Raw genomic sequence first — 115,343 nt, forward strand, 5'->3', positions numbered from 1 at the left:
CGTGCAAAACCACCGTGCCGTACGCCGTGCCGCTCATCCGTGCGTCAGAGATACGCACCATATCCGTCACGCCCTGGGCCAACAGCTTGGCCGGCAACCCCATGTTGCCGACTTCGGCCATGCCCGGATAACCCTTCGGCCCGCAATTTTTCATCACCAGAATCGAATCCTTATCGACATCGAGTTCCGGGTCGTTGATCCGCGCCTTGTACATGTCGAAGTTCTCGAACACCACCGCCCGCCCGCGATGCTGCATCAATTCCGGGGTCGCGGCAGATGGCTTGAGCACCGCACCCAGTGGCGCCAGATTGCCGCGCAACACACAAATCCCGCCGTCGGCGCGAATCGGATTGTCGAGCGTGCGGATCACTTCGTCCTCACCGTAAATCGGTGCGTCTTTGGTGTTCTCGCCGATGGACTTGCCATTGACTGTCAGCGCAGTCGGGTGCGGAATCAGATTGGCCTCACCGAGGCGACGCAATACTGCGGGCAGGCCTCCAGCGTAATAGAACTCTTCCATCAGGAAGCGTCCGGACGGTTGCAGGTCGACGATGGTCGGCATGCCGCGCCCCATGCGCGTCCAGTCATCCAGATCCAGCTCGACACCGATGCGTCCGGCAATCGCTTTCAAGTGAATCACCGCGTTGGTCGAACCGCCGATGGCCGCGTTGACGCGAATGGCGTTCTCGAAGGCTTCTTTGGTCAGAATCTTCGACAGCTTCAAATCTTCGCGAACCATCTCCACCGCGCGCATGCCGGACATGTGCGCCAACACATAACGTCGCGCATCCACCGCTGGAATCGCCGCGTTATGGGGCAGGGAAGTGCCCAGTGCTTCGGCCATGCAAGCCATGGTCGATGCGGTGCCCATGGTGTTGCAGGTGCCCGCCGAACGCGACATGCCGCCCTCGGCCGCGAGGAAATCGTCGATGGTGATGGTGCCAGCCTTGACCTGTTCGCTGAGCTGCCAGACCACCGTGCCGGAGCCGATGTCCTTGCCCTTGTGCTTGCCGTTGAGCATCGGCCCGCCGGTGACGACGATCGCCGGCACGTCGCAACTGGCTGCGCCCATCAGCAGCGCCGGGGTGGTTTTGTCGCAACCGGTCAGCAGCACCACGCCGTCAATCGGGTTGCCGCGAATCGCTTCTTCAACGTCCATGCTCGCCAGATTGCGGGTAAGCATGGCAGTCGGGCGCAGGTTCGATTCGCCGTTGGAGAACACCGGGAATTCCACTGGAAAACCACCGGCCTCGATCACCCCGCGTTTGACGTGCTCCGCAATCTGGCGGAAGTGCGCGTTGCACGGAGTCAATTCCGACCAGGTGTTGCAGATGCCGATGATCGGCTTGCCATGGAACTGGTGGTCGGCGATGCCCTGATTCTTCATCCAGCTGCGGTACATGAAGCCGTTCTTGTCGGCCGTGCCAAACCATTGGGCGGAGCGCAGGGTGGGTTTCTTCTCAGACATGATCGATTCTCTTATTGTATGACTATAGTGTTCCAGCTACGGCTTAATCTAAGCGTAAAATCCTATGTTTGGAAGTGTTGTTGGTGAATTAGTATTACTATATAGTCGTTTTCGACGGAGGGATGGCCCTGACGGTTTTCCGTGAGAGGCGTCCCCCGAGGTTCTATAAAAACAACAATCGGAGACCGATCCCATGAGCCAGGAATTGCGGCTTATTCGCCGCATCACGCTAAAACTCATTCCCTTCCTGATCCTGCTGTACCTGATCGCCTATGTGGATCGCTCCGCCGTCGGCTTTGCCAAATTGCACATGGGCGCCGACATCGGCATCGGCGATGCGGCTTACGGCCTCGGCGCCGGGCTGTTCTTCATTGGTTATTTCCTCCTCGAAATCCCCAGCAATCTGATGCTCGAACGCTTCGGCGCGCGGCGCTGGTTCGCACGAATCATGATTACCTGGGGCGCCATCACCATCGGCATGGCGTTCGTCCAGGGCCCGCACAGTTTCTACGTGATGCGCTTTCTACTCGGCGCGGCGGAGGCGGGGTTCTTTCCCGGTGTTCTGTACTACATCACCCAATGGTTTCCGGTGCGCCATCGCGGCAAGATTCTTGGCCTGTTCATCCTCTCCCAACCGATCGCGATGATGATCACCGGCCCGGTGTCCGGCGGCTTGCTGGGCATGGACGGCATCCTCGGTCTGCATGGCTGGCAATGGCTGTTCATCGTCATCGGCACCCCGGCGATCCTGTTGACCTGGCCGGTGCTGCGCTGGCTGCCGGATGGCCCGCAACAAGTGAAATGGATGGATCAGTCTGAGAAAGACTGGCTGACCGGCGAGTTGAAAAAGGATCTGCAGGCATACGGCCAGACCCGCCATGGCAATCCGTTGCATGCGCTCAAAGACAAGCGCGTGTTACTGCTGGCGCTGTTTTACCTGCCGGTGACCCTGAGCATTTATGGCCTCGGTTTGTGGTTACCGACCCTGATCAAACAGTTTGGCGGCAGCGATCTGGTGACCGGTTTCGTGTCATCGGTGCCGTACATCTTCGGGATCATCGGCTTGCTGATTGTGCCGCGCAGTTCTGACCGTTTGAACGATCGCTACGGCCATCTGGCGGTGCTTTATGTGCTGGGCGCGATTGGCCTGTTTCTCAGTGCCTGGCTGTCGTTGCCGGTGGCGCAACTGGCGGCGCTGTGTCTGGTGGCGTTTGCGCTGTTCTCCTGCACGGCGGTGTTCTGGACCTTGCCGGGGCGGTTCTTTGCCGGCGCGAGTGCGGCGGCCGGGATTGCGTTGATCAACTCGGTGGGGAATCTGGGTGGGTACATCGGGCCGTTCGTGATCGGCGCGTTGAAGGAGTACACCGGGAATCTGGCGTCGGGATTGTATTTCCTCTCGGGGGTGATGGTGTTTGGCTTGATCCTGACGGGCGTTGTCTATCGCGTACTGGAAAGCAAACACGTGCTGCCGGTTGACCAGTTCGCCGCCAGCGCCCGAGGCGCTACCCGAACCTGATTTCTGGAAACCACGCAAGCCCGCTCCCACATTGGGTCGTCGCAGCGTTCAAGATTGACGTAAAGGAGAGAAAATTCATGCATCTGGTGCAATTCGAATTAAGCAATGGCGAACGCCGCGTTGGCGTGGTCGAGGACGGTGTGATTCGCGAAGTACAAGACGCCCGCACCACACGCGATCTGGCGCTGGCAGCCATCGAAGCCGGCGGCACTCTGGAGCAGCAAGTACAAACCCTCGGCCTGGGCATCAGCCACGACTATGCGCAGTTGCTCAAAGACCTGCGCATCCTGCCGCCACTCGATCACCCGGACCCGGCGCACCTGCTGGTCAGCGGCACCGGCCTGACCCATCTGGGCAGCGCTTCGGCCCGAGACAAAATGCACCAGCAGGCCGGCGACGAAGCAGCGATGACCGACACCATGCGCATCTTCAAATGGGGTGTGGAGGGCGGTAAACCGGCAGCGGGGCAGGCTGGTGTGCAGCCGGAATGGTTCTACAAGGGCGATGGCAGCATCGTCGTGCGTCCCGGCCAAGCGTTTCCGTTACCGCCATTTGCCGAAGATGCCGGCGAAGAGCCTGAGATGGCCGGTCTCTATGTCATCGGCCACGACGGCAAGCCCTATCGCATTGGCTTTGCGGTTGGCAACGAATTCTCCGACCACGTCATGGAGCGCAAGAATTACCTGTACCTGGCCCACTCGAAATTGCGCAGTTGCAGTTATGGCCCGGAACTTCGCGTCGGTGAGCTACCCCAACACCTTGCAGGCACCAGTCGCATCCTGCGTAACGGTGAAGTGTTGTGGCAGAACGAGTTTCTCAGCGGCGAGGCCAACATGTGCCACAGCCTGGCGAATCTTGAATACCACCACTTCAAGTACAGCCAGTTTTTACGTCCCGGCGACGTACACATTCACTTCTTCGGCACCGCGACACTGTCGTTCGCCGATGGCATCCGCACCCAACCGGGTGACGTATTCGAGATCAGCCAGGCCGAATTTGGTGCGCCGCTGGTCAATGGCATCGTCCCGGTGGAAGCCGTATTCCAACCGGGCAGCATCGGCACCCTTTAAGGAGATCCCATGACTCAGATTCTCGGTCACAACTACATCGGCGGTCAGCGCAGCGCTGCTGGCAACGTCAAATTGCAAAGCGTAGACGCCAGCACCGGCGAACAATTGCCCCACGATTTTATTCAGGCGACTGAGCAGGAAGTCGACGCCGCCGCCAAAGCCGCCGCTGCCGCTTACCCGGCTTATCGCAGCCTCAGCGCTGAACGTCGCGCGCAGTTCCTCGATGCGATTGCCGATGAACTCGACGCGCTCGGTGATGATTTCGTCGCTGTGGTCTGCCGCGAAACCGCATTGCCGGCCGGGCGTATCCAGGGCGAGCGCGGTCGCACCAGCGGCCAGATGCGCCTGTTCGCCAAGGTGCTGCGCCGTGGCGATTTCTACGGGGCGCGGATCGACCTGCCGTTGCCGGATCGCCAGCCATTGCCGCGTCCGGATCTGCGTCAGTACCGCATTGGTCTCGGACCGGTGGCCGTGTTCGGCGCGAGTAACTTTCCGCTGGCGTTCTCCACGGCCGGCGGCGACACCGCTTCGGCGCTGGCCGCCGGTTGCCCGGTGGTGTTCAAGGCCCACAGCGGCCACATGGCGACGGCTGAACGGGTCGCCGATGCGCTGATTCGCGCGGCAGAAAAAACCAACATGCCCGCCGGCGTGTTCAACATGGTCTACGGCGGTGGCGTCGGCGAGTGGCTGGTCAAGCACCCGGCGATTCAGGCAGTGGGGTTCACCGGTTCGCTGAAGGGTGGGCGTGCCCTGTGCGACATGGCCGCCGCGCGGCCGCAACCGATCCCGGTGTTCGCCGAGATGTCGAGCATCAACCCGGTGATCGTCCTGCCGCAGGCGCTGGCTGCGCGTTCGGAAACCGTGGCCCGCGACTTGACGGCATCGGTGGTGCAGGGTTGCGGTCAGTTCTGTACCAATCCGGGTCTGGTCATCGGTATCCGCTCGCCGCAATTCACGGCTTTCGTGCAGCAAGTCGCCGGGCTGATCGGCGATCAACCGGCGCAAACCATGCTCAACGCCGGCACCCTCGGCAGCTATGGCAAAGGCTTGCAGAAACTCCTGGCGCATTCCGGCATCGAGCATCTGGCCGGTAATCCCCAGCAGGGCAATCAGGCGCAGCCGCAGTTGTTCAAGGCCGATGTCAGCCTGTTGATCAATGGCGATGAAGTGCTGCAGGAAGAAGTGTTCGGCCCGACCACGGTGATCGTTGAAGTGGCCGATCAGACGCAGCTCAGCGCCGCGTTGCAGGGTTTGCACGGGCAACTCACCGCGACAATCATTGGTGAGCCGGCGGACTTCGAGCAGTTCGTGGAACTGACGCCACTGCTGGAGCAGAAAGTCGGGCGGATCCTCCTCAACGGTTACCCGACCGGCGTCGAGGTGTGTGATTCGATGGTCCACGGCGGCCCATATCCAGCCACCTCCGATGCGCGCGGTACTTCCGTCGGTACACTCGCCATCGACCGCTTCCTGCGCCCGGTGTGCTTCCAGAACTACCCGGACAGCTTGCTGCCCGAGCCGCTGAAAAACGCCAACCCGTTGCGTATTCAGCGCCTGGTGGACGGCAAGCCCTCACGCGACGCGTTGTAACTGACAGCCAATAATCCATGTGGGAGCGAGCCTGCTCGCGAATGCATTTTCCCAGTCAGCCTTCATGGCCTGACACACCGCATTCGCGAGCAGGCTCGCTCCCACAAGGGTTCCCATAAGGCCTCTGGATCACATTGAGCTATCATTGGCCCTTTCCCCCCTAGAAAGACTGTTTGCCATGACTGCCCAAACCCTTCTCAACGCCCTCGAACACTGCGGTATGGTCGAAATCGACGGCCTGCACGCCTTCGAATTCGCCCTCGATGAAGACGACAATCTGCACATCGAATGCATTGATGGCCGAGCGGCCAAGCATTGGGAATTCACGCCGGCGCAGGTTGCAGCAGCAACGTTTGATGACTCCCTGCAGAGCTGGCTGATCGTCGGCTATTTCAATGAAACCAAAGCGATCGGCGAACACCGCCTGGTTTGTCATGGCGACGTAGTCAGCAGCAGCGACGACGAGGATGACAATAATGAAAATGCGTAAATTCTGGCCGCTGTTGATGGCAGGCAGCGTCGGCGCGATGGGCCTTTCCACGGCATCGGCCGAAAGCTATCAATTGCTGGTCGGCTCCTACACCGCAGGCAGCAGCCAGGGCATCTATCGAATGAACTTCGACAGTGCCACCGGCCAGATTGCCGTCAAACCGCTGCAAGTCGTCAACACTGAAAACCCGTCGTGGCTGACCCTGTCCAAAGACCAGAAACACCTGTTCGTGGTCAACGAAAACGGCCCGGGCCAGACTGACCCGGTTGGCCGCGTCAGCAGCTATGCCATTGATCCCAAGACCCACGCCCTGAGCCTGATCAATCAGGTACAGAGCCTGGGCAACGAGCCGACTCACTCGAGCCTGAGCGGTGATGCCAGCCACTTGTTCGTCAGCAACTATTCGGTGATGGAAGATCCGGGTGGCACCCTTGCGGTGTTGCCGGTCGGTGCCGATGGCAAGCTCAAACCGGTGGTGCAAATGAGCGCGCACCCGGCGAGCCGGGTCAATCTCGAGCGTCAGGCCTCCAACCACGTGCACTCGACGGTGTCTTCGCCGGACGGCCGTTACGTGTTCTCCAACGATTTGGGTGCGGACAAAGTCTTTGTCTACCTGTTCGACCCGAAGGCCAACCCGGACCTGCCACTGACCCCGGCGATGACTGCCTCTGTGGCATTACCGGCCGGCAGTGGCCCGCGTCATCTGTTGTTCAGCGCTGACGGCAAACACGCCTGGCTGACCATGGAAATGAGCGCGCAAGTCGCGGTGTTCGATTACCACGACGGCATGCTGACCCAGACGCAACTGGTCGATCTCGCTGCTGGCCAGCCCACGTCTGACAAGGCCGGCGCTGCGTTGCACGCGTCCGCCGACGGCAAATTCCTCTATGTCAGCAACCGTGGCACCGCCAATCAGCTGCTGGTGTTCGCGATCGATCCGGCCACCGGTCAGCTCAAAGAGCTACAGCGACGTTCGGTTGAGGGTGATCACCCTCGCGAGTTCAGCCTCGATCCGAGTGGCAAATTCCTGCTGATTGCCAACCAGAAGAGCAACGAAATTGTCGTCGTCGAGCGCGACGCCAAGACCGGTCTGCTGGGTAAAACCGTGCAAAAACTGCCGATGGACGCACCGAGCGACCTCAAGTTCATCGTGCGACAATAAGCCACAGGCCCCGGTTTACGGGGCCTGTCTCTTTGTATTAATCGCGCTGATAACTGCTAATGCTACAAAGCATTTCAAGCGATCAACCCTCGAGCGTTAAGTTTGCTCCACAGCCCAACCGGGCAAGCAAGCCAACCGAACACGAGGGTTACCGCCATGAACTTCAATCTGTTCTCCGTTATCGCCGCTTCCGCCATCTCCGCCACCGTGGTTCTGCCAGCCAGCGCCAACGTCGAAATCAACAGCAAAAAATCCCACACCCAGAGCTACACCCAGAAATACCTGCAACAGAGCGCCAACTTCTACGCCGCCCTGGATCACAAAGCCCAACACTGAAATTCCCCCCTCGAACAACTCCCTGTAGGAGCTGCCGAAGGCTGCGATCTTTTGATCTTGTTGTTAAAAAGCAAAATCAAAAGATCGCAGCCTTCGGCAGCTCCTACACGCGTGCGTGAAGGACGGTCATAGGTTTTCTCAAACGCACAAATAGAGGCGCTAAATAATCAACGAAGCTGATGGTTACTATGGGAAACGCTGAGTGGTTAGGTAGGGTTTTTTGATCGATTCTGTGGGCTCTGAAACATGCCCACGGGAGAACACCATGGCCAGCGCAATCATCTCTTCTGCCAAATTCGGCGCCTACCTGGCCATCGGTCTTTACCTGGCTCTGGTGCTGATCGTCAGCGTCTCATCGCAGATGGAACACAGCTTCGACGCACCGATTCAAGTCGCCAACCCCGGCATCCAGTTTGAACACCGTTCGCACAGCGTGATGGTCGATCGGGCTGAACTCGCAGGAGTCGGCGGCGCATGAAAGGCTACAGATTCTGGGTGATCGCCGGTCTGGCATTAATCACCAACGGCGCTTCATTACTGGGGATTGGCCAAGGCTCGGTCGGTGCATTGGCCCGGGCCATAGAGGCCAATCACAACATTGCGCACAACATTGAGCGGGCGAATACGCTGGGGCTACTGGCCGGTAATCCACCGGTGAAGGTCTCGGCCGATTTTCTCGGGCCGTTTGAAGTGGATTGCTCGGCGTTGGGTATGTGCGATGCTCTGGCGTAAAGCGCTTACCTGATCGTTCCCACGCTCCGCGTGGGAATGCAGCCCCGGACGCTCCGCGTCCGATTGGAACGCAGAGCGTCCCTTGAGGCATTCCCACGCAGAGCGTGGGAACGATCATCAAGCGGGAGGGTAAGGGTTACTTCTTCATGATCGAGGTGAAGAGGTCGGATTCTAGAAAGTGTTGCAACCAAGCCTGTAATCGTACAAAAGGCGTCTGCGCAAACCACTCGCGATCGACATGGGCAAACTGGCGGACGAACGGCAGCAAGGCGATATCCGCAAGGCTCGGATGATCCGTCAGCAAGTAATCACGATCCTTGAGCAACCCTTCCAAACGCTGCAAAAACACCGCGCCTTCGGCCCGATAAAACGCTATCGGCTGCTCCGGATACCGCTCGGCGTACTTATACCGATTCAAATCAACCTTAAACCCCTGATCGTTCGCCTCGATCAGCTCCGCAATCCGTGAATCGCCACCCAGCAACCAACCCTGCGGATCATTCTGCGCCAACGCCCAACGCATGATCTCCAGGCTCTCATCGATCACCCGTCCATCCGCATCCAGCACCGGCACCGTACCTTTGGGCGAGATCGCCAGCATTTCAGCCGGTTTCGCCTTGAGGCTGACTTCGACGATGTTCACCGGCACGCCCGAATAGCGCAGCGCCATCCGCGCCCTCATCGCGTAAGGACAGCGGCGGAAGGAATACAGCGTGTTCATTTCACCTCCAGGGTGCTCAAGCCATTGCCCTGACGCTGTACCTGAATCTGCACCGGAATCCGCTCATGCATTTCCTGTACGTGGGAAATCACCGCGACCTTGCGCCCTTGGGCCTGCAAGCCGTCGAGCGCGTCCATCGCCAGTTGCAGGGATTCCGGATCGAGACTGCCGAAGCCTTCGTCGATAAACAGCGATTCGATTTTCAGCGTGCTCGACGCCATCGACGCCAGGCCCAAAGCAAGTGCCAGCGAGACGAGGAACGTCTCACCGCCGGACAACGAATGTACCGAGCGCAGTTCGTCGCCCATTTCCGTGTCCATCACCAACAGGCCGAGCATGCTGCCGCCGCGCTTCAAGCGATAGCGTTTGACCAGTTGGCGCAATTGCACGTTGGCGTGATGCACCAACAAATCGAGGTTGTAGGCCTGGGCGATCTTGCGGAAAGTGTCGCCAGTGGCCGAGCCGATCAACGCACTCAGGCGCGCCCAGCGCTGGTACTCGATGTAAGCGTCGGCGATCTGTTGCGCCAGCGCCTGATTGGCGTTTTGACGGCGCTGGTCTTCGGCCTGTTCGGCGCGCAATTCGGCGCATTGCTGCTCGCTGACGTTGAACTGGCTTTGCAGGTCGGCGAGGGCGCTGGCCAGTTGCTCGGCATCGAGATTGCCGTTGTGTTGCGCCTGATGGTCGAGCAAACGTTGATCGCGTTCCTGCAACAACACCTTGGCCTGTTCGATGGCTTTCTCATTGATCTGCAAGCGTTGGCGCAGCTCAGAAAGTTGCGCATCGTCGACGCGCAGCAGGTCTTCGAGCCCGCCGTCATCCAGTTCGGGGTGGCGGGCGCGCCAGTCGGCAATCTTGCCGGCCAGTTCCTTGTCTTCACTTTCCAGCGCCTGCAAACGCTCCTGCTGCGCGTTGCGTTCGGCGGCGATCTGCACAAGTTGCGTGCGCACGTTTTGCAGTTCCTGAGCCGTTGTGGTTTCAGCGTTGCGTGCCTGCTCCACGGCCTGTTCCAGTTGCTGCTGCCAGTGCTCGGCGCTGCTGTGCTCGCCAAGTCGTTGTGTGAGTTGCTGCTGGCAGGTTTGCTGCTGTTCGGCCAGTGCATTGAACTGCTGCTCGGCGGCTTGCGACTGTTGTACGCGGGTCTGCTGGCGATCCTGTTCTTTCTCCAGCGTCTGCTGCCGCTGTTGCTGTTCGGCCAATTCTTCTTTCTGCTGATCGACCTGCGCCAGACGCTCGGCGATCTGCCGGTCGAGTTGCATGAAGGTCGCCGCCGGTTCAAGGCGTAGCGCCTCAAGCGTGTCGGCGGGCAGCAGGCTGCCAAACGCGCCAAGTTCTTCATCGAGGCGCTGGCGGTCGCTGCTCAACTCACGCTGCTGGTTGCTCAGGTGTTGCGCCGCCTGCTGATGCGCGGTTTCGGCCTGACGCAATTGCTGGGTCAGACGCGCGGCGTCCTGCTGCAGGGTGAGCAGGGCGTTCTGGCGTTGTTCGTCCTGGGCGATACTCTGGTTCAACTGCTCGTTTTGCCGGCTGAGCCAGGCGTCGCGTTTGTCGGCGTCCTGATTCATCAACTGCGCCGCTTGCGGATGAGCGTCGAGGCTTGGCGTCAGCGCTTGTTGCTGCGCGGTCAGTTGCTCCTGTTGCTGCAGCAGTTCTTTTTGCTGAGCGATGACGCCACCGACTTCGGCGCGCAGTTCGATAATCTTTTCCTTGAGCTGATCGACCACTTGCTGGGCGTTGGCCTGTTCGCTTTCATCATGACGGCCAAGGCTTTGCAACAGCGCTTCGGGCTGATGATAGGGGTGCTCGTTGCTGCCGCATACCGGGCACGGCTGATCGTCCTGCAACTGCGCGCGCAGCTCTTCGACACTGGCACTGCGCGCCAGACGCTGGCGTTCGAGCAGTTCGCGGGTGACGTTGAGGATTTGTTCGGCGACGGTCAGTTCAGCCTTGGTTTTCACCCCGTCCTGAGTCAGGCGCTCGCGTTCCTGCTGAGCGCTGAGCTGACGTTGTTGCAGCTCGGCGCCGCGCTTGTCCAGATCCTGTCGAGTGGCCCACAGGCGTGAGAGGTCTTCGATGGCGCGCAGTTGCTTGCGGTTGTCCTGCAACAGAGTGCCGAGAATGCCGATTTGCTCGGCAACGGCATCCGGCTCGGCGCCAGCCTCCTTGAACAGCACTTCCAGTTGTTGTTTTTGCGTGGCGAAGGTTTCGGCGCTACGAGTGGCGTTTTCTTCGAGCGAGGCCAGTTCGGTCTGGCCTTTGTTCAAGCGATTGCCGATCAGCATCAATTGTTGCAGGCGATCGCGGTAGGCGTTCCATGCGTCGCTCAACGGCGCGAGATGGGCGCTCTGTTCCAGTTCGGCGGCAATCTTTTGCAAGCGCTCGGCGACTTGAGTCTGCTTCTCCATCAGCGCCGCAATGGCGCTCTGGCCTTGAGTGCAAGCCTGCTGCGCGTTGTGTTTCGCTTCGGCGCTGAGGGCGACATCCTTGGTCAGACGGGCGAGGGTGCTTTGCTCTTCGAATGCCTGACGCAACAGCGGTGCACTGTCGGTTTGCGTGTGCTGCGCTTCGCTCAGGGCGACTTTCGCGGCGTCGAGGTTTTGCTCCAGAAGCGTCTGGCGCTCGGTCAGTTCGGCGTGTTGCTGCGTGTGCGCGGCAATCTGCGCGGCCAACGGGGACAAGAGCGCGTCGAGTTCAGTCTTGCGGGCGAACTGGTGCCGTTGCGGGCCCAATTGCTCCAGTCGCGTCAGTTTTAGCCGATCACCGGCCAAACCTTCCCACTGCTGTTGGGCGCTGTGCAGTTGTTCGGCAGCCGCTTGCTGCGCGTCCTGCAACTGGCGAAGATCCTTGAGCCAGCTGTGCTGCTGCTCAAGCTGTTTGAGTTGCGTCTGCTGCAACTTCAGCTGTTGCTGCGCAGCGTTGAAACGCTCATCCAGTTCGGCGCGGGCCTCGGGAGTCAGCGGCGTGACGCCGGTGGCCTGATCCTGTAACAGCTTGTGCGCTTCGCGGGCTTCTTTGGTTTTGTCGAACGCGCGACGACCGAGGCGGGTGTACAGCGCGGTGTCGGTGAGTTTTTCCAGCAGCTCGCTGCGGTCGTTGTCGTCAGCCTTGAGGAACGCACTGAATTCACTCTGGGCCAGCAGCACGGCGCGGGTGAACTGTTCAAAGTTCAAACCCAGCGCGGCTTCCAGCTGAGTCTTGTACTCGCCTTTCTGGCTGGCGAGCAGTTGATCCTGATCGATATCGCGCAGGCTCTGCCGGCTGGCCTGCAACTTGCCGCCAGCCTTTTCCCGTGCGCGATTGGCTTCCCAGCGCGCCCGATAGCGGCGGCCATCGACGCCGACAAAATCCACCTCGGCATACCCTTCGCCGGTGCCCCGGCGCAGCAAGGTACGCGGGTCGCCCGTGGCGATTTCGCCATCGGCATCCGGCACCTTGGCGTCACGACCGGTGTTGTTCAAGCGCGGCACGGCGCCGAACAACGCCAGGCACAAAGCGTCGAGCAGCGTGCTTTTACCGGCGCCGGTCGGGCCGGTAATGGCGAACAGACCAGCACTGGCCAGAGGTTCAGCGGTGAAGTCGATCTCGAAGGGGCCGGCCAGCGAGGCCAGGTTTTTCAAACGAATGGCGAGAATCTTCATGGCTGCTCGCCCTCCATTTGCACGTCTTGCAGCAGTTCGGCGAAGTCCTTGAGCGTCTGTTCATCGACTTCATTGCCGTAGTTGTCGAGCCAGGCGCGGCTGAACAATTCCTGCGGCGTGAGTTGATCCAGTTCGATCAGCGCAGTGCCTTCTTCCGCGCCATCAGCGCCACGATTGCCGGCGTATTCAGCGGCGATACGCACCAGCCGCACGGCTTTGCCTTGCAAGGCGCTTTCCACTTGATGGCGCAGATCCGGTTGCGGCTCGTCGAGGCGCACGCGCACTTCCAGCCAAGGTTGGCGCTGGGTTTCGGCGAGCAGATCGACGTTCGGCAAGTCCGCCAGTTGCAGCAGGATCTCCGCCAGCGGCGCCGGGCCGATGCGTTGCAGGTTGACCGAGCGCGGGATCAGTTTCGGCTCGACGCTGACCAGGGTTTCGCCATCAAGGGTGACGTCGAGAATCTGGTGCTGATAGCCGATCTCCGAAAACGACAGCGGAATCGGCGAGCCGCTGTAGCGGATGCGTTCTTCGCCGTTGACCTTCTGCGGCTTGTGCAAATGGCCGAGGGCAACATAGCTGATGCTCGGCCCGAACAGGCTGGCGGGCAAAGCTTCGGCGTTGCCGATGATCAGGCTGCGCTCGGAGTCCTCGGATACCGAACCACCGGCCATGTGCGCGTGGCTGATGGCGACCAGCGCCTGACCCGGCTGGCGCTTGGCATTCGCCGCCTCGATCAGCCATTCGTGAACCTGACCGATGCCGCGCAGATAGTTGTCACCCAGATGTGCGCCGGTGACCTCCGCCGGGCGCAGGAACGGCAGCGCCAGGCACCATGCAGCGATTTCGCCCGATGCGTCCGGCAAAGGCAGTAAAAGCCGTTCGGAGTCGAGTTGACCATCATCCAGCCACAACACCCGACCCAGTGCATGGGTGCGCAAACGGCGCATCAATGGTGCAGGCAGTTCGATCCGCGAGCCGGAGTCATGGTTGCCGGCGATCATCACGATGGTCAGCAACGGCTGCTGCTCGTGGGCGCTGACGATGAAGTCGTAGAGGCGCTCCTGGGCTTTGACCGGCGGATTGACCGTGTCGAAGATGTCCCCGGCAATCAGCAGCACATCCGGCTGCGCCAGTTGCAGTTGGCGCAGCAGCCATTCGAGAAAGCACGCATGCTCGAAATCGCGCTCCTGGCCATGCAGGTTTTGCCCAAGGTGCCAGTCGGAGGTGTGAAACAGACGCAAGGTGGACTCCGCTACAGATAAAGAGGTGGTGGCCGCAGGAGAATGAAGAGGCGGCGAAAGAGGGGGAGAGTTTACAGTTTATTGCGCCGCGCAGTCTCCGCATGGAATCCCCTTACCCCATTGGATCAAAAGATCGCAGCCTGCGGCAGCTCCTACAGGGGACTGCATTCCCAAATGTAGGAGCTGCCGCAGGCTGCGATCTTTTGATCTTTTACTTCGGGTAGAGCGGCGGCAACCCGCTATCACCCACTGGATCCTGCACCCGTTCCGCCGCCGGAATCGCGCGAATCGCCCGCCACAAATCCTCACCCTGCCAATGCTGCCCGGTCTCGCTGTACAGCGCACCATTGAGCCCATCCAGCGCATCCGACAACGGCACAAACCGCGCCGCCATGTCCGCTAGTGTCTCCGGCTGCTGACGTGCCCACGCATCCAGTGCCTGCCGCGTCGCCTGCGGGTCATTCGCCTGACTCGCGCGCTTGATGTCGTCCATCAAGGTGCGCGGGCTCGGGCCGGTTTGGGCGGCGCGATGCACTGCCGGTTGCCAGCGCGCGCGCCACCACAGGCCGAAGCCGAGCAGGGTGGTGCAGGCGAGGATCAGGGTGCTGAGTTTCCACCACCACAGCACGTCGTTATCGACGGCGCTCACTGGCAGGCTGCCGGCCGGGGTGTCGACTTGCAGGCTCGGGTTGTTCGCCACTTGCAGGGTGCGCGCGGGCAGGCTGGTGTGTTCCAGGTGATCTTCGAAGGTGTTCCACCAGACCACGTCCACCGTCGGCAAATCGATGGCGCCGGCGCGGCTCGGCACCAGGGCTTCGCGTTCTTCGCGGCTGCCGGTCAGGCCACGGTCGGTGCTCTGGTTGCTCAGCACCGGTTGATCCGGGTAGCGGCGCAGGCCGTTGACGTCGGTGGCGGGCAGCGCCGGCAGTTGCGAGGCGGCCAGGCCTTCGGCTTTCAATGTCAGGCTGCGGGTCAGGGAATCGCCAACCTGAGTGTGTTCCGGTTCCGGGTTCCAGCTTTCGCTGAGGCTCAGACTGCGCGCGGGCAGCCATGGCGCGTCGACCGGGTAGGTCAGGGGTTTGGGTTTGACGGTCAGGGGGATTTCAGAAGAACTGACGCGCATCAGTTTGCCCGGCTTAGGCCCCTGCGCATTCGTGTCCTGAGACGGCTGAGTGTCGACCAGTGTCGCGCTAAAAGTCTGCGGCGTAATGCTCAGCAAGCCGCTGTGCTGCGGGTAGATCGCATAGCGCATCTCGATCACGCCATGGCGCACGCCGTTGATGTCTTTCTCGTAGGTGCGGGTGTCGCCGAGTTGCTCGATGCGCGCATCGGCGATTTGCAACGGTGTCAGGCTGCTGTCGTCGTACAGCGACACCGAATGGTAGATGCGCAGGGTCAGGATCGCCTGCGCCTGCACGTAGACGCTGGTCTGGTCGAGACTGGCTTCGATGAACACCGGGTCAAGGCCGTTTTTGTCTTCGCGGGTATCGCTTTCGACCACTTGTACGGTGATCGGCTGGCTCTGCACATCACCGACTTGCAGCGGCGGAATCACCACACTGCCGTTCTCTTTCGGCAACAGGGTGATGATCCAGCGCGTGGTCGCGCGGTTGTCGCCATTGAGGGTGTTCAGCTGGTTGACTTGCCGCGTACCGCGCACTTCAAACAACGGCTCCAGCGGCGTCAGGTCGGGTTTGCCGAACTGGGTGACATCGCTGGTTTCGAGGGTGAGCTCGACCGTCTCGCCGGAGTTCAGGCGACTGCGATCCACACTGGCCGTCAGCTCGGCCGCGTTGGCGGTGGCCGTACAGATCAGCAGTGGCAGCAAGAGAGCGGTAAAGCGGGTCATCGAGTGTTTTCCTGATCCTGATGTTGTTGCTGTTCGTACCAGAATTTGCGTCGCAGCAGTTCGCCCGGATCATCCGGGATCTTGCCCAGCCATTGCTCCAGTGCCTGGCGCCGCTCGCCTTCGAGGTTGTCCTCGCTCGGGCGCAGGGTCGGCACGGTGTCCGTCTGTTCTTCCTCATCGCTGCCCGGCAGTTCGTTGGGGCCTGGCTGCGGTGGGGTGGTCGGCGGCGGTTCGCTGGCGGGCTCGGCCGGTTGCGCGTCGCTTTGCGTTGCACTTTTTATTGCCGGTGGCGGCGCAGTTGCGGGCGCTGTTTCGTCGCCCGGCAGGTTCTGTTCGTTCGGTTTGCTGTCCGGTTCGGCGGGCGGCGGCGTGTGTTTGTGCTTCAGCAGATTCTCCACCAGAGCCTTGTTGGTCTGCGCCGGGCGCAAGTCCGGTTGCAGCTCCAGGGCCTGCTCGTAGGCATCGATGGCCGCTTCCAGCTCGCCGCTTTTCGCCAGTGCGTTGCCACGATTGTAGTGGGCGCGGGCATCGCTGCCTTCGGCAAAACGCTGGGCGGCGCCACTGTAGTCGCCGGCTTCGTACAACGCCACCCCTTGCCATTGGTGATCGTCAAAATGCTGCGCGGCTTCGGCCGGGCGCTTCTGTTTGAGCAGGTGCAGGCCTTGCTGGTCCGGGCGCAGCCAGAGGTCTTCGAAGTCAAAAGCGTAGCTGGGTTGTGGCAGGCAAAACAGCAACGGCAGGCAGAACAACCAGCCGCGTCGCCCCGCACACGCGGCCAGCAACAACAGCGGCAATAGCAGCCAGTAACCCTGATCCGCCCAGGTATCCAGGCGCACGGTCTGGCCATCGTCGCGCAAACTGCGCGGGCCATTGAGCAGGCCGAGGGCGCCGAGATCAGCTTCGTCCAGTCGGGCAGGGTGATACTCACCGCCGACACTGTTAAGGAACGCCGCAAGGCCCGGGCTGTCGAGTTGCGGTACGCGAATCGCGCCTTGTTCGTCCTTGAGGAAACTGCCGTCTTCCTGCGCGATCGGTGCGCCTTCGGCGGTGCCGATGCCGAGCATCAGCAACTGCGCCGATTGCCCGCTCAGTGCGCGGCGAATGCCCTGGCGTTCCTCTTCGCTGAGGGACGAGCCGATCAGCAGAATCCGGCCTTGGCCGAGCGCGCCTTGTTTGAGCAGGGCCAGCGCTTTGCTCACGGCGAGATCGGCGCGATGCCCGCTTTCCGGCATCAACGATGGCTTGAGCGCGTCGAGCAAATTACGACTGGTGGCCAGGTCATCCGACAGCGGCACCAGCGTGTGGGCGCTGCCGGCGTAGACGACGATGGCGGTCTGCGCATCGCTGCGCGCCTGCAACAGATCGAAGAGTTTGCGTCGCGCCTGTTCCAGTCGCGTCGGCGGTGAATCGGTGGCGAGCATTTCCGGGGTCAGTTCCAGCACCACCACCAACGGATCGGCGGGTTTCTGGCTGGTCTGTTCGACACGCTCCCAACTCGGTCCGAGCAGCGCCAGAATGGTCAGCAACCACGCGACGCCAAGGGCAACCCACGGCAGTTTGCTGTCGCGACCATTTCCGCCACTGAGCAGGGTGGCATGAAACGCCGGCGGCAAAATCATCTGCCAGCGCCCAGCGCGTTTCTGTCGGTGCCAGAGTTGCCAGATCAGCCAGCCCAGCAGCGGCAGCAACAGCAACCACCACGGACGGAACCAGTGCGGCCAGAGGGCGATCATCGGCGCCTCCGCAGACGCAAGCGCTTGAGGCGCTCACGCCAGTCAGGCAACGGACTTTGCAGATACAGCTCCTTGGTGAACAGGCGTTGCAGCGGGTTGTCGGGCCACAATTCGCGGGCGACCAGCAGCAGGCTCAGCCACAGGGCCAGCGCCAGCGGCCACTGATACAAGGCTTGCGCCCGGCGTGCCTGGGTCGGTTGCTGGGTCACCGGTTCGAGTTGGTCCAAGGTGTCCTTGATCGCTTGCAACTCTTTGCCATCGTGGGCGCGGAAATACTGGCCACCGGTCACTTCCGCGATAGCCTTGAGCGCCGGCTCGTCGAGGTCCAGGCTCGGATTGACGCCGAGCAAACCGGTCGAACCGCTGTCTTCAGGATTGGCGCCGATGCCGATCGGGTAAATCTTCACGCCCTCGCTGGCGGCGAGTTTTGCCGCCGTCAGCGGATCAATTTCACCGCCGTTGTTGGCGCCGTCGGTGACCAGAATCAGCACGCGGCTCTGCGCCGGACGCATGCGCAGGCGTTTCAGCGCCAGACCAATGGCGTCGCCGATGGCGGTGTTCTTGCCGGCGATACCGATTCGCGCTTCATCGAGCCAGACGCGCACAGTGTGGCGGTCGAAAGTCAGCGGCGCTTGCAGATAGGCCTGACTGCCGAACAGGATCAGGCCCACGCGGTCGCCATCACGGCTTTCGAGGAAGTCGCCAAGCAGGTGCTGGACCAGGTCCAGACGGCTGACATCTTCGTCCTGCCACTGCATGTCGGGGAAATCCATCGAGCCGGACACATCCACTGCGACCAACAGATCACGGCCGCTGGCGGCAATCGGCAGCGGTTCGCCAAGCCATTGCGGGCGCGCGGCGGCGGTCAACAGCAACAGCCATAGCAGCATGAACGGTGCCTGCTGACGCCACGCCGGCAGGTTGGCCCGAGCACGACGGCGGGCGAGCCCTTCCAGATCAGACAGGAAACTGACTTTAAGCGCCGGCTCGCCGCTGTCGGCCACGGGCAGCACGAGGCGCATCAACCAGGGGAGCGGGAACAGGACAAAGATCCACGGCCAGGCGAATTCAAACATGCTTGCGAATCCACGTGTCGACCGCTTGGGTCAGGCCGGCGATGGCTTTGTCGTCGAGTTTGCATTCCGGTTTGTAGGCGCCTTCGACCAGCACCATCCAGCGCGTCAGACCGGCGGCCGGGCAGCGGTTGTCGAGGAAGGCCAGCCATTTGCGGCCATTAAGCGTGTGGCTCTGGCTGTAGGGGTAATGGTTACGGCACAGGCGTTTGAGCAAGCCGTTGAGTTGTTGCAACCACGCGCCGGCCGGTGCGCCGTCGTAAGGTTTGGGCATCTGCGCCAGTTCGGCGAGGGCGGCGATGCGCACCGGATCGAGCGGCTGTTCGGCACGCACGATCGGGCGTTTCTTGATCGGGATGAATCGGCGCAGTCGCCACACCGCGAAACCGAGCAGCGGTAGCAATATAAGCAGCAGCCACCAGCCCGGCGCCGGTGGCCAGAAGGCGATCGGTGGCGGAGAAATCAGTGGTTGCAGTTGTTCGAGGCCGTTCATCGACCTTTCCCCGGACGCTGCGGATTCAGGAACTCACGCATCTGCTCGACCATTTCGCTTTGCGTGCTCAACGGCATCAGCAGCACCCGCAACTTTTGCGCGAGCAATTCCCAGCGGGCGATGCGTGCTTCGGCCTGGGCGCGATAAGTCTGGCGCAGATCGAAGTTGAGGGTGTCGAGCTCCAGTTGTGCGCCGCGTTGCGCGAATCTCAACAGCCCGGCAGCGGGCAGGGCGTGATCCAGCGGATCGGACAGCGGCAGCATCAGCAGGTCGCAATGGCGCGACAGCAGGCTCAATTGCTGCTCGGCGCTGTCGGATAGCGCGCGCTCGTCGCAGATCACGATCACCAGACTGCCCGGGCGCAGGACTTCGCGGGCACGGCGCAAGGCAACACCCAAGGCGTCGCGATCCGGTTCACGCTCGGTGTGCAGCGATTGATTGACCTTCACCAGACGGTTGAGCAGTTGCAGCAGACTCTGTTTGCTGCGCCGTGGCTTGATTTCGTAATGCTCGTTATCGCCGAACACCAGTCCGCCAACCCGGTCGTTATGGCCGAGGGCAGCCCAGCCAATCAGCGCCGCCACTTGCGCCGCCAGCACCGATTTGAACATCAGTCCGGAACCGAAAAACAGCCGTGTGCTTTGCTCGACCATGATGAAGATCGGCCGTTCGCGTTCTTCATGGAACAGCTTGGTGTGCGGCTCCTGGGTGCGCGCCGTCACGCGCCAGTCGATGGTGCGCACGTCGTCGCCGGCCTGATAGACCCGCACCTGATCGAAGTCGACGCCACGGCCACGGAATTTCGAGTGATGCAGACCAATCAGCGGGCTGCGCTGGCTAGGCGTGGAAAACAGCTGCACTTCGCGCACACGGTGGCGCATCTCGATCAGGTCGGCGAGGCTGATGCGGATGCCCGGTTCGGATGGCAGAGGGGCGTTCATGGGGGTCAAGCGACGGCTACGACGTCGAGAATCCGCTGCACCACACGATCCTGATCGATGCCGGCGGCTTCGGCCTCAAACGACAGAATGATGCGATGACGCAACACGTCGAACAGTACGGCTTGAATGTCTTCGGGGCTGACGAAGTCGCGCCCGGCCAGCCAGGCGTGGGCGCGGGCGCAACGGTCGAGGGCGATCGAGCCACGGGGGCTGGCGCCGTAGGCGATCCACTCGGCCATCTCCGGGTCGAACTTGGCCGGCGTGCGCGTGGCCATGACCAGTTGCACCAGGTATTCCTCCACGGCGTCGGCCATGTACAACCCGAGGATTTCCTTGCGCGCGGCGAAGATCGCCTGCTGGCTCACGCGGCGTTCGGGTTTGGTCTCGCCGTTCAGCGCTTCGCCGCGGGCCTGCTGAAGAATGCGGCGTTCGACGGCGGCGTCCGGGAAACCGATTTTGACGTGCATCAGGAAGCGATCGAGTTGCGCTTCCGGCAATGGGTAGGTGCCTTCCTGCTCGATCGGGTTCTGCGTGGCCATCACCAGAAACAGTGGCGACAGCTCATAAGTGCTGCGCCCGACACTGACCTGGCGCTCGGCCATGGCTTCGAGCAGCGCCGATTGCACCTTGGCCGGGGCGCGGTTGATTTCGTCGGCCAGCACCAGGTTGTGGAAGATCGGCCCTTGCTGGAACACGAAACTGCCGGTTTCCGGGCGATAGATCTCGGTGCCGGTGATGTCGGCCGGCAACAGGTCAGGGGTGAACTGAATGCGATGGAACTGGGCTTCGATGCCCTCGGCGAGTTCTTTGATCGCTTTGGTCTTGGCCAGACCCGGCGCGCCCTCGACCAGCATGTGGCCGTCGGCGAGCAAGGCGATGAGCAAACGCTCGATGAGTTTTTCCTGGCCGAGAATCTGCGTTGAAAGAAAGGTTCGCAGCGCCAGCAGCGCTTCACGATGTTCCATCGATGACTGTTCCTGGAAAGGGTGGCCACAGGCGTTCGGATAACGCCGGGGCTGGGGGCGTTACTTTAATCCATCGCGGGGGGTGGCGACTAACGGCATTTTGCGCAAAGTGCGGGAAATGACTGGGGGATTTGTTGGATTTTTGTAGTGCCGGGGAGGGGTAGTGTTCTTTCGGGCCTCTTCGCGAGCAGGCTCGCTCCCACATTTGAACGGCGTATGTGGGAGCGAGCCTGCTCGCGAAGGGGCCAGCCCAGACGCCATCAAACTTCGTTAATGAAGGTGCCAGTCCCGTCGAGGATGTTCTTCAGGGTCTCAACAACCTCATCCAGATCAACCATGTCCGGGTTAAAGCTTATCTCCAGCACATCGTCCCCATTCAACGCATCGGCATTTGCCGCCGCAATCTCGATCTTCAACAGATTCGAGGTCAGGGTGACCTTAACGCCATCCAGCGTCGAAGGCTCGCCATCCAGGGTGATCTCCAGCTCATCCTCGTCCGGGTAGCGGCTCATCAGGAACATGTCGCCCTTGTCGCTGTGGCAGCAGAGCATGGCCATGTTGTCTTCTTCGTCATCGCACGGGTTGACGATCAGTAGGGCGGTGGTCATTTGCATGGGGGAATTCCTGCCTCGGGGGGCGTGTTGGTCGCAATTGGGCGCGATTCTGCCAGCCCTCGGGAATTTCTGCATGTGAGAGTGTCAGAGGATGTGTCGTGGACGCGACACAGGTCAATGGTCATTTCTGGCACGGATGTACCGTAAATACGGGCATTCAGACCAGCGTTTTGCGCCACGGGTGCTAGTGTTTACCGGTGCCAAAGCCTTGGTTTACGTGCCAATGACCGAATATGTCGCAGCACCGCAAGCAGACACATTGTCGCACCCATTAAGCTGCGCAACGGATGAGCACCCGTAAAGGCATTGTCGGCAGCCCCGACAGTCGTTTTTGCAGATGCCCATTCATGGAAGGTGAATGTGACCTGAGTGTCTCGTCCAGCTTCACCCACCTGTCCCCCTGTTGCCTCTGCCCGAGAATCAGGAACAGGGCGACACAAGCCCCGAAAGGGGTGTAGCACGCGACGCTTTCCATCAATAACAAGCTTAAGCGGAGTACCACAGATGGCGTTCTTCACCGCAGCCAGCAAAGCCGACTTCCAGCACCAACTGCAAGCGGCACTGGCGCAGCACATCAGTGAACAGGCACTGCCACAAGTGGCGCTGTTCGCTGAACAATTCTTCGGCATCATTTCCCTGGACGAGCTGACTCAACGTCGCCTCTCCGACCTCGCTGGCTGTACTCTTTCTGCGTGGCGCCTGCTTGAGCGCTTCGATCACGCGCAACCGCAAGTGCGCGTCTACAACCCCGATTACGAGCGTCATGGCTGGCAGTCGACCCACACCGCGGTTGAAGTGCTGCACCATGACCTGCCGTTTCTGGTCGACTCGGTCCGCACCGAACTGAACCGCCGCGGCTACAGCATCCACACCTTGCAAACCACCGTGCTCAGCGTGCGTCGTGGCAGCAAGGGCGAGTTGCTGGAAATTCTGCCGAAGGGCAGCACCGGCGAAGGCGTTCTGCACGAATCGCTGATGTACCTGGAAATCGACCGCTGCGCCAACGCGGCCGAACTGAATGTGCTGAGCAAAGAGCTGGAACAGGTTCTCGGTGAAGTCCGCGTCGCGGTCGCCGATTTCGAGCCGATGAAAGCCAAGGTGCAGGAACTCCTCGCCAAGCTCGACAACAGCGCCTTCGCCGTCGATACCGACGAAAAGAACGAAATCAAAAGCTTCCTGGAATGGCTGGTGGGCAACCACTTCACCTTCCTTGGCTACGAAGAATTCGTGGTCACCGATCAGGCTGATGGCGGTCATATCGAGTACGACCAGAACTCCTTCCTCGGCCTGACCAAGCTGCTGCGCACCGGCCTGACCTACGATGACCTGCGCATCGAAGATTACGCCGTGAGCTACCTGCGCGAGCCGACCCTGCTGTCGTTCGCCAAGGCTGCGCACCCAAGCCGTGTACACCGTCCGGCCTACCCGGACTACGTGTCGATCCGTGAAATCGACGCTGACGGCAAAGTCATCAAGGAACACCGCTTCATGGGCCTGTACACCTCCTCGGTGTATGGCGAGAGCGTGCGGGTCATCCCGTTCATCCGCCGCAAGGTCGAAGAAATCGAACACCGCTCCGGCTTCCAGTCCAAGGCGCACCTGGGCAAGGAGCTGGCGCAGGTCCTCGAAGTATTGCCGCGTGACGACCTGTTCCAGACCCCGGTCGACGAACTGTTCACCACCGTGATGTCGATCGTGCAGATCCAGGAACGCAACAAGATCCGCGTGTTCCTGCGCAAAGACCCGTACGGTCGTTTCTGCTACTGCCTGGCCTACGTGCCGCGCGACATCTATTCCACCGAAGTTCGCCAGAAAATCCAGCAAGTGCTGATGGAGCGCCTGAAGGCCTCCGATTGCGAATTCTGGACGTTCTTCTCCGAGTCCGTGCTGGCGCGCGTGCAGTTGATTCTGCGTGTCGACCCGAAGAACCGTCTCGACATCGACACCGTGCTGCTGGAAAAAGAAGTCGTCCAGGCGTGCCGCAGCTGGCAGGACGACTACGCCGCACTGACCGTCGAAAGCTTCGGCGAAGCCCACGGCACCAACGTGCTGGCTGATTTCCCGAAAGGCTTCCCGGCCGGTTACCGCGAGCGTTTCGCCGCGCATTCGGCCGTGGTCGACATGCAGCACCTGCTGAGCCTCAACGAAAAAAATCCGCTGGTGATGAGCTTCTATCAGCCGCTGGGCCAAGTCTCTGGCCAACGCGAGCTGCATTGCAAGCTGTACCACGCCGACACGCCGCTGGCGCTGTCCGACGTTCTGCCGATTCTGGAAAACCTCGGCCTGCGCGTGCTGGGTGAATTCCCGTACCGTCTGCGCCACACCAATGGCCGCGAGTTCTGGATTCACGACTTCGCGTTCACGGCCGCTGAAGGCCTGGACCTCGACATCCAGCAACTCAACGACACCCTGCAGGACGCGTTCGTCCACATCGTGCGTGGCGAAGCCGAAAACGATGCGTTCAACCGTCTGGTCCTGACCGCCGGCCTGCCATGGCGCGACGTCGCGCTGCTGCGTGCCTACGCCCGTTACCTGAAGCAGATCCGTCTGGGCTTCGATCTGGGTTACATTGCCAGCACCCTGAACAACCACACCGACATCGCTCGCGAGTTGACCCGGTTGTTCAAGACCCGTTTCTACCTGGCACGCAAGCTTGGCAGCGATGATCTGGAAGACAAGCAACAGCGTCTGGAACAAGCGATTCTGACCGCACTGGACGACGTCCAGGTGCTCAACGAAGACCGCATCCTGCGTCGTTACCTCGACCTGATCAAAGCCACCCTGCGCACCAACTTCTACCAGACGGATGCCAACGGCCAGAACAAGTCGTACTTCAGCTTCAAGTTCAACCCGCACGCGATTCCTGAGCTGCCGAAGCCAGTACCGAAGTTCGAAATCTTCGTTTACTCGCCACGCGTTGAAGGCGTGCACCTGCGCTTCGGTAACGTTGCTCGCGGTGGCCTGCGCTGGTCCGACCGCGAAGAAGACTTCCGTACCGAAGTCCTCGGCCTGGTAAAAGCCCAGCAAGTGAAGAACTCGGTCATCGTGCCGGTGGGTGCGAAGGGCGGCTTCCTGCCGCGTCGCCTGCCACTGGGCGGCAGCCGTGACGAGATCGCGGCCGAGGGCATCGCCTGCTACCGCATCTTCATTTCCGGTCTGTTGGACATCACCGACAACCTGAAAGACGGCGCGCTGGTGCCGCCGGCCAACGTCGTGCGTCACGACGACGATGACCCGTACTTGGTGGTCGCGGCGGACAAGGGCACTGCAACCTTCTCCGACATCGCCAACGGCATCGCCATCGACTACGGCTTCTGGCTGGGTGACGCGTTTGCGTCGGGTGGTTCGGCCGGTTACGACCACAAGAAAATGGGCATCACCGCCAAAGGCGCGTGGGTTGGCGTACAGCGCCACTTCCGCGAGCGCGGCATCAATGTTCAGGAAGACAGCATCACCGTGGTTGGCGTCGGCGACATGGCCGGTGACGTGTTCGGTAACGGCTTGCTGATGTCCGACAAGCTGCAACTGGTCGCTGCCTTCAACCACATGCACATCTTTATCGACCCGAACCCGAACCCGGCGACCAGCTTCGTTGAGCGTCAGCGCATGTTCGATTTGCCGCGTTCGGCCTGGACCGACTACGACACCAGCATCATGTCCGAAGGTGGCGGTATCTTCTCGCGCAGCGCGAAGAGCATCGCGATCTCGCCGCAGATGAAAGAGCGCTTCGACATCAAGGCCGACAAGCTGACCCCGACCGAACTGCTGAACGCCTTGCTCAAGGCGCCGGTGGATCTGCTGTGGAACGGCGGTATCGGTACTTATGTGAAAGCGAGTACCGAAAGCCACGCCGATGTCGGCGACAAGGCTAACGATGCACTGCGCGTGAACGGCAACGAACTGCGCTGCAAGGTTGTGGGCGAGGGCGGTAACCTCGGCATGACCCAACTGGGTCGTGTGGAATTCGGTCTCAATGGCGGCGGTTCCAACACCGACTTCATCGACAACGCCGGTGGTGTGGACTGCTCCGACCACGAAGTAAACATCAAGATCCTGCTGAACGAAGTGGTTCAGGCCGGTGACATGACCGACAAGCAACGCAACCAGTTGCTGGCGAGCATGACCGACGAAGTCGGTGGCCTGGTGCTGGGCAACAACTACAAGCAGACTCAGGCTCTGTCCCTGGCGGCGCGTCGTGCCTACGAGCGCATCGCCGAGTACAAACGTCTGATGGGCGATCTGGAAGGCCGTGGCAAGCTGGACCGTGCCATTGAGTTCCTGCCGACCGAAGAACAGATCAACGAGCGCGTTGCGGCAGGCCACGGTCTGACCCGTCCTGAGCTGTCGGTGTTGATCTCGTACAGCAAGATCGACCTCAAGGAGCAGCTGCTGGGTTCCTTGGTGCCGGACGACGACTACCTGACCCGCGACATGGAAACGGCGTTCCCGCCGACCCTGGTCAGCAAGTTCTCCGAAGCCATGCGTCGTCACCGCCTCAAGCGCGAAATCGTCAGCACCCAGATCGCCAACGATCTGGTCAACCACATGGGCATCACCTTCGTTCAACGACTCAAAGAGTCGACCGGCATGAGCCCGGCGAACGTGGCCGGTGCTTACGTGATCGTGCGTGACATCTTCCACCTCCCGCACTGGTTCCGTCAGATCGAAGCCCTGGACTATCAGGTCTCTGCTGACGTGCAACTGGAGCTGATGGACGAGCTGATGCGTCTGGGTCGCCGCGCTACGCGCTGGTTCCTGCGTGCCCGTCGCAACGAGCAGAACGCTGCCCGTGACACCGCGCACTTCGGTCCGCACCTGAAAGAGCTGGGTCTGAAGCTCGACGAACTGCTCAGCGGCGAAATCCGCGAAAACTGGCAGGCGCGTTATCAGGCTTACGTCGAAGCCGGTGTGCCGGAGTTGCTGGCGCGTATGGTTGCGGGCACCTCGCACCTGTACACGCTGCTGCCGATCATCGAAGCTTCCGACGTGACTGGCCAGAACCCTGCCGAAGTGGCCAAGGCCTACTTCGCCGTGGGCAGTGCGCTGGACATCACCTGGTACCTGCAACAGATCAGCGCACTGCCGGTTGAAAACAACTGGCAAGCCCTGGCCCGTGAAGCGTTCCGTGATGACGTCGACTGGCAGCAACGTGCGATCACCATCTCCGTCCTGCAACAGGGCGACGGCACTCAGGACGTGGAAGCACGCCTGGCGCTGTGGATGGAACAGCACGAAGGCATGATCTCGCGCTGGCGCGCCATGCTGGTGGAAATCCGCGCGGCAAGCGGCACGGACTACGCCATGTATGCCGTTGCCAACCGCGAACTGCTGGATCTGGCGTTGAGCGGGCAAGCGGTGGTGCCTGCGGTTGCTGCGAATGCCGAGCCTGAATTGGCGTAAGTAGTGGCTGAATGAGAAAGCCCCGGTGTCGTGAGATGCCGGGGCTTTTTTATGTCTGAAGGTTTTGTGGTGTCTGGTCTGGCCCCTTCGCGAGCAGGCTCGCTCCCACATTGGTTTTGTGATCGACACAAGTCCCCTGTGGGAGCGAGCCTGCTCGCGAAAGGGCCCTTACATTCAATACAACTTCTGACCTTGTTTACTATCGAGCATCGACACGTTACTTGTCGGTCTGGTCAATAAATTACTGAGCGACTGGTCAAACTTCTGCAGCGCCCTTACTTGCACATCCTGTTGCTGATTAATATCCGCGACAATTTCTTTAGACCCTTTGAAGTCCGCCCAGATCGGCGTCAGTTCTTTCGCCTCCGAACCTTTCGCCGTGCCGATGTAGTCAAGTTGCGCATCATAAAAATCGGCACTGACATCGGCCTTGATATCGGAACTGCGCGAAGTAATCAGTTGGCTGTGGGTATCGACAATTGCCACCACATCCGGTCTTGCAGCGCGCAGGCTTTGCATGTTCGGGTAGACCGTCACTGAGCCGAACTGGCGTTGCAGGGAGGCGTTGACCCAGTCAACGGCCATGTCCGGTTTTGAGCTGGCGACATAGGCGTCGTGGATCGGTTGCACCAGCAGGCTCTGGCCGAAACCGGTGCCGGCGTTGGCCTGATAGTCGCGCAGGTATTCGCGATTGGTCTGGGTACTTGGGCTGTAGATGACGCCGAGCGCGACGCCGGGACCGCTTTTCACCTGAGTGGCGCTGCTGCGGCCGGTCGGGTGGGGCAGTAGCGTGTCGAGGGATGAGACCGCTCGCGGAGCGGTAGGCACTGAACAGGCGGAGAGGGCTAAAACCGAAATTACCAACGTACTGGCCAACGCAAGTTTCATGGTGAATCTCCCGTGAAACAACTTCAGTCGGAAAGTTGCAATTGCCGAGTTTTAAAACGGCGCTCGGCGCTAACTCAGACTAAACCGGAGAACCTGTAAGGCAGCTGACAATTTGTCGGTTTATCAGCGCGTGGATAGTTTTATTTGCTTTAAACGCAATCGGTTAATTGCCCCGAGCAATAAAAAGGCGCAAATCAGCGATTTGCGCCTTTTTATTTATGGCTGGCCAAACAACCATCAGTCTTTCAGGGGGATCAACACCTGTTCGTCCGGGGCCAGCACCATAAACACCAGCAACTTGGCCGGTTTGCTTTTGCTGGCATTTTTTGACACCAGATGCTCGGAGCCGGCGGGCTCGTACCAGAACTGGCCTTTCTTGTAGGTGGTCGCCTGTTCACCTTTCACCTGGGAAATCACTTCGCCTTCGAGCACATAGGCCATGGCCGTGCCCTCGTGTTTGTGCGCGATGGAAGACTGGCCGGGTTTGTAGTCGACCTCGATCATCATGGCTTTTTTGCCGGGGGCGTTTTTCAGCGGTTGGTCTTGCAGGACGGTGACTTTCTCAGACGGGTCATGGGCGAGGGCCGAGGCGGAAATCGTCAAGGCGAGGGCGGCGGCGAAGAAGTGCAGGGCTTTCATGGCGGGTTACCTGTGAGGGTTGGGGGTGCAATCACAGTAGTCCGCAGGGCAGGGCATTCAAACGGCCAATATTCTGGAAGATCAGGTGACCAATTGGTGGGGCTTCAGGAAGAAAATGGGCGGGGCGCAATACGCCTTCGCGAGCAAGCCCGCTCCCACAGGGTACGCATTCCAATGTGGGAGCGAGCCTGCTCGCGAAGGCGTCGGGTCAGACGATAGGGAAGCTGTTGAAATCCACACTATTGGCCAATCGACTATCGATCAGGTCAATAAACCCCTGCGCCTCGGGCCGGTTGAAATGCGCCTGCATCGCCGCTTCCGACTGCCAACGGGCACTGACCATCCAGCGGTGGCTGTCTTCGGGACAGCGGTCGACCATATAGGAGTCGCAGCCCGGCGTTTCACGCAGGGTTTCGACGATCTTCTGCAGTTGCCTGCCCAGTTCATCCGCACGGCCGGCGGCGGCCTGCACCTGTACGGTGTTGATCACTTCGTTGGACATTGCTCACACTCCTGAATCAGGCCGGACGAATCCTGCTCATTGAGGGAAAACGCCTGTGCAGAATAGGCCTGCACCCCGGTATCACCAATAACCAATCGGCGGTTAATCGGTTAGGCCAATCACTCAAGCCACTTGCTGGAGGATGTCGCGCAGGCGATCCAGGGCGATATCGATGTCCAGGGTTTCGATGGCGCCGAAGCCGAAGTACAGACCACTTTTTATCGGTTGCTGATAGTAGAAGCCGTCGATGGCGTAGAGGCCGACCTCGACCTTTTTTGCCAGCTCGATCACCAACGGCAAATCGATCGGCCGTTTGCAGAACGCCGCCATGTGGAACCCGGCGCTGGGTGGCACCGCCTCAAGCCACGGCGACAGATCGCTGGCCATGCGCGCCAGAATCCGTTCGCGGCGCTGGGCGTAAATCGTATGGCAGCGGCGGATATGCTTGAGCAGGCAACCCTCGGCGATGAACTTCGCCAAGGCCCATTGCGGCAGGGTGGAGGCATGCAGATCAGTGAGTTGCTTGGCGCGGATCACCGCTTCGAGGATCGCTGGCGGCAGGATCGCGTAACCCAGGCGCAGCTCCGGCAGCAGGGTTTTGGAGAACGTTCCGACGTAGGCGACGATGCCGCGCTGGTCGAGGCTGAACAGGGAGTCGGTGGGCCGGCCTTCGTAGCGGAACTCGCTGTCGTAGTCGTCCTCGATGATGATTGCTCCCAGCTCATAGGCGCGGGCCAGCAAGGCTTCGCGCCGCGCCTGACTCATCGGCATGCTCAGCGGAAACTGGTGCGAGGGCGTGACGTAGATCAGTCGCGTGCCCTCGGGAATTTGCTCAACCACAATGCCTTCGTCATCCACGGGCACGCCGACCACATCCGCGCCGTGGGTGCCGAACAGCAAGCGCGCCGGCGGGTAGCCCGGGTCTTCCATCGCGACCCGACTGCCGGGGCTGATCAACACGCGGGTGATCAGGTCCAGCGCCTGTTGCGCGCCGTTGCACACCACAATGTCTTCGTCCTGGCAGTTCACCCCACGGGAAAACGCGATGTGCCGGGCAATCGCATTGCGCAGCGCCGGCAAGCCTTCGGGCACGCTGTAGAAGCCTTTTGAACCGGCCATCTGGCGCATCGCATGAGAGACACAGCGGCGCCAGTCGTCATGGGGGAACTGGCCCTTGCTGGTGGCGCCGCCGATAAAGTCGTAGCGCAGCGAACCTTCCAGCGTCGGGTGACGCAGAAACACCGGCAGATTGCGCCAGCGCTCGATCACCTCGGCGCTGGCCAGTTCGGTATGGCTTTGCTTGCGCTGGACTTGCGCCGGGCGTGCGTTGACGTAGGTGCCTTTGCCGATCACGCCGGTGAGGAAGTTTTCGTAGGTCAGTTGGGCGTAGGTGTCGGAAATGGTTTTGCGCGAAATCCCCAGTTGCTCGGCCAGCAAGCGGCTCGGAGGCAATTGTGTGCCAGCGGCCAAACGCCCGGATTCGATGGCGCCACGCAGTTGCTGATACAACTGACCGGCCAGATCCTTGCGGCCGTTGATCACAACGTGAAGTTCCATACCGACTGGGCTCCGGAGGGCGAATTGAGTGCCCGCCAGATTACCGCTGTTGCGGGATGGGCAATAGTTGCCTACCCGAAAAACCCGAAATTGGCCCCACTCCCACCCTGACTGTAGCCAGACACAAATCTCGTCCCCACCATCATTCCCCTGTGGGAGCGGGCTTGCTCGCGAAGGCATCAGGTCAGGAAACACCGATGTTGAATGTATCGCCCCCTTCGTGAGCAAGCCCACTCCCACCCTGACTGTGGCCAGACACAAATCTCGTCCTTACCATCATTCCCATGTGGGAGCGGGCTTGCTCGCGAAGGCGTCGTATCAGGCAACTGAACTATCGACTGACTCACCGCCTTCGCGAGCAAGCCCGCTCCCACAGGGGGATTTGTGTTTGGCGGGGATGCAGTGGTGTGCCGGTTTTCCGTGCAATTGGGGCTGTGATGCATCGCTGTCAGCGTTTACGGTGAAGTCATTATTCCGTCTACCGAGACCTGCCCATGTCCCCGCGCCTGGATTACTACAACGCTTCGCCCAAGGCGATGAAAGCGATGATTGCCATGGAGGCGCTGACCAGCCACCTGAGCATCGAGCAGCCGCTGCTGCAACTGATCAGGATCCGCGCCTCGCAGCTCAACGGCTGTGCGTTCTGCACCGACATGCACTCGGTGGATGCACGACGGGCCGGGGAGAGTGATCGACGCTTGTATGCGCTTGCGGTGTGGCGCGACAGCAACTTCTTCAATCCCCGCGAGCGTGCGGCGCTCGCCTGGGCTGAGGCGGTGACGCTGCTTGCCGACAGCCATGTGCCGGATGACATTTACCAGCAGGCGCGCGAGCAATTCAGTGAAGGGGAGATGGTCGACCTGACCATGGCCGTCACCACCATCAACAGCTGGAATCGCCTTGCGGTGAGCTTCCGCCAAACCCCAAGCGATTGAGCCCGCCCTGATCGTTCCCATCCGGGGCATGGGCACAATCAGTGTAGGAGCTGCCGAAGGCTGCGATCTTTTGATCTTGTTTTTTAAAGGCAAAGTCAAAAGATCGCAGCCTTCGGCAGCTCCTACATGGGTGTCATTGGTTCGTCGATGTCACTGCGGCGGACGTTGCGGTTTCACCGACGTGCCAAAGGTATTGCCCATCCGCGTGCTGGTCGCGGCCGGGGTCGCGAGGCCAACCTGATTCGGCGGCCGTTTGTTCACTGGCACATTCAGCGCCTCTTGATTCTTTTTAGCCGCCGCAGCGCCTTCGGGGTTGTTGCCCATCTGCTGGCTCAGGCAATCGTAATTCGGCGCCTTGTAGCCGCCGACCGTCACCTCGACACAGCCCAACGGTTCCTCGGCATAAGCGCTCGACAGCGCCATCAACAACAGCCCGCCAAGGCTCAATCGCCACAGTGTTTTCATGCTCGCCTCCTGGCCGGCCCGACGGGGCCGCGCTTTGGTTTGAGTCTAGTGCAAGCCGTGCGCAATTCCCGTGATGGTTTTTTTGCACCGCCCGTCACACCAGATTCATAAACAGCCCTCAGGATGACGATTTCCAAGGATTCGTCAGCCGTGCAGCGAGGCAATTCCACGGACGGGTTTCAGCGTTCAACGAGGCTTGTGCGCCGGATGTGTCTGGGGTGGCTGCTTGGCTGTACGGCGGGCCACGCCATGGCCGATGCGGTGCCGGCGGACCTGCGCATGACGCTGCACATTCCGGCACAGGATCTGGCGCACGCGCTGGATCAGTACAGCCACGCCACCGGTGTGGCGGTGCTGGTCGACAGTCAGTTGAGTCGCGGCCGGCGCTCGTTGGCGGTGGATGGCGAATACACCGCCGCCGATGCCCTGCGTCGATTGCTTGGCGGCAGTGGTTTGATGGCGCGCTACGCCCGGGACGATGCATTTACCTTGCAAGTGGCGCAGGTCGAAGACGTGCCGGCGCCGCCGCAAAAACAGACGCCGGAAAGCGTCGCGGTCAACCGCAGTTACGCCACGGCGGTGCAAGCGGCAATCGAGCGCAACCTGTGCCGCTCGCCGCTGACCCGTCCCGGCAGTTATCGCGCGGTGTTGCAGGTGTGGGTCGGGCGCGATGGCCTGGTGCAGCACAACCGGTTGGTCACCTCGACCGGTGATGTACGGCGCGATAACGCGCTGGTGGAAAGCTTTCGCAATCTCAGGATCAACCGGCCGACGCCCAGCGCCTTGCGTCAGCCGGTCACGTTGCTGTTGTTACCGGAGTCGTCAGGGAAACGCATGGAATGCACCAAATGGGAAGGAGTTTCCGGGGGATGAAAGACACCGGACAAGGTTCGATGGCTCAACTGTTCCTGACGTCTTACGAGGACTTCAGGGTGCGCCTGCGTCGGCGTTTGGGCTCGGAGGATCTGGCCAACGACGTGTTGCACGAGACCTGGCTGCGGGTCGACCGCATGGAGACGCCGCCCAACCTTTTGCGACCCAATGCCTACCTCTATCGCATGGCCCTGAACATCGCTGCCGACCGCCGCCAGGCTGATGCGCGCCTGCTCACCGGCGAAGAAGTCGAGGAGCTGCTGCAAATCGGCGACGAAGCGCTCGACCCGGCGCGGGTGGTCGGTGGGCAAAAGGAAATCCAGTCGCTGCTCAGTGCGTTGTACGAGCTGCCCGCACGGCGCCGGAAGATCTTCATCGCGGCGCGTCTGGAAGAGGCGCCGCATCTGGAAATCTCCCAGCGCTTTGGCATTTCCACACGCATGGTTGAGAAGGAAATCAAAGCGGCGTTGGGCTTCTGCGCCGCCAAACTGGAAAGAAAAGTGTTTCAGCGGTTCGGTCGCGGGGCCGGAAAACCGTCTTCTGAATAGTGCCCGATCAATTCGTTGAGAATCTGCGCGTTTGAACATCTTTCGACTGACACCTGCCGAGCCATCGGCGGCCGACCCTCTGCACAGCGAAGCCCGTGACTGGCTGGTTCTGCTGACCTCGGGCCGCGCCACCGTCGCCGACGCCCGCGCCTTGCGCGAATGGTGCGCCCAGAGCGCCGAGCACGCCCGCGCGTTCGAAGAGGCCAAGCGGTTGTGGCAGCAACTGCAACCGGCCGTGGAGCAAATGCAGGCGCCGCGCGGGTTTGGTCGACGTGCTTTTCTCGGTGGCGCGATTGCCGCATCGGCGGCGTTTTTGCTGGTGCGCGGGACGATTCCTGGTGGTTTTGAAGGGCTGGGCGCTGACTACATTACTGAGGTCGGCCAACAGCGCCGCTTTGAACCGGCGCAGGGTGTGAGCCTGGAGCTCAACACGCAGACGCGGATCAATCAGCGTGCAGTGTCTGACGGTGTGCAGGGTTTTGAGCTGGTCAGTGGGGAGGTTGAGGTGCAGACCGCGCGGTTGCCGCTGGCGATGCAGGCTGGGGGAGGGTGGTTGCGTGCCAGTCAGGGGCGTTTCAACTTGCGTAATACTGATCAGCAAGTTTGCGTGACTTGCCTTGATGGTGCGGTTGAAGTGGATGTTGAAGGTCGCAGCCTGCGTCTTGAACCGGGGCAGCAGGTGACCTATGACGCGCGGCAGGTTGGCAGTGTGCAGAGTGTCGACACGGCGGCGGTGATGAATTGGCGGCAGCAGGTGTTGGTGTTTAACGGGGCGACGTTGAGTCAGATGATTGATGAGATCAACCGCTACCGTCCCGGCATGTTGCTGCTGCTCAACCGCGAACTTGGCCAACGCCGCGTCCAGGCTCGTTTCAGCCTTGACCAACTTGCTGGCGTTGCATTGCTGATTCGGGATGCTTATGGCGTCAAATGCACTGAGTTGCCGGGTGGCGTCGTCGTTTTGAGCTAGTGGGGTTGATTGGGTACATATCCGTTGCTGCGGTTATGGCTGCTTAGGGTTCCGCCCTGACGGCGGGTCACCTTTTCCAAACGCCGAAAAGGTAACCCAAAAGGCTTGCTCCTACGTGCGGCCCGCTCGCTGAGGCTCGGGGTTCCTTCGCTCCGGGATCCATCCGGGCGCATCGCCTACGGTTTGCTTCGCTGCACCTCCTCTCGATGCATTTGGCTGCGCCAAACGGTCGCTGCGCTCCCACCCCCGGATGAATCCCGGAACGAGGCCTTCCGACGTCGCCTGTGGATCAAGATCAAGATCAAGATCTGCAGCCGAGCTAACGCTCATCCTGTTGAGTGGGGCGGCTTTGCCGCTGGGGCTGTACGCAAATTTAAAACGGTGGGAGCGAGCCTGCTCGCGAAGGCGGCCTGCCAGCCAACCAACCCCAACTGACCAGCCCCAATGCCTGTGGGAGCTGGCTTGCCAGCGATGACGGCCGACCAGCCAACCAATCCCCAACTGACTACCCCCAATCCAATTGTAGGAGTGAGCCTGCTCGCGATGACGACCTCACAGCCAACCAACCCCCAACTGACCACCCCCAATCCCTATGGGAGCTGGCTTGCCAGCGATGACGGCCTGACAGCCAACCAATATCTACCGGTTGTACTCAATCCCTGTGGGAGCCTGGCTTGCCAGCGATGACGGCCTGCCAGCCAACCAATATCTACCGGTTGTACTCAATCCCTGTGGGAGCTGGCTTGCCAGCGATGACGGCCTGCCAGCCAACCAATATCTACCGGTTGTACTCAATCCCTGTGGGAGCCTGGCTTGCCAGCGATGACGGCCTGCCAGCCACCCAAGCTCTGGCGGGTATACTCGATCCCATTGTGGGAGCGAGCCTGCTCGCGAAGGCGACCTGCCAGCCAACCAATTTCTAACTGCCTGCACCCAATCCAACTGTGGGAACTGGCTTGCCAGCGATGACACCCAAACAGCCAACCAATTTCTAACTGCCTACACCCAATCCAACTGTAGGAGCCAGCCTGCTGGCGATGACACCCAAACAGCCAACCAACCTCCAACTGCCTACACCCAATCCAACCTGTGGGAGCGGGCTTGCTCGCGAAGACGCCCGGTCAGCCAACCAGTCCCTGCCAGATGTACCCGATTCCAATGCAGGAGCTGCCGCACAGGGAATATCAGGCATGTGTCAGTCCAACGGCCCAATCACCAGCCGATACTTTTCCACCCCCTGCGGCACCTCCCGACTCAACCGAATCTCCAACCCCAACGGATCCTCCCGCCGATTCCCACTCAACTGCCGCCAGCCCTTATCCACTTCCCAAACCCGAATCTGTGCATCACTAACATCCTTCAGCACAGCAACCCCGTCAGTAGGCGCCGGCAACGGATACCGACTCCGCGCCGCCGCCACCGCTCGATACAACGTGTCACCCTTGACCCACCACCGCACCCGCTGCAACGCCCCCGGCTGATCCGCCGCCGTGCGAATAATGTCCAGCCGAAAACCCTTACTGTCGCTACTGCGCACAGTCAGAGCGGGCGGGGCGCTCGGGGGTGTCAGAAATTTTGTGTTCGGGCATAACATGAGTAAGAGGTGCATGTATGCCAACCAAAAAGAAACCCCTGCGTGACCTACCAAAAATCCCCAAGGAGCTGCTCGAAGAGTTCGGTGAGGGGCTGATTACCGCAGAGGCTATTGAAGACGCTTCTGCGGCCTTCAAGAAGGCCTTGATTGAGCGAGCATTGAGTGCCGAGCTCGGTCACCACCTGGGGTATCCGCCGGGCGCGCAGCGCCCAGAGGATGAAACCAACCAGCGCAATGGCAAAACGGGCAAGACGATTTTGACGGGGGATGGCCCGCTGCGGCTGGAGATTCCCCGTGATCGGGATGGCAGTTTTGCCCCCATTCTGATCCCCAAGCATGAGCGGCGTTACACCGGTTTTGATGACAAGATCATCGCCATGTATGCCCGAGGCATGACCGTTCGAGAAATCCGCGCTTTCCTCTCTGAGCAATACGGGACGGACGTTTCCCATGACTTCATCAGCTCAGTCACGCACGAGGTGATGGAGGAAATTGGTGCGTGGCAACAGCGACCGCTTGAGCCGATGTACCCAGTCATTTTCTTCGATGCGCTGCGGGTCAAGATCCGAGAAGAAGGCCTTGTCCGCAACAAGGCGATTTACTTGGCGCTGGGTGTTTTACCCGATGGAACGCGCGATATTCTTGGTATCTGGATCGAAAACACCGAGGGTGCGAAGTTCTGGATGAAGGTCTTCAACGACCTCAAGACCCGCGGCGTAGAGGACGTGCTGATCGCCGTGACTGACGGTCTCAAAGGCATGCCAGAGGCGCTAAGCGCAGTATTTCCGGCAACAACGCTGCAAACATGCATCGTCCACTTGATCCGCAACAGCCTCGATTACGCGGCGTGGGACAAGCGCCGTGAGCTGGCCAAGGCGCTAAAACCGATCTATCAAGCCATCAACGCAGAAGCGGCTGAGGAAGCACTGGATGCCTTTGAAAATGGCCCTTGGGGTAAGCAATACCCAACGGTGGTGGCGGCCTGGAGACGAGCCTGGGATCGAGTGATTCCATTTTTTGTCTTCCCGCCTGCCATTCGAAAAGTGATCTATACGACCAACGCTATCGAAAGCATCAACGCTCAGCTACGCAAGATCATCAAGACCCGGGGCCACTTCCCGACGGATGACGCAGCGACCAAGCTGATCTGGCTTGGGCTGCGTAACATCACGGCAAACTGGGGCTCGGCGGCTCATGACTGGAAGAGTGCGATGAACCAATTTGCGATTCTGTACGGAGATCGATTTATCAGGCCGACCTGGTAAAACCCGGCCTGCCTGACGGCAGGCCATTACCGGCCCGCACACAAAAAATCTGACACTCTCGGGCGCTCGGTGGCTCATCATCCACGCCAACCTTCTTCGGCTCGGTCAGCTCAATCCCCGCCCGCATCTCCACATCCCGCTGCAACTGATTCAACGCCCGCAACAAACCGTCACTCTGCTCACTGCTCGCCTGCAAATGACTGTCCGCCCGCGTCACACTGTCCAGCCCGCGCCAGGCAATCAAACTCACCACCGCCATCAACAAAATCGCGACCATCACCTCAATCAGCGTAAAACCCTGCTGGCGCTTCATTGCAGACTGATCCTTCCGCTGCCATCACGCAGCACACTCAAGCGATTCAACCCATCCGACAACGTCAATTGCAGCGGCGGATTGATCCACTCAGCGTTCAGCACAACCCTCTGTTTCGGCTCCACCCGCACCTCCATCTTCGGACTCTGCCAGGCACGCGGCCGCAACTGCGGATCCTGCGCGAAATGATCAAACCCCTTGCCACTGTCACTGCGCCGACTAAACCGAAACCCCTTGGCATCACTCACCCACACAATCGGCCGGCCATCCGCCCGCGCCTCGGCCTGCGCGACCTGCAGCAACTGCGCCACACGCTCGGCATCCTTGCGCAGCAACTGCAACGGATCCGGCTTGATACTCAGGCTGATCGCCGCACTGGCGATGCCGATGATCACCAGCACCACCATCAACTCGATCAGCGTAAAACCCTCTTGCCTGTTCATCGCGCGCGCGCTCCTTTGCGTCCTGCGCCATCGTGCACGGCCAACATGTAAGGCGTGTGAAATAAAACGGAGAGAATTGCCGCGTAGGCTGACAGCAGGGATAAAAAGGAGATTCAACCCATGAGATTCACCGCACGCTTTTCCCCACCCCAAATGGTCCAGGCACTCGCGCTGCTCGCAGCGCTGGTCGGCGTAGCGACGTGGTCGTCGCTGCTGCTGACCTCCGCCGAATCACACACCCCGGCAGCGGCCCCGCAATTGCTGGCGGCACGCAGTGATAGCCCGGCGTTGCAGTGGTTTTCCAATCAGACGGCGCCGGTGGATATCAAGGTGAGCGGGGTGATGGCGGGTAGTAGGGGGGCGGTGGCGATACTGAGCCTGAACGATGGGCCGCCGAGGAGTTTTTTGCAGGGGGAGAAGGTTGGGCCGGGGGTGAAGTTGTTGGCGGTGGAGGGGGATGGGGTGGTGATTGAGCAGGGGGGGAGAGGGTAAGGTTGGGGGTGGAGAGGTTGGGGGAGGGGGTGGTGTTGCCTAGTTTGGTGAGGCCTTGATTTCTAATGTTGAAGGAAGTTGGTTTTTACGGTTTAGACGGATGCCATTACAAGTGCTTCTGAAAAAGAGAAGGAATTAAAAGCAAAAAATATTTGCGCCTTCACGCAAGGGTAAACTGATGTGAATACCCACTATCGGCTAAAAGCGGGCCATTAAAACTATTTTCACCGGAAAGTTGTAGATGGAATGATCGTGCGATCAATGAAGGCTGTCTCAGCGTTTATTAATAAGAACTCCTCGGAGCAGCGCCGGGTGATGCACGCCGACAAGGTGGGTCTATGAGTTCGTTTTGGACTCGCCGATCCAATGTAGCAACTCCCAGAGTTTGATAATTTCTTCTGTCATTAGATAGGCAGAGCAAAATTCGGTAGTTGGGCAATTACGGCGAGATGTACCCGTACCCAAGAAGATCATGAAAAGCCCGTCATACCAGCTTTCATTATGTATACGGGCTTTTCAGGTGAATCTAAGCTGAATTTAAATTGTTTGTATAGATGAGAAGGTTGTCTTTTTCTGAATCAGAACTATGGCCACGTTAAGTATCCTGCAGTCAGTTGTTTGAACCGGCTATCAAGTGGAGCTTTGCCATTACCCGGTAGATTGGCAAGGAGAAAGTCAATGCATTCAAGCAATCGCTGATTGACTACACCTGATTTTAGTTTTTCTAAGGCCTTACATGCTTGTTTTCGGCAAATCTCTTCGCTTAACTGGAGCTGTATCTCGTATGAGGTTAAAGCAGCCAGTGCTGATGGAGCCCACGCGTCTCCTAATAAAGCAAGGAGTTGGTCGTAGTATCCTGTGCCTCGTGGCGAAACGCCGTTGTTATAGGCTCGGCCATTACCAATACGGCACATGAGAAATACTTTTATCAGTTTTGGGCCAAAGTTCTGCAGTATATCTTGCTGGTTGTGGATATAAGACATGATCTCATCAGCTACAGGGGCTTCATGATGATAATTATCCCAAGCATGATGTTTTTCTAGCAATGTGTCGACCAGACCATCAACTAATATTGCACGCTCTGCGTTGGAACGGAAGGCATTACCGTTGACAACCTGGAAGAACTGAGCCCCGAGATCATATTTATCTTTGTGGAGATTTGTATTGTATCCTTCTAATGTCAGACCAAGGCGATATTTGAAATCATCGTTGCTTGCACGCCAAACAGGTATAGATAAAAGTGAAATATTTTTTCGAACCTGTGGGTCTGTATCATGAGCAACGTATATCCCAAACATTGTTCTCAGAACGTTCCCGCAGTGATGAGACGCGAGTTCATTGATTTTTGCAGTTATTCCAGCAAGATTGGTGGCGTCTAATGGCTGGGTATAACTGCGTAAGTTTTGAATAAATGCCTGAACCTGTAGTGCGGACTCTGTAGGTCGGTCTTTCAGGACGTCTTTGATGCAGTTTGTAAGCCAAGCTAGTAATTCATAAGCATTGATAGTGTAATTAGTTGGGTGCGAAATGCCTATGTCATTCCGCATGTCAAGCATATGTTTTAGTTTCTTGGATGTGGTTTCACTGATTAGTTCAAGTTTACGGCACGTATCAAGCAGTGTTGAATCTTTTACTGAGCGAAGATCCTCCTCTGTTTGATAAAATTCTCTGTTTTTTCCGCCAATGGCTGCGTCGTAGAAAATATCAAGGCCGTAAGCTATAACTTTTTTGTGAAGGTCTAGGACTACTTCGTTCCAGATTGCATTGAGGGAGTAATCGAAAAGACCGAATCCCGCGCCTACTACAAATTTTGAAAGATATCTAGCACCTTGCTTGGCTTCGGGAGGGAGCGATTCAATAAGAGCCGGCAAGCTCTGCCCAATTATCGCTCTGTCTTCAGCAGACGCAATAATATTGTCGTGTGGTAGTCCAATACTTTGCAGTACGTCCACAATCATCTGTGCTTGTGGGTCAACTAACTGCATTTGTGGCTTTTGAATTAAATTGTTCATCGATGATTCCCTTCGTTGACGGATGTGCTAGCTTGGCTTCGAGCAATGATCTAGTGGGTTGGTAAATTAGTTTTTATCATTAATGCTGGCCAGAAGGCTGGGTTTATGACGTAGGATATGTCCGGTTTTTTCTTTATTACTCCATTCATAAGTTGGGCGCTGTAGTTGAAGTTGTAAATGTATTTGGCCTCTCCTTCAATATCTAGACCAATAAAGCCGTACCAAAGCAGTAGATCAAATATTTTTTCAATTAGCGACTCATCTACACCGAAATCTTTCAGGGCTGAGTGAATTTCTGTTTTGCTCAATATCGCGTTACTATCTATAAAGGCATATAAAATATCGTCCACATGGCTTTCTACGTCTCTTATTTCATAGTTTATATCGATAAGTAAGTCGGTTGAGTAAGCCGCCATTCCTTTTATGATGTCGTCACTATCTATTTGCTCATGATTTAAGTTTATCGCGAAGCTTTTGCACTGGCTGATGAGATTTAGAAGAAATCTTGGCCTCATTAAAGATCTGTCGATTAGAAACTGGGAACTTTCTTCGCCGTCAAAGTGGCTTACACAAAGCTTCGGCCAAAGGCCTTGAAACTGCTCTTTCCCGGTAAAGTTGTTGGCAACAATCCTTAATCTAATAAGCTCTCTAAGTAAGTCAGGGTCCGTCCAGTCTAGAAGGACTTTTGCTTCTTTGCCGCGATCCGAGGTGCTTTTTACCAAAAGTTCATAGACGTCATTTCGAAGGAAAACGATAGTGTTAACAACAACGCTTGATCTGCCGAACTGGCGTTCAATTTTTTTAGTTGCATCAATGAGCGCTCTTACAATTAGCAGGTCTTCTACTTGTAGTCCGGAGGTTGGCCAGCCTTTATCAAGATTGTCAAATAGTAGCCAGCAAACATCTTTGTGTCGCATGTATTCGATGATTTGCTCTGTAAGCTGCTTCACGTCGTGGCAATAGAGGAGTTCAGTAAGCTGTCCTGTCGAAAGTCTAACTTCTGTGGCAGTGCCATGTTTGGACCGATATTCAGTGGTTATCTTTTCCATAAGGATGCTCATCCTTTCTGAAAAATCACCCTCACTGTCGTATCCTTCGCTTTTATATAGTTTGGCTAGTTTTTGATATGGGTCGTAAAGATGATGGTTGTGTATATGGGCTTCACGATCTTTTTCTAAGATTTTGTAGCATATCTCCAAAAGTAAGACATACTCCCAGAATGCCATGATAGTATGTTGAAAAGTACCTTCCTCTAAAAAAGATAAAATTAATTCCTTAAATTTAATTAGCTTGTAGCCGTCAGGCTTGAGATCTAAAACAATATTTCCATTTTTGTTGCGTTCTCTGTCGCGCACTTGTAGGAATATAGCTGATTTTCCAGAGCCTTTTCGTCCGACTACAATGTTGGCTTCACCTCTTAAAGATTTTAAAAAAGGATCCGTCTTCAAATAGTATGATTCCAGCGTCCGCATTTCGTTTTCGGCGGAGGTTGCACCTAGATCTAGGGACTGTAGAAATGTATCGTTTGTAGTTATGTTTAGCTTAACATCTTGTTGAAAGGATTCGGCTACGCGTCCTGCGAAATCCGCTATATAGTCGTTAATGTCATTCGGATGAAAGGTGGTATTTACGAAGTCGCGATAGTCAATTGGAACTGGACCTTCGCCATCCTGCAAAATACAAAGTGCTTTACCCATTCCATCAGCCAAGCCAGCAAGAAACGCACCACGCATGTTATGGGATTCGGCACCGACAGACCTAAAAGATAATAAGGGTATTACTACTCCATGGGACTGGGATATTTGACTAATCGCGTCGTTCGCAGAAAGCCTTGGTTGTTCATTAGGATCGAATGATCTGAAGAGGTATCTTGCTTTTTTTATGCGGGAAACAATGCGTGTGGCCCAGTCTGTTTTATGTAGTCCCTCAAGCAAATACACTGGGGACTTGTTATTTATTCTGTTGGGTATTGGGATCGGGGTTGAAATAATTGCTGTCTTTATGAACTCGCTTAAGTCTGCTGAATTTTGGTATGTTTTATACCCCAAGGTGTCGAATATTCCAATTTCTCGAATTGAAGGCGTTCCCTCTTTTATGCTTTCATTTCGAGTGATTAGAATCCTTTTTCCTATTCCTATAGCGAATCCTATTTCATAAGTGACATTGAAGTTTAGGACGGAAATATCAGCGACAAAAAGGTCTGCTTGTTTAATGCCAGTTAAAACTTCCCCTGCGATAAATTGACCGACGATATCTAATGCTCGCCAAGACTTTATAGATAGATTGTTGTTTTCGTTCGCGACGAGTATAGCTCGTTCAATAGTTTGACCAATTTCATTAGGTGAAGCTGCATAAGCGAAGAAGCCAGAAAATTTGGCCATAACAAATCCCTGTTTAAAGGTCTTTTTGCTTATAAAGAGCATTTTCGCAATGCTCTACTCCCAATCGTTAGCAACCAGTTATACGATCCAAGCTAGCTGTTTGCCACCACTCTGTCCAGAGCTACGGATTGAACCGATCTTAGGTTGGTGGGAAGGGCGCATCGGCATCATGCCTCGTTAGACTTTTTGAACGGCCGCTTTTAGCTGATTCTGTTGAAAAAGTAGCTCCCCTGTCTGACCTGCGGCAAAATTGCTTCATTGGCCGGCGGGGGATCACAGAGCATGATGGGACAGTTATCGAGTGGGCAGGAGCGGCTGTTTTACTCGTTCAACCTTGAAGATCACATCCCAGCCAATCATCTTCTGCGCAGCATTGATCAGTGTCTCGATCTGAGTGACCTGCGCCATTACCTCGCCGATTTCTATAGCCCGATTGGACGTCCGTCGATTGATCCTGAACTGATGATCCGCATGCTGATCGTCGGCTACTGCTATGGCATCCGCTCCGAACGACGGTTGTGCGAAGAGGCCCATTTGAACCTGGCGTATCGCTGGTTCTGCCGGTTGAGCCTTGAAGATGAAGTGCCCAACCACTCGACCTTTTCCAAAAATCGACACGGCCGTTTTCGGGACAGTGATCTGTTTCGCTGGTTGTTCAATGAAGTGCTGCGTCGTTGCATGGACGCAGGCTTGGTCAAAGGTGAAGGCTTTGCCGTGGACGCCAGCATCATCAAGGCGGATGCGAGTCGGCAGCGCGGCGTACCGGGAGATGAACAGGTCAACTGGAGCGATCCATCCCTGACCACTCGCGCCGTGCGTGAGTATCTTGAGGCGCTCGATGAAGAGGCTCTGGCCGAAACGCTACCGAAGCGCCTGTCGCTGACGGATCCTCAGGCCCGTTGGACCGCTGCTCCAGGCGGCCCAGCTTTCTACGCTTACTCCACGAATTATCTGATCGATACCGAGCACGGCGTGATCATGGATGTGGAACCCACACCGGCTCATCGAACCGCAGAAGTCGAGAGCACCAAGACGATGATCGAACGGGTCGAAGCGCTGTTCGACATCAAGCCGGAACGCCTCATTGGCGACACCGCTTACGGTACCGCGCCGATGCTGGCCTGGATGGTGGAGGAAAAAGACATCGAGCCGCATGTGCCGGTGTGGGACAAAACTGAGCGCAAGAACGACAGCTTTTCGAGTAACGATTTCCACTGGAATGAAGAGGCCGAGGAATACCGCTGCCCAGCCGGCAACCCATTGCGCAGCGAATGGCGAGCCTTCAAAAACGAGCGTTCACACGTCACCAAAGCCAACACCATCATCTTCCGATCCCGGCAGACCGATTGCGCTACGTGTCCGATGAAAGCCAAGTGCTGCCCGAACACTGCGTTCCGCAAGATCGCTCGCAGCGTCCATGAAGCCGCTCGCGATGTGGCTCGGCGCATTGCAGCAACGCCGGCATATCAGCGCTCTCGCCACGAACGTAAAAAGGTCGAAATGTTGTTTGCCCACCTCAAGCGCATCCTGAAATTGGATCGCCTGCGGCTACGTGGCATGAGTGGCGCGACGGATGAATTCACGCTGGCCGCTGCGGTGCAGAACCTGCGACGGCTGGCCAAATTTTCATCTCAAGGGCCACCAGTCACGGGATAGGTGCGCCTGCACCAAGCAAAAAACCTCAAATTAACCCAATAACAGAGCAGCAAAGGTCACCGAAGGGCCGAAAAACCACTCAATGTGGTGAGTAGGTTCTCCGGTGGTGGTCGTGCCTGAGTTCAGGCCATTTGAAAATCCGACTTTTTCAACAGAATCAGCTGATACCAGACTCTGATGATGATCTGGCGTTCGGAAAGCCTGCTTCGGTAGGCCTCATGCAATGACCGCCGCGTTTATGGGGCGTTCGTCCTAGAAATTATTTCGTGGTATGAGGGGACGGATCTGTTGTGAATACATGACAGAATGAGGCCTCGATAAACACCAACGTTTAAAAAGACATCTCCAAACACTCTCTCAGGCTACACACCCTTGCGCCTTTGCCTACAGCTACGCCAGAATCCGCCGGCTTGTGCGCTTTGTACCTGGTCTTTATCGTCTACGTGTCGCTGGCAACCCAGCGACCGGGTTTAGCGACCCGACCAGGTATAAGTACAACGACGCTCCAGTTTGTCGCAGACGTTTGCGACGACGATATGGTGGCTGTGCGTGGGAGATCTTCGGGTCTGCCGGGTCTTATACCTCTCGGTTCGCTAACCCGCGTACAGCTGCCACCCTTACTTGTTTAGCGACAGGTGTTGGTGGTTCCACCAGGTATAAATTTGGAGCTTCACCATGATCAAACCAACACCCAACCCACCCGAAACCGCCTCGGTTTCCCCCTACGAATCCATCGATTCAAAAAAACTCCACGAAGCCGCCGACCGCGCGCTCGACCATTACCTCTGTCCGCCCGGCTCCACGCCGCCGCCACGTAAAAACCGTGGGATGTACGCCGTGACGGCGGACAACAAAACCGAAGAACTGCTGGTCGATGCCAGTGCAACACTCGCTTCGGCCAAAACCATCGCCCAGAACGTCTCCAGCCTGTTGCCGGCATCGCAGCGCCAGGCGCTGGCGGGGATTGCGCAGTTGATCATGCTCGGGGAGTTGGCGGTGAATCGGGCGCTGGATAATTTGCAATTGCCGGAGTGATGCGGGTGCCGGGATCACCTGGTGATTGATCGGGTGTTCATTCTGGCGCTTTCGCGAGCAAGCTCGCTCCCACAGGGTTTTATGCTGATGGCAGATGCTGTGTACGACGCTGGAACCTGTGGGAGCAGTTGATTATTACCGTGCCGTCTTCGTGTGGTTATTGAGGCGCTTAAGGACATTCGCGGGTCCATCGCGTCACCCTCATGTCATTGAATTGCTCACCAATGATATCGACGCGTAGGCAAGTTCCTGTCTTCGCGTAGTACAAGACGCAGCGCGAGCTATCAAACGAGCAGGTATCCAGTTCGAAGAACTCGCGTGTAGCCAGCTCCTTCTCCACGCCGCTGTACTCATAGCCGTCGCTGCTATGCATCCGCGTCGGCTTCCATCCTTGTTTGACTAGCTTGGCTTTGGCCGCAGCCAAACGCTCACCGGCGACGATGCCTGTTGGCCCGCGCTTGTCGTTTGGCGCCTGTGAGGCATCGGCAAACGCTGCGCTGATACCCGTGCAATAAAGCGCGACAAGTACGAGGATTGAAGCCTTCATTTGATGGCTCCTATCTCCGATTTTCAGCACGACAGACACTTCGGATACTCGGCGTAAGGTTGCGGATCAGTTTATTGCTGCTTTCGGCATCGCGCCCGGTATGTCACCGACCTTGAACTTCGGCAGACCTGATAAATCAGTTCCCCGCCGTTTCTCTCAACCGCACCAGCTTAAGAATGGCCTCATACAGGCTGGTCGCGCCCTTGTTGCTTTGGGTCAGTGGCACATCCAGCTTGGTTCCATCACGCTTGGCAATCGTCAGCTTTTTATTCATCAGACCGCTGATGGTAACGTCGGCGATATCAGCAAGTGCCACGCGGTGCGACTCCTTGAATGGCAAGTACGCATACACGCGCTCAAGATCAACCAATACGCCCTTGTCGCCGGAACCAAACACCGTGTCGTCGAAGTAGAACACCACTTCGTCCTTGGCAATGTTCAGCGCGTTTTTGGATTCGAATGTCAAAATTTTCTTCGCCGGCAAGTCCGGCGCTGCATAGAACTTGTGGTCGGCATTGGACCTGAAGCCCTCGGCGGCCATCGCTACGGTCAACCCGCTGGCGCTGTGTTTTGCGGCGCCCGGTAGTGTGGAGGATATGGCAGATGGCGAGCTTGTCTGAGTCTCGCGCGCCACGATTTTCTCGATTACTCGCTCACAGTGTTCGTCGAAACGGTCGTAACAGATGAATTGCGCATAGCGTTCGATGTCCGGACGACTGGCGTTGAAACTTTCCACCGTGCTCAGATCGCACTGGCGCATTTGCTCCTGGATCAGCGTTTGCTTTTCCTTGAGCAGGCCTCCCATGCCGAAAAACTCCACTACATCATCCAGCCGCCCTTGATCACCGCCGAACTTGCGCAGCAGGATCGGGTAGATGCGCTCGTTGTAGGGATAAGCACTGATCGCCTTGATCGCCGACGGCAGCACGGCATCGTCGGGGATCAGGCCTTTTTCAATGTTCTCGGTAATCGCTTGGGACTTTCTGATCTCGTCCTTCGAGTAGCCATGCAACTTTCCGGGTGAGTCGGCATTGATGGCGTCGAGCGTCGCGAGGTACGCCGCATTGACGATATTGCTGGCACCGTCTGCAAAAGCCTTGACCGTTGCCGGGCTCTTGAAAATCTCGTCTTTCTTGAACGAGTTGCCGAGTGCGCTGACCCCTTTGGCCATCAGGTTAAATACACCATGACCAATATTGGACATGAGGTTTTTCGCGTCGGCATCGTATACCGCTTTCTCTGAGCCGTAGCCTACCCATTGGCGGCGGCCATGGCGGCGATTGGTGCGATGCGCATCCTGCTCGGCAGTGCGCTCGACAATGGCCTCGTATTGCTCGGCCAATACGCCGAAGTCTTCATCCCACGAGTCGTAGCGCTCCATGAAGGCGTCATAGAAACGTTCTTCGTCGATATCGTAGATCCCGTGGGCCACGGTGAGTTTGATACTTTGACCAATTGCCTGGATGCGGATCTCGTGTGCCAGATCGTCACCGTCTTCGTAGAGGTTATCCAGGTCGGAAAACAGGTCGTAGAAGCCGCCATTGATTTTCCGCGACCATGTCGAGGCAATCGTCGAGAATGCTTGCCTGACCAGGTTTGTATCAAGCTTGCTCTGCGGTGTGTCGAGGGCGTGGCCGTAGAGTTCGATCTTCTGAATGCTTGCATCCATTGCGTGTCACCGTTCCAGGTTCGCGGGGAAAAATAGGGGGGTAGGGCAGCTCTATCAAGGTGTAGCGCGGCCTTGATAATAGTGGCACAAGGCCGCCGCATACTACCTGCATTACTTCCCGTTTTCGACAGTGACTAAAGTCGCAATAGACCTGACCCGCGACAGCGGGCGCCTTGGATAAGGGGAGGGATCTATTTAGGGGCAAGTGGTGGAATGCTGTCTCGATAAACACCAACGTTTAAAAAGACATCTCCAGACACTCTCTCAGGCTACATATCCTTGCGCCTTTGCCTACAGCTACGCCAGAATCCGCCGGCTTGTGTGCCTTGGGGGGCGGGTTCTATTGTGGTGCGGTCGCTGACGAATCAGCGATCGGATTTGACCGTCCGCCCAATATCAAGGCGCGCCAGCGTTCTGCACGTGTTCAGGCACTGTCTGAAATCATGTCGCGGTGGCTGTGCGTGGGACACCTTCGGGTGTGCCGGATTCCTTGATGTCCGGTCGGTCAACCCGCGTACAGCTGCCACCCAGTTTGTTTGACCGCGAACGGTGGCGGCTCCAGTCATCAAGGAGCTTTACCATGATCAAACCAACACCCAACCCGCCCGAATCCAACTGCACGTCTCCCTACGAATCCATCGATTCCAGAAAACTCCACGAAGCCGCCGACCGCGCGCTTGACCATTACCTCTGTCCGCCCGACTCCACGCCGCCGCCACGTAAAAAACGTGGGATGTATGCCGTGACTGCGGACAACAAAAACGAAGAATTACTGATTGATGCCAGTGAAACGCTTGCTTCGGCGCAAATCATTGCGCAGAACGTCGCCAGTCTGGTGCCGGCGTCGCAGCGTCGGGCGTTGTTGGGGGATTGCGCAGTTGATCATGCTCGGGGAGTTGGCGGTGAATCGGGCGTTGGATAATTTGCAATTGCCGGGGTGATGCGGGTGTCGGGATCACCTGGTGATTGATCGGGTGTTCATTCTGGCGCCTTCGCGAGCAGGCTCGCTCCCACCTTTGAGCGTGTTCCAAGGTGGGAGTGCGCTGGCTCTCCAGTCGCGATAAGTTTCGAAACGATGAACATCCTCAGAAATCACAGCAAGGGTTTGCGAAACCGTTTTTACGTACTCTGGGCCGAAAGCAGCCACCTATAGCTTGGCTAAATCCTACTTGCAAACCTTCAATCGCGTTCCATCAGTGCCACTGCTTTCACTGGTGTCAATCTCGCCGTTACGGTCAATATGAATTTCCGTTGTCGGCCACTGGGGAGTAATGCTGATGCAACGGTTCTGGCCCTTTGCATTCCACCAGTCCAGACGCATGAAGAACTCATCGTCAGGAAAGATATGTCCCGCATCACCCGTTGTTTTTCCCGGCAGCAGTTCACCGCGAACGATGGTGTGCTGTGTGTTCAGGACGTAATTAATGTTCTTGGTGCCGTCTTTTGAGTAGTAAACGACAACTCGCGGTATAGCTATGTACCAGCACGCCACAGCACCAATGAGAAATAGCCCTATCCACCGGCCAATACGTCGTGGTCTATTTTCACTTGCAGACATGTATTTGAACCCCTGTACCCCAGTCAGCAATTGGCACGGCCAACACCTTGTCCATGATGATTTGTGCAGTGACACCGCCGTTCGGATATTCCTTGTAGAGTTCCATTCCGAGGTTGATCGACACTCTATCAGGCGCATCGTCCCATGCTCGCATCCCTTCGACACCTTCTGTCCTTCGTGGGCCATCAAACCTCTTGGGGTCTTTGAGGAAGCGCCAACTGTCTGATCCTATTTGCTCAACTCCAGCGCCATCCAACTGCACGCTGTCAGAGAGTCCACCGGCTAAGCCGACGTACCCATAATGGATGTTCGACCAGATATCGTAGTAGAAGTCATACGGCCCCTGTTTATGCCAAGGTGCGCCAAATAGTTTGGCCAATTTGGGCTTGTGATCCCAATCCTGACCCTGTCCCACCTTATTCGTCCAGATGGCGAAAGCCTTCGCCTTTTTTCCAAGTGCCATGCTGTAAAACTGGGGGGCCTGCCCTAGGCGTAGGTAGAGCGGAAGCTCCATGAATTTCTTGGTTTCCGCCTCAGGATCGAAGCTGTTTAATTCTTTCATTTCCAAGACTGCTGGGTCATTGATATTGCGGTTCATCTCATCGGCGATGTAATTGGCCAGTTGCTCCATCATGTCAGGGTCTTTGCACGTAGTAGGTGCTTCCGGCACTGTCTTCGCTTCGGGTTTTTCGGCACTGGCTTGCGGATCTACCAAGGCATTCGCCGCCAGAGCTTTCTCTTTCAAATTTGGATCAGCGAGCAAGGTCGCCATCTTTTCATCGTCCACAGTCCCATCTGGGCGGAACGCTCCCAGTGCCATGAAGTTAATGATGGTTGCACCGCCAGCATCGCCCATGACAAAACCACCACCTACATCGCCTGAACCGGTGATGATGGTTCCACCATGGCTGGTAGGACTGCCAAGGTGGGCCATAGGACGGCCATTCACTTGAATCGATGAGAAACCTGTGGTGATTACAGCGCCACACCCACATGTATCACCAACGCGGGCGGAGCCCATAAAGTTGATATTTACGTCGCCACTGGCGGAGGCAATCGGGGTAGTGCCATGGCCGGGCAAAGGGCAGACATGTTTATCACCCAGTCGTGCAGAAGCAATCATGTATCGTCCTTGAATCGTTGCGAGGCGTGCCAGCTTATGGCTGCGGTAGTCTGACTTTACCGGGAAGCTCAAAAAATGGCTGCAAGACAAATCCTAAAAGCCTTGTTGAAAAATCTCCCTTTTCCGTGTCAGTTGTTTTCTATGACTGAGTTGTCTTGCGGGGTACGGCGACCTAGAAGACCTTGGCGATTATGGCTTTGGTTAAGGGCCTTATCGGTTATGGCTTTGGTGATTCTGGAGGCTGCGTGAGTGGACGCGGCCCTCACCCCAGCCCTCTCCCGGAGGGAGAGGGGGCCGACCGAGGTGTCTTGCGGGGTACGTCGACCTGGAAGATTCTGGCGATTATGGTTCGGTGAAGGAACGTAGCGATTATGGCTTTGGTGAAGGGCCTTCGATTTGGCTTTGTGAGCTTGGCGATTTTGGATTCAACGAAAGACGTTCAAGTCGGTGTAACTCTCGAATATCCCCGAATCGGTTCCCTCTACCTCTGGGCGGTCCGACGTTTCGGGAGGGCTAGGGTGAGGGGCTTTCCGTTCGGGACATCAAAGTCTCCAGCCTGGCCAACGGCGGCGCATCCTGGTTGCGGTCGAATACTTGGATGCCGGAGAGTGTCAGATTTTTTGTGTGCGGGCCGGTAATGGCCTGCCGTCAGGCAGGCCGGGTTTTACCAGGTCGGCCTGATAAATCGATCTCCGTACAGAATCGCAAATTGGTTCATCGCACTCTTCCAGTCATGAGCCGCCGAGCCCCAGTTTGCCGTGATGTTACGCAGCCCAAGCCAGATCAGCTTGGTCGCTGCGTCATCCGTCGGGAAGTGGCCCCGGGTCTTGATGATCTTGCGTAGCTGAGCGTTGATGCTTTCGATAGCGTTGGTCGTATAGATCACTTTTCGAATGGCAGGCGGGAAGACAAAAAATGGAATCACTCGATCCCAGGCTCGTCTCCAGGCCGCCACCACCGTTGGGTATTGCTTACCCCAAGGGCCATTTTCAAAGGCATCCAGTGCTTCCTCAGCCGCTTCTGCGTTGATGGCTTGATAGATCGGTTTTAGCGCCTTGGCCAGCTCACGGCGCTTGTCCCACGCCGCGTAATCGAGGCTGTTGCGGATCAAGTGGACGATGCATGTTTGCAGCGTTGTTGCCGGAAATACTGCGCTTAGCGCCTCTGGCATGCCTTTGAGACCGTCAGTCACGGCGATCAGCACGTCCTCTACGCCGCGGGTCTTGAGGTCGTTGAAGACCTTCATCCAGAACTTCGCACCCTCGGTGTTTTCGATCCAGATACCAAGAATATCGCGCGTTCCATCGGGTAAAACACCCAGCGCCAAGTAAATCGCCTTGTTGCGGACAAGGCCTTCTTCTCGGATCTTGACCCGCAGCGCATCGAAGAAAATGACTGGGTACATCGGCTCAAGCGGTCGCTGTTGCCACGCACCAATTTCCTCCATCACCTCGTGCGTGACTGAGCTGATGAAGTCATGGGAAACGTCCGTCCCGTATTGCTCAGAGAGGAAAGCGCGGATTTCTCGAACGGTCATGCCTCGGGCATACATGGCGATGATCTTGTCATCAAAACCGGTGTAACGCCGCTCATGCTTGGGGATCAGAATGGGGGCAAAACTGCCATCCCGATCACGGGGAATCTCCAGCCGCAGCGGGCCATCCCCCGTCAAAATCGTCTTGCCCGTTTTGCCATTGCGCTGGTTGGTTTCATCCTCTGGGCGCTGCGCGCCCGGCGGATACCCCAGGTGGTGACCGAGCTCGGCACTCAATGCTCGCTCAATCAAGGCCTTCTTGAAGGCCGCAGAAGCGTCTTCAATAGCCTCTGCGGTAATCAGCCCCTCACCGAACTCTTCGAGCAGCTCCTTGGGGATTTTTGGTAGGTCACGCAGGGGTTTCTTTTTGGTTGGCATACATGCACCTCTTACTCATGTTATGCCCGAACACAAAATTTCTGACACCCCCGGATGCCGATCTTCAGCAATCGACCATTCTCTGCCGCTGCGATTACCTGTTCGCAGCGCAACAACAACCGCCCCTGATCACATTCCTGCGCTTTCATACCCATCGGCAACCTGCCTTCCAACCGCAACTCCGCCATCCGACTCTGCGCCGCAATCATCGCCACCGACCGATCCCGTAAAACCCCGCTGCTCTGCGTCATCAACCCCGCCACCCGCACAGCCGCTGACATCGCCACGGCAATAATCGCCAGCGCCACCAGCACCTCAATCAACGTGAAACCTTCTTCCCGCGAACGCGCACGCATACATGGCCCAAAGCCAAAACCCAGCCCTCGACGCTAACCCGCGTCCTTGACGGCTTGACGACGAAAACACCCGAGGATTTTCAACATCACTGACATATCTTCTTGCAACACTGCGCGTCGAATCGAATCAAGCCAGGGTATGTCGAGATGGATATCGCACCTTTCAAATCGCTTCAGCAACCGATGCGCACGCCGCGTGGCCAGCAGGGTTTCACCCTGATCGAGATTATGGTGGTTGTGGTGATTCTCGGGATTCTGGCGGCGATGGTGGTGCCCAAGGTGCTCGATCGTCCGGATCAGGCGCGGGCGACGGCGGCGAAGCAGGACATTGGCGGGTTGATGCAGGCCTTGAAGTTGTATCGCCTCGACCATGGCACTTATCCGAGCATGAACCAGAGTTTGAAAGTGCTGGTGGAGCGGCCGGCGGATGCGAAGAACAGCAACTGGCGTTCGTACCTGGAGCGTCTGCCGAATGATCCGTGGGGCCGCCCTTATCAGTACCTCAATCCGGGCGCCAATGGCGAGATCGACATTTTCTCCCTCGGTGCCGACGGTCAGCCGGACGGCGACGGCGTGAATGCCGATATCGGTTCCTGGCAGCTGTAAGGCCGGCCATGAACAGACATTCGCCTGATGGGGCGAAGCAACAAGGCATGGCGATCATCAGCGCGCTGCTGATTGCGGCCGTGGTGGCGGTGATTGCGGCGGGCATGTTGACCCGCCAGAGCGTGTCGACCCGTGCGCTGGAGGCTGATCAGCAGCGGGTGCAGGGGCGTTGGGTGGTGCAGGGCGGGTTGGAGATCAGCCGTCAGTTGCTGTGGGACGCACGTCAGCGCGATCCGCTGACCCGGCTCGATCAGCCGTGGGCGCAGCGCTTGCTGGCGCAGGGTTTCGAGGGGCGGCTGGAGGACGAGCAGGGCAAGTTCAACCTGCGCAATCTGGTGGCCAACGAGCGTGTTGATGAGGCGCAGGTGCAGGCGTTTCAGCGCTTGTGCGAGTTGATCGGGATCAGCGCCGGTTTGAATCAGCGCATCCGTCAGCGGGTGATCGAGTCGTATCCGCGCCTGTTGAATCCGCAAATGGCCGAGAACAACAACGGCTTCGACAGCGGTCGCGCCACTTCGCCCAATGCCTCGCGCAAACCACAAAATCCGAAGTTGCCGATGCTGCGCAGTCTCGATGATTTGCGCAGTGTTGACGGCGTCAATGACGCGGTGATCGGCAAACTGGCGCCGTACCTCACGGTGATTCCCGCGACCACTTGGGTCAACGGCAATACCGCCACCGCACCGGTGCTGGCAGCGTATGTGCCGGGGCTGTCGCTGGAGCGCGCGCAGGCGTTGATCAATGAGCGTGACGCCGGGCGCTGGTTCATCAACCGTGGCGATTTCGTCAACCGCTTGCGCATGCCGAAGCTGGAAGTCAGCAGCGTCAAGGTCGGCATCACCAGTGACTGGTTTCGCCTGCGTGGCGAAGCCCGGCGCGAGCAGCGTCGGGTCAGCCTTGAGGCGTTGTTGCATCGCAGCCAGGACCGGTTGCCGCAGGTGATCTGGTCGCGGGTGGGCGTATGACTCAGCTAAGGGTTGCGCTGCCGCCATTGGCGGAGCTGGAGCTGGACAGCACGGTGAATTGCGCCTGGCTGGATCGTCAGGGCCAGGTCAGCCGTGAAGACTGGCTGACGTTGGCGCAGTTGGCGCAGTTGGGGCAGTTGCCGAAACTGCCGCCGCTGCTGTGTTTTCTGCACCCAGCGGACAGCCTGCTGGCGAGTATCGATCTGCCGCCGCTGCCGGCCAACAAAACGGCAGCGGCGGTGCAGTGTGCGGCGCAGGCGCTGATGCTCGGCGACAGCAGCGAAATGCACATCGCCCACAGTCCGCGTGACGAAGCGGGGCGGGTGCAGATTGCGTGGGCGCCACGTCAGCGTCTGTTGCACCTTGCGCAGTTACTCAAGCAATCCGGCCTTAACCTGCGCGGTCTGTACCCGGCGGCGTACAGCTTGCCGGTGCTGCCGGGCCTTGTCGCGTATGTGCAGGACGGCCATCTGTTGCTGCGCGAAAGCCTGCAATCGGCGCGGGTGCAACCGTTGTTTGATGAGGGCGTCGACAACACGCTGTGGGAGCCGGGCGTAACGCTGCACTGGATAGGCACTGCGCCGCCACCGGGCGCCGAACTGCCCATGAGCGAGGCGCAGCGCTGGACCGGGCCGGTAACGGGTTGGGGCTTGCACGGTGTGCTGCAACAACAAGTCACTGACCATCGTGGTTGGGGGCGGGCGCTAGGGTTGTCGGCGCTGGCCGTGGCGGTGTGGGTGATCGGTTTGAATCTGTATGCCGCGCGCGAAGCGAGTCAGGGTCAGCAACTCAAGACGCAAATGAATCTGCGGGTGAAGCAGGCCTTCCCCGAGTTGCCGGTGATCCTCAATCCGCTGCAGCAGGCCCGCCAGCAATTGGCGGCGCGGCAAAAAGGCGCGGTCGACGATCCGGCGCAGAACTTCAGTCGCCTGGTGTTGCAGGCGGGCACCGGCATGCCGTTCATGGCCGGTAGCGTCGGGCGTCTGGCCTATGTCGACGGCACGTTGCAACTGAGCCTGCTGACCGACGCCCGTCGCAGCGGCAATGACAAGGATTGGCAAAGCGCCCTGGCCCAGGCCGGAATTAGCGCGACGGCCGACGACGAGGGCTGGACGTTGCGCCCGGCCGCTGAAGCCACCGCCAGTGAAACCGAAGACAGCAGCAGCGAGGCAGAAGATGAATAAGGCTGCGTTGGCGATTTACCGCGCCCGCTGGCAGGGCTTCAACCGTCAGTTGCAGGCGCGTTGGCAGCCGCTGGCGTTGCGTGAGAAACGCATGGTTGCGGGGATGGCCATCGCGCTGTTCGGTCTGTTGGTCTGGGTCGCGCTGATTCAGCCACCGCTGAAAAAAATCACCTATTGGCAAAGCGAAACGCCGAAGCTGCGCGCGCAAACCGAAGCGCTGGAAGTGCTGCTGCGCGAGGTCAGCGTGCGCCCGGACGGACAAAGCGTCGGCCAGTCGCTGGAGCAAACCCTGCAGGCCAGTGGTTTGGCCGGACACTATCAATTACAGGCGGCGGATTCGGCTTCGTGGCAACTGACCTTCGACGCCGCGCCGGCCGACGCGGTACTCGACTGGTTGCTGAGCCAGCCGTCGCAACTTTCTCTGCAAGTGGTCGAAGCCCGTTTGCAACGCGTGGAAAACGCTTCGACCGAAGTCACTGCCGGCACTTTGTCAGGCACCGTTCGCATGGATCAGGCGCTGGGCGCTAAGGAAGCTTCATGAAGGGGTCAGGATCCAAACCGGCACGCATGGCACTGCCGATGCTGCTGATGGCGTTGAGCGCGTGCAGCAACACCAGCACACCGCAGAATCAGCCGCCGTTGCTGGTCGACAGCGAACTCGGTCGGCCATTGGCCAACACTCAGCGCAGCGGCGATGCGGTACTCGACCGCGAGCGGGCGCAGGCACAAGCCAGACCGGCGCCAAAGCAGTTGCACAACATCACCGAGCGCAGCCGTGGCGGCGGCGCGGCACGCGGGACCACGCTGCCGAGCAATCCGCTGGGTGAGCAACCGGTCACGCTGAATTTTGTCGAGGCGGATATTCAAGCGGTGGTGCGCGCGTTGTCGCGTTCGACGGGTCAGCAGTTTCTCGTCGATCCACGGATCAAGGGCAACATGACGCTGGTTTCAGAGGGGCAGGTGCCGGCGCGTCAGGCTTACGACATGTTGCTGTCGGCGTTGCGTATGCAGGGTTTCGCCGTGGTCGATGTCGGTGGGGTCGCCCAGGTGGTGCCGGAGGCTGATGCAAAACTGCTTGGCGGGCCGATCTACAGCGCTGACAAACCCGCCGGTAACGGCATGCTGACCCGCACGTTCCGCCTGCAATACGAGAACGCGGTGAACCTGATTCCGGTGCTGCGCCCGATCGTCTCGCCGAACAATCCGATCAACGCCTACCCTGGCAACAACACCATTGTCGTCACCGATTACGCCGAGAACCTCAATCGTGTTGCGCAGTTGATCGCCGGCATCGACACGCAGAGCGCCATCGATACCGACGTGGTGCAGATCCAGAACGGTATCGCCGCCGACATCGCACCGATGGTCGCCGATTTGCTCGACGCGCCGGGCAACGATCCGACGCAAAAAATTGCCGTGATTGGTGATCCGCGTTCCAACACCATCATCATCCGTGCCGGTAGTCCCGAGCGCACGGAGTTGGCGCGCAACCTGATCTACAAACTCGACAACGCGCAGAGCAATCCGAGCAACCTGCATGTGGTGTATCTGCGTAACGCGCAAGCGGCGAAACTGGCGCAGGCGTTACGCGGTTTGCTCACGGGCGAGAGTGACAGCGGCACCAGTGACAGTGCGCGTTCGGTGCTCAGTGCCATGGGCAGCAGCGGTAATAATGTTGGTTCGAGTGCTCAGAGTGGCACGCAAACCAGCGGTACGACCTCGACTACTTCCAGCAACGGCAGCACGGGCGGCAGTTATGCGCAGGGCAGCAGCCCGACCAGCAGCAGCGGCACCCAGACCAGCGAGCAAAACGTCGCCTTCAGCGCGGGCGGCGTGACGATTCAGGCTGACGCGACCACCAACACCTTGCTGATTTCCGCGCCCGAACCGCTGTACCGCAACCTGCGCGAGGTCATCGACTTGCTCGACCAACGCCGCGCACAAGTGGTGATTGAAAGCCTGATCGTCGAAGTTGGTGAGGACGATGCCAGTGAATTCGGCGTGCAGTGGCAGACCGGCAACCTCGGCGGCAATGGCGTGATCGGCGGGGCGAATCTGGGTGGTTCGGGGATCAACGTCAACGGCAAGACCAGCATCGACGTACTGCCACAAGGTTTAAACCTCGGTTACGTCAACGGCACGGTCGACATTCCCGGCATCGGCAAGATTCTCGACCTCAAGGTGCTGGCCCGGGCCTTGAAGAGCAAGGGCGGCACCAACGTGCTGTCGACGCCGAACCTGCTGACGCTGGACAACGAAGCAGCGAGTATTTTTGTCGGCCAGACCATTCCGTTTGTCAGCGGCAGCTACGTCACTGGCGGCGGTGGCACCAGCAACAACCCGTTCCAGACCGTGACCCGCGAAGAGGTGGGGCTGAAGCTCAACGTGCGCCCACAGATTTCCGAGGGCGGCACGGTCAAGCTCGATATCTATCAGGAAGTCAGCAGCATCGACGAACGCGCGTCCACCAGCGCGAATGCGGCGGGCATCGTTACCAACAAACGTGCGATCGACACCAGCATCTTGCTCGACGACGGACAAATCATGGTGCTCGGCGGCTTGCTGCAGGATGGCTACAGCCAGAGCAATGACGCGGTGCCGTGGTTGTCGACGATACCGGGGATTGGCGCGCTGTTTCGCAACGAACGCCGGGCGATCACCAAGACCAACCTGATGGTGTTCCTGCGCCCGTACATCATTCGCGACAGCGAAGCGGGGCGCGGCATCACGCTGAACCGCTACGACTTCATGCGCCGGGCGCAGGGTGGTTTGCAACCGGAGCGCAGTTGGGCAATGCCGGATATGCACGCGCCGCAGTTGCCGACGGCGGCGCAGGGGGTTCCAAGTTCGGTTCCGGCTTCGGGCCCCCGTGCGACCATCAAAGCCGTTCCGATTGAGGGAGGCCCGCGTCTGTGAGTCTTTTGCCTTACGCCTGGGCCAAGGCGCAGCGCATTCTTTTGTGCGATGGCGTGCTGACGGTGTGCCCATCAACGCCGGGGTGGTCGATCAGTGAGGCGCGGCGGCAGTTCGGCGCGAGCACGATACAGCGCGTGCGCGACGATGAACTTGATGGCTTGCTCGCCAGCGCTTACGCCGACACCGGCAGCGCCGCGGCCGTGGTCGGTGCGGCAGAAAACGAAGTCGACCTCGACCGACTCATGCAGGACATGCCGGAAATCACCGACCTGCTCGACACCCAGGACGGCGCGCCGGTGATCCGCATGATCAACGCCTTGCTGACCCAGGCCGCCCGCGACGAGGCCAGCGACATTCATATCGAACCGTTCGAAACCCATTCGGTGGTGCGCTACCGCGTCGACGGCACACTGCGCGATGTGGTCTCGCCGCGCAAGGCGTTGCACGGTGCGCTGGTGTCGCGGATCAAGATCATGGCGCAACTCGACATCGCCGAAAAACGCCTGCCGCAGGACGGTCGCATTGCCTTGCGCGTCGCGGGTCGGCCGATCGATATTCGTGTCTCGACCGTGCCCACCGGCCATGGCGAACGGGTGGTGATGCGTCTGCTCGACAAGCAGGCCGGGCGCTTGCATCTGGAAACGTTGGGCATGGACGCGCAGGTGCTGGCCAAACTCGATCACCTGATCCGCCAGCCCCACGGCATCGTGCTGGTCACCGGCCCCACGGGCAGCGGCAAGACCACCAGCCTCTACGCGGCGCTGGCGCGGCTGGACGCGAGCACCAGCAACATCCTCACCGTTGAAGATCCGGTGGAATACGACCTGCCGGGCATCAGCCAGATTCAGGTCAACGCCAAAATCGACATGACCTTCGCCCTCGCGCTGCGAGCGATTCTGCGCCAGGACCCGGACATCATCATGATCGGCGAAATCCGCGATCTCGAAACCGCGCAAATCGCCGTGCAGGCCTCGCTGACCGGGCATTTGGTATTGGCAACCTTGCACACCAACGACGCGGTGTCGGCGGTCAACCGCTTGATCGACATGGGCGTCGAACCGTTTCTGTTGGCGTCTTCAATGCTCGGCGTTTTGGCGCAGCGCTTGGTGCGACGCCTGTGCAATCAGTGCAAGCAAGAAGACCCGGCAGCCCCCGGCACCTGGCGCCCGGTCGGTTGTGCAGCGTGCAATCAAACCGGCTACAGCGGCCGCACCGGCATACACGAATTGTTCTGCATCGACGACGACATCCGCACCCTGATCCATCAAGGGGCAGGGGAGCAGGCCTTGCGCGCCTCAGCGGCCAAAGCCGGGATGTTCAGCCTGCGTGAGGACGGCGAGCGCTGGATTCGCAGCGGCGCCACGGCCCCTGAAGAAATCTTGCGTGTGACACGGGACGCCTGATGAATCGCTATCGTTTTGAAGCTGCTGATGCCACTGGCAAGATCGAATCCGGGCACCTTGAGGCGGACAGTCAAAGCGCCGCTTTCACAACATTACGCGGGCGCGGGTTGACCGCACTGTCGGTGCACAAGGAAAGCAATGTCGCCCAACACGGCGGTGGTGGACTGTTCAGCGCGAAGCTCTCGGACAACGATCTGGCCTGGGCCACGCGGCAATTGGCGAGTCTGTTGGGCGCGAGTCTGCCGTTGGAAGCGGCGCTGAGTGCCACGGTCGAACAGGCCGAGAAGAAGCACATCGCCCACACCCTCAGCGCCGTGCGCGCCGACGTGCGCAGCGGCATGCGTCTGGCCGAATCGCTGGCGGCGCGGCCACGGGATTTTCCCGAGATCTACCGCGCGTTGATTGCGGCGGGGGAAGAGTCCGGCGATCTGGCGCAGGTGATGGAACGGCTGGCCGATTACATCGAGGAGCGCAACAACCTGCGCGGCAAGATTCTCACGGCGTTTATCTATCCGGGTGTGGTTGGTCTGGTGTCGATCGGCATTGTGATTTTCCTGCTCAGCTACGTGGTGCCGCAGGTGGTCAGTGCGTTTTCTCAGGCGCGGCAGGATTTGCCGGGGCTGACCCTGGCGATGCTCACCGCCAGTGATTTCATTCGCGCTTGGGGCTGGCTGTGCGCGGCGATCATCGCCGGGGCTTTCTGGAGTTGGCGGCTTTACTTGCGTAATCCGGCGGCGCGTTTGAGTTGGCATCATAGGGTGTTGAAGTTGCCGCTGTTCGGGCGGTTCATTCTGGGGCTGAACACCGCACGTTTCGCCTCGACGCTGGCGATTCTTGGCGGCGCCGGGGTGCCGTTGTTGCGCGCGCTGGAGGCGGCGCGGCAGACGCTGTCCAACGACCGCTTGAGTTTGAGCGTCACTGAAGCCACGGCCAAGGTGCGTGAAGGCGTCAACCTCGCCGCTGCACTACGGGTGGAAAACGTGTTCCCGCCGGTGCTGATCCATTTGATCGCCAGTGGCGAGAAAACCGGCTCGCTGCCGCCGATGCTTGAGCGCGCGGCGCAGACCTTGTCTCGGGATATCGAGCGCCGGGCAATGGGCATGACCGCGCTGCTTGAACCCTTGATGATTGTGGTGATGGGTGGGGTGGTGCTGGTGATTGTGATGGCGGTGTTGTTGCCGATCATTGAGATCAACCAGTTGGTGCAGTAGTGATATGCCTGATGCCTTGGTGGTGTCTGGGCTGGCCTCTTCGCGAGCAGGCTCGCTCCCACAGGGATTGAAGTTGTTAATGCAATTTACTTCACAACACAGAACCCTGTGGGAGCGGGCTTGCTCGCGAAGGGGCCAGTCAGGGCAATAAATAATCCAGATTTTTTTCCAGGACTTCAGCATCACCCGACCCTCGAATCCACCATCCTCGGGTTCTCCTTTCTGTCATCTGCAACGACCCTTCAACGGCTCCAGCCCGATTCCGCCAAACCGCTGAGCCAGACACGTCACCGCGCCCCCCAAACACCCGAGAAAACCTGACAAAAATCACCGCGCACCTCCCGAGGTTTTTTCCTTTATCTGTCACCGGAAACTGCGAATTTCTCAGTGCGACTTAACCAGGGCCAACGCTAGCGAGGCCCAGGTGAGTCCTCCCAGTGTCATGCAAGTTCCCTGAAAACCTGTGTTCACAACCTACGTTGAAAAGGAGATTCTTCATGTTCAAGCGCACTCTGATCGCCGCTTCCCTGACCGTCGCCGCTCTGGCCTCCGCTCAAGCCATGGCCGTTACCGGTGGTGGTGCAACGCTGCCAGCCGCTCTGTACAAAGGCTCTGCCGACAGCATCCTGCCAGCCAACTTCAGCTACGCCGCCATCGGTAGCGGCGGTGGCAAGACAGCTTTCCTGAAGAACAATCCAGCCGGCTTCGGCACCACCGGCACCGTGCACTTCGCCGGCAGCGACTCGATCCTCAGCGCTTCGGAACTGAGCACCTACGACACCGACTTCGGTGCTGCTTACGGCCCGCTGATCCAATTGCCTTCGGTAGCCACTTCGGTTGCCATCCCGTACAAAAAAACCGGTCAGACTGCTTTGAACCTGACCAGCGCTCAGCTGTGCGATGCCTTCTCCGGCGCGAAAACCACTTGGGGCGAGCTGCTGGGTACTTCCGATGCCACCAAGATCCGCATTGTTTATCGCAACGTCTCCAGCGGCACTTCGGAAATCCTGACCCGCCACCTGGCTTCGGTCTGCCCGACTCAGTTCACCACCAGCAGCACCTTCACCAGCGCTCGTCTGCCAGCCGGTTCGACCCTGCCTTCGAACTGGGTCGGCGTAGCCAGCACTTCTGAAGTAGCCACCACTGTGAACGCAGTCGACGGTTCCATCGGTTATGTCGGCCCGGACGGTGTTGACGTTACCAGCAACGCTGTGGTTGCCCGCGTCAACGGCGTTCAGCCAACGTCGCTCAACGTGACCCTGGCCCTGTCGTCGGTTTCCGCGCCTGCGACTCAAGCGGCGGCTGCACTGCCGGCCAACTGGTCGCCAGTGGTGGCTAACCCGGCTTCGGGTTACAAACTGGCTGCTTACACCAACTTCATCTTCGGCCAGTGCTACAAGGATGCAGCGGTGGCCGCTGACGTCAAAGCCTTCCTGACCACTCACTACAGCATCCCTGGCAACAACGCTGCGACTCAGGCTCACAAGTTCGTCGCTGTGCCTAACGCCTGGAAAAACGCTGTAACCGCGAGCTTCATCACCAACACTTCCGGCTACAACCTGGACATCAACAACGCTAGCGTCTGCAACGCTATCGGTCGTCCTTAAGCTCAAGCTGGCGTAATCGAAAGGGCGGCAACCTTCGGGTTGCCGCCCTTTTTTTGCTCGAATACACCGCGAACATGAAGTTTGTGTGACATCCGTTCGGTCGCGCCCCTCGCCAACTGCCTATGTCGTAACAGCAGGTTTTTGCACGCCTGCGGCCTTGCGTGGCAACCCAAGTGTGGCAATCAAAAAGGATCTCGTAGTGATGCTCGCTCGCCCATCCCGTCGTCGTACCAACGTTCCGTCCTTCAAGCGTGATGCCGTGGACCCGGCGCTGTGGCTGCTCAAGCCGTTGGCGCAAGCGGTGGCGTTGTGTCTGGTGGCGGGCAGTGCGCACGCACAGACGGCGTTCAGTTCGGGTTGGTTCGCCGCCAAGGGCGCCGCGCAGCAAGCTGCGGCAGCACGGCCGAGCGTCGGTGGTTTGCCGGGCATGACGCCGCCATTGGCGCAGCAACAGAAGGCCAATCAGCAGTTGCAGCGGTCGATCCAGACCTTGAACAACACGGTCGCAGCGATTGCCGCACAGCAAGCAGCGCAGGCGGCCGGACGTGCAGCGGTGTTGGGCTCGGTGCAGTTTGTTCCGGACGGTCTGGGCGAGGGCGGTTTGAAGGTCGATAACAGCCTTGCGCAAGGTTGGCAGAACGCCAAGGGGCCGCAACAAACCCAGGCCGACGGCAAGACCACGGTGAAGATCGAGCAGACGGCCGACAAGGCGATCCTCAATTGGCAAACCTTCAACGTCGGTCGTAACACCACGGTCGAGTTCGCTCAGCAAGCGAACTGGGCGGTGCTCAACCGCGTTAACGATCCAAGCGCACGGGCCAGCCAGATCCAGGGCCAGATCAAGGGTGACGGCACGGTGATGCTGATCAACCGTAACGGTATCGTGTTCAGCGGCAGCAGCCAGGTCAACGTGCGCAACCTGGTGGCGGCAGCGGCCAACATGACCGATATCCAGTTCCGCGACCGTGGCCTGTATTTCGACAGCACCGGCACTCAGCCGACCTTTACCGACGCTGCCGGCAAGGTGCTGGTGGAGCGCGGCGCATCCATCGCGACGCATAAACCGGCGGCCTCCACCGATGCGGGCGGCTATGCCTTGCTGCTCGGCAACGAAGTGCAGAACGACGGCAGCATCAACACCACCAAGGGCCAGACTGTATTGGCGGCCGGTGACCGTTTCTACATCCGCAAAGGCTCGGGCACCGAAGGCAATGCGCTGTCCACCACCTTCGGCAGTGAAGTCATTCCAGGCTTCAAGGCCGGCGCTGTGGCGGGCAAAGTCACTAACAACGGCTTGATCCAGTCCGCCACCGGCGACATCGCCCTGACCGGCCACGAAGTGGTGCAGAACGGCGTATTGCTCGCCAGCACGTCAGTGGCGACGCGCGGCACGATTCACCTGACCAACCCAAGCACCGACACCTACGGCAGCGTCACGCTGGGGCAGGGCAGTGCCACGGCGATCATGCTCGACAGCAGCGATCTCACCGCCCTCGACAGTCAACATGACGCGGCGCTGACCGGCGTCAGTGCGAACAACCGGATCCGTGGCGATCAGTCGCGCATCGAGATCCAGAGCGGCGGCAGCGTCGAGTTCCAGAACGGCTCGATCACCCTGGCCACCGGTGGGCAGGTCGCGGTCAGCGCGCAGCGCCGCAGCCTGGTACGTGACGGCGCGATGATCGATGTGTCCGGTGCCCTTGGCGTCAAAGTGGCGATGGAAACCAACAACATCAAGATCAACGTGCAGGGCAACGAGCAGCGCGATGCTTCGGTCAACCGTGAGAAGGGCGCGCTCAACAGCAATGACATCTGGGTCGATGTACGTGAGTTGGTCTATGTGCCGGCCGGCACCAACGGCTATGCCACGGATCGCTGGTACACCGCGGGCGGTTTGCTCGAAGTTGGCGGCTACCTCGGCACGCAGGGCCATAGCGTTGGTGAGTGGATGGCGCAGGGCGGCACGGTGAGTTTTGCCGGCAACGATGTGGTCACTGAAAAGGGCTCGCTGATCAACCTGTCCGGCGGCACCCTCGATGTGCAGAGCGGCGAGATTCGCCAGAGCTGGCTGCGTGGCGCCGACGGCAAATTGTATGAAGTCTCCAGGGCACCGGGCGATCTGCTCTACACCGGGCTGTACAAAGGTTATGAAGACAGCAGCGAACGCTGGGGCCAGACGACCTACTTCTACAACCCGCTGATTGCCCCGCGCTCGCGTTTCGAGTCTGGGTACACCGTGGGCCGCGACGCCGGGCAACTGGTGATCGCCACCGCCAACGCCGCGCTCGACGGGCAGATGATTGGCGAGGTGTATCAGGGCGAGCGGCAGAATCAGGCGCCGAAACCGCTGCTTGATGGCTACGACCAAAGCCAGTCGGCGCTGGCGCGTCGTGCGCAACTGATTGTCGGCAGCTATGACCCGGCGTATGTGGCGGCGGCGAGTGGATTGCTTTATACGCTCAACCCGTTGCTTGATCGGGTGCAGATTGGCGGCGAGCGTCCGCTGGCCGGCAATGATCTGGATCTGACCGGTGCGGTGTCCGATTCGCGCAAGGGCAAGTTGTTCCTGGATAACGACGCGCTCAACGGCTTGCGCCTCGGTGCGCTCAAGGTGGCGGCCAAGGATCAAGTTGCCGTGGCTGGCGCGCTCACGGTCGATGCCGGTGGTGACATCACCTTGTATGCCCCGGATGTGCACATTGGCGCTGACCTGACGGCTCGCGGCGGCAGTTTGCGTCTGGGTAACGTGCTCAATCAGTTCAACGGCTCGACAACCACCGATACCCGACTCACGGCGAAATCCGGCCAGTCGACACACGTAGTCGTTGCCGAAGGCGTGCGCCTGGATACCCGCGGTGTGTGGAGCAACCTGCGCACCAACCCGGACGATGGCGCGAGTCTGGCGTATCTCAACGGTGGTCTGCTGTCGATCCGTAGCAGTGGCGATATCGATATCGGCGCGGGTAGCCTGCTCGATGTTTCCTCTGGCGGCGCGATGCTTGCCAACGGCAAGACCCGGGGCGGCAAGGGCGGTGATTTGACGCTGGAATCCAGCGCCGTTAGCGCACCGGGCAAGACCCATTTGAATCTCGATGGCGAGTTGCGCGGCTTCGGTGTCACGGGTGGCGGCACCCTGACCGTGCAGGCCAACAAAATACTCATCGGGCAGAGCGACAAGGCGCTGGCCGACAACACCCTGCAGCTGTCCGCCGACCTGTTCAGCAAGGGTTTCTCCGCTTACAACCTGATCGGCCTGAGCGGGCTGGACGTTGCCGAAGGCACGGTGATTGACGTGAACATGCCGGTGTACCGCTTTGCCGATGCCGCGCCGAATCAGGTCAGCGGGGTCGATCCACAATCGGCACTGGCGCTGTGGACGCCGACGCTGTTCCAGGAAAACCCGATCAAGGGTGTACTGACCCAACGCGCCGGCGCCAGCCTGACTTTGCAGGGCGGGGCCAGCCTGATCGATCTGATCGACGCGGCCAACAGTCCGTTGACGCTTGGCCGCGGTTCGCGCATCAGCGTCGATCCCGGGCAGAGCATCAAGTTGCGGGGTGCCGGGCAGATCACGGTTGAAGGTGAGCTCAATACCTGGGGCGGTACGGTTGATATTCGTCAGCAGCAGTTCGGCTCGATCAAACCGGAAACGTCGATTCAATTGGCCGATCCGAATGCGCATAACCGTTCCATCTGGATCGGCGAGCAGGCGGTGCTGGATGTCGCCGGTCGCGCCAATACTGCGGTCGATGCGCTGGGCCGCACTTACGGCCAGGTCGGCAAGGGCGGCAGCATCATCATCGGCGGCGAAATCGATTCGAAACTGGCGACGGCCACGGCGGCCGACGCCTACGTGATTGTGCGTCCCGGCGCGCGGCTTGACGCATCCGGCACCGAGGCCACTGTGGATATCGCCGGGCAGGGGCCAACCCGCGTCGCGACGGATGGCGGGCGTATCAGCCTGAGTTCCTACAACGGCCTGTTCCTTGATGGCAACTTGCGTGCGGCGGCGGGCGGTGTCGGCGCTGCGGGTGGTCGTCTGGACATCGCCCTGGAGACGCCGCTTTACGTTGATTCGGCAAGCAATGCGGTGCGGGCGCCGAGGGAACTCATCATCGCCCAGGGTGCGGGTGATAAGCCGCTCGCGCAGGATTTGCGTCCGGGCGAGGTCGCCGAAGGCTTGCGATATGGCCAGGCACGTCTGAGTGCCGACGGCTTGATGGCGGGTGGTTTCGACAATCTGAGCCTGTTGAGCAACGGCCTGCTGTCGTTTGACGGCGACGTCAATCTGCAGATGAACCAGAGCCTCAATCTGTACGCCGGGGCGTTGTCGCTGGCCGAAACGTCCAGGGACACGACACGTGTCGACTTGAGCGCTCCGTACTTGCGGTTGTCCGGTGTGGGCAGCTACTTCGCGGGCGTCAACAGGATCCGGCCGCGGTTGACCAATAACCCGACGGCTCAACTGTCGGACGCGACATTCAAGGCGTCGGCAGACTTGCTGGACGTGGGCAATGGCCTGTCGGTTGGCACGCAGGGTTCGATTCTGCAACTCAATGCCCCGGCTGTTGAGTACAGCCGCCGGGCGTTCGGTGTGGTGTCTCTGGACAGCCGCGGCGACCTGCGTTTCCTCGCGCCAAACGACGGTGCCGAGAAAACCCGGCTGTGGACGCCGGGTGACTTGAATCTTGGTGCTGCGCAGATCTATCCCGGCACGGGCGTCCAGGCTGAAGTGCGGGTCGGCTATCAGGGCGCCGTTGCGGGTTCTGAACACACCTTGCGCATCAGCGGCCGTGGCGCGGCGCCCGCTGAGGTGCCGTACTCGGTATTCGGCAATCTGAGCTTTTCCGCTGCGTACATCGAGCAGGGCGGTGTTGTGCGGGCACCGCTGGGCAAGATTGTCCTCGGCGACGATTTGCTGACCACCAGCCGCGAGGTGCGTCTGCTTGCTGGCAGTACAACGTCGGTGAGCGGTGCCGGTCTGGTCATGCCCTACGGCGGCACGACTGACGGCATCGATTATCTCTACAACGGCAAGTCGGTGGTGTTGAACGGCATCACTGGCGAAAAAAACGGTGTGGCCATCGGTGGGCAATACATTGATGTGCAGAGCGGTGCGCTGATCGATCTGTCCGGTGGTGGCGATCTTCGCGGCGCTGGTTTCATCTCCGGACGCGGCGGTTCTACCGATGCGCGTTTCAATCCGCTGGTGCGCAATGCCACCGACGGCACTTTCAGCTTGCCGGGGCTTGCCAACAACCCGGTCTACGCCATTGTTCCGGGCAATCAGAGCCGCTATGCGCCGATGCTGGCGGAAGCGGGCGCGGTCGATCCGCGCGTGGGCCAGCAAGTCACTATTGGCGCCGGTGTGCCGGGGCTGGCGGCGGGCACTTACACGCTGTTGCCCTCCACCTTTGCCTTGTTGCCGGGGGCGTTCCGGGTCGAAGTCAACGGGCAGACAACACCGGCTGCGACCACGGCGGCGCTGCCACTGCGCAATGGTTCGTGGACCAGCAGCGGGCAGGTGTCGATTGCCAATACCGGCCTGCGCGACAGCCTGGCCAGTCAGGTCATCCTGACGTCGGCGGACGTGCTGCGCCGATACTCGCAGTACAACGAAACCGGGCTTACCCGATTCATCCAGAACGATGCCGCCAGGCGCGGGGTGCCTCGTGCGCTGACGCCGCTGGACGGCAAGACCCTGGATTTGCGTTTGAGTACCGGTGGTCAGCAAGACATTGCTTTGCAGTTCAACGGGCGCGCGCTGTTCAACGCCGCCGAGGGTGGGTTGATCGGGACGGCGGTGGTGCGCGGTGGGTATGCCGGCAGTGACCTGGAAATCCTCGGCGCCGGGCAGGCACCGACCGCGCACGCCGGTGGTGTGTCGTTGTACGCCGACACGCTGAACAACCTCAACGCCGGGCGTTTGACCCTCGGCGCAATGCCCGATGTCGTGTACAACACGTCAGGCAATATCATCAGCTTCCTCGGCAGCACCGCCAATATCGCGTTACGTGCGGGGGCGGTCCTTTCTGCGCCGGAAGTCTTGCTGCGCACTACCTTGAGCGCTGGCGGTATCACGGTCGAGGCGGGTGCCGGGATCAACACGCTCGGGCGTGGCAACGTGGCCTACGATTCAACGGTCGGTTACCTCTACCAGCCGGGCGCATCCAGCCTGTTGGTCGTGTCCAACGGCTGGACAAACGTGTTGGCGCCGGACGTGGGCAGTGGCACTAGCGGCGCGGGCAGCATTCGAATCGGCACGTGCGCCAGCGCAGCCTGCAGCAATCCGGCGCTGCTGTATTCCAACGGCAGCATTACTGCGGCCACGGACAATCAATTCGAACTCGGTGAAGCGGTGCGTTTTGGCACGCGGCATCTGGCGCTGTCGGTCGGCTCGGTGAATGCTGGCAGTGCCGAGGCGCTGGCGGCGGCAGGCCGTCGCGTACCGGCCGGGCTGACCCTGAACCAGAACGTGCTTGACCGCTTGCTGCGCGGTGATACGCAGTACGGCGCACCAGCGCTGGAAACCTTGAGCCTGACCACCCGCGATGCGTTCAACTTTTACGGCAGCGTCAGCCTCGATACGCTCGATCCGCAGACCGGCCAAAGCAAATTGCAAAACCTTGTGCTGGTCACTCCGGCGATCTACGGTCTGGGCGATGCCAGCGATGTGGCGAGCATTCGCACCCAAAACCTGATCTGGAACGGCGCCACCCAGACACCCGGCGGCGTCATCACTGGCGGTGCGGGCACGGGCAGCGGCACGCTGGACATCCAGGCGCAACGTATCGAACTGGGTTACGGTCCGATGCCGCAGGCCAGCGGCCTGGATCAGAACAATCGTCTGGCGCTGGGCTTTGCCAACGTCAACCTGACGGCCAGCGAACGCATCACCGCCAACCACAAGGGCAGTCTGGCGGTGTATCAGCAGCAGGGCGCTTACGACCCGCTCAAGGGCTACAGCTACAGCGGCGGCAATCTGAACCTGCGCACGCCGTTGCTCACCGGTGAAGCGGCGTCGGTCAGCTTGCTCAAGGCCGGCAACAACCTGACGCTCAGCGGTGGCGCGGCTTCCGGGGTGGCGGATGCCTTGGGTGCGGAACTCAACCTTGAGGCGCGCAGCATCGTTCTGGACAGCCGTATCGCCTTGGCCAGCGGCAAACTGACGGTGAATTCTGCAGGTGATTTGACCCTCGGCAACGCGGCCGTGCTGGATCTGGCCGGGCGTACGTTGCCGTTCAATGATGTGAGCAAATACAGCTGGGGCGGCGATGTGTCGCTGTACAGCGCCAATGGCAATATCCGGCAGGCGGCGGGCTCGCGGATCGATCTGTCGGCGCAGAACAATCAGGCCGGTACGCTCAGCGCCATTGCGTTGGCCGACGCTGCCGGGATGGTCGATCTGCAAGGGCAGATCCTCGGTTCAAGCAGTGGTTACTACGATGCCGGCGGCACGCTGGTACCGTACAAGGCTGGTGGCGTGGACATTCGCGCGCAACGCTTGGGTGGCGATGCCTCTGAGCAGTTTGCCGCGCTCAACCAGCGCTTGAACGCCGGGCAGGTGTTCGGCAGCCGCAGCTTGCAGCTCAAGCAGGGCAGTCTCGTTATCGGTGATGGCCTCAAGGCCGGTGAGGTCAATGTCTCGGTGGATAACGGCAGCCTTACGGTGGCCGGTCTGGTCGACGCCAGTGGTGAGCGCGTCGGCAGTATTCGTCTGTCGGCGAAAAACGCTCTGACCCTGGCCGGTAACAGCGTGCTCGACGCCCATGGCCGCGTCCTGCGCGTCGACAGCTACGGCAAGATCATCGATGCGCCGAACCGGGCCACGGTCGAACTCAATTCCGGTTATGGTCTGCTGACACTGGCCTCCGGTGCGCGGATCGACCTGCGTCACGGCACCGATGCCGTGCCCGGCATTCTCGCCGGGCAAAACGATGCCTTGCTGCGCGGCGCGCTGGAGCTGAACGCGCCGCGCCTGGGCAGCAATGACATCGCCATTGATGCCAGCGGTGCGTTGACCATTCAGGGCGCACGTTCCATCGGCCTCAATGGCGTGCGTCGCTACACCGATGCCCGCGATGGCACCGATCAGGCCGTCACTGGCCGACCGTATCAAGTCATCGACCAAGCCATGCTTGATCGGATTCACGGTGACAGCGACACCTTCATCAACGCCGCCCTGGGCAACACCGATTTGTTGCAACGCAAACTCGCCGGGTTGAACAACGCCGCTTACGCCGATGCGTTCCATCTGCGCCCGGGCGTGGAAATCGCCAGCAAGACTGCCGACGGTGATCTGGTGGTGGAGGGCGATCTGGACTTGTCTGGCTATCGCTACGCGAGCCTCAATCCGCATACACGGTTGAATCCCTCTGTATATGGATCGGGTGAGGCCGGTAGTCTGGTAATCCGCGCTGGCGGCAATCTCGATATTTACGGCAGCATCAACGACGGCTTCGCCCCGCCACCGCAAACCCAGGATGACGCTGGTTGGAAACTGATCGCCGGTGTGCAGCCGTTCGGTGGCGATCTGATCGTACCGGGCACCGGCGTTTCGCTGGCCGAAGGTACGCAGTTCCCGATAGGCGCCACGCTCAATTACGACGTGACCATCCAAGGCGCGGTTCTGGCCAGTGGCACGTTGCTGCCGACTCAGGCAGTGCTGGGTGAGGCGTATACGTTCAGCGCCGGTACCGTGCTGGCGGGGGCGATCCACGACCAGAACGGCAACCTGTTGTACGCCGCCGGCACGCTGCTCGGCGACAGTGTGACGCTGCCTGCGCAAACACGCCTGGGTGCCGGCATCCGCTTGAACAAGGCCACGGCTCTGCAAGCGATGAACTGGCCCAAGGGCGTGCCGTTGCCAGGCGTTTACGATGCGGATCTGACCAGCGTTTCCGGGGTGAAATTAAGTGGCGCGCTGGCCTTGTTGCGCGGGTCGCTGATTCCGTCGATGACCGATGTGAAGCTCGCAGCAGGCACTTCGGTGATCGAGCTGCGTCCGTTCAACGGTGACCAGCAAGGCAAAAACTGGGCAGTGGCCCGCATGCTGCCGTCGGGCAGCGCGTCGTGGTCGATGCGTGTGGTGGCGGGGGCCGATCTTGACGCCGCTGACAGCCGTGCCGTGAAACCTGTGACCGACGAGGGCAACCTGAGGTTGGCCGACACTCATTACGGGGTGAAGGTAACGACGTCTCCTGGCAGGCTGGTCTGGGCGGCGGGTAACCAATATGGCTTTCCCGAATTTGAACCCGTACCGGATGATGCGCTGGCGGCGTGCACTATTGAGCCGAGCGATTGCGCACCCATGGCCCGCTGGGTCTGGGCGCCGGGCAGCGGAATGGGGGCTGACTACGAGCCGGTTCCCGAGGAAGCTCAATTCATTTGTGATTTACAACCGGAACTGTGTATCGGCAACAATCCCGGCAAAACCGCCAAAGCCCATATGCAGATGTTCAGCGTCCTGCGCACCGGCTCCGGCGATCTCGACCTGATGGCGGCCGGCAATCTGAGCATGGATTCACCATTCGGTGTGTACACCGCCGGTACTCAATCAGCGAATGTCGACCCGCTCTACAACCAGAAGCGCGGGCATCTCTCGGACAATAATTCGGTGCTGGGCACGGCTGGCGCCGACTACGAAAAATGGGTCAACGGTGGCACTGACAGCCTCTATCAGGCCTGGTATCCGCAGCTGGGCGGCAACTTGACGATCAATGCCGGCGGCGCCGTATCGGGTGATTCGGTGGGCACCAAAGCGCAATCAGCGGCAGGTGGCTTCCGCGAGCAGGTGGCCAGTGTCGCGGTGGGCAATTGGCTGTGGCGCCAAGGCACGGGCAGTCCGGACGTGCCTACCGCCTGGTGGATCAACTTCGGCAGTTATGCCTCGCGGTTGATGCCAACCGGAGACGCCAATACCGAACCTTACCTGGTGGGTTTCACCGGTTTCGGCACTTTGGGTGGCGGCAATATCAGCCTGCGGGCCGGCAGTGATGCAGGCATGCTCAAACCGATGGGGAATGAAGGTAATTACCCGCGCAGCCAAGGGCTGATCGTGGCGGTGGGCAGCACCGGTCGCATCGCCAGCGACGGCAGCGTGCAGATGACCGGTGGCGGCGACATGGACATTCGCATCGGCGGCGCGCTGAACCCATCGCTGCTGGCACGGGCCGGGGAAAATGGCACCCGCGCGCCGACACACGATCTGCAAGGCGCGCTGATCAACCTGCGCGGCGCGGCGCAATTGAGCGCCGGTGCGCTGGGCGGGATTGACCTGCAATACGGCGCCGGCTACCAGTTCCATGACGCTCGGGAAACCCGCGCATTTGATCCATTCACCTCCACCACCAGTACCGCTTCCGGTGGAGTGGTGCTGATACCCGGTGACTCGGGCATGAGCCTCAACACCCGTGGTGACCTGGTGCTGGGCGGGGCTGCGGATGCAGGCCGGGTGATTTTGCAGAACGCCACACCGGTCTTGAATGCCAACGGGGAGGTTCAGCAAGGTGGGGTGTTGAGCGGTTTCTCCCTGTGGACGAATCACACGGCCATCGACCTGTTTTCGGCTGGCGGCAACCTGACGCCGAGCACGCAACTCGGCGAGTTCAGTGGCAGTAATGCGTTGATCACCGGCCGTAATACTTCGCCGACCGATGGCCGATTCGTGTATCCGTCCATACTGCGTGCCGTGGCGGGGCAGGGATCTATCTATGCCGGGCCGTCAGCCAGCTACACCGGGCTGCCGAATTTCCCGCTGGCCGGTTATTCATTGCTCCTGGCTCCGGCGGCGGCCGGACAGCTTGAGTTGCTCGCGGGTGACTCGATTTATGCCGGTGGTTATGCGATCAATCAGTCCGGTGCCAGTCCCTTGGCGATTGCCACACCGTTCAATCCGGCCTTCAACCGGTATGTCACCAGCAGGGATAGCAAACCTGCGGCGACCAATTACAGCCGCGACGGTATCGTTGCGGTCGGCAACGACCGCTATCCGTTATTCGCCTTTGGCCCCGACAGCTATTCAGGATTGAGCAATGTGCAGGGCCCCGCGCGGTTCTATGCGTTAACCGGTGACCTGGTCGGGGTTCGCAGTGGCGAGACGTTGAATTTTGCAACGTCCAAACGCACTTGGTATGAAGCGGCGGGGCCGGTCTGGATGAGTGCCGGTCGCGACATTGTCGCCTCCGGTACTAACCTGGGGCAGCCAACGCTCGCTCCCAACGATCTGAGCAACATTACAGAAAACATCACTTCCACGGGCAACCTGTTCGTCCATAACAATCCGCGAGACGTATCACGGGTTTCGGCCGGCCGCGACATCCTTTACAGCAGCTTCGATATCGCCGGTCCCGGTACGCTGGATATCAACGCCGGGCGCAATATTCTGATGGAGGACCGCGCCAGCATCACCAGCATCGGTTCCTTGGTGGCGGGTGATCAGCGACCGGGTGCCAGTGTGGTATTGCAGGCGGGCACCGGCGCACCGGGACTGGATTATTCGCGGTTCATTGCGCGCTACCTGAACCCGCAAAACGTCGCCAGTGCGCAGACCTCCCTCGGCGCGCAACCGGGCAAAGTGGTCAAGACCTACCTTGACGAGTTGCGGAGCTGGCTGACCCTCGGCTATGGCTTCAACGGCGCTGAAGAACAGGCGCAAGCCTTCTACGCCGCGCTGCCGAGTGCCGAGCAGGCGATTTTCGCGCGGCAGGTGTACTTCGCTGAACTGCGTGCCGGTGGCCTGGAATACAACGATGTCGACGGCCCGCGTCAGGGCAGTTACTTGCGTGGTCGCAACGCCATTGCGTCGCTGTTCCCGACGGTTGATGTGGCGGGCAACCCGATTCGTTACGACGGCGACATCACGCTGTACGGTGGAGCCGGGGTCAAGACCCTGTTCGGCGGCGACATCCAGATGCTCACGCCGGGCGGTGGCCAGGTGTTCGGCATCGAAGGCGCGGCGCCGCCATCGACGGCGGGGATCATCACCCAGGGCTCGGGCAATATTCAGCTCTACTCGCAGGGCAGCATCCTGCTGGGGCAGAGCCGGATCATGACCACCTTTGGTGGCTCGATTCTCGGCTGGTCGGCCGAGGGCGATATCAACGCCGGTCGCGGTTCAAAAACCACCGTGGTCTACACCCCGCCAAAACGCATTTACGACACCTGGGGCAACGTGAGCCTTTCGCCATCGGTGCCGAGCACCGGCGCAGGTATCGCCACGCTGAACCCGATTGCCGAAGTGGCACCGGGTGATATCGACCTGATCGCGCCGCTGGGCACCATCGATGCGGGCGAGGCGGGGATTCGCGTGTCGGGCAACGTCAACATCGCCGCGCTGACGGTGGTCAACGCCGCCAACATTTCGGTGCAGGGCAAGTCGACGGGGGTGCCGGTGGTGTCGGCGGTGAATACCGGGGCGATCACTTCGGCCAGTTCGGCGGCATCTTCGGCGACACAAGCGGCGGAAGACGTGGCGCGCCAGCAGCAGGCGGCAGCGCGGCAGAATCAGGCCTCGGTGTTTACCGTGCAGGTGTTGAGTTTTGGTAATGAGCAACTGGCGCCGTCCCGCGATGGTGCCAGCCGAGCGCCAACGCCGGGCTACAACCCGAACAGCCCGGTGCAGGTGCTGGGGGCAGGGGCGCTGGATGAACAGGCGAAACAGCAGTTGACCGAGGAGGAGCGTGGGCAACTGACGTTGTAAAAGACTCTCGTGCAGTACGTTTGGGCGGCCAGTGGTCGCCTTTTTTTTGGTTCTTCACGGAATCCCGGGAAACACAGAAACAAGAACGCCGATTTGATTGATGATGTTCGTGCGAGCAAACACATCTAACAAACCGGCGTTCTTATGCGCGATATTAATACTTTCCTTCCTTTTTGGGAGGGCTTTTCTGTCGTCACGATCAAGCCTGATGGTGATGCCCTCCAGATCGATCTTACACCCCACGCCACCCGATTCCCTTCCTGTGGTGGGTGCCAAAAACCCTGTTCAACCACGCATGAGTATTGCCAGCGAGTCATTCGTGATTTACCCATTCTCGGTCGCGCAGTACGCCTGAGCGTTTTGCTCCGACGCGTTGGTTGCCGCGACTGTGGCAAACGCATGGAGGCCGTCAGTTGGCTGGATCGCTATGCCCGCATGACACGGCGTCTGGCAGAGGCGGTCATTCAAGCCTGTGAACGCCTTCCCACGTTGCACGTAGCGCAGATGTTTGGGCTGCATTGGGAGACCGTTCGGGTGCTGGAGCGTCGAGCCTTGCAAGCAGCATTGAGCGTTTTGCCAAAGGCGCAACCGCGACGTTTGGTGATGGACGAGTTCGCATTGTTCAAAGGTCATCGTTATGCCAGCGTTGTTCTGGATGCGGATACGCGACGGGTGCTGTGGATCGGCGAAGGCCGCAGCCGGGCGGCGGTCAGGCCATTTTTCGAAGAGCTGGGGCCAGAGGGGTGCGCCCGAATCGAAGCGGTGGCAATGGACATGAACACCGCTTTTGATCTGGAGGTTCGTCAGCACTGCCCAAAAGCGCGAGTGGTCTACGACCTTTTCCATGTGGTGGCCAAATATGGCCGAGAGGTGATTGATCGGGTTCGCGTCGACGAAGCCAATCGACTGCGTCACGACAAGCCGGCCCGAAAGGTCATCAAGCAAGCGCGTTGGCTGCTCCTGCGCAACCCGCAGAACCTGAAAACACCGGAGCAACAGGTCCGCTTGGAGGATTTGCTGGCGGCCAACCAAGCGTTGATGACGGTCTACTTGATGAAAGCTGAACTCAAAACGCTCTGGACGCCAAGTACCGCCTGGGGCTGGAGATCAGCCTGGAAGCAATGGCTGCGCCACGCTGATGAAAGCGCGATACCGGCTCTGATCCTGTTCGCCAAACGGCTAAAGGGTTATTGGCGGGGAATCGTCAGCCGGGTTCGCTGGCCGATGCACACGGGGCAGTTGGAAGGCATAAACAATCGAATAAAGGTTATCAAACGGATGGCGTACGGTTACCGGGATAGCGAATTCTTTTTCATGAAAATCAAGAGCGTCTTTCCCGGTAATCCGTGAAGAACCTTTTTTTTCAGCAAAAACTTGCCAATGCACTGAAACCTCTGTGGGAGCGAGCCTGCTCGCGAATGCGCTGTGTCAGTCAGCATAAGCAGGGCCTGACACGACGCCTTCGGGAGCAAGCCCCCTCCCACATTGGATTGGAGTTGTTTTCAGAAGGCGTAAGGAATGCTGACTTTCGCCCAAAGCATTTCGCCCTCGGGGCAACTGACGTTGTAACAGACTCTCGTGCAGTACGTTTGGGCGGCCGGTTGGTCGCCTTTTTTTCAGCAAAAACTTACCAATGCACTGAAACCTCTGTGGGAGCGAGCCTGCTGGCCAATCCGGACATGCCGATCGAGCGCATCACCGAGGAAGTGGGCTACAGCGATGTGCGCAGTTTTCGCCGGGCGTTCAAGCGCTGGACGGGGATGAGCCCGAGTGCGTGGCGGGTTGAGAGCACCGCGACGATTTGAAAGATCGCAGCCTTCGGCAACTCCTACAGGGGATCGCATTTCAAACTGTAGGCGCTGCCGAAGGCTGCGATCTTTTGACCCTGCTCCAGATTTTCAACCCCACAAACCCTCCGGCCACAGGTAAACTCCCGCGCACTTTCCCAAGGAGTTCACATGAGTTACTACCAGCCAGGCATTCTCGCCACCCCTGTACCTGCGCAAGCACGTCATCTGTTTTTTGCCCTCCAGTCGGTTGAAGCACTGCCGCAGGCAATCGACAACCTGATGAGTCTGGTGGATGGCAAGTCGGTGGTGGTCGGTTTCGGTGAATCCCTGGCCAGGGCCCTTAACGTCGAGATCGACGGCCTGCGCAGCTTCCCGGCCATGACCGGCGTCGGCGTCGAAAACCCGTCGACCCAGCACGCCCTGTGGGTCTGGCTGCACGGCGTCGACCGTGGTGAGCTGCTCAACCGCTGCAATGCCTTCGAAGCCGCACTAGCCCCGGCCCTGTCTCTGGTAGAGGCTCAGGAAGCCTTCCGCCACAAGGATGGCCATGACCTGACCGGCTACGAAGACGGCACCGAAAACCCCCACGACGAAGCCGCCATCGCCGCCGCGCTGCTAAGCGAAGGCGCCGAAGGTCTGGTGGGTGGCAGCTTCGCTGCGATCCAGCAGTGGCAGCACGACCTCAAGGGTTTTCACAAGCTGTCCGCCGACGACAAAGACAACATCATGGGCCGTCGCCTCAGCGACAACGAAGAGATCGACGACGCGCCAGTCTCCGCCCACGTCAAACGCACCGCGCAGGAAAGCTTCGCGCCTGAGGCATTTGTCGTGCGCCGTTCGATGCCGTGGATCGAAGGTGATCGCGCCGGTCTGATGTTCCTCGCGTTCGGTTTTTCGCTGGATGCCTTCGAAGCGCAACTGCGCCGCATGAGCGGTCTGGAAGACGGCATCACCGATGGTTTGTATCGCATCAGCCGTCCGATCACCGGCGGCTATTACTGGTGCCCGCCGCTCAAGGACGGTCATCTCGACCTGCGCGCTTTGCGCATCGGCTGATTTTCAAGACACGAGGGAGCAACAATGGACGTGGTGCGTTGGGGCATGATCGGTTGCGGCAGCGTCGCTGAACGCAAGAGCGGCCCGGCCTTCTACAAGGCCCCCGGTTCGGCGCTGGTGGCGGTGATGGGCCGACGCCTTGAAGCCGTCACCGATTACGCCACGCGCCACGGCATCGCGCGGGTTTACACCGATGTCGATGCGCTGATCAACGATCCGGAGGTGGACGCGGTGTACATCGCCACGCCGCCCGACAGTCACCGCGCCTACAGCCTCAAAGTCGCCGCCGCCGGCAAGCATTGCTGCGTGGAAAAGCCCATGGCGCTCAACGCCGGGCAAAGCCGCGAAATGCAGCAAGGGTTTGCCGACGCCGGTTTGCACCTGTTCGTTTCCTACTACCGCCGTTCATTGCCGCGCTTTCAACACGTGCGGCAATGGCTGCAGCAGGGCCGCATCGGCGATGTGCGGCACCTGAGCTGGACGCTGACCAAGGCACCTTCAGCGGCGGACCTGCAGGGCAGCAACAATTGGCGCACTGATCCGGCAGTGGCGGGCGGTGGTTACTTCGCCGATCTGGCCAGCCACGGTTTCGACCTGTTCCAGTACCTGCTCGGCGATATCACTGAAGTTGCCGGTTTCACTGCGCATCAGGCCGGGCTGTATGCGGCTGAAGACGCCGTCAGCGCCAGTTGGCGGTTTGCATCTGGAGCACTGGGCATGGGCTGCTGGAGCTTTGTCGCGGACAGGCGAGAAGATCGGGTCGAGATCATCGGCAGCGAAGGGCGCATCAGTTTTTCGGTATTTGATGAGCATCCCGTGCAACTGCATGCCGATGAACACATCAGCCTGGAAATCCCCCATCACGAGCACATTCAGTGGCATCACGTACTGGGCATGAATGCGCATATTCGTGGCGATTCACAACACCCGGCAGTCGCCGAACAAGCCCTGAAAACTGACTGGGTCATGGATCAGATTCTCAAGCGCCACTGATTCCCCAGACCACACACTCTCTCTTTGTGGGAGGGGGCTTGCTCCCGAAGGGGCTGGCATTGCTGGCATCTCCATTGCCTGATACACCGCCTTCGGGAGCAAGCCCCCTCCCACCATGCTCTTTGTGTCGTCGCATCTAAGGATATGCCCAAACAATATTTCTCAACCTTGTCATAACAACTCTAAGATCACGTCATAACTCGTTATGACAAGTGATCCGAAGATGACCGATAACGTTCTCTCCCTCAGTAGCGTGCCTTTGCACACTCAGTTACGCGATGTCCTGCGCGCGCGCATTCTCGATGGCGAATACCCGCAAGACAGCCAGATGCCGTCCGAAAGCGAACTCGGCGCGCTGTTCAAAGTCAGCCGCATCACCGTGCGCCAGGCCTTGGGTGATCTGCAAAAGGAAGGGCTGATCTTCAAGATCCACGGCAAAGGCACCTTCGTCGCCAAACCGAAAACCTTCCAGAACGTCAGCAGCCTGCAAGGCCTCGCCGAGTCCATGACCGGTCGCGGCTACGAGGTGATCAACCGCCTGCGCAGCTTCAAATTCATCCCGGCCGACAAGCGCGTCGCCGAGTGTTTGCAGGTCGCCGAAGGCGAAACCGTGGCGCAGATCAAGCGCGTGCGGCTGATCAACCGCGAGCCCATCTCGCTGGAAATCACTTACCTGCCAAAAGCCGTCGGCGAGCGCCTGGAGAAGGCCGATCTGGTCACCCGCGACATCTTCCTGATCCTCGAAAACGACTGCGGCATCGCCCTCGGCCACGCAGATCTGGCCATCGACGCGGTGCTGGCCGACAGCGACCTGACCCAGGCGCTGAACGTCGAGGCCGGCTCGCCGATCATGCGCATCGAGCGCCTGACCCACGATGCTCAGGGCCAGCCGCTGGACTTCGAACACCTTTACTACCGTGGCGATGCGTTCCAGTACCGCCTGCGGATCGACCGGCAAAAAGGGGAGCAGGCATGACACGCAGCACGCTTGAGCAGGAATACGACATCGTCGTGATCGGCGGCGGCACGGCCGGTCCGATGGCGGCGATCAAGGCCAAAGAGAAAAACCGTGATCTGCGTGTGCTGCTGGTCGACAAGGCCAACGTCAAGCGCAGCGGCGCGATCAGCATGGGCATGGACGGTCTGAACAACGCGATCATCCCCGGCCACTCGACGCCCGAGCAGTACACCAAGGAAATCACCATCGCCAACGACGGCATCGTCAATCAGGCGGCGGTGTACGCCTACGCAACGCACAGCTTCGAAACCATCGAGCAACTTGACCGCTGGGGTGTGAAGTTCGAGAAGGACGAGACCGGCGATTACGCAGTGAAAAAAGTCCACCACATGGGCGCCTACGTGCTGCCGATGCCGGAAGGGCACGACATCAAGAAAGTTCTCTATCGCCAGTTGAAGCGCGCGCGGGTGAGCGTCACCAATCGACTGGTCTGCACGCGTTTGCTGACCGACGAGGAGGGCGCGGTCAACGGTGTGATGGGCTTCGATTGCCGCACCGCCGACTTCCATGTGATCAAGGCCAAAGCGGTGATTCTTGCCTGCGGCGCGGCCGGTCGTCTCGGGTTGCCGTCGTCGGGCTACCTGATGGGCACCTATGAAAACCCGACCAATGCCGGCGACGGTTACGCGATGGCGTATCACGCCGGGGCCGAACTGGCGAACCTCGAATGCTTCCAGATCAACCCGCTGATCAAGGACTACAACGGCCCGGCCTGCGCCTACGTCACCGGCCCGTTGGGCGGCTACACCGCCAACAACAAGGGCGAACGCTTCATCGAGTGCGACTACTGGAGCGGGCAGATGATGTGGGAGTTCCATCAGGAACTGGAAAGCGGCAACGGCCCGGTGTTTCTCAAACTCGACCATCTGGCCGAGGAAACCATCCAGAACATCGAGGAGATTTTGCACAGCAACGAGCGCCCGAGTCGTGGCCAGTTTCACGCCAATCGCGGCACCGATTACCGCACGCAGATGGTCGAGATGCACATCTCCGAAATCGGCTTTTGCAGCGGCCACTCGGCGTCCGGGGTGTGGGTCAACGAACGTGCCGAGACCTCTGTGAAAGGCTTGTACTCCGCCGGTGACATGGCCGCTGTGCCGCACAACTACATGCTCGGCGCGTTTACCTACGGCTGGTTTGCCGGGCACAACGCGGCGGATTTTGTCGCCGGGCGTGAGTTCTCCACACTGGATGCCGGGCAGATCGAGAAAGAGAAAGCGCGGGTCTACGCACCGCTGGATCGCGAACACGGCCTGCCGCCGGCGCAGGTCGAGTACAAGCTGCGGCGCTTCGTCAACGACTACCTGCAACCGCCGAAAGTGACCAAGAAGATGCAGATCGGCCTGCAACGCTTCAGCGACATCGAGCGCGACCTCGAGCAGATGAAAGCCAACAACGCTCATGAACTGATGCGCGCGATGGAAACCAGCGTGATCCGTGACTGCGCTGAAATGGCCGCGCGTGCTTCGCTGTTCCGCGCCGAAAGCCGCTGGGGGCTGTACCACTACCGCGTCGATCACCCGCAACGTAACGACGCTGAGTGGTTCTGCCATTGCCATCTGAAGAAGGGCGACGACGGCCAGATGACCAGTTTCAAGAAAGCCGTCGAGCCTTACATCATCCCGCTCGATGCCGAAGAAATGCAGGCCTACGACCGCTTGCGGGTGGGCGCTTTCGCCGCGTGATGCATCAATAACAGAGAGCCCGAACCATGGCCTATCAAGCTCAGGAAATCTTCTTCCGCTCCAACGCCCCCGTCACCGTGGACGAGGACAAATGCATCGCCGAAAAGGGCTGCACCGTGTGCGTCGACGTCTGCCCGATGGACCTGCTGGCGATCAACCCGGCCACGCAAAAGGCTTACATGGCGTTCGATGAATGCTGGTACTGCATGCCGTGTGAAAAGGACTGCCCGACGGGGGCCGTGAAAGTCGATATCCCTTATTTATTGCGTTGAAACGCAATCGAAATGTGGGAGGGGGCTTGCTCCCGAAGAGGCCTGCATTGCTGGCATCTCTATTGACTGAAACACCGCTTTCGGGAGAAAGCCCCCTCCCACAAGGGATCTCCTACATTTGGGATTTGTGGCAAACCATTAGCCATCCGGAAACACCGGACGCTGGATTCATCGAAAACCCCTCGTTTCCCACCGCGCCCTGATCGCGGCGGAGACGAACTCAAATAAATGATTCGAGGGGAAACACTCATGTTGCGTGCAGCAATCGCCGGTCTGGTACTGGCTTCGTTTACCGTGTCGGCCTCGGCCGAAACCATCCGCATCGCCATCGGCACCCAGGACACCACCATCAACTGCGCTGCTGGCGGTCTGTTGATCCGTGAGCTTGGTCTGCTCGACAAATACCTGCCCCACGACGGCGCCTACAAAGACGCCAGGTATGACGTGCAGTGGAAGAACTTCACCAGCGGCGCGCCGCTGACCAACGAGATGGTCGCCGGCAAGCTCGACTTCGGCGCCATGGCCGATTTCCCCGGTGCGTTCAATGGCGTGGCGTTTGAAACCGCCGGCAAGCACAGCCTGTTCATCAGTGTGTTGTCGGGCAGCACCAAGGGCAGCGGCAACGGCATCGTCGTGCCGAGCGCGTCCGGCGTGCAGTCGCTGAGCGAACTCAAGGGCAAGACCATCTCGGTGCCGTTTGCCTCCACGGCACATGGCATGTTGCTGCGCGCGGTGGCAGAGCAGGGCTGGGATCCGCTCAAAGACGTGAACATCATCGCCCAGCCGCCAGAAGTCGCCGGCTCCGCGTTGCAGGCCGGCAAGATCGACGCCCACGCCGACTTTGTGCCGTTCGCCGAGCTGTTCCCGAGCCGCGGTTTCGCTCGCAAGATCTACGATGGCGCCCAGGCGAATGCGCCGACGTTCCACGGCGCGCTGGTGGATCAAGCCTATGCGAAAAAGTACCCGGAAATCGTTGTCGCTTATCTGCGCGCCAGTATCGAGGCCAATCAGTTGCTGGCCGCCGAACCTGAGAAGTACAGCGAGCTGATCGCCAAAGTCACCGGCGTTGATGCCGAGGTCAACTATCTGTTCCACGGTGCGCTTGGCGTGCAAACCCGTGATCTGAGCTGGAAGCCCGAGTATCGCCAGGCAGTCGGCACGGCCATCGACACGTTGAAACTGCTGAAGAAGGCGGATCGTGGGCTGGATCTGAACACCTTCGTCGACGACCAGTACATCCGCGCCGCGTTCAAGGCCTCGAACCTGGATTACACCGCGCAACTGGCCAACTACGCGCAAACGCCGTTGAAAGCGGTGGATGCGGCCAGCGGTAAAGCCATCACCGACTTCAGCCACGTCGCCGAAATCTGGGTGCGCGGTGAAGACAAGGTGCGCCAGTACGCCTCGGCCGAAGGTGCGTTCACCGCGTTGGCCGCTTTGAAACAGGAAGGCAAAAACATCCGTGCGGTGTATGCGCAGGCCAGTGACAGCGGGATCAAGTTGTTGGCGGATCAGGCGTGGTTTGCCAGTGATGCCAAGGGGCGTTTGAGTGCGTTTCTACTCAAGGGCCAGGCACAACAGTTTGCGGCGGCGCAGGGCGGCAAGGTTTTCGACTTCACCGATGCCACAACTCAGGCAGTCGCCACCCGCTAACCCGTTAAACACCTCGGTCAACTGTGGGAGCGAGCCTGCTCGCGAAGGCGTCAGACCTGCCAATACTTCATCGCCTGACCCACCGCTTTCGCGAGCAGGCTCGCTCCCACAGGGGATCTCGGTTGAGAGGAATTATTGTGTACCGATCATTTTCACGCTGGGTTCCGAGAGCCGCCTCCCTGCTGCTCTGCCTGCTGTTCTGGCAACTCGCCGCCAGCCACCACTGGAACCTCGGCTTGGTCACCTTCGCCAACGTCCCCACGCCATTGGCGGTGATCGAAGCCGCACTCGGTCTGGGCGACTCCGGAAAGCTCCTGCAACACCTGACCGCCAGCCTCAGCCGCGTCTTCGCCGGCTACCTCGCTGCATTGCTGATCGGCATCGCCCTGGGCCTGGCCATCGGCCGTTCGAAATGGGCCGAAGACCTGCTGCTGCCACCGCTGGAAGTGCTGCGCCCGATCCCGGCCGTGGCATGGATTCCATTGGCAATCCTCATGTTTCCGTCGTCGGAGCTGTCGATGGTGTTCATCACCTTCACCGGTGCGCTATTCCCGATCCTGCTCAACACCGTGCACGGCGTCGAAGGCGTCGACCCGCGCCTGATCGCCTCGGCAAAAAGCCTCGGCGCAGGGCGCCGGGCGATCCTGCTGGAAGTGATCCTGCCCGGCGCCGCGCCAAGCATCATCACCGGTCTGGCCATCGGCATGGGCACGTCGTGGTTCTGCCTGGTGACGGCCGAGATGATCTCCGGCCAGTTCGGCATCGGTTACTACACCTGGGAGTCCTACACCATTCAAAACTATGCCGACATCGTCGTCGGCATGTTGCTGATCGGCGTGCTGGGCATGGGCAGCAGTGGGTTGATCAAACGTTTGGGCGGGCTGTTCACGCCTTGGCATCGTCCACGAGGAAAAGCCTGATGAGCGTGATGCAAACCCCGGAGGGGCGGATCGACATCCGTCAATTGTCCATTGTCCTCGGCGAAGGTCGGCAAGCATTTGAAGCGGTGCAGGGCCTCGATTGCCAGATCGAACCCGGGCAGTTCGTGTGCATTCTCGGCCCGTCCGGTTGCGGAAAATCGACCTTGCTCGGCGCGCTGGCGGGGCATTTGAGCGCACACACCGGCAGCCTGAAAGTCGATGGCAGCGAGGTGTCCGGCCCGTCGCCGCAGCGCGGCATGGTGTTCCAGCATCACACACTGTTCCCGTGGCGCACGGTGCGCGACAACGTCGCGTTCGGTCTGAAGATGCGTGGCATTGGCAAGGCCGAGCGCCATCGCGCTGCTGATGAAATCCTCAAACTGGTCGGTCTCGACGGTTTCGCCGAACGCTGGCCGGATCAGCTCTCCGGCGGCATGCAGCAACGGGTGGAGATTGCCCGGGTGCTGGTCAATCGTCCACGGCTGTTGCTGATGGACGAGCCATTCGGCGCGCTGGATGCGCTGACCCGGCTGAACATGCAGGAACTGCTGCTGGACATCTGGACGCGCATCCGCACCACCGTGGTGTTCGTCACCCACGACATCGACGAGGCGCTGTTTCTCGCCGACCGCTTGCTGGTGATGAGCGCGCGGCCGGGGCGAATCATTGAAGACTTGCGCCTGGATTTTGCGCGTCCGCGCACCACGGAACTGGTGACCAGCCATGAGTTCTCGCGTTTGAAACGCCACTGCCTCGACCTGCTGCGCCACGACAACGACCGACCGCTGCCGCGCCTCAATCCGCTCGGCTTGCCTCCCGAAAACCCTTTGCCGCGATTTGCCCTATGACTTCTATTTTTGCTGTGACCGATAACCAGGACATTCTTGACCTGCAACCGCGCCTGACGGCCGAAGACGCGGGCGTGCGGCGCATTGCCCTGATTGATCTGGCTGACCTCGAAGAACCGGATGGCCTGGTGTGGTTGGTCGATCGCCTCGGGTCAGATACAGCGGAAGACGTCCGTGCTGAAGCTGCACGTCTGCTTGAGGCCTGGGAAGATGAGGCCGTTGTACAAGCTTTGTGTGAAGCACTGACCGATCCGTCGCCGGCGGTGCAATCTGCCGCCGCGCAGAGCCTGAGCCTGCTCAAGACCGAAGCGGCAGGCCGGGTGATTCTGCCGTGGACCGAGCATGCCGACGTCAGCGTGCGGATCGCCGCGTTCCGTGCCCTGCGCGAATTACGTTTCACCGACGCCGCGCCGGCGGCCATCGAGGCGCTGAGCGATGCCGACGCCCATGTGCGCCGTGAGGCCGTGGGCGTGCTCGGCTGGCTCAAGCAGCTCGACGCGTTGCCGGCATTGGCGCAGTTGGCCAGTGCTGACCCGGACACCGAGGTGCGCCGCGCTGCCACCGGTGCTCTCGGTCTGGCCTCTGGCGCCGACGTGCTGCCAGCCTTGCGCCAGGCCTTGCAGGACGACGCCTGGCAAGTGCGCGAGGAAGCGGCGACTACCTTGGGTAAAGTCGGCCACAGCGACGCCGGCCCGGCATTGATCGAAGCGCTGGGCGACGATTATTGGCAAGTCCGCCTGCGCGCCACCCGCAGCCTCGGCCGCTTGCGTTTCGCTCCCGCGCTGGATGCCTTGATCGACACCCTCGGCCATCGCATCAGCAACCTGCGCAAGGAAGCGGCGTTGGCCTTGGGCGAGTTGAATGATCGCGGTGCAGTGGCAGCGTTGCAGGCCGCGCAGGACGATGGCGACCCGGAAGTGCGTAAAGCGGTGCGGATTGCCTTGAGTCAGCTGCAATGAACCCGGTCTCTGTCGGCAATTCACACCGCGAGCAAACCCTGCGCCTGAGCTGGCCGGATGGCAGCGAGTCGGTGCTGGATCACGCCGAACTGCGCCGCCAGTGTCCCTGCTCGCAATGCCGCGCCTTTCGCCTGCGCGGTTCTGCCCCCCTGGTCGATGATCGCGTGCGCATTATCGAACTCAACCCCCAAGGCTATGGCGTGCAACTGGTGTTCAGCGACGGGCACCAGCGCGGCATCTACCCGTGGGCCTATCTGGCAAACCTCACTCCTTAGGTTCACCACAATCAACTGTGGGAGGGGGCTTGCTCCCGAAGGCGGTGTGTCAGTCAGCTTGGATGTGTCTGACCCACCGCCTTCGGGAGCAAGCCCCCTCCCACAGGTTTTTGCAGTGTCTGTCGGGTTATTGCGCAGCCGTCATCGCCGGCCGGCAGCCATGAAAAATATCCAGTCCCGGCTGATACAGCGATGTCTTGACGTCAAACAGTCCGAGCACCGAATGGTCGCTGTAGTCCTCACGCGGGAACATCGAGAACATGCACTGCACCGACACTGCCGTCGAGGTGCCGCAGGAATGCACCTGGGTGAAATTGAGGACGTTCAACTTGCTCAGTTCAGGATTGGTCTCGCGCTCATAGCCGTTCAGGGAAAAGTGATCGGCACGGGCGGTTTCACCGACCACCAACACCATCAGCGATTTCCTCTCGCGGCTGGCAGGGTGATCAGCGTGCCCAGCGCCTTCCAGGTCGCCAGGTTGTACAGCGCCACCAGTGCCAGGGAAAACAGCAGCACCAGTCGGGTAGAAGTGATGGACGGTAAACGCAGTCCTTTGCCCAAAGCCATGTCAAACAGTCCTCTACTCAAATCGAAACCACACACGGTTGCGTGTGTAACTGTGGAAGAACATTGGTAAAAAATTCGTAAACATCCCGTAATAAATGCCCCGCGCAGATCGAAACTGTGGGAGCGGGCTTGCTCGCGAAAGCGTTGTGTCAGTCGAATAATATTTTGATGACCTACCGCCTTCGCGAGCAAGGCCGCTCCCACAGGGGGTTACTGTGTCAGAAGGATTTGCTGACGCTGGCGACAACGGTGGCGGTGCACACATCCTTGAAGCCCCAATTGCTCAGGCACTGGGTCTGCGAAAGATCGGTAGCGATGTAGCTCAGGCCCAGCACCACGCCGGCCAGATTGTGGGTGAGTTTGACTTCCCATTCGCGATAACTGTCCTCCGCCTGCCCGGACGTCGAGTACAAGTGCGGATCCTTGAAATCCATATTGCCGTAACGCAGCTTCAGCCCCGAATCGAAGGGCAATTCGGTTTCATAACTGACATAGCTGTAAAGCGAGCTCTGCTTGCTGTCGATGCCCGGCGCATCACTGGAGTAATACGCCGCGAGCTTCACCCCGTAAGCCCCAAGAATCGCGTACACCTCGCTCTGGTTGAACTGACTTTCCCTGGGATAGGCGTATTTCAGGTAGCCCAGATCCAGGCTGACGGCTTCGCTGGCCTGCCACAGCCAGCCGGCGTAGTAGTCGACTTCCTGCCGGGTTTTCAGACCGCCGCCGAAGTCGACGTTGGAACTCCAGGCGCCGAGGTACAAACCGCTGCTGTGGGCCAGGGTCAAACCAGCCTGCGCGGCGGGATCATTCTGGGTTTGCGAGATGCCGCGGGTGCGGTAGTCGCTGGCCAGGGTCAGATCGACCAGCACGGCGAAGTCGTCGTTCAAGGGGATCGCAAAGCTGCTCAACGGCAGCGCACTCAAAAAACTCAGGGCGAACAGGGGCAAGGCTTTCATGTGAAGTCCCGGTGTTGTGATTGTTATGGGAGGGCAGGCCGAACACTTTGTGGGAGGGGGCTTGCTCCCGAAAGCGGTGTGTCAGATAGCGAAGTGTTGTCTGACCGCACTCTTTCGGGAGCAAGCCCCCTCCCACAAAAGTGGGTGATGTTATTGGGTGGCGGTGTAGACCTGACGGCCGGCGAACCAGGTTTGCAGCACCTGGGTGTCGTGCAGGGCCTTGTCGTCGACGCTGAACACGTCACGATCCAGCACGATAAAATCAGCCTGTTTGCCCGGTGTCAGCGAGCCGATCTGCTGCTCCAGGCCGATGGTTCGCGCGGCATTGGCGGTGTAGGCGTAGAACATGGTTTCGCGGTCCAGACGCTCGTCGGCATTGAGCACGCCCAACGGGCCGACGCGGGTGATGGCCTGGGCCATGGCGTTGAACGGGTTCGGTGATGACACCGGCCAGTCACTGGCGCCGGCAATCGTCGCGCCCTGTTTGAGCAGCGAATGCGCCGGGTATTGATAGCGAAAGGCGAGGGCGCTGACGTAGGGCTTGATCATGTCGGTGGTGTAGTCGTCGGCGCTGGCCCACAGCAGTTGCATCGAGGCGATCACGTTCAGCGGCTTGAAACGGGCGAACTCTTTCGGATTGACCATTTGCAGGTGGGTGATCGAGTGCGTCACGCCGCTTTGTCGATCCTGGCGTGCCTGGGCGATGCCATTCAATGCTTCGCGCACCGCGCGGTCGCCAATGGCGTGGATGTGCACCCGCCAGCCGCGCTGGTCGATGGCACTGACCAGTTCGCCGAAATGCTGCGGATCGATGAGCAATTCGCCCTGTTTGTGCGAGTTGCTGTACGGGTCGATCATCGCCGCGCTCTGCGCCGGGTATTCGATCACGCCGTCAGCGAAGATCTTGATGCCGGGCAGGGTAAGGTTGGGGATGCCCTGAAACTGCTGGCGCACCTTGTCGAGGGTATCGAGATCGGCAGGTACGCTTTTCGAGTTGGCTACCAATAGCGCCGCGACGTGGACGCTCATGTCGCCGCTTTCCGACAGCGCCTTGTAAGCCGGCAGCACACCGACGGTTTTCTCCGTGGGTTTGAGCGCAAACACCGGCTCACCCGGTGCGGCGTTGGCGGCGGGGTCCATCCAGGCGGTGATGCCGAGGCTGTTGTTGTAGCGCACAGCGGACTTCGCTGCGTTGAGCATGGCGGCGGGGCTCGGTACCGGCATTTTCGAGGCGACCCGATCCCATCCGGCGTCGACCAGAAAACCGTTGGGTTCACCATTGGCCCGTTTGCCGATCGTGTCTTTCTCGGCATCCGGCAAGCTTTTCAGCAGCGCAGCATCGATGCCCGCACGCTTGAGCATGACGTTGTTGGCCCACGCGGTATGGTGGTCGCTGCCGGTGAACACCACCGGCACGCTGGCCCATTCGCCGCTGTTGAAGGTTTTGCCCAGCGCATCGGCCTGCGCCCAATACGCCGAACTCATGCCGGCAATGCTCAGCACATCGCCGTGCCTGGCCTTGCCGTCGTCACGCCAGGCGCGCAGGCGTTTTTCCAGTTCGTCGAGGGCGACGACTTCATCCTCCATGTTCGCCGAGACCATTTTCAGTCCGCCGAAAATCGCGTGGGAATGGCTGTCGATCAGACCGGGCAGCAGCGCTTTGCCTTGCAGGTCGATCACTTGAGTGCCGGGTTCGATCAGGGTTTTGATCTGCGCGTCTGTGCCCACTTTCAGCACTTTGCCGTTCTCCACGGCCAGCGCCTGCACCTTGGGTTGAGTGCGGTCGGCGGTGAAAATCTTGCCGTTAAGCAGCACCAGATCGGCCGCGGCCATGGCTTCCATCGAGGCAAAACTTACTGCAGCGACAAGCAGATTCGGGATGAATCTTTTCATTGAAGATTTCCTTGTTATTGCGTCTGATGGCCAGATTAGTGGCTGGCAACGGCCGACAGAACGCCTTCCTCACGAAAAACGTTTTTGCCTGAATGGAAAAAGCATGGACAAGTTGGGTGCATTGAAAATGTTCGTGGTCACGGCGCAACTGGGCAGTTTCAGCCGCGCCGCCGAGCAACTGGGTAAAACCCCGTCGGCGTTGACCAAAGCGGTCAATCACCTGGAAGCCGAACTCGGCGCACGGTTGTTCGAGCGCAGCACGCGGCGGATTTTGCTGACCGAGATCGGCCGGGTGTATCTGGAAACCGCACGGCTGGTATTGCAGCGTCTGGACGAGGCCAGTGAGGAAATCGAGCAGTTGCAGCACGGTTTGCGCGGCAGCCTGAAAATCACCGCGCCGCTGGCCTATGGCCGGGCGTTTCTCGATCAGGTGTGCGACGGCTTTCTGCAGCAGTATCCGCAGATCAGTCTGCAAGTGGATCTGTGCGACGCGTTCGTCAATCTGCTGGAAAGCGGCTACGACCTGGCCTTGCGCGAAGGACACGATGACTTGCCGGGGCTGATTGCGCGGGTGGTCGGCAGCAATCGCCTGGCCTTGTGTGCAAGCCCTGAGTACTTGGCGCGCAAGGGCTTGCCGGTGACTGCGCAGACGCTCGATCAGCATGAATGGCTGTTGTACCGGCACCCGTTGCTCAGCCGCGAATTCTGGTGGGCCGAGCGTGACGGCCAGCGTCTCAGCCTGCCGCAACCTGCAGCGCCGCGCTTGCGCAGTGACAATTATGACTTGCTGCTGGCCAGTGCCCTGGCCGGGCGCGGTTTACTGCATACACCCTTGTGGAGCGCTGCGCCGTTTATCGCTGACGGGCGACTGGTGCGGGTCATGGCCGACTATGAGATCGACCCGGACAGCTTCGGCCCGCACATTCTGGCGGTGTACCCGAGCCATCGACGGGCTACGGCGAAAGTGGTGGCGTTTATCGATTACATCGTCGCCTTCCTCGCCGAACGCGGCCTCACTTGACTTGATCGTTCCCACGCTCTGCGTGGGAACGATCAAGGTGGGGTGGGCCGACCTGCGGTGCTTGTCAGGAAAATCCGACAGGAGTACAAATGTACTCCATGACGAACCTGACTCCCCGCCGTACCGCCATTCTGACCTTTATCCGCGAACGCATCGCCGAACACGGTCAGCCCCCAAGCCTCGCTGAAATCAGCGAGGCTTTTGGTTTTGCCTCGCGCAGCGTGGCGCGCAAGCATGTGCTGGCGCTCACCGAAGCCGGGTTTATCGAGGTCAATCCGCATCAGGCCCGGGGCATTCGTTTGCTCGGGCAACCGGCGCGCCCGGAGTTGCTGGAAATTCCCGTGCTTGGCCGCGTGGCCGCCGGTGCGCCGATTGGCGCCGATGCCGACATTCATAACCGCCTGATGCTCGACCCGGCGCTGTTTTCCCGCACACCCGACTACATGCTGCGGGTGCAGGGCGATTCGATGATCGAGGACGGCATTCTCGACGGTGATCTGGTCGGCGTGCGACGCAACCCCGAGGCACTCAACGGCCAGATCGTCGTGGCGCGGCTCGACGGTGAAGTCACCATCAAACGCTTCGAGCGCACCGGCAATGAGGTGCGGCTGCTGCCGCGCAACCCGGCGTATCAGCCGATTGTCGTGCGTGATGATCAGGATCTGGCCATCGAAGGGGTGTTCTGCGGTCTGGTGAGGCAAGGCTGATGGGCGCCGTCGTTGCGTTGGATACGCTGTTCAATGGCGGCCAGGTCTGGAAGGGCCGGCCTGCACCACCGGCCGCCAGCCCGCAACCGACCGGGCATGCCACGCTGGACGCAGCGCTACCCAGCGGTGGCTGGCCGGAAGCGGCACTGAGCGAAATCCTCTTGGCCGGCCCCGGTGTCGGGGAGTTGCAACTGGTGTGGCCGACGCTGGCAAGGCTGTCGGCGGCGGGCGAGCGCATCGTGCTGGTGGCGCCGCCCTTCGTGCCGTACCCGCAGGCGTGGGAAAACGCCGGGGTCGATCTGCGCCAGTTGTCGGTGATCCAGGCCAGTGAGCGCGATGCCTTGTGGGCGGCGGAACAATGCCTGCGTTCGGGCAGTTGCGGCGCGGTGCTGTGCTGGCCGCACAAGGCTGATGACCGCGCGTTGCGGCGTTTGCAGGTGGCCGCGGAAACCGGCCAGACCCTGGCCTTTGCCTGGCGACCGTTGAGCGAAGCGGTCAACCCGTCGCCGGCGGCGCTGCGCATTGCCATCGATGCAAAACCTGCCCAACTGCGCGTACTCAAGTGCCGTGGCGGACTGGCACGCACGGCGCCGATTGCTTTTACCGTGGGCCACTGAGGTCGTCATGCGCTGGGTCTGTATCCTGTTCCCGCAATTGGCCCTCGACGCGGTGTTACGTCAGCGGCCCGATCCCGATGAGCCGTTGGTGCTGCTCAGCGGCCCGGCCCAGCGTCGGGTGCTGCAAGCGGTCAATCCGGCAGCGCGCCAACTCGGCTTGCGTCCCGGCCAGTCGATGACCGCCGCGCAAGCCCTGAGCAAAGGTTTTGTCACTGCCGATTACGAGGTGGCCGAGGTTGAGCACTGGCAGCAGTTTCTCGCCGCGTGGGCCTACCGTTTCAGCTCACAGGTCAGCGTGCATTACCCGCGCACCGTGGTGTTCGAGATCGAATCGAGTCTTGGCCTGTTCGGTTCCTGGGCGCAGTTCGAGGCGCGGTTGCGCAAGGAACTGACCGATCTGGGTTTCCGTCATCGCATCGTCGCTGCGCCCAACCCGGTGGCGGCGCGGATCCTGGCCAATGCGTATGACGGCCTGGTGGTGCCGGACGGCGAAGCCTTGCAGCATCACCTCGGGCAGTTGCCTATCGACCGCGTGGGGCTGGAGCCGCACGTGGCCACGGCGTTGTCGCGCATGGGCCTGCGCAATCTCAGTCAGGTGCAGAGCCTGCCGCGCCAGGCGCTGGCGCGGCGCTTCGAAGCGCCGATGCTCAAACACCTCGACACCCTGTTCGGTGCGCGACCGCTGGCGCTGGCGTTCTATCTGCCGCCGGATCGTTTCGATGTACGCATCGAACTCAACTTCGACGTGCAATCCCATCAAGCCTTGTTATTCCCGCTGCGGCGCCTGACCGGCGATCTGTCGGCATTTCTCTGTGGGCGCGACAGCGGCGTACAACGTTTCGACCTGCATCTGGAGCACGCCGGGTTGCCGGACACCTTGATCAAGGTCGGCCTGCTCAGTGCCGAACGCGATCCAGCGATGCTTTTTGAACTGGCCCGTGGGCGACTGGAACAGGTGCAGGTTGAAGCCCCGGTGCGTGGTTTTCGTTTGCGCGCCGAAGATCTACCGAGTTTCGTCCCGCAGTTTCAGGAACTGTTCGACGACCGTCCGCAGCAGACCTTGCCCTGGGAGCAATTGCGCGAACGTCTGCGCGCGCGGCTGGGCGATGACGCGGTGCAGGGCCTGCGCTTTCAGGCGGATCATCGACCGGAATGCGCGTGGCAGAACGGCGTCGACAAACACCGTTGCGCCGGTTTGCCGAGCGTCCAGCGTCCTGGCTGGCTGCTGGGCGAACCGCAGAGCGTGCCGCAAGGCTCGGCGCGGATCCTCATGGGCCCGGAGCGCATCGAGTCCGGCTGGTGGGACGGTGACGATGTGCGCCGCGATTATTACCTGATCCAGAACCGCGCCGGCCAGCAGGGCTGGGCTTATCGGGCCGTAGGCGAGGGCGGGCCGTTGTGGCTGCAAGGCTGGTTCGCATGAGCGATGGCTATGCCGAACTGCACTGCCTGTCGAATTTCAGTTTCCAGCGCGGTGCGTCCAGTGCGCTGGAGCTGTTCCAACGGGCGAAAAAGCACGGCTATCAAGCGCTGGCGATCACCGACGAATGCACCCTGGCCGGGATTGTGCGTGCCTGGCAAGCGGCGAAATCCGTTGAGCTGCCGCTGATCATCGGTAGCGAAATCCGCATCGAAAACGGCCCGAAACTGGTGCTGCTGGTGGAGAACCTTGAGGGTTATCAGGCGCTGTGCGGCTTGATCACCCGCGCCCGGCGGCGTACGCAAAAGGGCCAGTACCAAGTGCTGCGCGAGGACTTCAGCGCAGCGCTGCCGGGGTTGCTGGCGTTGTGGGTGCCGGACGCGGTGGATGAGGTCGAGGAGGGCCGTTGGCTGCGGCAAACCTTCGACGAACGGCTGTGGCTGGCGGTGCAACTGCATCGCGGGCAGGACGATCAGCGGCGCTTGGCGGATTTACTGAGTCTGGCCTCTGAGTTGCAAATTCCGCCCGTGGCCAGTGGCGATGTGCACATGCACGCCCGTGGCCGGCGCGCCTTGCAGGACACCATGACGGCGATCCGTCATCACGTGCCGGTGGCCGAGGCCGGATTGCGCCTGCACCCCAATGGCGAGCGGCATTTGCGCAGTCTCGACGTGTTGCGCGAGTTGTATCCGCCGGCACTGCTGCAAGCGTCGGTCAATCTGGCCCGGCGCTGCACCTTCGATCTGGGCCAGTTGCGTTATCAATATCCCAAAGAGCTGGTGCCCGATGGCCACAGCGCCAGTTCCTGGCTACGACACCTGACCGAAGAAGGCATCGCCTGGCGCTGGCCGAAAGGGCCACAGGCCAAAGTGCTCACGCAAATCAACGATGAGCTGAAACTGATCGCCGAACTCGGCTACGAAAGCTACTTCCTCACCGTACACGACGTGGTGCGCTTCGCCCGTGAGCAGCACATCCTCTGTCAGGGCCGGGGGTCGGCGGCCAACTCGGCGGTGTGTTTTGCCTTGGGCATCACCGAGATCGACCCGGATCGCACCACGCTGCTGTTCGAACGCTTCATGTCCAAGGAGCGCAACGAACCGCCGGACATCGATGTTGATTTCGAGCACGAGCGCCGCGAAGAAGTCCTGCAATACGTGTTTCGCCGGTACGGTCGTCATCGCGCGGCGCTGACAGCGGTAGTCAGCACCTATCACGCCGCCGGTGCGGTGCGCGATGTGGCCAAGGCATTGGGCCTGCCGCCGGATCAAATCAATGCGTTGGCTGACTGCTGCGGTCACTGGAGCGATGAAACGCCGCCGCTGGCACGCTTGCTCGAAGGTGGCTTCGACCCGGACAGCCCGGTGTTGCGCCGGGTACTGAGCCTGACCGGGCAACTGATCGGCTTCCCCCGGCACCTGTCGCAGCACCCCGGTGGTTTCGTGATTTCCGAACAGCCGCTGGACAGCCTGGTGCCGGTGGAAAATGCCGCCATGGTCGATCGTACGATCATTCAGTGGGGCAAGGACGATCTCGATGCGGTCGGGCTGCTCAAGGTCGATATCCTCGCGCTCGGTATGCTCAGCGCGATTCGCCGCTGTTTCGATCTGCTGCGCCGTCATCGCCATCTGGACCTGACACTGGCAACGATTCCGCCCGAAGACAAACCGACCTACGAGATGATCAGTCGCGCCGACACCATCGGCGTGTTCCAGATCGAATCCCGCGCACAGATGTCGATGCTGCCACGGCTGAAACCGGCGAAGTTCTACGACTTGGTGATCGAAGTGGCCATCGTCCGCCCGGGGCCGATTCAGGGCGGCATGGTGCATCCGTACCTGCGCCGTCGTAACAAGGAAGAAGAGGAAACCTATCCGTCGCCGGAACTCAAGGTCGTGCTGGAAAGAACCCTCGGCGTGCCGCTGTTTCAGGAACAGGTGATGCAGATCGCCATCGTCGCTGCCGGCTACAGCCCCGGCGAAGCCGATCAGTTGCGCCGCTCCATGGCCGCGTGGAAACGCCACGGCGGGCTTGAGCCGCACAAGGAACGACTCGCCGCCGGCATGCAGAAAAACGGCTACACGCCAGAGTTTGCCGCGCAGATTTTCGAGCAGATCAAAGGCTTTGGCAGTTACGGTTTTCCCGAATCCCACGCGGCCAGTTTCGCCTTGCTGACCTACGCCAGTTGCTGGCTCAAGTGCCACGAACCGGCGGCGTTCGCCTGTGCGCTGATCAACAGTTGGCCGATGGGCTTCTACAGCCCGGACCAGATTCTGCAGGATGCGCGTCGGCATCAGTTGCAGATCCGTGCGGTGGATGTACGCGCCAGTGACTGGGATTGCAGCCTGGAACCGATCAGCGGCGCACAACCGGCGATCCGCATGGGCCTGCGCATGATCAAGGGCTTTCGCGAGGACGATGCCCGGCGTATCGCAGCGGCAAGGGCGCGCGGGGCATTCGCCGATGTCGCCGATCTGGGCGAGCGGGCCGCGCTCGACAATCGGGCGCAGGCGTTGCTGGCGGACTCCGGGGCGTTGCGCGGCTTGGCCGGTCATCGTCACCGGGCGCGCTGGGAAGTGGCCGGGGTGCAGAAACAGCTTGGCCTGTTTGCCGGTTTGCCGAGTCAGGAAGAACCCGATGTGATGCTGCCCAAACCCAGCGTCGGCGAGGATCTGCACGCCGATTACACAACCGTTGGCACCACGCTGGGGCCGCATCCGCTGGCGTTGTTGCGCGGCGAGTTGAAGGCCCTGCGCTGCCGCAGTTCGCAAGAACTGCTTGACGTTGAACACGGGCGACCGGTCAGCGTCGCCGGGCTGGTGACGGGCCGACAACGACCGGGCACCGCCAGCGGCGTGACCTTCGTGACCCTGGAAGACGAGTTCGGCAACGTCAACGTGGTGGTCTGGCGCGACCTCGCCGAGCGTCAGCGCCAGGTGCTGGTCGGCTCGCAACTGCTCAAGGTCGATGGCCGCTGGGAGCGCGAAGGCGACGTGCGCCACCTGATCGCCGGACGCCTGAGCGACCTGAGTCCACTGCTCAACGGCATTCGCGTGCAGAGCCGCGATTTCCATTGATTCCTTCCCCCCAAGCCAAACACACAACCCCTGTGGGAGCGGGCTTGCTCGCGAAGACGGTGTAGCGGTCGACCTGCCTATTGACTGGCGCACCGCTTTGGCGAGCAAGCCCGCTTCCACAGGGGAATGTGCGTCGGCAGAAAGGTCAATTCACTGGCGTCAAAAAAATTCTGTCATCAATGGTGGCACTTTGTCATAATGCCGCCCCTTTTCCGCTCCCCACCACGTTGCTGTGCCGGGACATACCGTTTTTCAATAAGGAATACCCAGTGAGAAAGATCTCCCGGATGCTGGTCTCAGGCCTTGCGATTGCCGTGCTTGGCACACTGGCCAGCACGCTTGCCGGTTGCGCCACCGAAAGCTCCCGCGCACTGCCGGTGGCCAAGGTGGAAAGCGCCACGCAAGTCTGGACCGGCGTTCGCGTGCCGATGGCGGTGGGCAAGTTCGACAACCGCTCCAGCTACATGCGCGGGATTTTCTCCGATGGCGTCGACCGTCTCGGCGGTCAGGCCAAGACCATCCTGATCACGCACTTGCAGCAGACCAACCGTTTCTCCGTACTGGATCGCGACAACATGGGCGAAATCCAGCAGGAAGCGGCGATCAAGGGCCAGGCCCAACGCCTCAAGGGTGCCGATTACGTGGTCACCGGTGACGTCACCGAGTTCGGCCGCAAAGAAACTGGCGACCACCAGCTGTTTGGCATTCTCGGTCGCGGCAAGACTCAGGTGGCCTACGCCAAGGTTAACCTCAATATCGTCAACATCAGCACCTCCGAAGTGGTGTATTCGACTCAGGGCGCTGGCGAATACGCCTTGTCCAACCGCGAAATCATCGGCTTCGGCGGCACCGCTGCCTACGACTCGACCCTCAACGGCAAAGTCCTCGATCTGGCCATGCGCGAGGCGATCAATCGTCTGGTTGATGGCATGAACGCCGGTGCCTGGAAACCGGGCAACTGATTGACGCCCATCGCAAGGAGCAACACGCAATGAATCTTTCTCTGTCTCGGCCACTCATGGCCCTGACGCTGGCCGCCAGCGCCTTGCTGGCCGGTTGCAGCAGCCCGCAAACCCTGTACCAGTGGGAAGGCTACCAACCGCAGGTCTACGAATACTTCAAAAGCGAAACGCCGACAGAAGCCCAGGCCGAAGCGCTGGAAGCCGATCTGCAAAAGATCCGCGCCAGTGGCAAAGCCGTGCCGCCGGGTTACCACGCGCACCTCGGTCTGCTGTACCTGAGCATGGGCAAGGACGATCAGATGGTGCAGCAACTGCGCACCGAGAAGACCCTGTTCCCCGAGTCCGGCATCTACATGGATTTTCTGCTTAAAAACGCCAAGAGCGGAGCTGCGCAATGATCTCGCGTGCAGTAAAACTGCTGGGCGCGGCTTTGGCGCTGACCGTACTCGGTGGCTGTGTGGCCCCCAAGAGCGTGGATTATTCGGCGTACAAACAGGCACGCCCGAAAAGCATTCTGGTGCTGCCGCCGCTGAACACCTCTCCGGACGTCAAGGCCTCTTACAGCCTGTTGTCACAGGTGACGTTTCCGCTGGCCGAGGCCGGTTACTACGTGCTGCCGATCACGCTGGTGGATGAAACCTTCCGCCAGAACGGCCTGACCACCCCGGATGACATTCATCAGGCGCCGGCCAACAAACTGCAGGAAATCTTCGGCGCCGATGCGGCGCTGTACATCACCGTGACCGAATACGGTACGCGTTACATGGTCATCAGCAGCGAAACTGCAGTGACGGCGACGGCGAAACTGGTCGACCTGAAGTCCGGCACCACCTTGTGGACCGGCTCCGCTCGGGCGTCGAGCGAAGAGGGCAACAACAACGGTGGTGGCGGTCTGATCGGCATGCTGATCACGGCGGCGGTAAAGCAGATCATCAACAGCTCCACCGATGCCGGTTATCCGATTGCCGGTGTGGCCAGCAATCGTCTGTTGTCGGCCGGACATCCAGCGGGGCTGCTGTATGGGCCGCGCTCGCCGAAATACGGCACGGACTGACAGCGTAAATCAAAAGATCGCAGCCTGCGGCAGCTCCTACAGAGGGAACTCGTTCCAATGTAGGAGCTGCCGCAGGCTGCGATCTTTTTGCTTTAAACACCCTTGATCAAGAACCTGCATCTTCAGCCTGAAGGCGATATCCTGCGCGACAGTTCATGCGCCACGGCAACGTTGCCAGCACTGAAGGAGCTTTCGAGTGACCGAGAAGAAACCGGAAACCACGGTCGACCGCGTCTACCAAGGGGTTTACGAGGCGATCAGCAAGCGTTCGCTACGCCCGGGAATGAAACTGGGCGAGGCCTCGCTGGCCGAGTTGTTTAATGTCAGCCGCACGTCGGTGCGTGCCGCACTCAAGCAACTGGAGGCCGATGGACTGGTGACCACCGAGCCCAATAAAGGTGCATCGGTGTCGTTGCCGAGCAACGAAGAGATCCGCTCACTGTTCGAAACCCGGCGCCTGATCGAGATCGGTATTGTCACCGAGTTATGCCGACGCAAGGACATTGCCGCCATGCAGGTCCTGCGCGAACACCTGCTGCTGGAGGATGAGGCCCACGCGGCCGGCGATCACCCGCGGCTGATCTACCTGCTCGGCGAGTTCCACCTCAAGCTGGCCCGCAGCCTTGACAACCCGGTGTTGCTCGACTGGTTCCAGAAGCTGATTTCCCGCGCCTCGCTGTACATTGCCGCGCTGGACGACGACAGCCATGAAGCCTGTCGCGACAATGAACATCTGCGCCTGATCGAGTACATCGAGGCCGGTAATCAGAGCGCCGCGATCGAGTTGACCTGCACGCATTTGAACGGCATCGAGAAGGCGATTCTGGACGTCGCCGCCAAGATGAAAACTGGCTACCATCCGCTCAAACACCTGATCGGTGTGTAATCCTGAATTGGCTTGAAAATCGGCTATACCTCTAATGAAACCAATGCGCTCGACGGTGCTCGAAACAGACGGGCATCGCGTCATTTTGGCGTCGCGATCAGTCGGACAAACACCACAGGACACCGAGTCAGTCGATGCAGTTTTTATCCGATAGCCACGGTTGTGACGGCTGGCAAGGCGAGATGGCCGGGCGCATCTGTGCGTTCGACTGGAGCCTGACCGAACTGGGGCCGCTCAATACCTGGCCCACCAGTCTGTGCAGCGCCGTGCAGATGATGCTCGCCTCGCCATTGCCGATGGTCATGCTCTGGGGGCCTGCCGGCTACATGATCTACAACGATGCCTATTCGCAGTTTGCCGGCGGTCGCCATCCGTATCTGCTCGGCACCCCGGTGGAACTGGGCTGGCCGGAGGTCGCCGAGTTCAACCGGCATGTGCTCGACACCTGTCTGGCGGGCGGTACCTTGTCGTTTCGCAACAAGGAGCTGGTGCTGCTGCGCGACGGGGCTCCCGAAGACGTCTGGATGGATCTGTATTACAGCCCGGTGGCCAACGATAAGGGACGGCCGGCCGGCGTGATGGCGATGGTGGTGGAAACCACCGAGTTCATGCATTCCGAGCGCAAGCGTCGGGAGGCCGAGCAAGCTTATCGCGCCGATAACGAGCGCGTGCGCCTGGCACTTAACGCCGGGGCGTTGCTCGGCTCGTTTGTCTGGGATGTGAAAAACAATGTCCTTTCTGCCGATGAGCGTTTCGCTCGCACTTTCTCGTATCCGCCGAATCAAGACCTGAGCGACCTGCCGCAACACGTCACCGAAGCGCACATTCATCCCGATGATCTGCCTTGGGTGCATGATCGCGTCAGCCACTCGATGCAGACCGGCGAGCCCTACAATGCCGAATTCCGTGTACTGCGTCCGGACGGCGGCTACAGGTGGGTGCTGGCCAGCGGCGCTTGCGAGTTCAACGAACAAGGCGAAGCGTTCCGTTTTCCCGGCGTGCTGATCGACATCCATGAACGCAAGACCGCTGAAGAGTCGCTGCTCAAATTCACTCGCAACCTCGAACAGCGAGTGGCCGATGAGGTCGGTGCACGATTGGCTGCCGAGGAACAATTGCGTCAGTCGCAGAAACTTGAATCCATTGGCGGGCTGACGGGGGGCGTCGCTCACGACTTCAATAACCTGTTGCAAGTGATCGCCGGCAACCTGCATCTGCTGGCCCGTCACGAACCGGACAACGCCAACGTGCAGCGCCGGGTCAGTGCCTCGCTGGCGGCGGTCGAGCGGGGTGCCAAGTTGTCTTCGCAATTGCTCGCGTTCGCCCGACGTCAACCGTTGACCCCCGCGGTGTGCAATCCTCGGCAGATTTTCGACGGCGTTGGCGAATTGCTGCAGAGGGCTTTGGGTGAAACCATTCAGATCGATATGCAGTTGCCGCAGGAACCGTGGCACATCAACGTCGACCGTAATCAGTTGGAAAACGCCATTCTCAACCTGGCGATCAATGCCCGCGATGCAATGAAGGGCGAGGGCACCATCGTGCTCAGTGCCACCAACACTCGACTCGACCCTGAGTTTTGTGCCGGTAAAGGTCTGGTGTCCGGAGAGTTCGTCAGGGTTGCTGTCAGCGATACCGGTGCCGGGATCGCGCCGCAGATTCTCGAGCAGGTATTTGAACCGTTCTTCACCACCAAAGCTGACGGCCAAGGCACCGGCCTGGGTCTGAGCATGGTCTTTGGTTTCGTCAAACAAAGCGGTGGCCATGTCGAGATCGACAGCACGCTCGGCGAGGGCACTCGGGTGCAGTTGTACTTCCCGCGCAGCCTGCGTCCGATCCGCGAAGAATCACCGAGCGTCGGCGATCAGTTGGGCGGTGGTCACGAGACGATTCTGGTGGTCGAAGATAACGACGCGGTGCGCGCCTCGGCGGTCGAATTGCTGCGCGAAGAGGGTTACCGCGTGTTGACTGCAGGCAACGGTGACGCCGCAATGCAAATACTGCTCGATGGCTGTGAAGTGGATCTGATTTTCACCGACGTGGTCATGCCGGGACTGATCAAGAGTTCAGATCTGGCCGCGTGGGCCAAGGTGCAGAAACCTGGCGTGGCGGTTCTGTTCACCTCCGGGCACACCCGCGACATCATCTCGCGCAATCATCAACTCAGCCCCGACACGCATCTGCTCGGCAAACCTTATGGCCCGGAAGCCTTGTTGCAGATGATTCGTGCGGTGCTTAACGACTGAGTTTGAACCCCCTCACCAAGGCAGGCTGATGACTTCCAAACGCACCTCCAAAGCGCCCGCCTGCATGGTCCGGGTGCGCGGCGCCCGCGAGCACAACCTGAAGAACGTCGACGTCGACATCCCCCGCGATGCTCTGGTGGTGTTCACCGGCGTGTCCGGATCGGGCAAGTCGTCGCTGGCGTTTTCGACGTTGTATGCCGAAGCCCAAAGGCGCTATTTCGAGTCGGTGGCGCCGTATGCGCGACGGTTGATCGACCAGGTCGGCGTGCCAGATGTCGATTCCATCGAAGGGCTGCCGCCCGCCGTGGCCCTGCAACAGCAGCGTGGCACGCCGAGCACGCGCTCGTCAGTGGGCAGCGTGACGACCTTGTCGAGCCTGATCCGCATGCTCTATTCCCGCGCCGGCAGTTACCCGCCGGGGCAGGCGATGTTGTACGCCGAGGACTTTTCACCGAATACGCCGCAGGGCGCCTGCCCGCAGTGTCATGGCCTCGGGCGGGTCTATGAAGTCACTGAAGCGCTGATGGTGCCCGACCCGAACCTGACCATCCGCCAGCGCGCCGTGGCGTCCTGGCCGCTGGCGTGGCAGGGGCAGAACCTGCGCGACATCCTCGTGACCATGGGCATCGACGTCGATATCCCGTGGCGCAAGCTGCCGAAAAAGCAGCGCGACTGGATTCTGTTCACCGAAGAAACCCCGACCGTGCCGGTGTACGCCGGACTGACGCCGGAAGAAACCCGCGTCGCCCTCAAGCGCAAGATGGAGCCGAGCTATCAGGGCACGTTCACCGGCGCCCGGCGTTACATCCTGCACACCTTCACCCACTCGCAAAGTGCGCTGATGAAGAAGCGTGTTTCGCAGTTCATGCTCGGTAGCCCGTGTCCGCTGTGCGAAGGCAAACGCCTGAAGCGCGAGGCACTCTCGGTGACGTTTGCCGGCTATGACATTGGTGAGCTGTCGCAGATGCCGTTGCTGCAAGTGGCCGAAGTGCTGCGCCCAGTGGCGGCGGCCAGTTACCTGGAACATGCCGAGGATACCGGCGACACCTTGAGTCACGCGCAAACCCGCGAGGCCCGCCAGCTGCGCGTTGCGCACGGCGCCAGTGGCCATGCCGGCGCGCCGGATGTGCGCCACACACCGAACCTGTCATTGGAAAAACGTCTGGCGGCGCAGCGCATTGCCGAGGACCTGCTGGAGCGGGTCAGCACGCTGACCGATCTGGGCCTGGGCTATCTGGCGCTGGAGCGCAGCACGCCGACCTTGTCGTCCGGTGAATTGCAGCGTTTGCGCCTGGCCACGCAGTTGGGCTCGCAGTTGTTCGGCGTGATTTACGTGCTCGACGAGCCTTCCGCCGGTCTGCACCCAGCCGATGGCGAGGCACTGTTCGAGGCCTTGCAGCGGCTCAAGGCCGATGGCAACACGCTATTTGTGGTCGAGCATGATCTGGAAACCATGCGCCGCGCCGACTGGTTGATCGACGTTGGCCCGGCGGCGGGCGAGAAGGGTGGGCAGGTGCTGTACAGCGGCCCGCCAGCGGGTCTGGCCGAGATCGACGAGTCGCAGACCCGCGCCTACCTGTTCGCTGAGCAGCAAACTTCGACACGGGCGGCGCGCAAGCCTTCGGGGTGGCTGAAACTGGACGGCATCAGTCGCAATAACCTCAACAACCTCAGTGCTGAATTTCCTTTGGGTTGCTTTACCTCGGTGACCGGTGTGTCCGGTTCGGGCAAGTCGAGTCTGGTCAGCCAAGCGTTGCTGGAGCTGGTCGGCGCGCAATTGGGGCGCCCGACTGTGGATGCCGAACCTGAAGAGCTCAGCCTTGAGGACGATGCACCGCAGGTCAGCAGCGGTCAGGTCACGGCCGGGCTGGAATCGATCAAGCGGTTGGTGCAGGTCGACCAGAAGCCCATTGGCCGCACGCCACGTTCCAACCTGGCGACTTACACCGGGCTGTTCGACAACGTGCGCAAACTGTTCGCCGCCACGCCCGAGGCGCAGGCGGCGGGTTATGACGCCGGACAATTTTCCTTCAACGTCGCCAAGGGTCGTTGCCCGACGTGTGAGGGTGAAGGGTTTGTCAGCGTCGAATTGTTGTTCATGCCCAGCGTGTACGCGTCATGCCCGACGTGTCATGGCGCTCGTTACAACCCGCAAACGCTGGCGATTGTCTGGGAAGGTTTGAGCATCGCCCAAGTGCTGCAATTGACCGTCGATGAAGCGGTGACGGTGTTTGCCGGGCAACCGGGGATTCGCCGTTCGCTGGAAGTGTTGCGGGACATTGGCCTGGGTTACTTGCGCCTCGGCCAACCGGCCACGGAACTGTCCGGCGGTGAGGCGCAGCGGATCAAACTGGCCACCGAACTGCAACGCAACCAGCGTGGCGCGACCTTGTATGTGCTGGATGAACCGACCACCGGCCTGCACCCGCGGGATGTCGATCGGTTGCTGGAGCAACTGGATAACCTGGTGACGGCGGGGCACACCGTGATCGTGGTCGAACATGAAATGCGCGTGGTCGCGCAGAGCGACTGGGTGATCGACATCGGCCCGGGGGCGGGGGATCAGGGCGGCAGGATTGTGGTGGCGGGTACACCGCAGAAGGTTGCGGCGAGCAAAAAGAGCCGCACGGCGCCGTTTCTCGCTCGCGCATTGAGCCGGTAAAGTCGGCGACCGGTATGGCCCTATCGCGATGTTTTGAACGTTGGCGCTGTGCAGGCTTCGAATCATCAAGGCCCGGCTGGTTTCAGTCGTGCTGGCCTAGAACTACGAGGTGCTTATGAGCGAGCAACAGCAAAACCAGTCCGGGGAGCCGATCAATCGCAATGATCCGGCGATTGATCCGCAAGTGCCGGGACAACCGGCGCCGACGCAACCTGCGCAGCAGCAGGGCGATACGGATCAGGCTCAAAGTGCTGATCCCGCGGTAGATCAGAAGAACCGGCACACCGATAACGACAATGAGTTCAGCCCGGGTTTCGAGCCTGAGCCGGACCGGGCGAAACCGGGGGAAGAGACCGATGCGGATATTGATACGGATGGCGGTTGATCGGCGTTGAAATGACGAATGCCGCATTGTGAAATGCGGCATTTTTTTGGAGCTTGGGGTGAGGGGAAGGCTATTTGCTCGGATGCTTGGCCTGCAATTCCTTCGCCGCTGCCAGATGTTTTTCCAGTGCTGGCAACATTTTCTGCGCGAAGGCTTTCAGCTCGGTGGCGCCTTTGACCTTGTCGTCCGTCACAGTATTGGCCTGCTTCTTGAACAGCTCGATGGTGTCTTCGTGGGCCTTGACCTGATTGTTGGCGTAGGCCGCGTCGAAGGACTCGTCGCGCATGTCGAGGATTTTCTCCTTGGCCTGTTTGACCAGCGTGGTGGTGTCCGGCACTTCGATGTCGTGGGCCTTGGCAATCGTCGCCAACTCATCGTTGGCTTTGCCATGGTCGGTGATCATCATTTCGGCAAACTTCTTGATGTCGGCCGATTGGCTTTTTTCCAGGGCCAGTCGGCTGGTTTCGATTTCGGCGATGCCACCGGCGGCAGCGTTATCGACGAAATCGTTGTCAGTGGCGGCGAATGCGCTGCCCATGCCAGTGCTCAAAGCGACAGCCAGAAAGAGATGACGCAGGTTGAATCCGTCCATTGGTGTAACTCCACGCAGTTTGTTGTGAGCGTTATGCAATGGAGGCGGGGCGGCGGAGAAAGGTTTTATCGCATTTGCGACAGGGCGACGAACGGCCACCGCTGGTCTGACAGGTGGTCGACAGAACCGCCCGACCAAGGCCATTCTGAAGACTGGCCAGCGCAATCGGTCGCGTTGGCCTCCCGATCAACTGATGGAGGTGTTCCATGCCGGTTCCCCATGACCTGTTTCAGGACTTGAGTTGCACGAAGGAAGAGATCCAGCAAAAACGCACCCAGGATCCACGACTGGATTCACTGATCAACAAGTATTCCCAGGCTGACGCCGACGTGGTCAAGGCCGAAACCGCCACCTCGGACGCACCCAGTGATGACGTATTGAAAAAGCTGAAAGAGAAGCGGCTGAAGGTCAAGGACGAGATCGTCACTCACTTGCAGGCCCCGAGCTGATCCGCCGACCTGCGGTTGCTGATTGAAGGGAACGACAACTCCCCACGGCACCTCGAATGTTCAGAGTCTTCAATCAGCGACTCTTTGCGAGGTGCCTTATGAACGATCCCAAATTCCCCAGTGAAGAGCAGGGTGCATTCGACCCGGTTCCGACCCATCCTGAGCCTAATAGCCCGGCGCATACCACCGCCAATCCCGAGGAGCCTGTCGAGGATCTTCCCGAAGACGAAGATCCGGACAAGTTCGACAAGTCGTCTAACTGACAGACCGCCATCGCTGGCAAGCCAGCTCCCACAGGGATTGCGTTGTCCACACAATTCGTGACCAACCTGGTCAATTGTGGGAGCTGGCTTGCCAGCGATGGCGTCAGTCCATCCAGCGCAAATTCAGCTGGCTTACTTCAGGGCATCAGCCAACGGCAACCGCGCCATGTGCCTCGCCTTCAACGACCCGAAATACAACCAATCCCCATACTCGCGCACGGTCGTGATCGGTGAATAATTGCCACTGCTCGCGTCCTGCAGATTGGCGATCACCTTGCCCTGAAGATCCAGCCCCAGCACAAACCCGCGCTTTTCCACCGGTTTGGGCAATACGGTCAGCGCCCGCACGATCATTTTGCGCACGAACGGGTATTGGGCAGTGCCATCGAGCAAGGCATTGCGCGGTGCATACAGCGCCACCCAGAACCGGTCGCGACCATTGAAGGCGAGGTTGTCCGGTAGCCCCGGCAAGTTATCGATGAACAGGTCGTGAGTGCCTGCTTTCGGGCCGGTCAGCCAGTAGCGACTGATGCGATAGGCACCGGTTTCGTTGACCAGGACGTAGGCGTCATCCGGGCCGAGGGTCACGCCGTTGGCGAACTCCAGTTTGTCCAGCAGCACACTGGTCTTGCCGGTCTGGAAGTCATAACGCAGCAGGCGCCCGTCGCCGCCGTGCTCGATGATCGCCTCGCCATCGTGGCCGTAGCCCCAGCGGCTGCTGGCATCACTGAAATAGGCGTAATGCCCGGACTTGTCGATGGCCACATCATCGGTAAAACCAAATGCCAGGCCGTTCGCCGCGGTGGTCAAGGGAATCAATTGACCTTGCGCATCGAGCGAGAGCAAGCCTTTGACCCCGTCAGCGATCACCAACAGACCATTGGGGTGCCGCGCAAGACCCAGTGGACGCCCGCCAGTGTCGGCCAGCACTTTGCGCTGCGTGCCATCGAGGCTGGTGCGGATCAGTCGCCCGTCATGCAGCCCGGTGATCAGGAAATCGCTCTCCAGCAACAGGGCTTCCGGACCTTCGATGTCACTCGGTCCGACTTGCTCGACAGCTTTGAGGCGCTGGTTGTCCGCGTAGACGCCTTCGCTGAGGGACGGCGCCGGCGACGGTTTCCAGGCGACGGGCTCAACGTGGGTGGGCATCAGCAATAAAAACCCGATGACGACGACAATCAGCAGCCCTGCCATTCGCCGTAACTTCATGCGCTGGCCCTCATGGCTGCCAGGTGCTGCGTGACCCGGTCCCGCAGCGCCAGCATCGACGTGGCCGACTCACGCTCGATACGTCGTTTGAGCAGCAGTTGGTTGGCGATGCGCATGCCCAGACTTTCGAAGCGGTAATCGAGGGTGCGCACAAACCGCGTGCGCTCACTGTCGGCCGAGCACTCATAGGTCAACAGCAACGACAGGCCGTGATCACCCTGAGCCCGCGCACACCAGCGCCGGCCGGGCAGGTATTCGGTGACCTCCCAGCGCAGATGTCCTTCACGCCCGCCGGCGTGTATGTCTTCTTCGAAGCGCGCTCCGGCGTGCAGCGGGCCTTGCGGGCCTTCGATCTTTAGCGACGACGGGTGCCACTCGGGCCAGCGGCTGACCGTGGCGGCATAGGCGAGCACGGCGATCGGCTCGCCGGCAATGTCGATCGGGTGCTGCAGGCGGGTCATGGGCATTGGCGAATAGCTCAAAGGGGTGGCTTCCGGCTCCCAGTACAGGGTGCCGAACAGGTAGTCCATCAACGGCAGGACGATGTTGAAATTGCGCTCCTGCATGCGTTCGCGGCGGTGATGCAGTTCATGCAGGCGGCGCATCTGGCGGATCCATGGCAGGCGCGTCAGCGGGTTGTGCGGTGGCAGGTGCTCGGCGGCGTGAAACACCTCGTAGGTCAGGTAACCCAACACCATGCAGCCGCCGAACAGACCGGCGACGTTGGCGTTGATCTGTGCGAACAGCCACCACAGCGGCAGGGTGATCAGCAGCGTGTGAATCACGATCAGCCATGCCGGGAACAGAATTACCCGCCAGTCGCGCGCGCTGTCGTAGGTCATGTGGCCGGGGGTGAAGAAGCTGTGATGGTCACCCGCGTGCCGGGCGTAAAACAGTTTGGCGAAGGTCTTTTTGTGGTGGCCGAGATGGCGATGAACCATGTACACGCCGAAGTTGAACAACACCAGGGTCAGCGGCACGGTCAGCCATTCCAGCCAGCTCACCCGCTGTACGCTACTCCAGAACACGCCGATGGCCAGCACACCGAACAGCAGCACGAAGGCGCCGTGCAGCCACGGGTTGTAAAACGGGTGGATCGCCGCGCGATAGCGGCTGCGAAATGCCTCGGTGGTCTGCCTCACTGCGTTCACCTGTCGGTATTGTTGTTATACCCGGCAGATTAGCCGATCCGGCCGTTTGTGCAGGCCGATGCTTGAGGTCACTTGCGCCATGATCCGGTGAAAAACGGCAGATTCAGCTCAACGGATTCCAGCGTTGCGACCAGTCGTCATCAGTGCGGATCACTTCACGTAGCAGATCGAAGGCCTGCTGCAACGTCGTCGAGTCGCGGTCGCGTGAATACACCAGATAGGTTGGATAGCCGAATTCCGGGGCTTTGCTCACCGCCTCCAGTGCGCCGGTTTCCAGATAGGTGCGCACGACGCGAGTGCGGAAGTAGCCGCTGCCGCCGTGTTCGAGAATGTACTGCAGGGCCAACGGGCCGAGATTGAAACTCAGCGCCGCTTTGGCTTTCTCCGGCAGGGCGGCATCGTGCTGGCGCCGGAAATCCGGGCCCCAGTCGATGTACACGTAGGGATCGGGGCGCTCAGTTGAGCGCACCAGGATCAGTTTTTCTTCCAGCACCTGCTCGACCTGCAGGCCGGGCCAGTATTCCGGCTGATAGACCAGTGCTGCGTCCAGCACACCGAGTTCGAGTTGGCGCAGCAGGTTTTCACCGTCGCGGATTTCCATGCGCAGGGCGTGGCTAGGGATCTTCTCGCGCAGTTCGGCAGCCCAACTGAGCATCAACGGGTTGCACAGGCTGACTTCGCCGCCAATGTGCAGCACGTTGTGATAACCCTCGGGCAGCGGCAGGTCGCGCCGCGCCGCCTCCCAGGTCTGCACCAGTTGATTGGCGTAGATGACGAAGGCTTCGCCATTGGCCGTCAGCTTCGCCCCGGCGCGGTTGCGCACGAACAGGGTACTGCCCAACTGGCTTTCGAGTTTCTGGACACGGGCGGTGATCGCCGTTTGCGTGACGAACAACTTTTGTGCCGCGGCGGCGAGGCTGCCGTGGCGGACGATTTCCAGAAAGGTGCGGGCGAGGTCGATGTCCATGGGCGGGCCGGTGTTTGAGGTGGCGCGCATTGTAAGTGCTGCCTCGGGATCGCGTCATCGTTCATCGCTGGCAAGCCAGCTCCCACAGGTTTTCTCGTCGTACACAAAATTTTGAACACGATTGAGCCCTGTGGGAGCCTGGCTTGCCAGCGATGTGGCCGTGAGGGACGGTGAAGATCAGTCGACCCGCTCAACCTCACGCACCCGCGCCCAATCCGCCACCAACCGCGCCGGCGTGCCACAAGCCTTGCGCTTGTAGACAAAATGGCGGCACTTCTCGGCAAACCCGCTGCGGTTGTAAAGCATGTCTTCCTGCATTTCCTGTAACTCGCTTTCGCGGCATTGCTGGATCAACACCTGATCAGCCCGCGGCTTGCGCTCACGCATTGCGGCATAGGTCGGATCAGTCAAAACACTGTTGGCGCGTTGCAGCAGCCACAGGGAAAACTCGTCCGGGCAGCGCGGGCCGATTTCCTGGACCATGCCCAGTTGCAGCGCTTGGGTGGCACTCACCGGCAGACACGCCTGAGTCAACTGCTCAGCCATCGCCGGGCCGACAGCACGCGGCAAGCTGTAGGTCCAGTATTCCGAACCGTACAGGCCCATGCTCTTGTAATGCGGATTGAGCACAATATCGGCGCGGGCGAAGACGATGTCGGCCGCCAGTGCCAGCATCACGCCGCCGGCACCGGCGTTACCGGTCACACCACTGACCACCAGTTGCCGCGCCGTCAGCAGCTCTTCACAGACATCGTCAATTGCCTGAATATTTGCCCAGGCTTCGGCGCCCGGGTCTTCGGCGGCCTGGATCACATTCAGGTGCACGCCGTTGGAGAAACTGCCGCGCCCGCCCTTGATCAGCAATACCCGAGTGTCGCGGGATTTGGCCCAGCGCAACGCTTCAACCAGGCGTTGGCATTGTTCGGTGCTCATGGCGCCGTTGTAAAACTCGAACGTCAGTTCACCTACATGGCCTGATTCACGATAACGGATCGGTTGATACGCCTCTTCACTGAACGGCTGGCTGGCAATGGACCAATTGAGTGTCGGCACCTCGGTCAGTTGCGCGGCCAGCACATGCCGCGCCGGTTGCTTGAAGGTTTCCTCACCGGGTTGTGGTTTGCGCCGCAACGAGCCGATCCACAGGCTGTGATCACCGGTCGCCACCAGCACCGCATCGTCATGCACCGCGAGGATCTCGCCGGGGATGCCGCTGCGCGAGTCAAGGTGTGCGTCATACAGGTAATACTGCCCGCCACTCAGGCTCGCCAGCACACCGGGCTGGCCATCAGCGGCGTCGATGCAGCGTTTGATGAAGCGTGAGCAGTCGTGCCAGCTGAAGGTGCGGTCGGCCTGCTTCATGTTCGGCTGCAAGCGGCCGCGCACCTTGGGGTCTGAGTAATCCAGTGCAACCGGCACAAAACCGTCGACGAATTTCTCGACCACTTCGCGAATACAGCGAATCGCCGCGTCACTGACCCGACCGTTGTACAACTCGGATTTGCGCAGGCCAGCCGGCAGGTTGAATTCACTGGTGGCCCAGACCGGCCCGGCGTCCATTTCCTCGACCGCTTGCAGCGCGGTCACGCCCCAGCTCGACAGCTCATTGGTGATCGCCCAGTCCAGCGCACTGGCGCCACGGTCGCCGACGATGCCGGGATGGATGATCACCACCGGGCGTTCGGCGTTGCTCCACAGCGCTTGCGGCACGCGGTCTTTGAGGAACGGACAGATGACCAGATCGGCGCCGCTGTGTTCGATCTGTTCACACACCGAGGTTTCGTCGGTAAACACCACGACGCTGGGTGAATGCCCGGCCTGGCGCAGTTCCAGCCAGGCCCGCTGAGTAAGGCCGTTGAACGCCGACGACAGCAGAATGATCTTGAGTGAGCGCATGATGAACGTTCTTCCTTGAATGGGGATCAGCCGCGGGCTCCCGGGGAGCCGTCCTTGGCCTTCGATGGAGCAGGAAGATTAATCAGAGGTTGGCAGCACAGCAGTGACCGAGGTCAACGTTGTGTCAGCCAGTATTGGTGCGGCGATGAAGTGTCTTGTGTTCAAAAATTGGCTGGGCTGATTTTTGCTTGCTTCAAATGTTTGGCGGGGGGTGTCAGAAATTTTGTGTTCGGGCATAACATGAGTAAGAGGTGCATGTATGCCAACCAAAAAGAAACCCCTGCGTGACCTACCAAAAATCCCCAAGGAGCTGCTCGAAGAGTTCGGTGAGGGGCTGATTACCGCAGAGGCTATTGAAGACGCTTCTGCGGCCTTCAAGAAGGCCTTGATTGAGCGAGCATTGAGTGCCGAGCTCGGTCACCACCTGGGGTATCCGCCGGGCGCGCAGCGCCCAGAGGATGAAACCAACCAGCGCAATGGCAAAACGGGCAAGACGATTTTGACGGGGGATGGCCCGCTGCGGCTGGAGATTCCCCGTGATCGGGATGGCAGTTTTGCCCCCATTCTGATCCCCAAGCATGAGCGGCGTTACACCGGTTTTGATGACAAGATCATCGCCATGTATGCCCGAGGCATGACCGTTCGAGAAATCCGCGCTTTCCTCTCTGAGCAATACGGGACGGACGTTTCCCATGACTTCATCAGCTCAGTCACGCACGAGGTGATGGAGGAAATTGGTGCGTGGCAACAGCGACCGCTTGAGCCGATGTACCCAGTCATTTTCTTCGATGCGCTGCGGGTCAAGATCCGAGAAGAAGGCCTTGTCCGCAACAAGGCGATTTACTTGGCGCTGGGTGTTTTACCCGATGGAACGCGCGATATTCTTGGTATCTGGATCGAAAACACCGAGGGTGCGAAGTTCTGGATGAAGGTCTTCAACGACCTCAAGACCCGCGGCGTAGAGGACGTGCTGATCGCCGTGACTGACGGTCTCAAAGGCATGCCAGAGGCGCTAAGCGCAGTATTTCCGGCAACAACGCTGCAAACATGCATCGTCCACTTGATCCGCAACAGCCTCGATTACGCGGCGTGGGACAAGCGCCGTGAGCTGGCCAAGGCGCTAAAACCGATCTATCAAGCCATCAACGCAGAAGCGGCTGAGGAAGCACTGGATGCCTTTGAAAATGGCCCTTGGGGTAAGCAATACCCAACGGTGGTGGCGGCCTGGAGACGAGCCTGGGATCGAGTGATTCCATTTTTTGTCTTCCCGCCTGCCATTCGAAAAGTGATCTATACGACCAACGCTATCGAAAGCATCAACGCTCAGCTACGCAAGATCATCAAGACCCGGGGCCACTTCCCGACGGATGACGCAGCGACCAAGCTGATCTGGCTTGGGCTGCGTAACATCACGGCAAACTGGGGCTCGGCGGCTCATGACTGGAAGAGTGCGATGAACCAATTTGCGATTCTGTACGGAGATCGATTTATCAGGCCGACCTGGTAAAACCCGGCCTGCCTGACGGCAGGCCATTACCGGCCCGCACACAAAAAATCTGACACTCTCGTTTGGCGGCAGACGCAAAAATCCCGCCACCAGGGCGGGATTTGTGTGAAGCGCAAAGCAGTCTTACGAAGGGAACAGCTCGGACAGTTTCATCGCCAGCATCATGTCGCCTTCAGCGCGCAGTTTGCCGCCCATGAACGCCTGCATGCCGTCGGTCGAACCGTCGACGATGCCTTCCAGGGTTTCGCCGTCCATCACCAGCGTAACCTGGGCGTCCGGGTTCTCGCCTTCTTGCAGCTCGCAGGTGCTGTCTTTGACGATCAGCGAGAAGTTTTTGGTGTCGTCGATGCGGAAACCGAAGACCAGATCCAGACCGGCAGCGGCGGCTGGGTTGAACTTGGCTTTCATTGCTTGTACGGCATCAGCTACGGAGGTCATGGTTCGATCCTTTCTTGGTTATAGGCGCTGGTTGATAACAGCAAGGTTCACAGTAATCCGGACTCAACGGAAAGTGATGAGTTCCGGTGTCTTCAGCAGTTGCAGATGCGCATGACTGTTGAAGGAGGCCAAAGCCACCTCGCGACCGCGGAACTTCAGCTGGTTGAGCGAGGTGTTGACGATTTGCCAGTTCAATTCAAAGGCCTGTTTGGCAGGCATTTGGGTAATGAGGTGGAGCAGGGCGGTGATGGTGCCACCGGAAGTGAACACGGCGATTTTCTGGTTTTTCTCTGCTTGCTCAAGAATCCGGTGAAGCCCGGCCTGCACCCGTTCGACGAAACACAGCCAGCTTTCCAGCCCCAGCGTATCGTATGTGCCGGCCAGCCAGCGCTCGATGATCAAGGCAAAAATGCGCTGAAACTCGCCACGGTTCTGCGCGACATTGCGCAGGATGTCGAGTGCTTCAGGTTCGTCAGGCAGCATCGCCGGGAGCAGGGCACGGATCACCGCGTCGGCATCGAATTCATTGAAGGCGGAATCGGTTTCCAGCGTCGGTACCGAAAGGCCTTGGGCGCTGAATTGTTCCAGGGCGCTGGTGGCCGTGTGTTGCTGGCGGCGTAAATCACCTGCGAGGCAGCGATCGAAGCGGATGCCCAGTTCAGCGAGGTGCTGACCGAGGATTTCTGCCTGACGCACACCGATCGGTGACAGGACGTCATAGTCGTCTGCACCAAAGGAGGCCTGGCCATGTCGAATCAAGTAGATGCTGCCCACGTCCGCGTCTTCCCGGTACGTTGAAGGTTTGGCGAGGTTATGAGGATGACGGAGTGCTGTCAATGAAAAAACATACGCTTGTTTGAAATGCCCGTTACAGGCTTGTTGCTGAAGGTTTCACGGCTGGCCGACGGGCCGGCGCATGGGTATGCTGGAGCCATCCCGCGTGTGTCGCACATCCACGCATCGTTTTAAGGAGTCTCTTCTTCAGGAATCCTCGTAAAGATAACGCTGAGGCTGCCCTGTCAGATTATTACTGCCATTCTTTACACACATCACGAACAGCCAATCCGGCCATCCAACCAAAGGCAAGCAACCAAATGTAGTAGCCGTAGGTGTATCCAATGATGGTGAACCTACCGTCTTCGTCGTACCAAGTAACGAGCTGCAATTGCACTGACAGTCCGGCTAGCAATGCGAAAACGGCATAGATGAAGCTCCGCTTGACGTTCCGAGTCCGGTAAGCAGCGATGAACAAGGGGTTTGCTAACCAAGCGACGTAACCGTAGACCATTGACAATAACCCCAATACAAATGCCCACCATCCCGGTAAAGTGTCTTGAGTGAGCGTTTCATAAAGCCAGTTATCATCTTCTTGTCGCACCGCTGGCAGCAAAAGGCTCAACAAGTAAAGAGCCATGCCGATATCGCGAAGTTCGAGACGGCGCTTGGGCCACGTCATTGTCGTGATGCTCCGTTGCCGTTTGACTTTCTTCGTTTGTTGGCCATATGTGCCTAAAGCCGAAAAGGGTCAGGTTCGCCGGCACACCGTTTTAAACGGGTGATAACGTCGGGGGGCGTCTTGTTAATGTCTACTC

Annotated in this window: 89 protein-coding genes and 6 pseudogenes (2 of these 95 only partly in view); 54 read left to right on the forward strand and 41 right to left on the reverse strand. The window is 60.0% G+C overall.

Going from position 1 to position 115,343, the window contains the following annotated elements; genetic code table 11:
- Positions 1-1,468 carry the 5' portion of an IlvD/Edd family dehydratase gene (locus ATI02_RS07725; RefSeq protein ID WP_100845929.1) on the reverse strand. 269 nt of this gene lie to the left of the window's left edge, so 1,468 of the gene's 1,737 nt are visible here — the first part of the coding sequence; its start codon is at positions 1,466-1,468; its stop codon lies off the left edge, out of view.
- Positions 1,469-1,661: 193 nt separating this feature from the next.
- On the opposite strand from ATI02_RS07725, the gene ATI02_RS07730 reads away from it, so the two are divergent.
- From ATI02_RS07730 to ATI02_RS07770, 8 genes are all read left to right on the forward strand, one after another.
- The gene (locus ATI02_RS07730; RefSeq protein ID WP_095191039.1) at positions 1,662-2,984 is read left to right on the forward strand and encodes an MFS transporter; all 1,323 of its coding nucleotides are present in this window, start codon (positions 1,662-1,664) and stop codon (positions 2,982-2,984) included.
- Positions 2,985-3,061: 77 nt separating this feature from the next.
- Positions 3,062-4,054 (forward strand): AraD1 family protein, encoded by a 993-nt coding sequence (gene araD1, locus ATI02_RS07735; protein ID WP_100845930.1) that lies wholly within the window; start codon positions 3,062-3,064, stop codon positions 4,052-4,054.
- 9 nt (positions 4,055-4,063) lie between these two features.
- The gene (locus tag ATI02_RS07740) at positions 4,064-5,644 is read left to right on the forward strand and encodes an aldehyde dehydrogenase (NADP(+)) (protein WP_100845931.1); all 1,581 of its coding nucleotides are present in this window, start codon (positions 4,064-4,066) and stop codon (positions 5,642-5,644) included.
- A 178-nt stretch (positions 5,645-5,822) separates the two neighbouring features.
- The gene (locus tag ATI02_RS07745) at positions 5,823-6,134 is read left to right on the forward strand and encodes a DUF5629 family protein (protein WP_100845932.1); all 312 of its coding nucleotides are present in this window, start codon (positions 5,823-5,825) and stop codon (positions 6,132-6,134) included.
- Entirely contained in the window at positions 6,121-7,296 is a 1,176-nt protein-coding gene (locus ATI02_RS07750) for a lactonase family protein (protein WP_100845933.1), read from the forward strand. Before ATI02_RS07745 ends, ATI02_RS07750 begins: the two co-directional genes overlap by 14 nt.
- 156 nt (positions 7,297-7,452) lie before the next feature.
- Positions 7,453-7,632 carry a hypothetical protein gene (locus tag ATI02_RS07755; RefSeq protein ID WP_007917967.1) on the forward strand — a complete coding sequence of 60 codons (180 nt, stop codon included), beginning with the start codon at positions 7,453-7,455 and terminating at the stop codon, positions 7,630-7,632.
- Between the two features lie 265 nt (positions 7,633-7,897).
- On the forward strand, positions 7,898-8,110 hold the full coding sequence (locus ATI02_RS07765) for a hypothetical protein (RefSeq protein WP_095191035.1): 213 nt from the start codon (positions 7,898-7,900) through the stop codon (positions 8,108-8,110).
- Positions 8,107-8,364, forward strand: coding sequence for a hypothetical protein (locus tag ATI02_RS07770; RefSeq protein WP_095191034.1), 258 nt, complete (start codon positions 8,107-8,109; stop codon positions 8,362-8,364). Before ATI02_RS07765 ends, ATI02_RS07770 begins: the two co-directional genes overlap by 4 nt.
- Before the next feature lie 136 nt (positions 8,365-8,500).
- Here ATI02_RS07770 and ATI02_RS07775 read toward each other — a convergent pair whose 3' ends face one another.
- The 10 genes from ATI02_RS07775 to ATI02_RS07820 all read right to left on the reverse strand — a co-directional run bounded on the left by ATI02_RS07775 (position 8,501) and on the right by ATI02_RS07820 (position 21,632).
- Complete coding sequence (locus ATI02_RS07775) at positions 8,501-9,085, reverse strand: glutathione S-transferase (RefSeq protein ID WP_100845934.1); 585 nt, start codon at positions 9,083-9,085, stop codon at positions 8,501-8,503.
- Positions 9,082-12,723 carry an AAA family ATPase gene (locus tag ATI02_RS07780; protein ID WP_100845935.1) on the reverse strand — a complete coding sequence of 1,214 codons (3,642 nt, stop codon included), beginning with the start codon at positions 12,721-12,723 and terminating at the stop codon, positions 9,082-9,084. The genes ATI02_RS07775 and ATI02_RS07780 overlap by 4 nt, the downstream gene beginning before the upstream one ends.
- Positions 12,720-13,964: an exonuclease SbcCD subunit D C-terminal domain-containing protein gene (locus ATI02_RS07785; protein ID WP_095191031.1), complete on the reverse strand. Its 1,245-nt coding sequence runs from the start codon at positions 13,962-13,964 to the stop codon at positions 12,720-12,722. Before ATI02_RS07785 ends, ATI02_RS07780 begins: the two co-directional genes overlap by 4 nt.
- A gap of 211 nt (positions 13,965-14,175) precedes the next feature.
- Complete coding sequence (locus ATI02_RS07790; RefSeq protein ID WP_100845936.1) at positions 14,176-15,813, reverse strand: BatD family protein; 1,638 nt, start codon at positions 15,811-15,813, stop codon at positions 14,176-14,178.
- Positions 15,810-17,546: a tetratricopeptide repeat protein gene (locus tag ATI02_RS07795; protein ID WP_100845937.1), complete on the reverse strand. Its 1,737-nt coding sequence runs from the start codon at positions 17,544-17,546 to the stop codon at positions 15,810-15,812. Before ATI02_RS07795 ends, ATI02_RS07790 begins: the two co-directional genes overlap by 4 nt.
- On the reverse strand, positions 17,543-18,622 hold the full coding sequence (locus ATI02_RS07800) for a vWA domain-containing protein (protein WP_100845938.1): 1,080 nt from the start codon (positions 18,620-18,622) through the stop codon (positions 17,543-17,545). The genes ATI02_RS07795 and ATI02_RS07800 overlap by 4 nt, the downstream gene beginning before the upstream one ends.
- Entirely contained in the window at positions 18,615-19,112 is a 498-nt protein-coding gene (locus tag ATI02_RS07805; RefSeq protein WP_095191027.1) for a DUF4381 domain-containing protein, read from the reverse strand. The genes ATI02_RS07800 and ATI02_RS07805 overlap by 8 nt, the downstream gene beginning before the upstream one ends.
- Entirely contained in the window at positions 19,109-20,053 is a 945-nt protein-coding gene (locus tag ATI02_RS07810; RefSeq protein WP_100845939.1) for a DUF58 domain-containing protein, read from the reverse strand. The genes ATI02_RS07805 and ATI02_RS07810 overlap by 4 nt, the downstream gene beginning before the upstream one ends.
- A gap of 5 nt (positions 20,054-20,058) precedes the next feature.
- Positions 20,059-21,018 carry an AAA family ATPase gene (locus tag ATI02_RS07815; protein WP_003218556.1) on the reverse strand — a complete coding sequence of 320 codons (960 nt, stop codon included), beginning with the start codon at positions 21,016-21,018 and terminating at the stop codon, positions 20,059-20,061.
- A 260-nt stretch (positions 21,019-21,278) separates the two neighbouring features.
- Positions 21,279-21,632 (reverse strand): hypothetical protein, encoded by a 354-nt coding sequence (locus ATI02_RS07820; protein ID WP_100845940.1) that lies wholly within the window; start codon positions 21,630-21,632, stop codon positions 21,279-21,281.
- Positions 21,633-22,136: 504 nt separating this feature from the next.
- Between ATI02_RS07820 and ATI02_RS07825 the strand changes: the two genes are divergently transcribed.
- Entirely contained in the window at positions 22,137-27,032 is a 4,896-nt protein-coding gene (locus ATI02_RS07825) for an NAD-glutamate dehydrogenase (protein WP_100845941.1), read from the forward strand.
- A 174-nt stretch (positions 27,033-27,206) separates the two neighbouring features.
- Here the strand turns inward: ATI02_RS07825 and ATI02_RS07835 are convergent, their stop codons facing one another.
- The 4 genes from ATI02_RS07835 to pdxR form a co-directional block, all read right to left on the reverse strand.
- Positions 27,207-27,920, reverse strand: coding sequence for an ATPase (locus ATI02_RS07835; protein WP_100845943.1), 714 nt, complete (start codon positions 27,918-27,920; stop codon positions 27,207-27,209).
- 237 nt (positions 27,921-28,157) lie between these two features.
- Positions 28,158-28,559 (reverse strand): cupin domain-containing protein, encoded by a 402-nt coding sequence (locus ATI02_RS07840; RefSeq protein WP_100845944.1) that lies wholly within the window; start codon positions 28,557-28,559, stop codon positions 28,158-28,160.
- A gap of 208 nt (positions 28,560-28,767) precedes the next feature.
- The gene (locus tag ATI02_RS07845; RefSeq protein ID WP_100845945.1) at positions 28,768-29,061 is read right to left on the reverse strand and encodes a putative quinol monooxygenase; all 294 of its coding nucleotides are present in this window, start codon (positions 29,059-29,061) and stop codon (positions 28,768-28,770) included.
- Positions 29,062-29,184: 123 nt separating this feature from the next.
- Positions 29,185-30,618: a MocR-like pyridoxine biosynthesis transcription factor PdxR gene (gene pdxR / locus ATI02_RS07850; protein ID WP_100845946.1), complete on the reverse strand. Its 1,434-nt coding sequence runs from the start codon at positions 30,616-30,618 to the stop codon at positions 29,185-29,187.
- A 494-nt stretch (positions 30,619-31,112) separates the two neighbouring features.
- Here pdxR and ATI02_RS07855 point away from each other — a divergent pair, with 494 nt between their 5' ends.
- On the forward strand, positions 31,113-31,553 hold the full coding sequence (locus tag ATI02_RS07855; protein ID WP_100845947.1) for a carboxymuconolactone decarboxylase family protein: 441 nt from the start codon (positions 31,113-31,115) through the stop codon (positions 31,551-31,553).
- A 150-nt stretch (positions 31,554-31,703) separates the two neighbouring features.
- Here ATI02_RS07855 and ATI02_RS07865 read toward each other — a convergent pair whose 3' ends face one another.
- Positions 31,704-32,018, reverse strand: coding sequence for a hypothetical protein (locus ATI02_RS07865; protein WP_100845948.1), 315 nt, complete (start codon positions 32,016-32,018; stop codon positions 31,704-31,706).
- Positions 32,019-32,225: 207 nt separating this feature from the next.
- Here ATI02_RS07865 and ATI02_RS07870 point away from each other — a divergent pair, with 207 nt between their 5' ends.
- The 3 genes from ATI02_RS07870 to ATI02_RS07880 are packed head-to-tail and all read left to right on the forward strand — an operon-like array spanning position 32,226 to position 34,409.
- Complete coding sequence (locus tag ATI02_RS07870) at positions 32,226-32,891, forward strand: secretin and TonB N-terminal domain-containing protein (RefSeq protein WP_100845949.1); 666 nt, start codon at positions 32,226-32,228, stop codon at positions 32,889-32,891.
- On the forward strand, positions 32,888-33,439 hold the full coding sequence (locus ATI02_RS07875; RefSeq protein WP_100845950.1) for an RNA polymerase sigma factor: 552 nt from the start codon (positions 32,888-32,890) through the stop codon (positions 33,437-33,439). The genes ATI02_RS07870 and ATI02_RS07875 overlap by 4 nt, the downstream gene beginning before the upstream one ends.
- A gap of 31 nt (positions 33,440-33,470) precedes the next feature.
- Positions 33,471-34,409 (forward strand): FecR family protein, encoded by a 939-nt coding sequence (locus tag ATI02_RS07880; protein ID WP_100845951.1) that lies wholly within the window; start codon positions 33,471-33,473, stop codon positions 34,407-34,409.
- Between the two features lie 1,195 nt (positions 34,410-35,604).
- Here the strand turns inward: ATI02_RS07880 and ATI02_RS07890 are convergent.
- Positions 35,605-35,973 (reverse strand): annotated as a pseudogene (locus tag ATI02_RS07890) (type II secretion system protein GspJ); the annotation flags it as partial.
- A 47-nt stretch (positions 35,974-36,020) separates the two neighbouring features.
- On the opposite strand from ATI02_RS07890, the gene ATI02_RS07895 reads away from it, so the two are divergent.
- Positions 36,021-37,268 (forward strand): IS256 family transposase, encoded by a 1,248-nt coding sequence (locus ATI02_RS07895; RefSeq protein WP_095191982.1) that lies wholly within the window; start codon positions 36,021-36,023, stop codon positions 37,266-37,268.
- Positions 37,269-37,329: 61 nt separating this feature from the next.
- Here the strand turns inward: ATI02_RS07895 and ATI02_RS07900 are convergent.
- Together ATI02_RS07900 and gspH are read right to left on the reverse strand one after the other, a co-directional pair.
- Positions 37,330-37,581, reverse strand: a pseudogene (locus ATI02_RS07900) (PulJ/GspJ family protein); the annotation flags it as partial.
- Positions 37,578-38,024 (reverse strand): type II secretion system minor pseudopilin GspH, encoded by a 447-nt coding sequence (gspH, locus tag ATI02_RS07905; RefSeq protein WP_064392940.1) that lies wholly within the window; start codon positions 38,022-38,024, stop codon positions 37,578-37,580. The pseudogene ATI02_RS07900 and the gene gspH, both read right to left, overlap by 4 nt.
- 120 nt (positions 38,025-38,144) lie before the next feature.
- On the opposite strand from gspH, the pseudogene ATI02_RS07910 reads away from it, so the two are divergent.
- Positions 38,145-38,575 (forward strand): annotated as a pseudogene (locus ATI02_RS07910) (type II secretion system protein N).
- Between the two features lie 525 nt (positions 38,576-39,100).
- Here the strand turns inward: ATI02_RS07910 and ATI02_RS07915 are convergent.
- A complete protein-coding gene (locus tag ATI02_RS07915) occupies positions 39,101-40,528 on the reverse strand; it encodes a hypothetical protein (RefSeq protein ID WP_100845953.1) in 1,428 nt (475 codons plus the stop codon).
- A gap of 50 nt (positions 40,529-40,578) precedes the next feature.
- Entirely contained in the window at positions 40,579-42,909 is a 2,331-nt protein-coding gene (locus ATI02_RS07920; protein WP_100848437.1) for a P-loop ATPase, Sll1717 family, read from the reverse strand.
- Positions 42,910-43,191: 282 nt separating this feature from the next.
- Here ATI02_RS07920 and ATI02_RS07925 point away from each other — a divergent pair, with 282 nt between their 5' ends.
- Together ATI02_RS07925 and ATI02_RS07930 are read left to right on the forward strand one after the other, a co-directional pair.
- A complete protein-coding gene (locus ATI02_RS07925; RefSeq protein WP_100845584.1) occupies positions 43,192-44,565 on the forward strand; it encodes a transposase in 1,374 nt (457 codons plus the stop codon).
- A gap of 675 nt (positions 44,566-45,240) precedes the next feature.
- Positions 45,241-45,600 carry a DUF6124 family protein gene (locus ATI02_RS07930; protein ID WP_099758868.1) on the forward strand — a complete coding sequence of 120 codons (360 nt, stop codon included), beginning with the start codon at positions 45,241-45,243 and terminating at the stop codon, positions 45,598-45,600.
- 169 nt (positions 45,601-45,769) lie between these two features.
- Here the strand turns inward: ATI02_RS07930 and ATI02_RS07935 are convergent, their stop codons facing one another.
- Positions 45,770-46,147 (reverse strand): hypothetical protein, encoded by a 378-nt coding sequence (locus ATI02_RS07935; protein ID WP_100845954.1) that lies wholly within the window; start codon positions 46,145-46,147, stop codon positions 45,770-45,772.
- 136 nt (positions 46,148-46,283) lie between these two features.
- Positions 46,284-47,816 (reverse strand): hypothetical protein, encoded by a 1,533-nt coding sequence (locus ATI02_RS07940; RefSeq protein WP_100845955.1) that lies wholly within the window; start codon positions 47,814-47,816, stop codon positions 46,284-46,286.
- Between the two features lie 580 nt (positions 47,817-48,396).
- On the opposite strand from ATI02_RS07940, the pseudogene ATI02_RS07945 reads away from it, so the two are divergent.
- Positions 48,397-48,757, forward strand: a pseudogene (locus ATI02_RS07945) (DUF6124 family protein).
- 224 nt (positions 48,758-48,981) lie between these two features.
- On the opposite strand, the gene ATI02_RS07950 reads toward ATI02_RS07945, so the two are convergent.
- The 4 genes from ATI02_RS07950 to gspI form a co-directional block, all read right to left on the reverse strand.
- Positions 48,982-49,374 (reverse strand): hypothetical protein, encoded by a 393-nt coding sequence (locus ATI02_RS07950; RefSeq protein WP_100845956.1) that lies wholly within the window; start codon positions 49,372-49,374, stop codon positions 48,982-48,984.
- The gene (locus tag ATI02_RS07955) at positions 49,361-50,497 is read right to left on the reverse strand and encodes a polymorphic toxin type 44 domain-containing protein (RefSeq protein ID WP_100845957.1); all 1,137 of its coding nucleotides are present in this window, start codon (positions 50,495-50,497) and stop codon (positions 49,361-49,363) included. Before ATI02_RS07955 ends, ATI02_RS07950 begins: the two co-directional genes overlap by 14 nt.
- Positions 50,498-51,161: 664 nt before the next feature.
- Positions 51,162-52,409: an IS256 family transposase gene (locus ATI02_RS07965; RefSeq protein ID WP_095191982.1), complete on the reverse strand. Its 1,248-nt coding sequence runs from the start codon at positions 52,407-52,409 to the stop codon at positions 51,162-51,164.
- 20 nt (positions 52,410-52,429) lie between these two features.
- The gene (gspI, locus tag ATI02_RS07970; RefSeq protein WP_100845958.1) at positions 52,430-52,765 is read right to left on the reverse strand and encodes a type II secretion system minor pseudopilin GspI; all 336 of its coding nucleotides are present in this window, start codon (positions 52,763-52,765) and stop codon (positions 52,430-52,432) included.
- 147 nt (positions 52,766-52,912) lie between these two features.
- On the opposite strand from gspI, the gene gspG reads away from it, so the two are divergent.
- The 9 genes from gspG to ATI02_RS08015 all read left to right on the forward strand — a co-directional run bounded on the left by gspG (position 52,913) and on the right by ATI02_RS08015 (position 75,357).
- Positions 52,913-53,371 (forward strand): type II secretion system major pseudopilin GspG, encoded by a 459-nt coding sequence (gene gspG, locus ATI02_RS07975; protein WP_100845959.1) that lies wholly within the window; start codon positions 52,913-52,915, stop codon positions 53,369-53,371.
- An 8-nt stretch (positions 53,372-53,379) separates the two neighbouring features.
- Positions 53,380-54,336 carry a type II secretion system minor pseudopilin GspK gene (gspK, locus tag ATI02_RS07980; protein WP_100845960.1) on the forward strand — a complete coding sequence of 319 codons (957 nt, stop codon included), beginning with the start codon at positions 53,380-53,382 and terminating at the stop codon, positions 54,334-54,336.
- Positions 54,333-55,520, forward strand: coding sequence for a type II secretion system protein GspL (gene gspL / locus ATI02_RS07985; protein WP_100845961.1), 1,188 nt, complete (start codon positions 54,333-54,335; stop codon positions 55,518-55,520). The genes gspK and gspL overlap by 4 nt, the downstream gene beginning before the upstream one ends.
- Entirely contained in the window at positions 55,513-56,061 is a 549-nt protein-coding gene (gene gspM / locus ATI02_RS07990) for a type II secretion system protein M (protein WP_100845962.1), read from the forward strand. The genes gspL and gspM overlap by 8 nt, the downstream gene beginning before the upstream one ends.
- Positions 56,058-58,436: a type II secretion system secretin GspD gene (gene gspD / locus ATI02_RS07995; RefSeq protein WP_100845963.1), complete on the forward strand. Its 2,379-nt coding sequence runs from the start codon at positions 56,058-56,060 to the stop codon at positions 58,434-58,436. Before gspM ends, gspD begins: the two co-directional genes overlap by 4 nt.
- Positions 58,433-59,839 (forward strand): type II secretion system ATPase GspE, encoded by a 1,407-nt coding sequence (gene gspE, locus ATI02_RS08000; RefSeq protein WP_100845964.1) that lies wholly within the window; start codon positions 58,433-58,435, stop codon positions 59,837-59,839. Before gspD ends, gspE begins: the two co-directional genes overlap by 4 nt.
- Positions 59,839-61,050 carry a type II secretion system inner membrane protein GspF gene (gspF, locus tag ATI02_RS08005; protein WP_100845965.1) on the forward strand — a complete coding sequence of 404 codons (1,212 nt, stop codon included), beginning with the start codon at positions 59,839-59,841 and terminating at the stop codon, positions 61,048-61,050. Before gspE ends, gspF begins: the two co-directional genes overlap by 1 nt.
- 497 nt (positions 61,051-61,547) lie before the next feature.
- Positions 61,548-62,657: a substrate-binding domain-containing protein gene (locus ATI02_RS08010; RefSeq protein ID WP_100845966.1), complete on the forward strand. Its 1,110-nt coding sequence runs from the start codon at positions 61,548-61,550 to the stop codon at positions 62,655-62,657.
- A gap of 202 nt (positions 62,658-62,859) precedes the next feature.
- A complete protein-coding gene (locus tag ATI02_RS08015) occupies positions 62,860-75,357 on the forward strand; it encodes a filamentous hemagglutinin family protein (protein WP_100845967.1) in 12,498 nt (4,165 codons plus the stop codon).
- A 54-nt stretch (positions 75,358-75,411) separates the two neighbouring features.
- Here the strand turns inward: ATI02_RS08015 and ATI02_RS32620 are convergent, their stop codons facing one another.
- Positions 75,412-75,633: a hypothetical protein gene (locus ATI02_RS32620; RefSeq protein WP_238156165.1), complete on the reverse strand. Its 222-nt coding sequence runs from the start codon at positions 75,631-75,633 to the stop codon at positions 75,412-75,414.
- On the opposite strand from ATI02_RS32620, the gene ATI02_RS08020 reads away from it, so the two are divergent.
- The 12 genes and pseudogenes from ATI02_RS08020 to ATI02_RS08075 all read left to right on the forward strand — a co-directional run bounded on the left by ATI02_RS08020 (position 75,556) and on the right by ATI02_RS08075 (position 86,826).
- The gene (locus ATI02_RS08020) at positions 75,556-76,707 is read left to right on the forward strand and encodes an ISL3 family transposase (RefSeq protein ID WP_238156162.1); all 1,152 of its coding nucleotides are present in this window, start codon (positions 75,556-75,558) and stop codon (positions 76,705-76,707) included. The two genes, ATI02_RS32620 and ATI02_RS08020, sit on opposite strands and share 78 nt — an antisense overlap.
- 308 nt (positions 76,708-77,015) lie before the next feature.
- Positions 77,016-77,162: pseudogene (locus ATI02_RS08025) on the forward strand (helix-turn-helix domain-containing protein); the annotation flags it as partial.
- A gap of 153 nt (positions 77,163-77,315) precedes the next feature.
- Positions 77,316-78,203, forward strand: a complete 888-nt coding sequence (locus tag ATI02_RS08030) for a Dyp-type peroxidase (protein WP_100845968.1) — start codon at positions 77,316-77,318, stop codon at positions 78,201-78,203.
- A gap of 24 nt (positions 78,204-78,227) precedes the next feature.
- A complete protein-coding gene (locus tag ATI02_RS08035) occupies positions 78,228-79,196 on the forward strand; it encodes a Gfo/Idh/MocA family protein (RefSeq protein WP_100845969.1) in 969 nt (322 codons plus the stop codon).
- Positions 79,197-79,419: 223 nt separating this feature from the next.
- A complete protein-coding gene (locus ATI02_RS08040) occupies positions 79,420-80,172 on the forward strand; it encodes a GntR family transcriptional regulator (protein WP_100845970.1) in 753 nt (250 codons plus the stop codon).
- Positions 80,169-81,899 carry a fumarate reductase/succinate dehydrogenase flavoprotein subunit gene (locus tag ATI02_RS08045; RefSeq protein ID WP_095189753.1) on the forward strand — a complete coding sequence of 577 codons (1,731 nt, stop codon included), beginning with the start codon at positions 80,169-80,171 and terminating at the stop codon, positions 81,897-81,899. Before ATI02_RS08040 ends, ATI02_RS08045 begins: the two co-directional genes overlap by 4 nt.
- 26 nt (positions 81,900-81,925) lie before the next feature.
- Positions 81,926-82,171 carry a 4Fe-4S dicluster domain-containing protein gene (locus tag ATI02_RS08050; protein ID WP_003225615.1) on the forward strand — a complete coding sequence of 82 codons (246 nt, stop codon included), beginning with the start codon at positions 81,926-81,928 and terminating at the stop codon, positions 82,169-82,171.
- 228 nt (positions 82,172-82,399) lie between these two features.
- Positions 82,400-83,824 carry an ABC transporter substrate-binding protein gene (locus ATI02_RS08055; RefSeq protein WP_192886550.1) on the forward strand — a complete coding sequence of 475 codons (1,425 nt, stop codon included), beginning with the start codon at positions 82,400-82,402 and terminating at the stop codon, positions 83,822-83,824.
- A 137-nt stretch (positions 83,825-83,961) separates the two neighbouring features.
- Entirely contained in the window at positions 83,962-84,744 is a 783-nt protein-coding gene (locus ATI02_RS08060; RefSeq protein WP_100845972.1) for an ABC transporter permease, read from the forward strand.
- Complete coding sequence (locus tag ATI02_RS08065) at positions 84,744-85,592, forward strand: ABC transporter ATP-binding protein (protein WP_100845973.1); 849 nt, start codon at positions 84,744-84,746, stop codon at positions 85,590-85,592. The genes ATI02_RS08060 and ATI02_RS08065 overlap by 1 nt, the downstream gene beginning before the upstream one ends.
- Complete coding sequence (locus tag ATI02_RS08070) at positions 85,589-86,551, forward strand: HEAT repeat domain-containing protein (RefSeq protein ID WP_100845974.1); 963 nt, start codon at positions 85,589-85,591, stop codon at positions 86,549-86,551. The genes ATI02_RS08065 and ATI02_RS08070 overlap by 4 nt, the downstream gene beginning before the upstream one ends.
- Positions 86,548-86,826 carry a DUF971 domain-containing protein gene (locus tag ATI02_RS08075; protein WP_100845975.1) on the forward strand — a complete coding sequence of 93 codons (279 nt, stop codon included), beginning with the start codon at positions 86,548-86,550 and terminating at the stop codon, positions 86,824-86,826. The genes ATI02_RS08070 and ATI02_RS08075 overlap by 4 nt, the downstream gene beginning before the upstream one ends.
- Before the next feature lie 199 nt (positions 86,827-87,025).
- On the opposite strand, the pseudogene ATI02_RS08080 reads toward ATI02_RS08075, so the two are convergent.
- From ATI02_RS08080 to ATI02_RS08090, 4 genes and pseudogenes are all read right to left on the reverse strand, one after another.
- A pseudogene (locus tag ATI02_RS08080) lies at positions 87,026-87,265 on the reverse strand (sulfatase-like hydrolase/transferase); the annotation flags it as partial.
- A complete protein-coding gene (locus ATI02_RS31955; RefSeq protein ID WP_157815133.1) occupies positions 87,241-87,393 on the reverse strand; it encodes a hypothetical protein in 153 nt (50 codons plus the stop codon). The pseudogene ATI02_RS08080 and the gene ATI02_RS31955, both read right to left, overlap by 25 nt.
- A 218-nt stretch (positions 87,394-87,611) precedes the next feature.
- Positions 87,612-88,349 carry a TorF family putative porin gene (locus tag ATI02_RS08085; protein ID WP_100845976.1) on the reverse strand — a complete coding sequence of 246 codons (738 nt, stop codon included), beginning with the start codon at positions 88,347-88,349 and terminating at the stop codon, positions 87,612-87,614.
- 150 nt (positions 88,350-88,499) lie between these two features.
- Complete coding sequence (locus ATI02_RS08090) at positions 88,500-90,242, reverse strand: amidohydrolase (protein ID WP_100845977.1); 1,743 nt, start codon at positions 90,240-90,242, stop codon at positions 88,500-88,502.
- 103 nt (positions 90,243-90,345) lie between these two features.
- On the opposite strand from ATI02_RS08090, the gene ATI02_RS08095 reads away from it, so the two are divergent.
- The 12 genes from ATI02_RS08095 (at position 90,346) to ATI02_RS08150 (ending at position 105,279) form a co-directional block, all read left to right on the forward strand.
- Positions 90,346-91,263 carry a LysR family transcriptional regulator gene (locus tag ATI02_RS08095; RefSeq protein ID WP_100845978.1) on the forward strand — a complete coding sequence of 306 codons (918 nt, stop codon included), beginning with the start codon at positions 90,346-90,348 and terminating at the stop codon, positions 91,261-91,263.
- An 89-nt stretch (positions 91,264-91,352) separates the two neighbouring features.
- Entirely contained in the window at positions 91,353-91,970 is a 618-nt protein-coding gene (gene lexA / locus ATI02_RS08100; RefSeq protein WP_095189762.1) for a transcriptional repressor LexA, read from the forward strand.
- The gene (gene imuA, locus ATI02_RS08105; protein ID WP_100845979.1) at positions 91,970-92,587 is read left to right on the forward strand and encodes a translesion DNA synthesis-associated protein ImuA; all 618 of its coding nucleotides are present in this window, start codon (positions 91,970-91,972) and stop codon (positions 92,585-92,587) included. The genes lexA and imuA overlap by 1 nt, the downstream gene beginning before the upstream one ends.
- A gap of 7 nt (positions 92,588-92,594) precedes the next feature.
- Complete coding sequence (locus ATI02_RS08110) at positions 92,595-94,010, forward strand: Y-family DNA polymerase (protein WP_100845980.1); 1,416 nt, start codon at positions 92,595-92,597, stop codon at positions 94,008-94,010.
- Positions 94,007-97,084 carry an error-prone DNA polymerase gene (locus ATI02_RS08115; protein ID WP_100845981.1) on the forward strand — a complete coding sequence of 1,026 codons (3,078 nt, stop codon included), beginning with the start codon at positions 94,007-94,009 and terminating at the stop codon, positions 97,082-97,084. The genes ATI02_RS08110 and ATI02_RS08115 overlap by 4 nt, the downstream gene beginning before the upstream one ends.
- Before the next feature lie 287 nt (positions 97,085-97,371).
- Positions 97,372-98,046 (forward strand): CsgG/HfaB family protein, encoded by a 675-nt coding sequence (locus ATI02_RS08120; protein ID WP_167394908.1) that lies wholly within the window; start codon positions 97,372-97,374, stop codon positions 98,044-98,046.
- Positions 98,047-98,075: 29 nt separating this feature from the next.
- Positions 98,076-98,444 (forward strand): DUF4810 domain-containing protein, encoded by a 369-nt coding sequence (locus ATI02_RS08125; RefSeq protein WP_100845983.1) that lies wholly within the window; start codon positions 98,076-98,078, stop codon positions 98,442-98,444.
- A complete protein-coding gene (locus ATI02_RS08130) occupies positions 98,441-99,100 on the forward strand; it encodes a DUF799 domain-containing protein (protein WP_095189769.1) in 660 nt (219 codons plus the stop codon). The genes ATI02_RS08125 and ATI02_RS08130 overlap by 4 nt, the downstream gene beginning before the upstream one ends.
- A 196-nt stretch (positions 99,101-99,296) precedes the next feature.
- Positions 99,297-99,986, forward strand: coding sequence for a GntR family transcriptional regulator (locus tag ATI02_RS08135; protein WP_100845984.1), 690 nt, complete (start codon positions 99,297-99,299; stop codon positions 99,984-99,986).
- A gap of 134 nt (positions 99,987-100,120) precedes the next feature.
- Positions 100,121-102,232, forward strand: coding sequence for a hybrid sensor histidine kinase/response regulator (locus tag ATI02_RS08140; protein ID WP_095189771.1), 2,112 nt, complete (start codon positions 100,121-100,123; stop codon positions 102,230-102,232).
- A gap of 28 nt (positions 102,233-102,260) precedes the next feature.
- The gene (locus ATI02_RS08145; protein ID WP_100845985.1) at positions 102,261-104,894 is read left to right on the forward strand and encodes an excinuclease ABC subunit UvrA; all 2,634 of its coding nucleotides are present in this window, start codon (positions 102,261-102,263) and stop codon (positions 104,892-104,894) included.
- 115 nt (positions 104,895-105,009) lie between these two features.
- The gene (locus ATI02_RS08150) at positions 105,010-105,279 is read left to right on the forward strand and encodes a hypothetical protein (protein WP_100845986.1); all 270 of its coding nucleotides are present in this window, start codon (positions 105,010-105,012) and stop codon (positions 105,277-105,279) included.
- A 70-nt stretch (positions 105,280-105,349) separates the two neighbouring features.
- Here ATI02_RS08150 and ATI02_RS08155 read toward each other — a convergent pair whose 3' ends face one another.
- Positions 105,350-105,871 carry a DUF4142 domain-containing protein gene (locus ATI02_RS08155; RefSeq protein ID WP_095189774.1) on the reverse strand — a complete coding sequence of 174 codons (522 nt, stop codon included), beginning with the start codon at positions 105,869-105,871 and terminating at the stop codon, positions 105,350-105,352.
- Positions 105,872-106,077: 206 nt separating this feature from the next.
- Here ATI02_RS08155 and ATI02_RS08160 point away from each other — a divergent pair, with 206 nt between their 5' ends.
- Both ATI02_RS08160 and ATI02_RS32275 read left to right on the forward strand, forming a co-directional pair.
- Positions 106,078-106,320: a DUF465 domain-containing protein gene (locus ATI02_RS08160; RefSeq protein ID WP_095189775.1), complete on the forward strand. Its 243-nt coding sequence runs from the start codon at positions 106,078-106,080 to the stop codon at positions 106,318-106,320.
- A gap of 98 nt (positions 106,321-106,418) precedes the next feature.
- Complete coding sequence (locus ATI02_RS32275; protein WP_167394870.1) at positions 106,419-106,583, forward strand: hypothetical protein; 165 nt, start codon at positions 106,419-106,421, stop codon at positions 106,581-106,583.
- Between the two features lie 132 nt (positions 106,584-106,715).
- Here ATI02_RS32275 and ATI02_RS08170 read toward each other — a convergent pair whose 3' ends face one another.
- The 4 genes from ATI02_RS08170 to ATI02_RS08185 all read right to left on the reverse strand — a co-directional run bounded on the left by ATI02_RS08170 (position 106,716) and on the right by ATI02_RS08185 (position 111,806).
- Positions 106,716-107,792, reverse strand: a complete 1,077-nt coding sequence (locus ATI02_RS08170; RefSeq protein WP_100845987.1) for an SMP-30/gluconolactonase/LRE family protein — start codon at positions 107,790-107,792, stop codon at positions 106,716-106,718.
- The gene (locus ATI02_RS08175; protein ID WP_100845988.1) at positions 107,789-108,934 is read right to left on the reverse strand and encodes a sterol desaturase/SRPBCC family protein; all 1,146 of its coding nucleotides are present in this window, start codon (positions 108,932-108,934) and stop codon (positions 107,789-107,791) included. Before ATI02_RS08175 ends, ATI02_RS08170 begins: the two co-directional genes overlap by 4 nt.
- Before the next feature lie 112 nt (positions 108,935-109,046).
- On the reverse strand, positions 109,047-109,910 hold the full coding sequence (locus ATI02_RS08180) for a LysR family transcriptional regulator (RefSeq protein ID WP_095189798.1): 864 nt from the start codon (positions 109,908-109,910) through the stop codon (positions 109,047-109,049).
- Positions 109,911-110,087: 177 nt separating this feature from the next.
- Positions 110,088-111,806 carry a hydrogenase maturation protein gene (locus ATI02_RS08185; protein WP_100845989.1) on the reverse strand — a complete coding sequence of 573 codons (1,719 nt, stop codon included), beginning with the start codon at positions 111,804-111,806 and terminating at the stop codon, positions 110,088-110,090.
- Positions 111,807-112,065: 259 nt separating this feature from the next.
- Between ATI02_RS08185 and ATI02_RS08190 the strand changes: the two genes are divergently transcribed.
- Positions 112,066-113,313: an IS256 family transposase gene (locus tag ATI02_RS08190; protein ID WP_095191982.1), complete on the forward strand. Its 1,248-nt coding sequence runs from the start codon at positions 112,066-112,068 to the stop codon at positions 113,311-113,313.
- A gap of 123 nt (positions 113,314-113,436) precedes the next feature.
- Here the strand turns inward: ATI02_RS08190 and ATI02_RS08195 are convergent, their stop codons facing one another.
- The 4 genes from ATI02_RS08195 to ATI02_RS08210 form a co-directional block, all read right to left on the reverse strand.
- Positions 113,437-113,751 (reverse strand): SCP2 sterol-binding domain-containing protein, encoded by a 315-nt coding sequence (locus tag ATI02_RS08195; RefSeq protein WP_008015934.1) that lies wholly within the window; start codon positions 113,749-113,751, stop codon positions 113,437-113,439.
- Positions 113,752-113,814: 63 nt separating this feature from the next.
- Positions 113,815-114,525 (reverse strand): histidine phosphatase family protein, encoded by a 711-nt coding sequence (locus ATI02_RS08200; RefSeq protein ID WP_100845990.1) that lies wholly within the window; start codon positions 114,523-114,525, stop codon positions 113,815-113,817.
- A gap of 253 nt (positions 114,526-114,778) precedes the next feature.
- Positions 114,779-115,207 carry a hypothetical protein gene (locus ATI02_RS08205; protein WP_100845991.1) on the reverse strand — a complete coding sequence of 143 codons (429 nt, stop codon included), beginning with the start codon at positions 115,205-115,207 and terminating at the stop codon, positions 114,779-114,781.
- Positions 115,208-115,260: 53 nt separating this feature from the next.
- Positions 115,261-115,343 carry the final stretch of a hypothetical protein gene (locus ATI02_RS08210; protein WP_100845992.1) on the reverse strand. Its footprint extends 379 nt past the window's final position, so the window shows 83 of its 462 coding nt (coding positions 380-462); its start codon lies beyond the right edge, outside the window; it ends in the stop codon at positions 115,261-115,263.

Origin of the sequence: Pseudomonas baetica, from assembly GCF_002813455.1 — a bacterium.
Classification (GTDB): domain Bacteria; phylum Pseudomonadota; class Gammaproteobacteria; order Pseudomonadales; family Pseudomonadaceae; genus Aquipseudomonas; species Aquipseudomonas baetica.

Bases quoted from the DNA above. Each gene is read 5' to 3' on its own strand.
- ATI02_RS07925 (WP_100845584.1), top strand. From the start codon at position 43,192: ATGATGGGACAGTTATCGAGTGGGCAGGAGCGGCTGTTTTACTCGTTC.
- ATI02_RS08160 (WP_095189775.1), top strand. From the start codon at position 106,078: ATGCCGGTTCCCCATGACCTGTTTCAGGACTTGAGTTGCACGAAGGAA.
- gspD (WP_100845963.1), top strand. From the start codon at position 56,058: ATGAAGGGGTCAGGATCCAAACCGGCACGCATGGCACTGCCGATGCTG.
- ATI02_RS08195 (WP_008015934.1), bottom strand. From the start codon at position 113,751: ATGACCTCCGTAGCTGATGCCGTACAAGCAATGAAAGCCAAGTTCAAC.
- ATI02_RS08070 (WP_100845974.1), top strand. From the start codon at position 85,589: ATGACTTCTATTTTTGCTGTGACCGATAACCAGGACATTCTTGACCTG.
- ATI02_RS07870 (WP_100845949.1), top strand. From the start codon at position 32,226: ATGTGTCTGGGGTGGCTGCTTGGCTGTACGGCGGGCCACGCCATGGCC.
- ATI02_RS07940 (WP_100845955.1), bottom strand. From the start codon at position 47,816: ATGGATGCAAGCATTCAGAAGATCGAACTCTACGGCCACGCCCTCGAC.
- ATI02_RS07955 (WP_100845957.1), bottom strand. From the start codon at position 50,497: ATGATTGCTTCTGCACGACTGGGTGATAAACATGTCTGCCCTTTGCCC.
- ATI02_RS07930 (WP_099758868.1), top strand. From the start codon at position 45,241: ATGATCAAACCAACACCCAACCCACCCGAAACCGCCTCGGTTTCCCCC.
- araD1 (WP_100845930.1), top strand. From the start codon at position 3,062: ATGCATCTGGTGCAATTCGAATTAAGCAATGGCGAACGCCGCGTTGGC.
- ATI02_RS08045 (WP_095189753.1), top strand. From the start codon at position 80,169: ATGACACGCAGCACGCTTGAGCAGGAATACGACATCGTCGTGATCGGC.
- ATI02_RS07810 (WP_100845939.1), bottom strand. From the start codon at position 20,053: ATGAACGCCCCTCTGCCATCCGAACCGGGCATCCGCATCAGCCTCGCC.
- ATI02_RS07840 (WP_100845944.1), bottom strand. From the start codon at position 28,559: ATGAAAGCCCTGCACTTCTTCGCCGCCGCCCTCGCCTTGACGATTTCC.
- pdxR (WP_100845946.1), bottom strand. From the start codon at position 30,618: ATGGAACTTCACGTTGTGATCAACGGCCGCAAGGATCTGGCCGGTCAG.
- ATI02_RS08140 (WP_095189771.1), top strand. From the start codon at position 100,121: ATGCAGTTTTTATCCGATAGCCACGGTTGTGACGGCTGGCAAGGCGAG.
- ATI02_RS08205 (WP_100845991.1), bottom strand. From the start codon at position 115,207: ATGACGTGGCCCAAGCGCCGTCTCGAACTTCGCGATATCGGCATGGCT.
- ATI02_RS08040 (WP_100845970.1), top strand. From the start codon at position 79,420: ATGACCGATAACGTTCTCTCCCTCAGTAGCGTGCCTTTGCACACTCAG.
- ATI02_RS07865 (WP_100845948.1), bottom strand. From the start codon at position 32,018: ATGAAAACACTGTGGCGATTGAGCCTTGGCGGGCTGTTGTTGATGGCG.
- ATI02_RS07750 (WP_100845933.1), top strand. From the start codon at position 6,121: ATGAAAATGCGTAAATTCTGGCCGCTGTTGATGGCAGGCAGCGTCGGC.
- ATI02_RS07765 (WP_095191035.1), top strand. From the start codon at position 7,898: ATGGCCAGCGCAATCATCTCTTCTGCCAAATTCGGCGCCTACCTGGCC.
- ATI02_RS07825 (WP_100845941.1), top strand. From the start codon at position 22,137: ATGGCGTTCTTCACCGCAGCCAGCAAAGCCGACTTCCAGCACCAACTG.
- ATI02_RS08090 (WP_100845977.1), bottom strand. From the start codon at position 90,242: ATGAAAAGATTCATCCCGAATCTGCTTGTCGCTGCAGTAAGTTTTGCC.
- imuA (WP_100845979.1), top strand. From the start codon at position 91,970: ATGGGCGCCGTCGTTGCGTTGGATACGCTGTTCAATGGCGGCCAGGTC.
- ATI02_RS07920 (WP_100848437.1), bottom strand. From the start codon at position 42,909: ATGGCCAAATTTTCTGGCTTCTTCGCTTATGCAGCTTCACCTAATGAA.
- ATI02_RS32275 (WP_167394870.1), top strand. From the start codon at position 106,419: ATGAACGATCCCAAATTCCCCAGTGAAGAGCAGGGTGCATTCGACCCG.
- ATI02_RS08035 (WP_100845969.1), top strand. From the start codon at position 78,228: ATGGACGTGGTGCGTTGGGGCATGATCGGTTGCGGCAGCGTCGCTGAA.
- ATI02_RS07770 (WP_095191034.1), top strand. From the start codon at position 8,107: ATGAAAGGCTACAGATTCTGGGTGATCGCCGGTCTGGCATTAATCACC.
- ATI02_RS07800 (WP_100845938.1), bottom strand. From the start codon at position 18,622: ATGTTTGAATTCGCCTGGCCGTGGATCTTTGTCCTGTTCCCGCTCCCC.
- ATI02_RS07875 (WP_100845950.1), top strand. From the start codon at position 32,888: ATGAAAGACACCGGACAAGGTTCGATGGCTCAACTGTTCCTGACGTCT.
- ATI02_RS08065 (WP_100845973.1), top strand. From the start codon at position 84,744: ATGAGCGTGATGCAAACCCCGGAGGGGCGGATCGACATCCGTCAATTG.
- ATI02_RS07780 (WP_100845935.1), bottom strand. From the start codon at position 12,723: ATGAAGATTCTCGCCATTCGTTTGAAAAACCTGGCCTCGCTGGCCGGC.
- ATI02_RS07775 (WP_100845934.1), bottom strand. From the start codon at position 9,085: ATGAACACGCTGTATTCCTTCCGCCGCTGTCCTTACGCGATGAGGGCG.
- ATI02_RS08095 (WP_100845978.1), top strand. From the start codon at position 90,346: ATGGACAAGTTGGGTGCATTGAAAATGTTCGTGGTCACGGCGCAACTG.
- ATI02_RS08125 (WP_100845983.1), top strand. From the start codon at position 98,076: ATGAATCTTTCTCTGTCTCGGCCACTCATGGCCCTGACGCTGGCCGCC.
- ATI02_RS07730 (WP_095191039.1), top strand. From the start codon at position 1,662: ATGAGCCAGGAATTGCGGCTTATTCGCCGCATCACGCTAAAACTCATT.
- ATI02_RS07835 (WP_100845943.1), bottom strand. From the start codon at position 27,920: ATGAAACTTGCGTTGGCCAGTACGTTGGTAATTTCGGTTTTAGCCCTC.
- ATI02_RS07965 (WP_095191982.1), bottom strand. From the start codon at position 52,409: ATGCCAACCAAAAAGAAACCCCTGCGTGACCTACCAAAAATCCCCAAG.
- ATI02_RS08180 (WP_095189798.1), bottom strand. From the start codon at position 109,910: ATGGACATCGACCTCGCCCGCACCTTTCTGGAAATCGTCCGCCACGGC.
- ATI02_RS08110 (WP_100845980.1), top strand. From the start codon at position 92,595: ATGCGCTGGGTCTGTATCCTGTTCCCGCAATTGGCCCTCGACGCGGTG.
- ATI02_RS08145 (WP_100845985.1), top strand. From the start codon at position 102,261: ATGACTTCCAAACGCACCTCCAAAGCGCCCGCCTGCATGGTCCGGGTG.
- ATI02_RS08185 (WP_100845989.1), bottom strand. From the start codon at position 111,806: ATGCGCTCACTCAAGATCATTCTGCTGTCGTCGGCGTTCAACGGCCTT.
- ATI02_RS07935 (WP_100845954.1), bottom strand. From the start codon at position 46,147: ATGAAGGCTTCAATCCTCGTACTTGTCGCGCTTTATTGCACGGGTATC.
- ATI02_RS08170 (WP_100845987.1), bottom strand. From the start codon at position 107,792: ATGAAGTTACGGCGAATGGCAGGGCTGCTGATTGTCGTCGTCATCGGG.
- ATI02_RS07845 (WP_100845945.1), bottom strand. From the start codon at position 29,061: ATGTCCAACGAAGTGATCAACACCGTACAGGTGCAGGCCGCCGCCGGC.
- ATI02_RS07895 (WP_095191982.1), top strand. From the start codon at position 36,021: ATGCCAACCAAAAAGAAACCCCTGCGTGACCTACCAAAAATCCCCAAG.
- ATI02_RS08055 (WP_192886550.1), top strand. From the start codon at position 82,400: ATGATTCGAGGGGAAACACTCATGTTGCGTGCAGCAATCGCCGGTCTG.
- ATI02_RS07950 (WP_100845956.1), bottom strand. From the start codon at position 49,374: ATGTCTGCAAGTGAAAATAGACCACGACGTATTGGCCGGTGGATAGGG.
- ATI02_RS08190 (WP_095191982.1), top strand. From the start codon at position 112,066: ATGCCAACCAAAAAGAAACCCCTGCGTGACCTACCAAAAATCCCCAAG.
- ATI02_RS07740 (WP_100845931.1), top strand. From the start codon at position 4,064: ATGACTCAGATTCTCGGTCACAACTACATCGGCGGTCAGCGCAGCGCT.
- ATI02_RS07755 (WP_007917967.1), top strand. From the start codon at position 7,453: ATGAACTTCAATCTGTTCTCCGTTATCGCCGCTTCCGCCATCTCCGCC.
- ATI02_RS07745 (WP_100845932.1), top strand. From the start codon at position 5,823: ATGACTGCCCAAACCCTTCTCAACGCCCTCGAACACTGCGGTATGGTC.
- ATI02_RS08130 (WP_095189769.1), top strand. From the start codon at position 98,441: ATGATCTCGCGTGCAGTAAAACTGCTGGGCGCGGCTTTGGCGCTGACC.
- ATI02_RS08030 (WP_100845968.1), top strand. From the start codon at position 77,316: ATGAGTTACTACCAGCCAGGCATTCTCGCCACCCCTGTACCTGCGCAA.
- ATI02_RS08010 (WP_100845966.1), top strand. From the start codon at position 61,548: ATGTTCAAGCGCACTCTGATCGCCGCTTCCCTGACCGTCGCCGCTCTG.
- ATI02_RS08150 (WP_100845986.1), top strand. From the start codon at position 105,010: ATGAGCGAGCAACAGCAAAACCAGTCCGGGGAGCCGATCAATCGCAAT.
- gspH (WP_064392940.1), bottom strand. From the start codon at position 38,024: ATGAACAGGCAAGAGGGTTTTACGCTGATCGAGTTGATGGTGGTGCTG.
- ATI02_RS07805 (WP_095191027.1), bottom strand. From the start codon at position 19,112: ATGAACGGCCTCGAACAACTGCAACCACTGATTTCTCCGCCACCGATC.
- ATI02_RS08155 (WP_095189774.1), bottom strand. From the start codon at position 105,871: ATGGACGGATTCAACCTGCGTCATCTCTTTCTGGCTGTCGCTTTGAGC.
- ATI02_RS07915 (WP_100845953.1), bottom strand. From the start codon at position 40,528: ATGAACAATTTAATTCAAAAGCCACAAATGCAGTTAGTTGACCCACAA.
- gspG (WP_100845959.1), top strand. From the start codon at position 52,913: ATGGATATCGCACCTTTCAAATCGCTTCAGCAACCGATGCGCACGCCG.
- gspM (WP_100845962.1), top strand. From the start codon at position 55,513: ATGAATAAGGCTGCGTTGGCGATTTACCGCGCCCGCTGGCAGGGCTTC.
- gspK (WP_100845960.1), top strand. From the start codon at position 53,380: ATGAACAGACATTCGCCTGATGGGGCGAAGCAACAAGGCATGGCGATC.
- gspL (WP_100845961.1), top strand. From the start codon at position 54,333: ATGACTCAGCTAAGGGTTGCGCTGCCGCCATTGGCGGAGCTGGAGCTG.
- ATI02_RS31955 (WP_157815133.1), bottom strand. From the start codon at position 87,393: ATGGCTTTGGGCAAAGGACTGCGTTTACCGTCCATCACTTCTACCCGA.
- ATI02_RS07820 (WP_100845940.1), bottom strand. From the start codon at position 21,632: ATGCAAATGACCACCGCCCTACTGATCGTCAACCCGTGCGATGACGAA.
- ATI02_RS07795 (WP_100845937.1), bottom strand. From the start codon at position 17,546: ATGATCGCCCTCTGGCCGCACTGGTTCCGTCCGTGGTGGTTGCTGTTG.
- ATI02_RS08015 (WP_100845967.1), top strand. From the start codon at position 62,860: ATGCTCGCTCGCCCATCCCGTCGTCGTACCAACGTTCCGTCCTTCAAG.
- ATI02_RS08075 (WP_100845975.1), top strand. From the start codon at position 86,548: ATGAACCCGGTCTCTGTCGGCAATTCACACCGCGAGCAAACCCTGCGC.
- ATI02_RS08115 (WP_100845981.1), top strand. From the start codon at position 94,007: ATGAGCGATGGCTATGCCGAACTGCACTGCCTGTCGAATTTCAGTTTC.
- ATI02_RS07815 (WP_003218556.1), bottom strand. From the start codon at position 21,018: ATGGAACATCGTGAAGCGCTGCTGGCGCTGCGAACCTTTCTTTCAACG.
- ATI02_RS08050 (WP_003225615.1), top strand. From the start codon at position 81,926: ATGGCCTATCAAGCTCAGGAAATCTTCTTCCGCTCCAACGCCCCCGTC.
- lexA (WP_095189762.1), top strand. From the start codon at position 91,353: ATGTACTCCATGACGAACCTGACTCCCCGCCGTACCGCCATTCTGACC.
- gspF (WP_100845965.1), top strand. From the start codon at position 59,839: ATGAATCGCTATCGTTTTGAAGCTGCTGATGCCACTGGCAAGATCGAA.
- ATI02_RS08085 (WP_100845976.1), bottom strand. From the start codon at position 88,349: ATGAAAGCCTTGCCCCTGTTCGCCCTGAGTTTTTTGAGTGCGCTGCCG.
- ATI02_RS08120 (WP_167394908.1), top strand. From the start codon at position 97,372: ATGCTGGTCTCAGGCCTTGCGATTGCCGTGCTTGGCACACTGGCCAGC.
- ATI02_RS07855 (WP_100845947.1), top strand. From the start codon at position 31,113: ATGTCCCCGCGCCTGGATTACTACAACGCTTCGCCCAAGGCGATGAAA.
- gspI (WP_100845958.1), bottom strand. From the start codon at position 52,765: ATGCGTGCGCGTTCGCGGGAAGAAGGTTTCACGTTGATTGAGGTGCTG.
- ATI02_RS07790 (WP_100845936.1), bottom strand. From the start codon at position 15,813: ATGACCCGCTTTACCGCTCTCTTGCTGCCACTGCTGATCTGTACGGCC.